The 113,774-nt window shown below is 74.0% G+C and carries 97 protein-coding genes, 1 tRNA gene and 4 pseudogenes (1 of these 102 running past the window's edge); 36 read left to right on the forward strand and 66 right to left on the reverse strand.

The window, feature by feature from the left end:
• Nucleotides 1-248, reverse strand: a pseudogene (locus tag AC5L34_RS00005) (hypothetical protein); the annotation flags it as partial.
• A 690-nt stretch (nucleotides 249-938) separates the two neighbouring features.
• On the opposite strand from AC5L34_RS00005, the gene AC5L34_RS00010 reads away from it, so the two are divergent.
• Together AC5L34_RS00010 and AC5L34_RS00015 are read left to right on the forward strand one after the other, a co-directional pair.
• Nucleotides 939-1,910 (forward strand): polysaccharide deacetylase family protein, encoded by a 972-nt coding sequence (locus AC5L34_RS00010; protein WP_441175773.1) that lies wholly within the window; start codon nucleotides 939-941, stop codon nucleotides 1,908-1,910.
• Nucleotides 1,911-1,970: 60 nt separating this feature from the next.
• On the forward strand, nucleotides 1,971-2,273 hold the full coding sequence (locus tag AC5L34_RS00015) for a DUF1540 domain-containing protein (protein WP_441175772.1): 303 nt from the start codon (nucleotides 1,971-1,973) through the stop codon (nucleotides 2,271-2,273).
• Nucleotides 2,274-2,411: 138 nt separating this feature from the next.
• Here the strand turns inward: AC5L34_RS00015 and AC5L34_RS00020 are convergent, their stop codons facing one another.
• Nucleotides 2,412-4,418, reverse strand: coding sequence for a protein meaA (locus AC5L34_RS00020; protein WP_441175771.1), 2,007 nt, complete (start codon nucleotides 4,416-4,418; stop codon nucleotides 2,412-2,414).
• Nucleotides 4,419-4,568: 150 nt separating this feature from the next.
• Here AC5L34_RS00020 and AC5L34_RS00025 point away from each other — a divergent pair, with 150 nt between their 5' ends.
• Together AC5L34_RS00025 and AC5L34_RS00030 are read left to right on the forward strand one after the other, a co-directional pair.
• The gene (locus tag AC5L34_RS00025; RefSeq protein ID WP_441175770.1) at nucleotides 4,569-5,417 is read left to right on the forward strand and encodes an ABC transporter ATP-binding protein; all 849 of its coding nucleotides are present in this window, start codon (nucleotides 4,569-4,571) and stop codon (nucleotides 5,415-5,417) included.
• Complete coding sequence (locus tag AC5L34_RS00030; protein WP_088998672.1) at nucleotides 5,414-6,259, forward strand: ABC transporter permease; 846 nt, start codon at nucleotides 5,414-5,416, stop codon at nucleotides 6,257-6,259. The genes AC5L34_RS00025 and AC5L34_RS00030 overlap by 4 nt, the downstream gene beginning before the upstream one ends.
• 42 nt (nucleotides 6,260-6,301) lie before the next feature.
• Here AC5L34_RS00030 and AC5L34_RS00035 read toward each other — a convergent pair whose 3' ends face one another.
• A complete protein-coding gene (locus AC5L34_RS00035; protein ID WP_101412542.1) occupies nucleotides 6,302-7,150 on the reverse strand; it encodes a 3-hydroxyacyl-CoA dehydrogenase family protein in 849 nt (282 codons plus the stop codon).
• 142 nt (nucleotides 7,151-7,292) lie between these two features.
• Nucleotides 7,293-8,735, reverse strand: coding sequence for a UDP-N-acetylglucosamine 1-carboxyvinyltransferase (gene murA / locus AC5L34_RS00040; protein WP_441175769.1), 1,443 nt, complete (start codon nucleotides 8,733-8,735; stop codon nucleotides 7,293-7,295).
• On the opposite strand from murA, the gene AC5L34_RS00045 reads away from it, so the two are divergent.
• A complete protein-coding gene (locus AC5L34_RS00045) occupies nucleotides 8,734-9,306 on the forward strand; it encodes a cob(I)yrinic acid a,c-diamide adenosyltransferase (RefSeq protein ID WP_101412544.1) in 573 nt (190 codons plus the stop codon). The genes murA and AC5L34_RS00045 overlap by 2 nt on opposite strands.
• Nucleotides 9,307-9,643: 337 nt before the next feature.
• Here AC5L34_RS00045 and AC5L34_RS00050 read toward each other — a convergent pair whose 3' ends face one another.
• From AC5L34_RS00050 to glyA, 13 genes are all read right to left on the reverse strand, one after another.
• Nucleotides 9,644-10,099 (reverse strand): DUF2550 domain-containing protein, encoded by a 456-nt coding sequence (locus AC5L34_RS00050; protein ID WP_357714665.1) that lies wholly within the window; start codon nucleotides 10,097-10,099, stop codon nucleotides 9,644-9,646.
• Between the two features lie 12 nt (nucleotides 10,100-10,111).
• Nucleotides 10,112-10,396 carry a F0F1 ATP synthase subunit epsilon gene (locus AC5L34_RS00055; RefSeq protein ID WP_088998667.1) on the reverse strand — a complete coding sequence of 95 codons (285 nt, stop codon included), beginning with the start codon at nucleotides 10,394-10,396 and terminating at the stop codon, nucleotides 10,112-10,114.
• An 89-nt stretch (nucleotides 10,397-10,485) separates the two neighbouring features.
• Entirely contained in the window at nucleotides 10,486-11,628 is a 1,143-nt protein-coding gene (locus AC5L34_RS00060; RefSeq protein ID WP_441175768.1) for an LCP family protein, read from the reverse strand.
• A gap of 211 nt (nucleotides 11,629-11,839) precedes the next feature.
• A complete protein-coding gene (gene atpD / locus AC5L34_RS00065; protein ID WP_088998665.1) occupies nucleotides 11,840-13,276 on the reverse strand; it encodes a F0F1 ATP synthase subunit beta in 1,437 nt (478 codons plus the stop codon).
• Nucleotides 13,276-14,205 carry a F0F1 ATP synthase subunit gamma gene (locus AC5L34_RS00070; protein ID WP_363899208.1) on the reverse strand — a complete coding sequence of 310 codons (930 nt, stop codon included), beginning with the start codon at nucleotides 14,203-14,205 and terminating at the stop codon, nucleotides 13,276-13,278. The genes atpD and AC5L34_RS00070 overlap by 1 nt, the downstream gene beginning before the upstream one ends.
• A 10-nt stretch (nucleotides 14,206-14,215) precedes the next feature.
• Nucleotides 14,216-15,871: a F0F1 ATP synthase subunit alpha gene (atpA, locus tag AC5L34_RS00075; protein WP_494823604.1), complete on the reverse strand. Its 1,656-nt coding sequence runs from the start codon at nucleotides 15,869-15,871 to the stop codon at nucleotides 14,216-14,218.
• A 93-nt stretch (nucleotides 15,872-15,964) separates the two neighbouring features.
• A complete protein-coding gene (locus AC5L34_RS00080; protein ID WP_494823605.1) occupies nucleotides 15,965-16,786 on the reverse strand; it encodes a F0F1 ATP synthase subunit delta in 822 nt (273 codons plus the stop codon).
• The gene (locus AC5L34_RS00085; protein ID WP_088998661.1) at nucleotides 16,786-17,316 is read right to left on the reverse strand and encodes a F0F1 ATP synthase subunit B; all 531 of its coding nucleotides are present in this window, start codon (nucleotides 17,314-17,316) and stop codon (nucleotides 16,786-16,788) included. Before AC5L34_RS00085 ends, AC5L34_RS00080 begins: the two co-directional genes overlap by 1 nt.
• A 31-nt stretch (nucleotides 17,317-17,347) precedes the next feature.
• Nucleotides 17,348-17,575 carry an ATP synthase F0 subunit C gene (gene atpE / locus AC5L34_RS00090; protein WP_088998660.1) on the reverse strand — a complete coding sequence of 76 codons (228 nt, stop codon included), beginning with the start codon at nucleotides 17,573-17,575 and terminating at the stop codon, nucleotides 17,348-17,350.
• Between the two features lie 93 nt (nucleotides 17,576-17,668).
• On the reverse strand, nucleotides 17,669-18,490 hold the full coding sequence (gene atpB, locus AC5L34_RS00095) for a F0F1 ATP synthase subunit A (RefSeq protein ID WP_101412550.1): 822 nt from the start codon (nucleotides 18,488-18,490) through the stop codon (nucleotides 17,669-17,671).
• Nucleotides 18,491-18,712, reverse strand: a complete 222-nt coding sequence (locus tag AC5L34_RS00100; RefSeq protein WP_088998658.1) for a hypothetical protein — start codon at nucleotides 18,710-18,712, stop codon at nucleotides 18,491-18,493.
• A gap of 164 nt (nucleotides 18,713-18,876) precedes the next feature.
• Nucleotides 18,877-19,308: a Cg1360 family ATP-synthase-associated protein gene (locus AC5L34_RS00105; RefSeq protein ID WP_441175766.1), complete on the reverse strand. Its 432-nt coding sequence runs from the start codon at nucleotides 19,306-19,308 to the stop codon at nucleotides 18,877-18,879.
• On the reverse strand, nucleotides 19,305-20,591 hold the full coding sequence (gene glyA / locus AC5L34_RS00110; RefSeq protein WP_441175765.1) for a serine hydroxymethyltransferase: 1,287 nt from the start codon (nucleotides 20,589-20,591) through the stop codon (nucleotides 19,305-19,307). Before glyA ends, AC5L34_RS00105 begins: the two co-directional genes overlap by 4 nt.
• Before the next feature lie 35 nt (nucleotides 20,592-20,626).
• Between glyA and AC5L34_RS00115 the strand changes: the two genes are divergently transcribed.
• Nucleotides 20,627-22,120, forward strand: coding sequence for an SDR family oxidoreductase (locus AC5L34_RS00115; RefSeq protein ID WP_494823606.1), 1,494 nt, complete (start codon nucleotides 20,627-20,629; stop codon nucleotides 22,118-22,120).
• Nucleotides 22,121-22,219: 99 nt separating this feature from the next.
• On the opposite strand, the gene AC5L34_RS00120 is transcribed toward AC5L34_RS00115, so the two are convergent.
• The 4 genes from AC5L34_RS00120 to prmC form a co-directional block, all read right to left on the reverse strand.
• Nucleotides 22,220-24,334 carry a transglycosylase domain-containing protein gene (locus AC5L34_RS00120; RefSeq protein WP_441175762.1) on the reverse strand — a complete coding sequence of 705 codons (2,115 nt, stop codon included), beginning with the start codon at nucleotides 24,332-24,334 and terminating at the stop codon, nucleotides 22,220-22,222.
• A gap of 116 nt (nucleotides 24,335-24,450) precedes the next feature.
• Nucleotides 24,451-25,062: an arsenate reductase/protein-tyrosine-phosphatase family protein gene (locus tag AC5L34_RS00125; RefSeq protein ID WP_441175761.1), complete on the reverse strand. Its 612-nt coding sequence runs from the start codon at nucleotides 25,060-25,062 to the stop codon at nucleotides 24,451-24,453.
• Nucleotides 25,063-25,707, reverse strand: a complete 645-nt coding sequence (locus AC5L34_RS00130) for an L-threonylcarbamoyladenylate synthase (RefSeq protein ID WP_441175795.1) — start codon at nucleotides 25,705-25,707, stop codon at nucleotides 25,063-25,065.
• Nucleotides 25,707-26,684 carry a peptide chain release factor N(5)-glutamine methyltransferase gene (gene prmC / locus AC5L34_RS00135; protein ID WP_441175760.1) on the reverse strand — a complete coding sequence of 326 codons (978 nt, stop codon included), beginning with the start codon at nucleotides 26,682-26,684 and terminating at the stop codon, nucleotides 25,707-25,709. The genes AC5L34_RS00130 and prmC overlap by 1 nt, the downstream gene beginning before the upstream one ends.
• A gap of 42 nt (nucleotides 26,685-26,726) precedes the next feature.
• Between prmC and AC5L34_RS00140 the strand changes: the two genes are divergently transcribed.
• Nucleotides 26,727-28,277, forward strand: a complete 1,551-nt coding sequence (locus AC5L34_RS00140; RefSeq protein ID WP_441175794.1) for a GGDEF domain-containing protein — start codon at nucleotides 26,727-26,729, stop codon at nucleotides 28,275-28,277.
• Nucleotides 28,278-28,296: 19 nt separating this feature from the next.
• Here AC5L34_RS00140 and prfA read toward each other — a convergent pair whose 3' ends face one another.
• Together prfA and rpmE are read right to left on the reverse strand one after the other, a co-directional pair.
• Nucleotides 28,297-29,385, reverse strand: coding sequence for a peptide chain release factor 1 (gene prfA / locus AC5L34_RS00145; RefSeq protein ID WP_441175759.1), 1,089 nt, complete (start codon nucleotides 29,383-29,385; stop codon nucleotides 28,297-28,299).
• A gap of 97 nt (nucleotides 29,386-29,482) precedes the next feature.
• Nucleotides 29,483-29,707, reverse strand: coding sequence for a 50S ribosomal protein L31 (gene rpmE, locus AC5L34_RS00150; RefSeq protein ID WP_088998650.1), 225 nt, complete (start codon nucleotides 29,705-29,707; stop codon nucleotides 29,483-29,485).
• Nucleotides 29,708-30,006: 299 nt separating this feature from the next.
• On the opposite strand from rpmE, the gene AC5L34_RS00155 reads away from it, so the two are divergent.
• A complete protein-coding gene (locus tag AC5L34_RS00155; RefSeq protein WP_441175758.1) occupies nucleotides 30,007-30,903 on the forward strand; it encodes a phosphatase domain-containing protein in 897 nt (298 codons plus the stop codon).
• Nucleotides 30,904-31,023: 120 nt separating this feature from the next.
• Here the strand turns inward: AC5L34_RS00155 and AC5L34_RS00160 are convergent, their stop codons facing one another.
• The 3 genes from AC5L34_RS00160 to thrB all read right to left on the reverse strand — a co-directional run bounded on the left by AC5L34_RS00160 (nucleotide 31,024) and on the right by thrB (nucleotide 38,733).
• Nucleotides 31,024-34,521, reverse strand: coding sequence for a phosphodiester glycosidase family protein (locus AC5L34_RS00160; protein WP_441175757.1), 3,498 nt, complete (start codon nucleotides 34,519-34,521; stop codon nucleotides 31,024-31,026).
• A gap of 765 nt (nucleotides 34,522-35,286) precedes the next feature.
• Nucleotides 35,287-37,491, reverse strand: coding sequence for a transcription termination factor Rho (gene rho, locus AC5L34_RS00165; RefSeq protein WP_494823607.1), 2,205 nt, complete (start codon nucleotides 37,489-37,491; stop codon nucleotides 35,287-35,289).
• A gap of 297 nt (nucleotides 37,492-37,788) precedes the next feature.
• Nucleotides 37,789-38,733 (reverse strand): homoserine kinase, encoded by a 945-nt coding sequence (gene thrB / locus AC5L34_RS00170; protein WP_441175755.1) that lies wholly within the window; start codon nucleotides 38,731-38,733, stop codon nucleotides 37,789-37,791.
• Nucleotides 38,734-38,882: 149 nt separating this feature from the next.
• Here thrB and AC5L34_RS00175 point away from each other — a divergent pair, with 149 nt between their 5' ends.
• On the forward strand, nucleotides 38,883-39,398 hold the full coding sequence (locus tag AC5L34_RS00175) for a hypothetical protein (RefSeq protein WP_441175754.1): 516 nt from the start codon (nucleotides 38,883-38,885) through the stop codon (nucleotides 39,396-39,398).
• A gap of 12 nt (nucleotides 39,399-39,410) precedes the next feature.
• Here the strand turns inward: AC5L34_RS00175 and AC5L34_RS00180 are convergent, their stop codons facing one another.
• From AC5L34_RS00180 to argS, 6 genes are all read right to left on the reverse strand, one after another.
• Nucleotides 39,411-40,655, reverse strand: a complete 1,245-nt coding sequence (locus AC5L34_RS00180) for an MFS transporter (RefSeq protein WP_441175753.1) — start codon at nucleotides 40,653-40,655, stop codon at nucleotides 39,411-39,413.
• Between the two features lie 111 nt (nucleotides 40,656-40,766).
• On the reverse strand, nucleotides 40,767-44,063 hold the full coding sequence (locus AC5L34_RS00185; protein ID WP_494823608.1) for an efflux RND transporter permease subunit: 3,297 nt from the start codon (nucleotides 44,061-44,063) through the stop codon (nucleotides 40,767-40,769).
• 161 nt (nucleotides 44,064-44,224) lie between these two features.
• Nucleotides 44,225-45,274, reverse strand: a complete 1,050-nt coding sequence (gene thrC / locus AC5L34_RS00190) for a threonine synthase (RefSeq protein WP_494823609.1) — start codon at nucleotides 45,272-45,274, stop codon at nucleotides 44,225-44,227.
• A gap of 250 nt (nucleotides 45,275-45,524) precedes the next feature.
• Nucleotides 45,525-46,838 (reverse strand): homoserine dehydrogenase, encoded by a 1,314-nt coding sequence (locus AC5L34_RS00195; protein ID WP_494823803.1) that lies wholly within the window; start codon nucleotides 46,836-46,838, stop codon nucleotides 45,525-45,527.
• An 8-nt stretch (nucleotides 46,839-46,846) separates the two neighbouring features.
• Nucleotides 46,847-48,232: a diaminopimelate decarboxylase gene (lysA, locus tag AC5L34_RS00200; RefSeq protein ID WP_494823610.1), complete on the reverse strand. Its 1,386-nt coding sequence runs from the start codon at nucleotides 48,230-48,232 to the stop codon at nucleotides 46,847-46,849.
• A gap of 7 nt (nucleotides 48,233-48,239) precedes the next feature.
• Nucleotides 48,240-49,904 carry an arginine--tRNA ligase gene (gene argS, locus AC5L34_RS00205; RefSeq protein ID WP_441175750.1) on the reverse strand — a complete coding sequence of 555 codons (1,665 nt, stop codon included), beginning with the start codon at nucleotides 49,902-49,904 and terminating at the stop codon, nucleotides 48,240-48,242.
• Between the two features lie 100 nt (nucleotides 49,905-50,004).
• On the opposite strand from argS, the gene AC5L34_RS00210 reads away from it, so the two are divergent.
• The 4 genes from AC5L34_RS00210 (at nucleotide 50,005) to AC5L34_RS00225 (ending at nucleotide 52,735) form a co-directional block, all read left to right on the forward strand.
• On the forward strand, nucleotides 50,005-50,850 hold the full coding sequence (locus AC5L34_RS00210; protein ID WP_441175749.1) for a thioredoxin-like domain-containing protein: 846 nt from the start codon (nucleotides 50,005-50,007) through the stop codon (nucleotides 50,848-50,850).
• Between the two features lie 8 nt (nucleotides 50,851-50,858).
• A complete protein-coding gene (locus tag AC5L34_RS00215) occupies nucleotides 50,859-51,521 on the forward strand; it encodes a DUF305 domain-containing protein (protein WP_494823611.1) in 663 nt (220 codons plus the stop codon).
• Nucleotides 51,522-51,745: 224 nt separating this feature from the next.
• A complete protein-coding gene (locus AC5L34_RS00220; protein WP_494823804.1) occupies nucleotides 51,746-52,438 on the forward strand; it encodes a winged helix-turn-helix domain-containing protein in 693 nt (230 codons plus the stop codon).
• A 222-nt stretch (nucleotides 52,439-52,660) separates the two neighbouring features.
• Nucleotides 52,661-52,735 (forward strand) — tRNA-Arg (locus AC5L34_RS00225).
• Between the two features lie 187 nt (nucleotides 52,736-52,922).
• Here the strand turns inward: AC5L34_RS00225 and AC5L34_RS00230 are convergent.
• Both AC5L34_RS00230 and ligD read right to left on the reverse strand, forming a co-directional pair.
• A complete protein-coding gene (locus AC5L34_RS00230) occupies nucleotides 52,923-53,459 on the reverse strand; it encodes a DUF1772 domain-containing protein (protein WP_441175747.1) in 537 nt (178 codons plus the stop codon).
• Between the two features lie 370 nt (nucleotides 53,460-53,829).
• A complete protein-coding gene (gene ligD, locus AC5L34_RS00235; protein WP_441175746.1) occupies nucleotides 53,830-54,789 on the reverse strand; it encodes a non-homologous end-joining DNA ligase in 960 nt (319 codons plus the stop codon).
• 193 nt (nucleotides 54,790-54,982) lie between these two features.
• On the opposite strand from ligD, the gene AC5L34_RS00240 reads away from it, so the two are divergent.
• The 3 genes from AC5L34_RS00240 (at nucleotide 54,983) to AC5L34_RS00250 (ending at nucleotide 58,380) form a co-directional block, all read left to right on the forward strand.
• Entirely contained in the window at nucleotides 54,983-55,438 is a 456-nt protein-coding gene (locus tag AC5L34_RS00240) for a winged helix-turn-helix transcriptional regulator (RefSeq protein ID WP_441175745.1), read from the forward strand.
• 137 nt (nucleotides 55,439-55,575) lie between these two features.
• Nucleotides 55,576-56,121, forward strand: coding sequence for a TetR/AcrR family transcriptional regulator (locus AC5L34_RS00245; RefSeq protein ID WP_494823612.1), 546 nt, complete (start codon nucleotides 55,576-55,578; stop codon nucleotides 56,119-56,121).
• A gap of 39 nt (nucleotides 56,122-56,160) precedes the next feature.
• Nucleotides 56,161-58,380 carry an MMPL family transporter gene (locus AC5L34_RS00250; protein WP_494823613.1) on the forward strand — a complete coding sequence of 740 codons (2,220 nt, stop codon included), beginning with the start codon at nucleotides 56,161-56,163 and terminating at the stop codon, nucleotides 58,378-58,380.
• Between the two features lie 112 nt (nucleotides 58,381-58,492).
• On the opposite strand, the gene AC5L34_RS00255 is transcribed toward AC5L34_RS00250, so the two are convergent.
• Entirely contained in the window at nucleotides 58,493-59,749 is a 1,257-nt protein-coding gene (locus AC5L34_RS00255) for an erythromycin esterase family protein (protein WP_494823614.1), read from the reverse strand.
• Between the two features lie 90 nt (nucleotides 59,750-59,839).
• Here AC5L34_RS00255 and AC5L34_RS00260 point away from each other — a divergent pair, with 90 nt between their 5' ends.
• Nucleotides 59,840-60,031, forward strand: coding sequence for a DUF2795 domain-containing protein (locus tag AC5L34_RS00260; RefSeq protein ID WP_441175741.1), 192 nt, complete (start codon nucleotides 59,840-59,842; stop codon nucleotides 60,029-60,031).
• Nucleotides 60,032-60,036: 5 nt separating this feature from the next.
• On the opposite strand, the gene erm is transcribed toward AC5L34_RS00260, so the two are convergent.
• The 4 genes from erm to AC5L34_RS00280 form a co-directional block, all read right to left on the reverse strand.
• Complete coding sequence (gene erm / locus AC5L34_RS00265; protein ID WP_441175740.1) at nucleotides 60,037-60,834, reverse strand: ErmE/ErmH/ErmO/ErmR family 23S rRNA (adenine(2058)-N(6))-methyltransferase; 798 nt, start codon at nucleotides 60,832-60,834, stop codon at nucleotides 60,037-60,039.
• Nucleotides 60,835-61,275: 441 nt separating this feature from the next.
• Nucleotides 61,276-62,178: a Gfo/Idh/MocA family protein gene (locus tag AC5L34_RS00270; protein ID WP_494823805.1), complete on the reverse strand. Its 903-nt coding sequence runs from the start codon at nucleotides 62,176-62,178 to the stop codon at nucleotides 61,276-61,278.
• Between the two features lie 167 nt (nucleotides 62,179-62,345).
• Nucleotides 62,346-63,569: a glycosyltransferase gene (locus tag AC5L34_RS00275; protein ID WP_494823615.1), complete on the reverse strand. Its 1,224-nt coding sequence runs from the start codon at nucleotides 63,567-63,569 to the stop codon at nucleotides 62,346-62,348.
• Nucleotides 63,570-63,658: 89 nt separating this feature from the next.
• Nucleotides 63,659-65,071 carry a glycosyltransferase family 2 protein gene (locus tag AC5L34_RS00280; protein ID WP_441175738.1) on the reverse strand — a complete coding sequence of 471 codons (1,413 nt, stop codon included), beginning with the start codon at nucleotides 65,069-65,071 and terminating at the stop codon, nucleotides 63,659-63,661.
• A 321-nt stretch (nucleotides 65,072-65,392) separates the two neighbouring features.
• Here AC5L34_RS00280 and AC5L34_RS00285 point away from each other — a divergent pair, with 321 nt between their 5' ends.
• Nucleotides 65,393-65,797 carry a hypothetical protein gene (locus AC5L34_RS00285; protein WP_494823616.1) on the forward strand — a complete coding sequence of 135 codons (405 nt, stop codon included), beginning with the start codon at nucleotides 65,393-65,395 and terminating at the stop codon, nucleotides 65,795-65,797.
• Nucleotides 65,790-66,279: pseudogene (locus AC5L34_RS00290) on the forward strand (hypothetical protein). The gene AC5L34_RS00285 and the pseudogene AC5L34_RS00290 overlap by 8 nt, the downstream one beginning before the upstream one ends.
• Here AC5L34_RS00290 and fabG read toward each other — a convergent pair.
• Nucleotides 66,252-67,010, reverse strand: coding sequence for a 3-oxoacyl-ACP reductase FabG (fabG, locus tag AC5L34_RS00295; RefSeq protein ID WP_494823617.1), 759 nt, complete (start codon nucleotides 67,008-67,010; stop codon nucleotides 66,252-66,254). The pseudogene AC5L34_RS00290 and the gene fabG sit on opposite strands and share 28 nt — an antisense overlap.
• A 139-nt stretch (nucleotides 67,011-67,149) precedes the next feature.
• On the opposite strand from fabG, the gene AC5L34_RS00300 reads away from it, so the two are divergent.
• The gene (locus AC5L34_RS00300) at nucleotides 67,150-68,736 is read left to right on the forward strand and encodes a DUF4139 domain-containing protein (protein ID WP_494823618.1); all 1,587 of its coding nucleotides are present in this window, start codon (nucleotides 67,150-67,152) and stop codon (nucleotides 68,734-68,736) included.
• A 4-nt stretch (nucleotides 68,737-68,740) separates the two neighbouring features.
• Here the strand turns inward: AC5L34_RS00300 and AC5L34_RS00305 are convergent, their stop codons facing one another.
• Complete coding sequence (locus tag AC5L34_RS00305) at nucleotides 68,741-70,393, reverse strand: alpha-amylase family protein (RefSeq protein ID WP_441175734.1); 1,653 nt, start codon at nucleotides 70,391-70,393, stop codon at nucleotides 68,741-68,743.
• Between the two features lie 152 nt (nucleotides 70,394-70,545).
• On the opposite strand from AC5L34_RS00305, the gene AC5L34_RS00310 reads away from it, so the two are divergent.
• Together AC5L34_RS00310 and AC5L34_RS00315 are read left to right on the forward strand one after the other, a co-directional pair.
• Entirely contained in the window at nucleotides 70,546-71,148 is a 603-nt protein-coding gene (locus AC5L34_RS00310; protein ID WP_441175733.1) for a DUF1349 domain-containing protein, read from the forward strand.
• Between the two features lie 85 nt (nucleotides 71,149-71,233).
• Nucleotides 71,234-71,902: a DedA family protein gene (locus tag AC5L34_RS00315; protein ID WP_441175732.1), complete on the forward strand. Its 669-nt coding sequence runs from the start codon at nucleotides 71,234-71,236 to the stop codon at nucleotides 71,900-71,902.
• 135 nt (nucleotides 71,903-72,037) lie between these two features.
• Here AC5L34_RS00315 and AC5L34_RS00320 read toward each other — a convergent pair whose 3' ends face one another.
• The 4 genes from AC5L34_RS00320 to AC5L34_RS00335 form a co-directional block, all read right to left on the reverse strand.
• A complete protein-coding gene (locus tag AC5L34_RS00320; RefSeq protein WP_441175731.1) occupies nucleotides 72,038-73,441 on the reverse strand; it encodes a chitinase in 1,404 nt (467 codons plus the stop codon).
• A gap of 141 nt (nucleotides 73,442-73,582) precedes the next feature.
• Nucleotides 73,583-75,004, reverse strand: a complete 1,422-nt coding sequence (locus AC5L34_RS00325; RefSeq protein ID WP_441175730.1) for a carbohydrate-binding protein — start codon at nucleotides 75,002-75,004, stop codon at nucleotides 73,583-73,585.
• A 71-nt stretch (nucleotides 75,005-75,075) separates the two neighbouring features.
• Nucleotides 75,076-75,837, reverse strand: coding sequence for a YidC/Oxa1 family membrane protein insertase (locus AC5L34_RS00330; protein ID WP_441175729.1), 762 nt, complete (start codon nucleotides 75,835-75,837; stop codon nucleotides 75,076-75,078).
• A gap of 93 nt (nucleotides 75,838-75,930) precedes the next feature.
• Nucleotides 75,931-76,224 (reverse strand): DUF6412 domain-containing protein, encoded by a 294-nt coding sequence (locus tag AC5L34_RS00335; RefSeq protein ID WP_494823619.1) that lies wholly within the window; start codon nucleotides 76,222-76,224, stop codon nucleotides 75,931-75,933.
• Between the two features lie 165 nt (nucleotides 76,225-76,389).
• On the opposite strand from AC5L34_RS00335, the gene AC5L34_RS00340 reads away from it, so the two are divergent.
• The 4 genes from AC5L34_RS00340 (at nucleotide 76,390) to AC5L34_RS00355 (ending at nucleotide 81,506) form a co-directional block, all read left to right on the forward strand.
• Nucleotides 76,390-77,538, forward strand: coding sequence for a carboxylate-amine ligase (locus tag AC5L34_RS00340; RefSeq protein ID WP_441175726.1), 1,149 nt, complete (start codon nucleotides 76,390-76,392; stop codon nucleotides 77,536-77,538).
• A 13-nt stretch (nucleotides 77,539-77,551) separates the two neighbouring features.
• The gene (locus AC5L34_RS00345) at nucleotides 77,552-78,931 is read left to right on the forward strand and encodes an FAD-dependent oxidoreductase (RefSeq protein ID WP_363893761.1); all 1,380 of its coding nucleotides are present in this window, start codon (nucleotides 77,552-77,554) and stop codon (nucleotides 78,929-78,931) included.
• Nucleotides 78,932-79,046: 115 nt separating this feature from the next.
• Nucleotides 79,047-80,465: a WGR domain-containing protein gene (locus tag AC5L34_RS00350; RefSeq protein WP_441175725.1), complete on the forward strand. Its 1,419-nt coding sequence runs from the start codon at nucleotides 79,047-79,049 to the stop codon at nucleotides 80,463-80,465.
• A gap of 162 nt (nucleotides 80,466-80,627) precedes the next feature.
• The gene (locus AC5L34_RS00355; RefSeq protein ID WP_441175724.1) at nucleotides 80,628-81,506 is read left to right on the forward strand and encodes an aminoglycoside phosphotransferase family protein; all 879 of its coding nucleotides are present in this window, start codon (nucleotides 80,628-80,630) and stop codon (nucleotides 81,504-81,506) included.
• Between the two features lie 69 nt (nucleotides 81,507-81,575).
• Here AC5L34_RS00355 and AC5L34_RS00360 read toward each other — a convergent pair whose 3' ends face one another.
• Nucleotides 81,576-82,385 carry an Fpg/Nei family DNA glycosylase gene (locus AC5L34_RS00360; RefSeq protein ID WP_357714529.1) on the reverse strand — a complete coding sequence of 270 codons (810 nt, stop codon included), beginning with the start codon at nucleotides 82,383-82,385 and terminating at the stop codon, nucleotides 81,576-81,578.
• A 107-nt stretch (nucleotides 82,386-82,492) separates the two neighbouring features.
• Here AC5L34_RS00360 and AC5L34_RS00365 point away from each other — a divergent pair, with 107 nt between their 5' ends.
• Nucleotides 82,493-83,539, forward strand: coding sequence for a glycosyltransferase family 2 protein (locus AC5L34_RS00365; protein ID WP_441175723.1), 1,047 nt, complete (start codon nucleotides 82,493-82,495; stop codon nucleotides 83,537-83,539).
• Entirely contained in the window at nucleotides 83,536-84,564 is a 1,029-nt protein-coding gene (gene galE, locus AC5L34_RS00370; protein WP_441175722.1) for a UDP-glucose 4-epimerase GalE, read from the forward strand. The genes AC5L34_RS00365 and galE overlap by 4 nt, the downstream gene beginning before the upstream one ends.
• A gap of 92 nt (nucleotides 84,565-84,656) precedes the next feature.
• Here galE and AC5L34_RS00375 read toward each other — a convergent pair whose 3' ends face one another.
• The gene (locus tag AC5L34_RS00375) at nucleotides 84,657-86,174 is read right to left on the reverse strand and encodes a glycosyltransferase family 2 protein (RefSeq protein ID WP_494823806.1); all 1,518 of its coding nucleotides are present in this window, start codon (nucleotides 86,172-86,174) and stop codon (nucleotides 84,657-84,659) included.
• A 79-nt stretch (nucleotides 86,175-86,253) separates the two neighbouring features.
• Entirely contained in the window at nucleotides 86,254-87,603 is a 1,350-nt protein-coding gene (locus AC5L34_RS00380) for a glycosyltransferase family 4 protein (protein WP_494823620.1), read from the reverse strand.
• Nucleotides 87,604-87,840: 237 nt separating this feature from the next.
• Here AC5L34_RS00380 and AC5L34_RS00385 point away from each other — a divergent pair, with 237 nt between their 5' ends.
• Nucleotides 87,841-88,707, forward strand: coding sequence for a thrombospondin (locus AC5L34_RS00385; RefSeq protein WP_494823621.1), 867 nt, complete (start codon nucleotides 87,841-87,843; stop codon nucleotides 88,705-88,707).
• Between the two features lie 184 nt (nucleotides 88,708-88,891).
• Here AC5L34_RS00385 and AC5L34_RS00390 read toward each other — a convergent pair whose 3' ends face one another.
• Nucleotides 88,892-89,269, reverse strand: a complete 378-nt coding sequence (locus tag AC5L34_RS00390; RefSeq protein WP_494823622.1) for a winged helix-turn-helix transcriptional regulator — start codon at nucleotides 89,267-89,269, stop codon at nucleotides 88,892-88,894.
• Between the two features lie 103 nt (nucleotides 89,270-89,372).
• On the opposite strand from AC5L34_RS00390, the gene AC5L34_RS00395 reads away from it, so the two are divergent.
• The 3 genes from AC5L34_RS00395 to rocD all read left to right on the forward strand — a co-directional run bounded on the left by AC5L34_RS00395 (nucleotide 89,373) and on the right by rocD (nucleotide 92,236).
• Nucleotides 89,373-90,011 carry an NAD(P)-dependent oxidoreductase gene (locus tag AC5L34_RS00395; RefSeq protein ID WP_494823623.1) on the forward strand — a complete coding sequence of 213 codons (639 nt, stop codon included), beginning with the start codon at nucleotides 89,373-89,375 and terminating at the stop codon, nucleotides 90,009-90,011.
• A gap of 198 nt (nucleotides 90,012-90,209) precedes the next feature.
• Nucleotides 90,210-91,025 (forward strand): dimethylargininase, encoded by an 816-nt coding sequence (gene ddaH, locus AC5L34_RS00400; RefSeq protein ID WP_172896637.1) that lies wholly within the window; start codon nucleotides 90,210-90,212, stop codon nucleotides 91,023-91,025.
• A complete protein-coding gene (rocD, locus tag AC5L34_RS00405) occupies nucleotides 91,022-92,236 on the forward strand; it encodes an ornithine--oxo-acid transaminase (RefSeq protein ID WP_441175717.1) in 1,215 nt (404 codons plus the stop codon). Before ddaH ends, rocD begins: the two co-directional genes overlap by 4 nt.
• A gap of 66 nt (nucleotides 92,237-92,302) precedes the next feature.
• Here the strand turns inward: rocD and AC5L34_RS00410 are convergent, their stop codons facing one another.
• Nucleotides 92,303-93,454 (reverse strand): FHA domain-containing protein, encoded by a 1,152-nt coding sequence (locus AC5L34_RS00410; protein ID WP_441175713.1) that lies wholly within the window; start codon nucleotides 93,452-93,454, stop codon nucleotides 92,303-92,305.
• Nucleotides 93,451-93,744, reverse strand: a complete 294-nt coding sequence (locus tag AC5L34_RS00415; RefSeq protein WP_441175712.1) for a 4a-hydroxytetrahydrobiopterin dehydratase — start codon at nucleotides 93,742-93,744, stop codon at nucleotides 93,451-93,453. Before AC5L34_RS00415 ends, AC5L34_RS00410 begins: the two co-directional genes overlap by 4 nt.
• Before the next feature lie 195 nt (nucleotides 93,745-93,939).
• Here AC5L34_RS00415 and AC5L34_RS00420 point away from each other — a divergent pair, with 195 nt between their 5' ends.
• Nucleotides 93,940-94,716 (forward strand): hypothetical protein, encoded by a 777-nt coding sequence (locus AC5L34_RS00420; RefSeq protein ID WP_441175711.1) that lies wholly within the window; start codon nucleotides 93,940-93,942, stop codon nucleotides 94,714-94,716.
• Nucleotides 94,717-94,801: 85 nt separating this feature from the next.
• Here AC5L34_RS00420 and AC5L34_RS00425 read toward each other — a convergent pair whose 3' ends face one another.
• From AC5L34_RS00425 to AC5L34_RS00445, 5 genes are all read right to left on the reverse strand, one after another.
• Nucleotides 94,802-95,851, reverse strand: a complete 1,050-nt coding sequence (locus tag AC5L34_RS00425; protein ID WP_441175710.1) for a fatty acid desaturase family protein — start codon at nucleotides 95,849-95,851, stop codon at nucleotides 94,802-94,804.
• A gap of 142 nt (nucleotides 95,852-95,993) precedes the next feature.
• The gene (locus tag AC5L34_RS00430; RefSeq protein ID WP_441175709.1) at nucleotides 95,994-99,683 is read right to left on the reverse strand and encodes an SCO7613 C-terminal domain-containing membrane protein; all 3,690 of its coding nucleotides are present in this window, start codon (nucleotides 99,681-99,683) and stop codon (nucleotides 95,994-95,996) included.
• A 47-nt stretch (nucleotides 99,684-99,730) separates the two neighbouring features.
• On the reverse strand, nucleotides 99,731-100,051 hold the full coding sequence (gene cutA / locus AC5L34_RS00435) for a divalent-cation tolerance protein CutA (RefSeq protein WP_088998604.1): 321 nt from the start codon (nucleotides 100,049-100,051) through the stop codon (nucleotides 99,731-99,733).
• A 9-nt stretch (nucleotides 100,052-100,060) separates the two neighbouring features.
• Nucleotides 100,061-101,077, reverse strand: coding sequence for a 1-acyl-sn-glycerol-3-phosphate acyltransferase (locus tag AC5L34_RS00440; protein WP_441175708.1), 1,017 nt, complete (start codon nucleotides 101,075-101,077; stop codon nucleotides 100,061-100,063).
• A complete protein-coding gene (locus AC5L34_RS00445; RefSeq protein WP_441175707.1) occupies nucleotides 101,077-101,910 on the reverse strand; it encodes a patatin-like phospholipase family protein in 834 nt (277 codons plus the stop codon). The genes AC5L34_RS00440 and AC5L34_RS00445 overlap by 1 nt, the downstream gene beginning before the upstream one ends.
• 187 nt (nucleotides 101,911-102,097) lie before the next feature.
• Between AC5L34_RS00445 and AC5L34_RS00450 the strand changes: the two genes are divergently transcribed.
• Complete coding sequence (locus tag AC5L34_RS00450) at nucleotides 102,098-103,618, forward strand: serine/threonine-protein kinase (protein WP_441175706.1); 1,521 nt, start codon at nucleotides 102,098-102,100, stop codon at nucleotides 103,616-103,618.
• A gap of 9 nt (nucleotides 103,619-103,627) precedes the next feature.
• On the opposite strand, the gene AC5L34_RS00455 is transcribed toward AC5L34_RS00450, so the two are convergent.
• From AC5L34_RS00455 to AC5L34_RS00500, 10 genes and pseudogenes are all read right to left on the reverse strand, one after another.
• Nucleotides 103,628-104,689 carry a glycosyltransferase family 4 protein gene (locus tag AC5L34_RS00455; RefSeq protein WP_441175789.1) on the reverse strand — a complete coding sequence of 354 codons (1,062 nt, stop codon included), beginning with the start codon at nucleotides 104,687-104,689 and terminating at the stop codon, nucleotides 103,628-103,630.
• Between the two features lie 208 nt (nucleotides 104,690-104,897).
• Nucleotides 104,898-105,569, reverse strand: a complete 672-nt coding sequence (locus AC5L34_RS00460; RefSeq protein ID WP_441175705.1) for a BON domain-containing protein — start codon at nucleotides 105,567-105,569, stop codon at nucleotides 104,898-104,900.
• Between the two features lie 178 nt (nucleotides 105,570-105,747).
• On the reverse strand, nucleotides 105,748-107,406 hold the full coding sequence (locus tag AC5L34_RS00465; RefSeq protein ID WP_494823624.1) for a S1C family serine protease: 1,659 nt from the start codon (nucleotides 107,404-107,406) through the stop codon (nucleotides 105,748-105,750).
• A gap of 62 nt (nucleotides 107,407-107,468) precedes the next feature.
• Nucleotides 107,469-108,689 (reverse strand): annotated as a pseudogene (locus AC5L34_RS00470) (sensor histidine kinase); the annotation flags it as partial.
• A gap of 173 nt (nucleotides 108,690-108,862) precedes the next feature.
• Nucleotides 108,863-109,025, reverse strand: a pseudogene (locus AC5L34_RS00475) (two-component sensor histidine kinase); the annotation flags it as partial.
• Nucleotides 109,022-109,723 (reverse strand): response regulator transcription factor, encoded by a 702-nt coding sequence (locus AC5L34_RS00480; protein WP_089003225.1) that lies wholly within the window; start codon nucleotides 109,721-109,723, stop codon nucleotides 109,022-109,024. The gene AC5L34_RS00480 and the pseudogene AC5L34_RS00475, both read right to left, overlap by 4 nt.
• Before the next feature lie 74 nt (nucleotides 109,724-109,797).
• Nucleotides 109,798-110,448 (reverse strand): PadR family transcriptional regulator, encoded by a 651-nt coding sequence (locus tag AC5L34_RS00485; RefSeq protein WP_441175703.1) that lies wholly within the window; start codon nucleotides 110,446-110,448, stop codon nucleotides 109,798-109,800.
• Between the two features lie 88 nt (nucleotides 110,449-110,536).
• Nucleotides 110,537-111,043, reverse strand: coding sequence for a hypothetical protein (locus AC5L34_RS00490; protein ID WP_441175702.1), 507 nt, complete (start codon nucleotides 111,041-111,043; stop codon nucleotides 110,537-110,539).
• Between the two features lie 92 nt (nucleotides 111,044-111,135).
• The gene (locus AC5L34_RS00495; protein WP_494823625.1) at nucleotides 111,136-112,011 is read right to left on the reverse strand and encodes a lysophospholipid acyltransferase family protein; all 876 of its coding nucleotides are present in this window, start codon (nucleotides 112,009-112,011) and stop codon (nucleotides 111,136-111,138) included.
• Nucleotides 112,008-112,784, reverse strand: a complete 777-nt coding sequence (locus AC5L34_RS00500) for a GNAT family N-acetyltransferase (RefSeq protein WP_494823626.1) — start codon at nucleotides 112,782-112,784, stop codon at nucleotides 112,008-112,010. Before AC5L34_RS00500 ends, AC5L34_RS00495 begins: the two co-directional genes overlap by 4 nt.
• A 149-nt stretch (nucleotides 112,785-112,933) precedes the next feature.
• Between AC5L34_RS00500 and AC5L34_RS00505 the strand changes: the two genes are divergently transcribed.
• Entirely contained in the window at nucleotides 112,934-113,593 is a 660-nt protein-coding gene (locus AC5L34_RS00505) for a hypothetical protein (protein ID WP_494823627.1), read from the forward strand.
• A gap of 131 nt (nucleotides 113,594-113,724) precedes the next feature.
• Nucleotides 113,725-113,774: the 5' portion of an ABC transporter ATP-binding protein gene (locus tag AC5L34_RS00510; RefSeq protein WP_088998593.1), read on the forward strand. It continues 886 nt past the right edge of the window; the window shows 50 of its 936 coding nt (coding positions 1-50); the start codon lies at nucleotides 113,725-113,727; its stop codon lies off the right edge, out of view.

Below are 113,774 nucleotides of genomic sequence, written 5' to 3' on the forward strand. Positions count from 1 at the left end.
GCGATGATCGCCTTCACGTTGGCGACCTGCTCGTCGGACAGGTCGATGCGCGACTGCGCGCCCTGCACACCGTGCGGCACCAGCCTGCCCATGTCCGGCTTGTCGGCCTGCACCGCGACGGCGGTGATCGGGGTCGCCGCCTGCACCGGCGCGCTCGACTCGGCGTGGTTCAGCGGACCGGCGGCCAGACCACCGGCAACAGCCAGACCAGCAATACCAAGAACGCTCTTACGCATGATCGTGTTCATCACAGATGCTCCATTCGGGGGTTGGCACCCACACACCGAAAAGGGGGATCGGCTTTCGCGCGGGTGCAAGCACCGTCCGGCGCCCAAGGAACTCGGGGGATCTCCACGGAACCGGAGGGATCTCCGGCGTCTCGCTGGAGGAAAGATCAGATCGGCCGTGTCGGCCGGATGCTCGAACCATGTGCGGGTCGGAAGAGGCCGGCTGTCTCGCGGGGCCGGGGGATGCCCTCACGTCGGCCGGACCATGTGTAACGACCGCCGGCCCGCCATCATTCCGGGACCCCGGCACGCCATCGCGTCGGGGCGACGTGGCCTTGCTCGGTCGTACGCAGGGTGTAACGACCCCCCCCGCCCACGATTCCGCCCCCACGATGCCCCCGATCACACGCCGAAACCGGACATCCGCGCCGTGATGCGACGCGAAGACGACCGGCCGGCGACACCGCACCGGACGCCCCGCCACGACATCCGACAGCCCACGCAGTCGGATGCGGCGACGACTCGCAGCAGATCTTGGTAGATACCGACCCCTGGAGGGGCACGTTCCTACCAAGATCTCCCGCGAACCGGAACCGGAGTCGGAGCCGCAGCGGAGCCGAGCCGCACCAGACGAACCGACAGCCGCGAACCGAACGCCACGCCACGGTGCCAGGGCACCCGGGAACCCCGACGCGCTGACATCATCTCCCGGTGCACGTGAATATCCCCCGCGTTCCGCTCGTCGCGACCCTGGTCGCCGTGGCCGCCGCCGCAGCCCTCCTCGCCGCCCCGGCGCCGGTGCGTGCGCCGGCCACCGCCGGCATCGTCCGGGCCACGGCGACGGGCCAGACGGAGACGGGCCAAGCCCCGCAGACCCCGACCGCCCCAGGACAGACCACGCCCCCGACCGGCCCACCGCCGACGCCCACGGCGTCGACCGGTCAGGAGCCGACGGCCGCAGCCCCGGCCGCGCCGAGCGGGACGGTCCCCGGCGCCACCCCGCCCGGGACCAGGCCGCCCGTCGTCGACCACGGGCCGCGTACGGGGAACAAGGTGGCGCTCACCTTCGACGCCGACATGACGGACGCGATGCGGTACCAGTTGCGCAGTGGCGCGGTGCGGTCGTACGCGAACCTGAAGATCATCGACCTGCTGGAGCGGGAGCGGGTGCCGGCGACGTTCTTCCTCACGGGCAAGTGGGTCGAGCAGTACCCGGACGTGACCCGCCGACTCGCCGGGAACCCGCGTTTCGAGCTGGCCAACCACACGTACGGCCATCTGGCCTTCACCCCGGACTGCTACGGCCTACCCCGCATCGCGGAGCGCGAGATGACCGCCGACGTGGCGCGGACGTTCGACGTAATGGCCGCGTACGGGGGGCGGCAGACCCGGTACTTCCGCTTCCCGGGGCTGTGCCACGACCGGAAGGCGCTGACCGCGCTGGCGCCGCTGGGGGTGACGGTGGTGGACGGCGACGTGGTCAGCGGTGACCCGTTCGCGAAGTCCTGGCGGCCGGTGGTGCGCGCGTCGCTGGAGGGGGTGCGACCCGGCTCGGTGATCGTGCTGCACGTGACGGAGGCGAACGCGCCGATGACGGACGAGGCGCTGCCGCACATCCTGGCCGGGCTGGCGGAGCGCGGCCTGGAGCCGGCCCCGCTGTCGGAGGTGCTCGGGGTGGGCTGAACCCGGCTCGGCAAAACCCGCAAAAGCCTAAAATCGGGGCAAGACACTAAGGAGGTCACCGTGACCGCAGCAGTGGAGATGCCCCGCGTCCAGGAGTGTGTCGTGGCGGCGTGCTCGTACAACCACACCAACGACTGCCACGCCTTCGCCATCACCATCGGCAGTCCGGACCACGCGCACTGCCACACCTTCGTCGAGATGCCGGCGGTCCGTGGCGGGGTGGACGGCGGCATGACCGCGCAGGTCGGTGCCTGCCAACGCGCGGACTGCCGACACAACGAGCAGTTGGAATGCCACGCGCCGTCGATCAAGGTCGGCCCCGACAACGACATGGCCGACTGCATGACGTACACCAGCCGCTGACCTCGCCCGGGGCGCGCCGGACCGGCGCGCCCCGTGGGCGGGACCGCACCACCCGGCGGAGAGGGCCCCTGGCGACGCGTGCCGCGCCGGCCTCGTGCACGCCCGGCACGTCGACCAGCGCCACCACGGGCTCTCCCGTCAGGGCAGGCCGTTGGCCTCCCGGACCACGGTGACCAGCTCGTCGATGATCCCGGTCAGGGCGAAGTCCTTGGGCGTGAAGACCCGGGCCACCCCGGCGGCCCGGAGCTGCTGCGCGTCGCCGGCGGGGATGATCCCGCCGACCACCACCGGCAGGTCCGGGCGGCCGGCGGCACGCAGACCGTCCAGCACCGCCGGCACCGCCGCCAGGTGCGAGCCGGAGAGCACCGAGAGGCCGACCAGGTCCACGTCCTCCTCCACGGCGGCGGCGACGATCTGCCCGGCGGTCAGCCGGATGCCCTGGTAGACCACCTCGAAGCCGGCGTCGCGGGCGCGTACCGCGATCTGCTCCGCGCCGTTGGAGTGCCCGTCGAGGCCGGGCTTGCCGACGAGCAGCCGCAGCCGGCCGCTGCCCAGCTCGCGGGCGGTGGCGGCAACCCGCGCGCGGACGGCGGCCAGGCCGGGGTCCCCGCCGGAGCCGGCGGCGCCGGTCAGGCCGGTGGGCGCCCGGTACTCGCCGAAGACCTGGCGCAGCGCGCCGGCCCACTCGCCGGTGGTCACCCCGGTCCGCACGCACTCCAACGTCGCCGGCATCAGGTTCGTCGTGGTCGCGGCGTCCGCGCGCAGCCGGGCCAGCGCCGCGTCGACGGCCGCGTCGTCCCGACCGGCCCGCCACCGGCGTACGGAGGCCGTGGCCGCCGCCTCGACGGCCGGGTCCACCTGCTCGACGGACTCGGCGCCGGCGGCGGTCAGCGGCGACGGCTCGGTCTCGGTGAACTTGTTGACGCCGACCACCACGTCGGCGCCGGACTCCATCCGGCGGCGCCGCTCGGCCAGCGAGGCGACCAGCGCGCTCTTGAGGTAGCCGGTCTCGACGGCGGCCACCACGCCGCCCATCTCCAGCACCTTCTCCAATTCGACCCGGGCGCCGGCGACGATCCCGTCGACCAACGCGGTCATCACGTGCGAGCCCTCGAACAGGTCCGGGTACTCCAGCAGGTCCGACTCGTACGCGAGCACCTGCTGCATCCGCAGCGACCACTGCTGGTCCCACGGCCGGGGCAGCCCGAGCGCCTCGTTCCAGGCGGGCAGCTGGACGGCGCGGGCCCGGGCGTCCCGGGAGAGGGTCACGCCGAGCATCTCCAGCACGATGCGCTGGATGTTGTTCTCCGGCTGCGCCTCGGTCAGGCCCAGCGAGTTGACCTGCACGCCGTAGCGGAACCGCCGCTGCTTCGGGTTCTGCACCCCGTAGCGCTCGCGGGTGATCTCGTCCCAGAGCACGCCGAAGGCGCGCATCTTGGCGATCTCCTCGACGAAGCGCACCCCGGCGTTGACGAAGAAGGAGATCCGCTGCACGACGTCGCCCATGCGCTCGGCGGGCACCTGCCCGGAGTCGCGGACCGCGTCGAGCACGGCGACGGCGGTGGAGAGCGCGAAGCCGACCTCCTGCACCGGCGTCGCGCCGGCCTCCTGGAGGTGGTACGAGCAGATGTTCACCGGGTTCCAGCGCGGCATCTCGCGCAGCGTGTACGCCACGACGTCGGCGGTCAGCCGCAGCGACGCGGCCGGCGGGAAGATGTGGGTGCCCCGGGAGAGGTACTCCTTGATGATGTCGTTCTGTGTGGTGCCGGCGCAGCGGGACAGCTCCGCGCCCTGCTCGGCGCCGACCGTGCCGTAGAGGGCGAGCAGCCACATCGCCGGCGCGTTGATGGTCATGGACGTGTTCATGTCGGCCAGCGGGATGCCGTCGAAGAGGGCCCGCATGTCGCCGAGGTGCGCCACCGGGACGCCCACCCGGCCCACCTCGCCGGCCGCGAGCTCGTGGTCGGGGTCGTAGCCGGTCTGCGTCGGCAGGTCGAAGGCGACCGACAGCCCGGTCTGCCCCTTCGCCAGGTTGCGGCGGAAGAGCGCGTTGGTCGCGGCGGCCGAGCTGTGCCCGGCGTAGGTGCGCATCACCCAGGGGCGGTCGCGCTCGGGCAGCCGGCCAGGGAGTGCCTTCTCGTCCATGGCGGGAGTCTAAGTTACCGTTCAGTCACCAGGGCTGTGGAAAACCACACAGCTCCATGGAGCGGAAACCCGGGTGCGAAGCGCCCGACATGGGCGCCACCACCACACCCCGGCCGGCCCGCCGCCGTGGCCAGGTCGCACACTTGAGGCATGCATGACGAGCTGGCGATCTCCGTGCGGGGGCTGCGCAAGGCGTACGGGGACAACGTCGCCGTCGCGGGCGTGGACCTCGACGTCCACCGCGGCGAGGTCTTCGCCCTCCTCGGCCCCAACGGCGCCGGCAAGACCACCACCGTCGAGATCCTGGAGGGCTACCGGCGGCGCGACGCCGGCGACGTCGACGTCCTCGGCAGCGACCCGGCCCGCCCGGCGCCGGACTGGCGCTCGCGGGTGGGCATCGTGCTCCAGGGCACCGGTGAGTTCGACGAGCTGACGGTCGCCGAGGTGGTGCGCCACTTCGCCGGCTTCTACGCCGACGGGGACGACCCCGACAAGGTCATCGAGCGGGTCGGGCTGGCCGGCAAGGCGAAGGCCCGTACGCACACCCTCTCGGGCGGGCAGAAGCGCCGGCTCGACGTGGCGCTCGGCATCGTCGGCCGCCCCGAGCTGCTCTTCCTCGACGAGCCGACCACCGGCTTCGACCCGGAGGCGCGCCGGGAGTTCTGGGAGCTGATCCGCGACCTGGCCGCCGCCGGCACCACCATCGTGCTCACCACCCACTACCTCGACGAGGCGGAGTCCCTCGCCGACCGGGTCGGCGTGATCGCGGGCGGTCGGGTGGTCGAGGTGGCCACGCCCGACCAACTGGGCAACCGGCGCGAGGCCCTGGCCACGGTCTCCTGGCGTACGCCGGAGGGGGCGCGGCAGACGGCGGAGAGCGCGACGCCGACGGCGCTCGTGGCGGAGCTGGCCGCGCGCTTCGGCGGCGAGGTCCCGGGCCTGACGGTGACCCGGCCGACCCTGGAGGACATCTACCTGCGCATGATCGGACACCGATGACCACCACGACGAAGCCGGCCGCGCCGGCCACCACGGCGCCGGCCCGGCGGCCCGGTCCGGTCGCCCTGAGCCTGCGGCAGAGCCGGCTGGAGATCACCCAGTTCCTGCGCAGTCGGGAGTCCGTCGTCTTCACGATGGGCTTCCCGGTCATCATGATCCTGATCTTCGCGGCGATCTTCGACGACGAGATCGCTCCCGGGGTCAGCTACACGCAGTACTTCATCACCGGCATGATCGCCACCGGCCTGATGACGGTGAGCTTCCAGAACCTGGGCATCTGGATCCCGATCGAGCGGGACCGGGGCGTGCTCAAGCGCTACCGGGGCACGCCGATGCCGAAGTGGGTCTGGTTCGCTGGCAAGGTGATCATGGTGGTGGCGATCGGCATCGCCGAGACGGTGCTGCTGCTCGCGGTCTCGGTGGCGCTGTTCGACCTGGAGCTGCCCGGCACCGCCGCGAAGTGGCTGACCTTCGGCTGGGTGTCGGTGCTCGGCGTCACCGCCTGCACCCTGTGCGGCATCGCCATCTCGTCGCTGGCCCGCACCGCCCGCAGCGGCTCGGCGGTCGTCACGCCGGTCGCGCTGGTGCTCCAGTTCATCTCCGGGGTGTTCTTCGTCTTCACCGAGCTGCCGACGTGGATGCAGCAGGTGGCGGCGCTCTTCCCGTTGAAGTGGATGTGCCAGGGTCTGCGCTCGGTCTTCCTGCCGGACGCGTTCGGCGCCCGCGAGCCGGGCGGCTCGTTCGAGCTGGACCGGGTCGCCCTGGTGCTCGTCGCCTGGTGCGTGATCGGCCTGGTGCTCTGCCTGACCACGTTCCGCTGGACGACCAAGCGCGACGGCTGAGCCGGACGGGGGCGGCTCACCGCCCCCGTCCGCCGCGCCGACTCAGTACGTGTAGAAGCCCTTGCCGCTCTTGCGGCCCAGGTCGCCGGCGGTGACCATGCGCTGGAGCAGCTCCGGCGGGAAGAACTTCTGGTCCGCGGTGTCGGTGTGGATGTTCTTCGTGGCGTGCATGAGCACGTCCACGCCGGTCAGGTCGGCGGTGGCCAGCGGGCCCATGGCGTGGCCGAAGCCGAGCCGGCAGGCGGTGTCCAGGTCCTCGGCCGAGACCACACCCGCCTCGACCAGCTTGACGGCCTCGACGAGCAGGGCCGAGATCAGCCGGGTGGTGACGAAGCCCGCGATGTCCCGGTTGACCACCACGACGGTCTTGCCGATCTCCTCGGCGAACGTCTTCGCCGTCGCCAGCGTCGCGTCGCTGGTCTTGTAGCCGCGCACCAGCTCGCAGAGCTTCATCATCGGCACCGGCGAGAAGAAGTGGGTGCCGACGACCGCCTCCGGACGACCGGTCACCGCGGCGATCTGCGTCACCGGGATGGCCGAGGTGTTGGTCGCGAGCACCGCGTCGGCCTTGCAGATCTTGTCCAGCGCGCGGAACACCTCGTGCTTGATCTCCAGCCGCTCGAAGACCGCCTCGACCACGATGTCCGCGTCGGCAGCCGCCTCCAGCTCGGTGGTCGGGGTGATCCGGGCCAGGGTCGCCTCGACGTCGGACGCCTCGATCTTCCCCTTCTCGGCGAACTTCTCCAGCGACTTCCGGATCCCGGCCATGCCGCGCCCGGTGGCCGCGTCGTCCAGGTCCCGCAGGGTCACCTGCCAGCCCGCCTGCGCCGCCACCTGGGCGATGCCCGAACCCATCAGCCCGGCACCGACGACCGCGAGTCGACCCGCCATCTCTATCTCCCTCGCCTGTTGGAGTGTCTGTCAGCACCCTAGTCGGCGAGCCTGAACGAGTGCTAAGGCGTGTGGCCGTGGCGACGGCCCGGGCGGGCTCCCCCGGCCCTCGCGGCCGGGGTGTCGGGCGGGGCGCGGCGGCTCAGATGGTCAGGTCCGGCTCCTCCGGGGCGGTGCCGCGCTCCACCTCGACGCCCAACGCGCGCAGGTCGGCGGCGAAGTCCGGATAGCCCCGGTCCACGTGGTGCACGTGGGAGACCTCGGTGACCCCCTCGGCGCAGAGCCCGGCGATGATCAGGCCGGCGCCGGCCCGGATGTCGGTGGCGCGGACGGGCGCGCCGGAGAGCACCTCCCGGCCCCGGACCACCGCGTGGTGACCGTCGGTCTTGATGTCCGCGCCCAGCCGCATCATCTCGTTGGCGAACATGAACCGCCCGTCGAAGATGTTCTCGGTGATCAGGGAGGCCCCGTCGCTGACCGCGGCCAACCCGATCGCCATCGGCAGCAGGTCGGTGGCGAAGCCCGGGTACGGCAGCGTGACGACGTCCACCGCCTTCGGGCGGTCGTCCATCCGGATCCGGAACGCGTCGCCCCGGGTCTCCACCAGGCCCCCGGCCGAGACCAGCTTGTCGAGCGCCACCTCCAGGAACGCCGGCTCCACCCCGGTGACGGTGACGTCCCCCCGGGTCATCGCCGCGCCGAACGCCCAGGTGCCCGCCACGATCCGGTCCCCCACCGTGGCGTGCCGCACCGGCCGCAGCCCCGGCACCCCCTCGATGTGCAGCGTGGAGGTGCCGGCGCCGGAGATCCGGGCGCCCATCTGGTTGAGCATGGTGCAGATGTCGACGATCTCCGGCTCCCGGGCCGCGTTCTCGATGAGGCTCGGCCCCCGGGCCAGCACCGCCGCCATGACCAGGTTCTCCGTCGCCCCCACGCTGGGGAAGTCGAGCACGACCTCCGCGCCGTGCAGCCCGTGCGGCGCCGACGCGATCACGAAGCCGTGCTCGCCGGAGATCTCGGCGCCCATCCGGGTCAGCCCGGAGACGTGCATGTCCAGGCCCCGCGAGCCGATGGCGTCCCCGCCCGGGTGGGCCACCCGCACGTACCCCCGGCGGGCCAGCAGGGGGCCCAGCACGCAGATCGAGGCGCGCAGCCGGCGTACGAGGTCGTAGTCCGCCTCGGCACCGGGCTGCTCCGGCACGTCGATGACGACCGACCGGGAGCGGGCCACCCCGTCGTACGCGACCATCGGGTCGACGGGGTCGTCGGCGTCGAAGTGCACGCCGCAGCCGAGCCGGCGGAGCACCTCGCCCATGATCGCGATGTCGGTGATCCGGGGCACGTTGGTGATCACGCTGCGGCCCGGGGCGAGCAGCGCGGCGGCCATCAGCTTCAGTGCCGAGTTCTTGGCGCCGACGACGTGCACCGTGCCGGCCAGGCGCGCGTCGCCGCGTACCCGGATGACGTCGAGATCGCTGACCGCCGGGTCACCGGCGTCGCCGGGCCCCACCCCGGCCGTCCGGACGGCGGTGCCGCCCGGGCGCTCCGGGATCGTCAGTTCCGGTATCCGTAGGCTGTGCGTCATGGCCGTCCACCTCACGCGCATCTACACCAAGGCCGGCGATGCCGGCATGACCAGGCTGAGCAACAACGAGCAGGTGCCGAAGACCGATCCGCGCATCTCCGCGTACGCGGACGTCGACGAGTGCAACGCCGCGATCGGCGTAGCGCTCGCCCTGGGGCAGCTCGACGACGAGCTGCGGGCCGTCCTGGCGTCGATCCAGAACGACATGTTCGACGTGGGCGCCGACCTGGCCACCCCGGTCGAACCCGACCCGAAGTACCCGCCGCTGCGGGTCACCGAGGCGTACGTCGAGCGTCTGGAGGGCTGGTGCGACGAGTACAACGCACGCCTGAGCAAGCTCGACTCCTTCATCCTCCCCGGCGGCACCGCAGGTGCGGCGCTGCTGCACGTGGCGCGGACGGTCGCCCGGCGCGCCGAGCGGGCGGCGTGGGCCCTGGTCGCGCACGACCCTGATCGGACCAGCTCGCTCCCGGCAAAGTATCTCAACCGGCTCTCCGACCTGCTCTTTATCCTGTCAAGAACGGCAAATCCGGACGGAGATGTGCTATGGGTGCCCGGCGGTAACCGCTGACCACCCGTCGCCCGTGCCCACCGGATGTCCCGGTGGGCACGCTGCACCACATCGAGGTCTGGGTACCCGATCCGGCCGTCACCGTGCGCGGCTGGGAATGGCTGCTCAGCGAGCTGGGCTGGGCGCCGTTCCAGGAGTGGCCGGCGGGCCGCTCCTGGCGGCTCGGCCCGACCTACCTGGTCGTGGAGGAGTCCCCCGCGCTCTCCGGGCGGCGGAACGACCGGCTCGCCCCGGGCCTCAACCACCTGGCCTTCCACGCTGGCCCGCCCGCGGAGGGATCAGGCCTGACCGCCCGGGGCGGGTGGGCTCCCCGGAACCCCCCAAGGACGAGGGGAAGTCAGGCCGCGGGCCAGTCCTGGGAGGCCAGACGCGGCGAGACCGCCCCCGGAGGGGCGGCCTCGAGCCAGGAGAGGAACCCGGTGACGGTGGACCGGGCCATCGCGATCTCCACCGGAGCGTGGTTGCTCGTACAGCGGAGGATGACCCAGTCGGCGGGCATCGAGAGGCGCTCCTGCCCCTCGGGGAGCCGCCGCCGCTCGACGGCCAGCTCCTTGCGGGAGAGCACCCGGGTGGGGCGGATGGCGAAGCTGAACAGCCGGTACCAGCGGAGTTCGTCGCCGACGAAGCGGCCGAAGCCGGGAGACCAGCCTCGGCCGTCGAGCATCGTGGAGGTCCGGACGCCGAGCCGGATGATGCCCCCGCTACGGGTGACGACGGCCCGCCGGGCGAAGAGGATCAGAAGTGCGCCGAGGATGACGGCGACGCCGATTCCGATCCCTTCGACGATCTCCATCGGCGTTTCGGCTCAGTGGCTCTGCGCGGCGGAGACCGGGGTGGCGCTCTCGGCCAGGACGGTGACGCCCTCACCGGTCACCGACAGGAAGCCGCCGGCCACCTCGTAGGAGACCTGCTCACCGCCGGGGAGCTTGATGCGCACCTGGCCGGGCTCGGCAAGCTGGCCGAGCAGGGGCGCGTGCCCCGCCAGCACACCCAGCTCGCCCTCGGTCGTGCGGGCGACGACCATCTCGGCCTCGCCGGACCAGACCTTCTCCTCGACGGCTACGAGCTCGACGTGAAGCTGCTTTGCCACGCTGTCTCCTTGCTGCGGCGGCGGATTGTCAAAAGTCTAGTCGTGCCGCCGACCCGCCCCCAACGCGGGTGGCGAGACCTGCGCCACGCCTACTTGGCCTTGTTCTGGAAGTCGGGGTGCTCGAGCAGGAACGCATCCAGCTGCCCCTTCTGGAGGGCGGCGAAGAAGTCGTCCACGGCGGGCTGGAACTTCTCGCCCTGGTACTTGCCGTTCTCGACGACCGAGCCGCCCGGCAGCTTGATCATCTGGATGGTCTCCGGGCGGATGTCCTTGAGCGCCAGGCCGAAGTCGACCACGCTGTTGCCCCGGCCGCTGAAGATCAGCGACTGCCCGGCCGCCCGTAGCACCCGGTCCAGCTTGACCGGGTTGGTCACCACGTCGGCACTGAGCGCCTGACCGGCCATGGCCTTGACGAACTGCTGCTGGTGGCGCTGCCGGCCGTAGTCGCCGTCGGGGACACCGTTCTTCGGGTAGCGCTGGCGGACGTAGTCGAGCGCCTGCCAGCCGTTGAGGTGCTGGTTGCCCTTCTTGTAGACCGCCTGCGGGCCGACGTAGCCCTCGCCGTTGGGGTTGCCCTTGCGGTGCTTGCCGTCCGGCTCGCGGTGCTCGGAGCGCACCTCGCGCTCGATGTACATGTCGACGCCGCCCATCGCGTCGACGATCTTCTTGAAGCCGTTGAAGTTGATGATCGCGCCAGCGTCGAAACGCTGGATGCCGGTGACGTTCTGGACGGTGGTGGCCAGCAGCTCGAAGCCGCGCGCGGCGTCCGGGTTGCCGCCGGGCACCCGGCTGCCGTACGACATCGCCGCGTTGAGCTTGTCGGTGCCGCCCCTGAACTCCGCCCGGCTGAACTCGGGGATCTCGACGAGGAGGTCGCGCGGCATCGAGAAGAGGTACGCGCGGTCCATCTCGGCCGGCACGTGCAGCACCATCACCGAGTCGGCCAGCGGCGGCATCTCGGGGTTGCGCGGGTCGATGCCCACCAGCAGGATGTTGAGCGGGCCCTTGATGTCGCTCTTGCGCTCCTTCGCCCCGGCCGCCTGGTCGCCGAAGAGGTCGGCCTTGCCCACGGCCCCCTCGTAGCGGGCCATCAACGCCTCGGCGCCGACCAGCACCGCGCCGCTGAGCAGCATCAGGACGGCACCGAAGACGGTGCACACCCGGGCCCAGCGCGGCACCCCCGACCATCTGGACGGTTTACCGCCGGCCTTGTCGGCCTTACCCACGATCATCTCCGTTCGTCACGCCCACGATCAGGAGACGGGCGCATGCAGCCGATTCGTTGCGATCGACGCCCACGCGGTGAGTGGGCGGATCGACGGTACCTCGCGTGCGACATGATCGCCGAGCACGCGGAACCGGGCAACGGTGATGATAGGGCCCGAAGATGAACGAAAGGCCACCCCGGCGTTGCCGGGGTGGCCTTTCTTCAGGACCGACAGGTCAGCCCTTCATCAGCTCCGCAGCCTTGCGCTCCAGGTCCTCCAGGCCACCGCACATGAAGAAGGCCTGCTCGGGGAAGTGGTCGTACTCGCCCTCGCTGATCTTCTTGAAGGCCTCGATGGTCTCCTGGATCGGGACCGTCGAGCCCGGCACGCCGGTGAACTGCTCCGCCGCGTAGGTGTTCTGCGACAGGAAGCGCTCGATGCGCCGCGCGCGCTGCACGGTGATCTTGTCTTCCTCGGAGAGCTCCTCGATACCGAGGATGGCGATGATGTCCTGCAGGTCCTTGTACTTCTGCAGGATCCGCTTCACCTCGGTCGCCACCGCGAAGTGCTCGGCGCCGACGAACTCCGGGGCGAGGATCCGGGACGAGGACGCCAGCGGGTCCACGGCCGGGTAGATGCCCTTGTCGGAGATCGACCGCTCCAGGTTGGTGGTCGCGTCGAGGTGGGCGAACGTGGTGGCCGGGGCGGGGTCGGTGTAGTCGTCCGCCGGCACGTAGATCGCCTGCATCGAGGTGATGGCCTGGCCCCGGACGGAGGTGATCCGCTCCTGGAGCTCGCCCATCTCGTCGGCCAGGGTCGGCTGGTAACCCACCGCGCTCGGCATGCGGCCGAGCAGGGTGGAGACCTCCGAACCGGCCTGGGTGAAGCGGAAGATGTTGTCGATGAAGAGCAGCACCTCCTGCTTCTTGACGTCGCGGAAGTACTCCGCCATGGTCAGCGCGGAGAGGGCGACCCGCAGCCGGGTGCCCGGCGGCTCGTCCATCTGGCCGTAGACCAGCGCGGTCTTGTCGATGACGCCGGACTCGGTCATCTCGGCGATGAGGTCGTTGCCCTCGCGGGTGCGCTCACCCACGCCGGCGAAGACCGAGGTACCACCGAAGTTCCGGGCGACACGGGTGATCATCTCCTGGATGAGCACCGTCTTGCCGACGCCGGCACCGCCGAACAGGCCGATCTTGCCACCCTTGACGTACGGGGCGAGCAGGTCGATGACCTTGATGCCGGTCTCCAGCATCTCGGTCTTCGGCTCCAGGTCCGCGAAGGCCGGGGCCTTGCGGTGGATGCCCCAGTGGTCGTCGGGCTGGAGCGTCTCGCCCTCGGTCAGGTTGAGGCACTCGCCGATCGCGTTGAACACGTGGCCCTTGACCGTGTCGCCCACCGGAACGGTGATCGGCGAACCGGTGTCGCGCACCTCGGTGCCGCGGACCAGGCCGTCGGTCGGCTGCATCGAGATGGCACGGACCATGTTGTCACCCAGGTGCTGGGCGACCTCCAGGGTCAGCGTCTTCTCGCCGCCCGAGAGCGTCACGTCCACGTGCAGGGCGTTGAACAGGGCCGGCATGGCGTCGCGCGGGAACTCGGCGTCGACGACCGGGCCGATGACCCGGACCACGCGACCCGTGGCCGTCTTGGTCTCTACTGGGGCAGTCATCACACTTCACTTCCCGACGCGGCCAGCGCGTTCGCGCCGCCGACGATCTCGCTGATCTCCTGGGTGATCCCGGCCTGGCGGGCCGAGTTCATCTCACGCGTGTACTTCTCGATCATCTCTTCGGCGTTGTCGGTGGCGCTCTTCATCGCCCGCCGACGGGCCGCCGACTCGCTGGCCGCCGACTCCAGCAACGCCGCGTAGATCCGCGTGTTGATGTACTTCGGCAGCAGCGCGTCGAGCAGCGCCTCCGCGTCCGGCTCGAACTCGTAGGCCGGCAGCGCACCCTCGGCGCGCGGCCGGTCCTCCACCTGCATGGGGCCGATGACCTTGGCGACCGGGGTCTGGGTCATCAGGGAGTGGAACTCGGTGTAGACGATGTGCAGTTCGTCGATGCCGAGCACCCCGTCCGCCCCGGCGCCGCCGTCGACGTCGTCCGCACCGGCGGTGAACGCCTTGATCAGCGTCTCGCCCACCGTGCGGGCGTCGGCGAAGGTCGGCTGCTCCGAGAACCCGGTCCAGTTCGCCTCGATCGGCCGGTCGCGGAACCGGAAGAACCCGACGCCCTTGCGCCCGATGACGTAGAGCACCGGCTCCTTGCCGTCGGCCCGCAGCCGGGCGATCAGCGACTCGGCCATCTTGATGGCGTTGGAGCTGTAACCACCGGCGAGGCCACGGTCGGAGGTGACCAACAGGACGCCCGCCCGCCGCACCTTCGGACGCGGGGTGAGCAGCGGGTGGTCGATCTGCGCGTTGGACGCCAGCGCCGTGAGCACACCGGTGACGGCCTGGGCGTACGGCAGGGACGCCTCCACCCGGGCCTGGGCCTTGGCGATCCGGCTCGTCGCCACGAGCTCCATCGCCTTGGTGATCTTCTTCATCCCCTTCGCCGAGCGGATCCGTTGACGAAGAACGCGTACCTGGGCCGCCATGGATCAGCCCTTACTGGTTCTCGGCCGGGCGGTCGCCCGCGCCGTCCCGGTAGCGGGTCACCGTCTCGCGGTTCTCGTCGCCCTCCAGCGGCGAGGCCGGGGCCTCGTTGATCCGCCGCTCGTCCTCCTTGCCGAGGAAGACCTGCTTGAAGTCGGCGATGGCGGCGTCGAGCGAGCCGATGATGTCGTCGTTCCACTGGTGGTCGGCGATGGCGGCCAGCACGCCCTCGTGCTTGTGGCGCAGGTACTGGAGGAACTCCGACTCGAAGCGGCGGATCTCCCCGACCGGGATGTCGTCGAGCTTGCCCTCGGTGCCGGCCCAGACCGAGACGACCTGCTCCTGCACCGGGAACGGCGAGTAGTTCGCCTGCTTGAGCAGCTCGACCAGGCGGGCGCCGCGGTCCAGCTGGGCGCGGGAGGTCTTGTCCAGGTCGGAGGCGAAGGCGGCGAACGCCTCCAGCTCGCGGAACTGGGCCAGGTTGAGCCGCAGCGAACCGGCGACCTTCTTCATCGGCTTCACCTGCGCGGCCCCACCGACCCGGGAGACCGAGGTGCCGACGTTGATGGCCGGCCGGACGCCCTGGTTGAACAGGTCGGTCTCCAGGAAGATCTGGCCGTCGGTGATCGAGATGACGTTGGTCGGGATGAAGGCCGAGATGTCGTTGGCCTTCGTCTCGATGATCGGCAGGCCGGTCATCGAGCCGCCGCCCAGCTCGTCGGAGAGCTTCGCGCAGCGCTCCAGCAGGCGGGAGTGCAGGTAGAAGACGTCACCCGGGTACGCCTCGCGGCCCGGCGGGCGACGCAGCAGCAGGGACACGGCGCGGTACGCCTCGGCCTGCTTGCTCAGGTCGTCGAAGACGATGAGGACGTGCTTGCCGCCGTACATCCAGTGCTGTCCGATGGACGAGCCGGTGTAGGGGGCGAGGTACTTGAAGCCGGCCGGGTCGGAGGCCGGGGAGGCGACGATGGTGGTGTACTCCATCGCGCCCGCCTCCTCCAGGACGCCCTTGATCGAGGCGATCGTGGAGGCCTTCTGGCCGATGGCGACGTAGATGCAGCGGACCTGCTTCTTCGGGTCGCCGGAGCGCCAGTTGTCCCGCTGGTTGAGGATGGTGTCCAGCGCGACCGTGGTCTTGCCGGTCTTCCGGTCGCCGATGATCAGCTGACGCTGACCGCGGCCGATCGGGGTCATGGCGTCGACGGCCTTGAGACCGGTCTGCAGCGGCTCGTCGACGGACTGCCGGGACATCACGTTCGGGGCCTGGAGCTCCAGCTCGCGGAAGCCCTCGTTGGCGATGTCGCCGAGCCCGTCGATCGGCTGGCCGAGCGCGTTGACCACGCGGCCGAGGAAGGCGTCGCCGACCGGCACGGAGAGCACCCGGCCGGTGCGCTTGACGCGCTGGCCCTCTTCGAGCTTGGCGGAGTCACCGAGAACGACGACACCGATCTCCCGGACGTCGAGGTTCAGCGCCACACCCAGGGTGCCGTCCTCGAACTCCAGGAGCTCGTTGGTCATGGTCGAGGGAAGACCCTCGACGTGGGCGATGCCGTCGCCGGTGTCGGCGACGGTGCCGACCTCCTCGCGGGAGAGTTCGGACGAGTAGGAGGAGACGTAGCGCTCCAGGGCGCCGCGGATCTCCTCCGTCGAGATGGTCAGCTCGGCCATCCTCTGCTTCCTTAAGTATCAGGGGCCCGGGATACCTAGTACCGACCGGTCCGAATGGCGTCTATGTCACAGGCACTGGGCGGCGCTGCCGCCTCAGCGCTTCGCGAGCGCGTTGCGGCTCTCGTTGAGGCGGCGCAGGACGGTGCCGTCGTACAGGTCGGAGCCGACCCGCACACTGACGCCACCGAGAACCGAGGGGTCCACCGTCTGCTTGACGGAAACCTCTCGACCGTATATCGCGGAGAGGCTGGCACCCAACCGGCGCTCCTCCTCCTCACTCAACGGGGCCGCGGCGGTCACGTACGCCACCTGCCGGTCCCGCCGCTCGGCGGCCAGCTCGACCAGCCGGCTGAGCGCACCGGAGAGGTTGCGTCCGCCGAACCCGGCGAGCGCGACCCCGACGAGGTAGCCGGTGATCGGCCGCGCCTTGCCGGCGAGCAGCTGGTCGACCAGCGTGGCCCGCCGGACGGCCGGGACGGTCGAGTCGGAGAGCGTGCTGGACAGCTCCGGCGAACCGGCGACGACCTGCCCGAAGCGGAACAGCTCGTCCTCGACCTCGCCCAGTTCGCCCGCGGAGTCGGCGCCGGCCAGGAGAGCGTCGACGCCCAGCCGCTCGGCGGCGTCGAGCAGCTCCGAGGGCGCCGACCAACGGCCGGCGACCAGCGAGGCGATCAGGTCCAGCGCCTCGGCGTCGACCTTGCCGCGCAGCAGCTCGCCGAGCAACCCGGCACGGTCGGCACCGCTGCGGGCCGGGTCGGAGAGCGCCCGGCGCAGCCGCGGCTCGCGCCGCAGCAGGTCGGCGACGGAGAGGATGGCGTCGGCGGTGGTGACCACCGCCGACGGCTCCGCACCGCGGACGTACGCGTCGAGGCGCTCGGCCGCGACCTTGTACGACTCCCGGCTGGCGGCCTGCATCAGCGGGCCCCCGCGCTCTCGAGGTTGCTCAGGAACCGGTCGACGGTGCCCTTGCGACGCGCCTCGTCGGCGAGGGACTCCCCGACGATCTTGCTGGCCAGGTCGACCGCGATCGTGCCGACCTCCGTGCGCAGCTCGCGCACGATGGTGGCGCGCTCGGCGGCGAGCTGCTCCTTGCCGGCGGCGATGATCCGGTCGGACTCCTCCCGCGCCTTGGCGAGGATGTCCTGGCGGATGCCCTCGGCGTCGGCCCGGGCGTCGTCCCGGATCCGGGCTGCCTCGGTGCGCACCTCGGCGAGCTGGGCCCGGTACTGCTCGAGCACCTGGTTGGCCTCGGCCTGAGCGGCCTCGGCCCGCTTGAGCCCGCCCTCGATGGCGTCGACCCGCGCCTGGTACATCGCCTCCATGCGGGGCATGACGAACTTCAGCAGGACGAAGCAGAGCAGGGCGAAGGCGATGGTCCCGACGACCATCTCCTGCCAGATGGGCAGGATCGGGTTGTGCTCCACACCTTCTGCGGCGATGAACATGTCAGACCTCCGGGTCGGGAGAAAGCTCTCGTCAGCCGCCGACGGCGAAGGCGAGCACCAGGCCGAAGAGCGCGAGCGCCTCGACCAGGGCGAAGCCCAGGATCAGCCAGGTGCGGTTGTAGCCGGCGGACTCCGGCTGGCGCGCGCTCGACTGGATGTAGGCCGCGAAGACCAGGGCGACACCGATACCGGGGCCGATGGCGGCGAGGCCGTAGCCGATGGTGTTGACGCTACCGCCGATCTCGGCAAGAACAGTCATTGCGGGTATTCCTCCTGTTCGACGCGTGAGGTCTCACGCGTACGCGGGTCGGTACCAGAAGCTTGGTCGGGCCGGGTGGCCCGCCGAGCCCGATCAGTGCTCGTCGGCGAGCGAACTTCCGATGTAGTTCGCGCTCAGCGTGACGAAGACGTAGGCCTGCAGCACGGCGACCAGCACCTCGAAGAAGGCCATCACGATCGCCATCAGGAAGGAGAAGATCGAGGTCACCTGGATGAACAGGCTGCTCGAGTTGAGCATCACGAAGCCGCCGATGGTGAAGACCAGCAGCAGCAGGTGGCCGGCGAACAGGTTGGCGAAGAGCCGCAGCGCCAGCGTGACGGGCCGGACGATGAACGTCTGCATGAACTCGATCGGGATCAGCAGGATGTGCATGGGCCACGGCACGTTCGGGATGATCAGGCTCATCTTGAGGTACTTGCCGAGGCCGTGCTTGCGGGCGCCGATGTAGAGGTACATCACGTAGGAGATCGCCGCGAGCACGATGGGGAACGCGATGTGCGAGTTCGGCGAGATCTGCAGACCGGGCACGATGGCGAAGAGGTTGGTCAGCACGATGAAGCTGAACAGCACCGTGAAGTAGGGCGCGAAGCGGATGCCCGCGTTGCCCATCTGCTCACGGGCGATGTTGTCCCGGACCAGGCCGTAGACCGACTCCGCGTACCACTGGGCCTTGCCGGGGACCAGCTTGGGCTTCCGGTAGGCGAGCATGAAGAAGACGATCAGCAGCGCGACCGCGAGCCAGACCATGATCCCGAACTTGGTGACCCAGGGGCCAGCCACGTCCGGCGGGTAGAAATCTCCGACGCTGGGGGGCCAGGGAAGCCCCTCGGCGGCGACGAGCTGTCCACTCACCGTGTCATCCTCCGCACTCGACAGACCCGGGCGTGCTGGCACTCAAGCACTGAGCCTCTTCATGATCAGGTAAATCGCTCCGGCCGCGCCGAAGATCATGCCGAGGGCGACCCCGACGCCGGTTCGCAGATCGAGAAGTCGCTCCGCCAACCACCCGAGGAAGCCCCACACCACGATGCCGGCGAGTAGGTAGCCCAGAACGGCCCCTGCCGCGCCTTCCGACGAAGGGTCGTCGGACCTGCGGGGGTGTGGGTCTTCGGCCATGACGTGGCGAACAATATCAGCAGGCACGCGCGGGAGTGTGCGGCACCCCCCACACTGCGGACAGCGTGCGGGCCGTGGTGCGGGCGCGAAAGTCGTTGGTCAGGTTACTCCCGTGCGGCCCGCCGTGGCAGCCCGAAATGCCGGACACAGATCCGACAGAACGCTCACTCACCGCTTCGCTCGAATGTGGGCAGCGGCGAGCGCAGGGCCCAGGTCAGGTGGGCGCCCGTCCAGACCACCACGGCCGCGATGATCGCCACCCCCATGTCCGGCAGGCCGGGCCAGCCGGTGGCCGCCACGGCGGCCATCGCCACCCCGAGCACCACGATCTTCGTGGCGTAGGTGACCAGCCCCACCGACATGATCATCCGCGGATTGACGGCGTCGGCCCAGGCCACCGAGACGCCGGAGACCAGGTAGCTGACGACGACCAGCGCGATCCCGGCGGCCACGCCGGCCGCGCCGGTGCCGCCGCGCAGCACCGCCGCGGTCGGCACCGCGACCAGCGCGAGCACCGCGCAGGCCAGCAGCGGCAGGCGAAGGTGCGGCAGCCGGGCCCGGATGGCGCCGGGCTCGCCCGCGCGCGGCTCGCTCATCGGGGGTACGCCGGGAAGGCGGCGACCAGCCCGGCGACCTCGCCGGCGATCCCGGCGAGGGTGTCGATCCCGCCCGGGGCGGCGGGATCGGTGCGTACGGCGCGGGCGATCAGCGAGGCGACCTGGCGCATCTCCGGCTCGCGCATGCCCTGGGTGGTGACGCTCGGGGTGCCCACGCGGATGCCCGAGGCGACCATCGGCTTCTGCGGGTCGTACGGGATCGCGTTCTTGTTGAGGGTGATGGTGGCGGCGTCGCAGCGCGCCTCGGCGTCGGCGCCGGTGACCCCGACCTCGCGCAGGTCCACCAGGGTGAGGTGGGTGTCGGTGCCCCCGGAGACCGGACGCATCCCCTCGTCGGCCAGCCCGGCGGCCAGCGCCCGGGCGTTGGCCACCACCCGCTCGGCGTAGGCCCGGAACTCGGGCTGGGCGGCCTCGCGCAGCGCGACCGCCTTCGCGGCCACCGCGTGCATCAGCGGGCCGCCCTGGGTGAACGGGAAGACCGCCTTGTCGATGCGCTGGGCCAGCGACTCCCGGCAGAGGATCATGCCGCCGCGCGGCCCGCGCAGCACCTTGTGCGTGGTGGCGCAGACGACGTCGGCGTGCGGCACCGGCGACGGTACGGCCTGCCCGGCGACCAGCCCGATGAAGTGCGCGGCGTCGACCATCAGGTACGCCCCGACCTCGTCGGCGATCTCGCGGAACCGCGCGAAGTCGATCAGGCGCGGGTACGCCGTCGCGCCACAAATGATCATTTTGGGACGGTGGGCCCGGGCGAGGTCCCGCACCTCGTCGTAGTCGATCAGCTCGGTGTCCGGCCGGACGGTGTAGCCGACGGTGTGGAACCACTTGCCGGAGAAGTTCACCCGGCTGCCGTGGGTCAGGTGGCCGCCGTGCGGCAGGTCCATGGCGAGCACCGTGTCCCCCGGCTGGACCAGCGCCGCGTACGCGGCCAGGTTGGCGCTCGCCCCGGAGTGCGGCTGGAGGTTGGCGTGCTCGGCGCCGAAGAGCTCCTTCGCCCGCGCGATCCCGATCTCCTCGGCCCGGTCGACCTCGGCGCAGCCGCCGTAGTAGCGCCGGCCCGGGTAGCCCTCGGCGTACTTGTTGGTCAGGGTGGAGCCGAGCGCGGCCAGCACGGCCGGCGAGGTGAGGTTCTCGCTGGCGATCAGTTGCAGGCCGCCCCGGAGCCGGTCCAGCTCGCCGAGCACCACCCCGGCGATCTCCGGGTCGGTCGTGCGGAGCTGGTCGAAGTCCGGCCCCCAGAAGGTGCTCGTCTCAGTAGCCACAGCGCCAGAGTCTATTGGGCCGCACACTGGAGACCGTGAGATGCCTGGTCACGGGAGCGACGGGTTACATCGGCGGGCGGCTGGCGCCCCGGCTGCTGGCCGAGGGGCACGCGGTGCGTTGCCTGGCCCGCAAGGCGGGACGGCTGCGGGACGTGCCGTGGGCGGCGCAGACGGAGATCGCCGAGGGCGACCTGCGCAGGCCGGAGACGCTGCCCGCCGCGTTCGCGGGCGTGGACGTCGCGTACTACCTGGTGCACTCGCTCGGCCAGGCCGGCTTCGAGGCCGCCGACCGCGAGGCCGCCACCGGGTTCGCCGAGGCAGCGCGCGCCGCGGGCGTACGCCGGATCGTCTACCTGGGCGGGCCGGAGCCGGCGGCGGCCCGGGAGGTCCCGTCGGCGCACCTGCGCTCGCGGGCCGAGGTGGGGCGGATCCTGCTCGACAGCGGGGTGCCGACGGCGGTGCTGCGGGCCGCGGTGATCATCGGCTCGGGGTCGGCCTCGTTCGAGATGCTGCGCTACCTGACCGAACGGCTGCCGGCCATGGTCACCCCGCGCTGGGTCCGCAACCGGATCCAGCCGATCGCCGTCCGCGACGTGCTGCGCTACCTGGCCGGCTGCACCGACCTGCCGCCGGAGGTCAACCGCGCCTTCGACATCGGCGGACCGGACATCCTCACCTTCCAGGACATGATGCAGCGGTACGCGCGGGTGGCCGGGCTGCGCCGGCGCGTCATCGTGCCGGTGCGACCGCTGACGCCGTCGCTCTCCTCGCACTGGGTCGGGCTCATCACCCCGGTGCCGAACGCCATCGCCCGGCCGTTGGTGGAGAGCCTGGTCCACGAGGCCGTCGCCCACGAGCACGACATCGCGCGGTACGTGCCGGACCCGCCCGAGGGGCTGACCAGCTTCGACCAGGCGGTCGCGCTGGCCCTGTCGAAGGTGCGCGACGGCGAGGTGGAGACCCGGTGGTCGACAGCGAGCGGGCCCGACGCGCCGGCCGAGCCGCTGCCCAGCGACCCGGAGTGGTCCGGCGGCACCGCCTACACCGACGTCCGCGAACGGGCGGTACACGCCCCGCCGGAGGACCTGTGGCGGGTCATCGAGGGCGTCGGCGGCGAGCACGGCTGGTACTCGTTCCCGCTGGCCTGGACGGTCCGGGGCTGGCTGGACCGGCTGATCGGCGGCGTGGGGCTGCGCCGTGGCCGGCGCGACCCGCACCGCCTCCAGGTCGGCGAGGCGCTGGACTTCTGGCGGGTGGAGGAGATCGTTCCCGGCGAGCTGCTGCGGCTGCGCGCCGAGATGCGGCTGCCGGGCCGGGCCTGGCTGGAGATGCGCGTGCTCCCCGGCGACGACGGCGGCAGCAGCCGCTACCAGCAGCGGGCCGTGTTCCTGCCGCGCGGGCTGCCCGGGCACGCCTACTGGGGATCCGTCGCGCCCTTCCACGCGGTGGTCTTCGGCGGGATGGCCCGCAACATCGCGCGCCAGGCGGAGCAGGAGGCCCACCCGCCCGCCGCCTTCCTGCGCCGCTGAGGCGGCCCCGCGCCGGATCTGTGGGCCGCCCGCCGGGGCGCCCGCCCGCGCAGCCGCACCCGCCGGGGCGGGCACGGCTGCGCGGGCGGGCGGGCGGGCTCAGTTGCCGGCGCGGGCGCCGGTGAGCTGGAAGGCGGTCGCCTCACTGGGCGGCACGAAGTCGCGCACCGGCTCGTCGCGCAGCGCGAAGGAGAGCACCTCCCCCACCGCCTCGACCAGCTGCCTCTGCACCCGCTGGCCGACCGCGTCGCCCGGGTCGTCGGGGTTGGCGGCGATCGAGGCGACCGCGAGCTGCGGGGTGAAGGCGACCACGGTCTCCGTCGCGTACCCGTCCGAGCTGCCCGTCTTGCCCGCCACCGGCCGGCCGAGCTGCCGGTGCAGCCCCTCGGCGGTGCCGCGGTCGCACTCCCGGTACATCGACTGGTCGCCGACCGGGCAGCGGGCCGCGTCGGCCGCCGCCCGGGCCACGTCCACGTCGACCGCCCGGCGGCAGTCCGGCTGCGCGGCGGCCACCGGCCGGCCGGCGGCGTCGGCGATCGAGACGACCGGCAGCGGCGCGCACCACGAGCCCTCGGCCGCCACCGCCGCGTACGCGCCGGCTAGGTCGAGCGGGGTGGTGGCGGAGACGCCGAGGGTGAACGGTCCCCACTCGCGCGCCCCGTGGCGGGCCAGCCGCGCGTCGTCCTCGGAGCGGAAGACGATGCCGAGCCGCTCGGCCATCTCCACCACCCGGTCCGCGCCGACCCGCTCGGTCAGCCAGGCGAAGTAGGTGTTGACCGACTCGCCGAAGGCGGTCCACATGGTGTGTCGGCCGTCCATCGAGGCGCTGGCGTTGCGCGGGCACCAGTACCCGTCGCAGCTCGCCGTCGCCTCGGTCACCGAGTAGTCCGTCACGATCCGCGCCGGCGCGTCGAACTCCGTGCTCAGCGGCAGCCCGGCCTCCAGCGCGGCCAGCATCGTGAAGAGCTTGAACGTGGACCCGGCCTGGTAGCCCTCGATCGCCCCGCCCCCGGCGACCAGCTGGTTGACCGTGTTCGGGTGGTTCTTCTGCCCGGCCGGGTTGGCGGCCACGCCGTAGTTCCGGTTCACCGCCATCGCGAGCACCCGGCCCGTGCCGGGCTGGACCACCGCCGTCGGCGCCGCCCGGCGGTCGTCCACCGGATAGACCCGGCGGACCTGCTCGGTGGTGGCCCGCTGCACCGCCGGGTCGAGCGAGGAGACGATGGAGAAGCCGCCCCGGCGCAGCGTGAGCTGCCGCTCGTCGACCGTCGCGCCGAACGCCGGCTGCGCGTTCCACCAGCGGGTGAACCAGTCGCAGAAGAAGCCCCAGTCGTTGTGCTCGGCCGGCACCGCCGTGCAGTCGTTCGGCGTCTGGCTGGGCCGCAGCTTCAACTGCTCGGCCTCGGCCAGGGCCGCCGCCTCGGCCGGCACCTGCCCGGACTCCACCAGCCGGTCGAGCACGTACGCCCGGCGGGCGAGTGCCGCGTCCGCGTCGCCGTTGATCGGGTCGTCGGTGTGCGGGGAGCGGACCAGGCCCGCCAGCAGCGCCGCCTCGGCCAGGGTCAGCTCCGCCGGCGGCTTGGAGAAGTAGCGCCGGCTCGCGGCGGCCACCCCGTACGCGCCCGCGCCGAAGTAGGCGATGTTGAGGTAGCGGGTGAGGATCTCGTCCTTGGACAGCTCCCGTTCCAGGGCCAACGCGTACCGCATCTCCTGGATCTTGCGGGCGGTGGTCAGCTCGCTGGCGGCGGCGCGCTGCCGCTCGCTGAGCCGGGGGTCGTTGCTGAGCACGTTGCGGACGTACTGCATGGTCAGCGTGGACGCACCCTGCCTCGTCGTGCCGTCGCGCTGGTTGACCGCGAAGGCCCGCACCACGCCGCGCAGGTCGACGCCGCGGTGCTCGTGGAACCGGGTGTCCTCGGCGGCGATGATCGCCTGCCGCATCACCGGCGCCACCTCGGCCAGCGGCACGTCCACCCGGTCCTCCTGGTAGAAGGAGGTGATCAGGGTGGTGCCGTCGTTGGCGTAGAGGTTGGAGCGCTGGGGCGTGGGCGGCGTGCGCAGCGTGTTCGGTAGCTCCGAGTACGGCGCGGCGAGCGCCGAGAACCCGATCCCGAAGACCAGCGCGGCCGGGAGGGCCGCCACCGCGAGCGCCAGCCCGGCCAGCACGCCGGCGATCAGCACGGTGAACAGTTTGTCGAGGCGTGCCCGGGTCATCAGCTCTCCCCGCAGGAGCCGGTCAGGACCCACCCAGAATGACCCGAATGACCCTCTTGACCGCGCCTTTCCCCCAAACCCGCAGGAAACTCACGCGCGGGGGTACCTCGGGCGGGTTACGGCAGGAGCGCGGCCGCGAGGGGGTGGACGGTCTCCTCGATCTCGTCGGCGACCCGGCTGAAGCACTGGTCGCCGCGACCCCACGGATCGTCGAGATCGTCGGTGGGCAGCGCCGTGGCGCCCAGGCGGGCGGCGTGCGCGGCCGCCACCAGGGCCACGCCCCGCGCGTACACCCCGTCGGGGGTCGCCTCGGCCGCCGGCAGCCCGGCGGCGTCCACCCCCGCGAGCAGCCGGCCGAACTCGCCCAGCACGAACGTGCGGGACGCGGCGTCGGGACGCAACGCCACCACGTAGTCCTGCTGGTCGGCGGTGGCCGTGAGGACGAGGTCGGCGGCGTCGATGTGGTCCGACCGCAGCTTGCGCGCGGCGAAGCCGGCGACGCTGCCGCCCCGGGCGGTCACCTGGCGCGACGCCGGCGGGTTCATCTCCTCGCCGGCGTGCCAGCCGCCGGTGCCGGCGCTGTGGCTGTGCAGCAGCTCGTCGGCGCGCTCCGGATCGACCTCGCGGCGGGCCAGCCGTTCCCGCACGGCGAGGGCCAGCAGGCGCTCGGCCATCGGCGACCGGCAGATGTTGCCCATGCACACGTGCAGCACGGTGAACGGAGGCACTCAGACCCCCTGGCCGGCGAGGATGTCGGGCACCACGTCGCGGAGCTTCTCGATCGGGACGGCGCCCTGCCGCAGCACCTGCGGCACCTCGCCGGTGAGGTCGACGATCGTGCTCGGCACCGGGTCCGGACAGGGCCCGGCCTCCAGGTAGGCCCGCACCGAGTAGGCGAGCTGGTCACGGGCCTCCTCGGCGGTGAGGGCCGCCGGCTGGCCGGTCTTGTTGGCCGAGGCGACCGCCATCGGGCCGGTCTCGCGCAGCACCTCCAGCGCCACCGGGTGCAGCGGCATCCGCACCGCCACCGTCCCCGAGGAGTCGCCGAGATCCCAGCGCAGGCTGGGCGAGTGCGTCACGATGATGGTCAACGCCCCCGGCCAGAACGCCTCGACGAGATCCCGGGCCGCCTGGGGCAGCGAATAGACCAGGCCGTCGAGGGTGTGCCGGGAGCCGATCAGCACGGGCGGCGGCACCTGACGGCCGCCCTTGGCGTCCAGCAGGGCCTTGACCGCGTACGGGGTGAACGCGTCCGCGCCGATCCCGTAGACCGTGTCGGTCGGCAGGACGACCAGCTCGCCGTTCTTGACCGCCTCGATGGCAGCGGCGATGCCGCGGTCCCGGTCGGCGGGCGACCGGCAGTCGTAGAGCATCACGAGGAGTCAGTCTGCCACGTCGCCCCGGCGGCGGCGTGCTGGCCGTCCGCCCGGCGGGACGCGGTCGCGAAGCGGGGCCGCCCGGTCAGGTCCGGGTGGCCGGCGACCGCCTCGAACCGGCCGTCCGCCGCGAGCAGGTCGGGCACCGCCGTGCCGTGCGTGTCGTCGTGCTCCACGCCGAGCACCCCGCCCGGGCGCAGCAGCGCCGCCGCCCGGGCGATCACCGGACGGATCACCGCGAGGCCGTCCGCGCCGCCGAAGACCGCGCTCGCCGGGTCGTGCCGGCCCACCTCCGGGGGTACGGCGACGTCCGACGGCACGTACGGCGGGTTGCACAGCAGCACGTCGACCCGGCCCACCAGGTCGGCGAGCAGGTCGGCGGCGGTGACGTCCGCCGCCACCACCTCGATCGGCCGGTCCCCGGCGGCCGCCCGGGCCGCCGCGTTGCGCCGCAGCCAGGGCAGCGCCGCCGTCGACCGTTCCACCGCCACCACCCGGGCCGCCGGCAGCTCCTGGGCGACCGAGAGGGCGATCGCCCCCGAGCCGCTGCACAGGTCCACCACCAGCCCGGCGCCGAGGCGTCGGCCCTGCGCGATCCCCCAGCCGGCGAGCAGCTCGGTCTCCGGCCGGGGCACGAAGACGCCCGGCCCGACGGCCAGCTCCAGGTGCCGGAAGCCGGCGCTGCCCGTGAGGTGCTGCAACGGCTCCCGCCCGGCCCGCCGCGCGACCAGCTCGTCGAACCGGTCGAGCTGGTCGGCGGTGAGGTCGTCGGCCAGCGCCAGGCGCCCCCGGGGCACCCCGAGCACGTACGCCGCCAACTGCTCCGCCTCGGCCCTCGCCGAGGCGATCCCGGCGTCGGCGAGGGCGCGGCACGCCCGGGCCAACGCCACGGAAGGGCGCTGCCGTCTCGTCCCTTCGGACGGGTGTTGCGGCACGGTGGTCACGAGATAATCATGGGGCGTCGCGCTGGACATCACGAGCGGATGCGTCCGGACGCACACCGACAGGAGGTCGCGGTGGGTTGGCTCGACCGGGTCACCGACCAGGTTGACGCCCTGACGCGGGCGCGGACCCTCCAGGAGTCCAGCCGCTCCGCCGAGGCGTACGCGATCCTCGACCGGGTCATCACCACCACCACCGACCCGTACGCGCGGGCCGACGCCCTGGTGCAGCGCCTCTCCGCGGTGATCAACCTGGGGCGCACGGCGGAGTACACCCGGGCCGTCGAGGAGGCCTCCACCGCCGTCCGCGACCTCGCCGAGCCCTACCTGCTCGGGCACCTCAACGCGCTGGCCGCCCTCGCCGCGCACCACCAGGGCGCGCCGGACCGCTGCGTCACCCACCTCGTGAAGGCGGCGCGGGCGCTGGGCGCCGTGGCGGACCCCGACCGGGACACCGCGTGGGGCTGGCACGACCTGGCGATGGCCTACTCGTACCTCAGCTTCCACGGCTACGCCCTCGGCGCCATCGAACGGGCCCGGCAGCTCGGCGGCGCCGCCGAGATCCCCGAGGAGACCTTCGCCGCCCCCGGCATCCGGCTGCGCAACGCCGTGGCGCTGGACCACAACGGCGACAGCGACGGCTGCCTGCGGGTGCTGCGCGACGTCGCGGCCGACCTCGACCGGTTCCTGCGCAGCGGTCGGGCCGGGAAGCTGCGCCCGAGCAGCCTGGCCGCGTACGGCTACGCCGCCGCCCGGCGGGCGGCCCTCGGCGACCGGTTGGACGCCGACACGGACGCCGCCCCGTCCCGGCTGCTCGGCCACGGCGGCGACAGCGCCCGCGCCCGTGACATGCGCCAGCTCGGCCAGGTCTGCCTGGCCGTCGCCGAGGGGCGGCCGATCGAGGCCGTCACCCGGCTGGACACCGTCCAGGTCTCCATCGAGACGCTGGGCGCGGCCGAGCCGGCCCGCCTGCGCAGCATCGCCCTCGCCCGCGCCGGCGACCACGCCGGGGCGCACCGGGCCGACCGGCTGGCGTTCCGGCTGGCCGCCCAGCGCAACGACCGGCTCCGGGACGTCTACATCGACGGCATCGCCGCCCGCATCGACCACGAGGAGATGCGCCGCGAGGCGGCCCGCTTCGAGGGCGAGGCGTTGACCGACCCGCTGACCGGGCTGCCCAACCGGCGGCGGCTGGAGCGCTACATCGCCACCGTGGTCTCCCACGGCGACCGGGTGGTGATCGGCGTCTGCGACCTGGACGGCTTCAAGGCCGTCAACACCCGGCACGGGCACCACTCGGGCGACCTGGTGCTCCAGCGCATCGCCGGGGTGATCAACCGGGTGATGCGCCGGGGCGACTTCGTGGCCCGCTACGGCGGGGACGAGTTCGTGGTGGTGCTGCCCGGCGCCGGGATGGCCGAGGCGGCCGAGGTGGGCCGCCGCATCGACGCCGCGGTACGCACGGAGGACTGGGAGTCGCTGGTGCCCGGCACCCCGGTCGGCGTCAGCGTCGGCTTCGCCGAGGTGGGCGCCACCGGCCCGGGCCTGCGCGACGCCCTCGGCACCGCGTTCGAGGCCGCCGACCGCGCGATGCTGGCGGCGAAGACCCGCCCCCGCGCCTCCTGACCGCGAGCCGGCGGCGGGGTCAGCGGCGGGTCAGCTCGGTGTCGCCGGCCAGGCGGGCGGCGCGGTCGGCCTCGGCGAGGGCGTCGAGCACCCCGTCCAGGTCGCCCGCGAGCGCCAGGTCCAGGTTGTACGCGGTGTAGCCGATCCGGTGGTCGGTGATCCGGTTCTGCGGGAAGTTGTAGGTGCGGATGCGCTCGGAGCGGTCCACGGTGCGCACCTGCGCCTTGCGGGCGTCCGAGGCGGCCGCGTCGGCCTGCTCCTGGGCCGCCGCCAGCAGCCGGGCGCGCAGGATCCGCATCGCCTGCTCCCGGTTCTGCAACTGGGACTTCTCGTTCTGGCAGGAGACCACGATGCCGGTCGGGACGTGCGTGATCCGCACCGCCGAGTCGGTCGTGTTCACCGACTGCCCGCCCGGGCCGGACGAGCGAAACACGTCGATACGCAGGTCGTTCGGGTCGATGGTGACGTCGACGTCCTCGGCCTCCGGCAGCACCAGCACGCCGGCGGCGCTCGTGTGGATGCGGCCCTGCGACTCGGTGACGGGTACGCGCTGCACCCGGTGCACGCCGCCCTCCCACTTGAGCCGGGACCAGACGCCGTGGCCGCCCTCGGGCACGCCCTTGGTCTTGATCGCCAGCGAGACGTCCTTCACCCCGCCCAGGTCCGAGTCCTGGGCGTCGATCACCTCGGTGAGCCAGCCGCGCCGCTCGGCGTAGCGGGTGTACATCCGCAGCAGGTCGCCGGCGAACAGGGCGGACTCCTCGCCACCCTCGCCCGCCTTGATCTCGACGATCACGTCCTTGGCGTCGTGCGGGTCGCGTGGGATCAGCAGCTCCGCCAGCCGCTCCTCCAGCCCCGGCAGGCTCGCCGCGATCGACTCCGCCTCGGCGGCGAAGGACGCGTCCTCGGCGACCAGCTCGCGGGCGGCGGCGAGGTCGGCGCGGGCCTGCTCCAGCTCACCGGCCGCCTTGTGCAGCGGCACCAGCTCGGCGTACCGGCGGCCGACCCGGCGGGCGGTGCCCTGGTCGGCGTGGATGGCCGGGTCCGCCAGCCGCTTCTCCAGCTCGGCGTACTCGTCGAGGAGGGCGGCCAGACGCTCGCTGCTCATGCGGGGGAGGCTCCTTCGACGACGAGGGCGGGACCAGGGGGAATACGGACGACGCCCGCGTCCGGCACGAGACCGGACGCGGGCGCCGAACGAGGAGCTACTTGGCCTTCTTGGCCTGAACCTTGGCGTACTTCTGCTGGAACTTCGCCACCCGGCCCGCGGTGTCCAGGACGCGCTGCTTGCCGGTGTAGAACGGGTGGCAGGCGCTGCAGGTCTCGACGTGGATCGAGCCGCCCTTGGCGGTGCTGCGGGTGGTGAACGTGTTGCCGCAGGAGCAGCTGACCTCGGTGGTCACGTACTCCGGGTGGATGTTGGACTTCATCTCGCCTCGGTCCTCTCGTGGGTGGTCGCCGGGTCGCCGTCGGTGTCCGTCGCGGCGTGCGACGGGCTCGGGCGTGAACCGGAACCGGTGGCCGATTGACCAGTGTGCCATGGGCGGACGCCGGCCCGGCAATCGGGCCGCACGGCTGGTCCGGCATCGACAACGCACGCCGCACCTCCCGCATTCCCGCAGCGTGGCCGGGCATTCACCCCGGCACGGCCGCCGTCCGGGCGTGCCCCGCCCGGGGCACGGCGCGGGAGGCGACGGGACCACCGACGACGTACGACACGGAGGAGCCGATGGCCCGCCTGATCGCCACCCGGGGACTGCCCGCCTCCGGCAAGACCACGTTCGCCCGGACGCTCCAGCCGTCCGTGGTCCGCGTCAACCGGGACGACCTGCGCCGGATGCTGCACGGCGAGCGGCTGTTCACCCAGCGGGCGGAGTGGCAGGTCACCGTCGTGCAGCGGGCGCAGGTGGAGGCGCTGCTGCGGATGCGCGCCGACGTCTGCGTCGACGACACCAACCTGCGCTCGCGGACCCTGCGCGACTGGGCCGACCTGGCCGCCCGGCACGGCGCCGAGTTCGAGGTGCACGACTTCACCGACGTGCCGCTGGCGGAGTGCCTGCGCCGCGACGCGGCCCGCCCCGAGGCCGACCGGGTCGGCGAGGCGTGGATCCGCCGGCTGCACGAGCGCTACCTGGAGGGTCGTACGCTGCCGCTGCCCGTGCCGCAGGCCCGGACGGGACGGCCCGCCACGGTGCACGCCCCGTCGACCGAGCCGCCGGAGATCGTGCTGGTCGACATCGACGGCACGGTCGCGCTGAACGTCTCGCGCAGCCCGTACGACATGACCCGGGTCGGCGAGGACGAGCCGAACGCGGCGGTGATCGCGGCGGTGCGGGCGATGCACGCCGCCGGGTACGCGGTGGTGTTCTGCTCGGGCCGGGACGCCACCGCCCGCGCCGCCACCGAGGAGTGGCTGGCCCGGCACGTCCGCGTCCCCTATCTCGGGCTGCACCTGCGCGCCGTCGGCGACCGCCGGAAGGACTCCGTGGTCAAGCGGGAGATCTACGAGCGCGAGATCGCCGGCCGCTACCGGGTGGTCGGCGTCTTCGACGACCGCCAGCAGGTGGTGCGGATGTGGCGCGCCCTCGGCCTCACCGTCTTCCAGGTGGCCGAGGGCGACTTCTGAGCCCTCTCGCGGCCCGGCTCACACGCGGTCCCGGCCGTCGCCCGACCGGCCGGCCCGCGCACTCCGGGAGTGCGGAGGGCCCCTCCGGACGGCAGCCGCCGGAAGGGCCCTCCACACCTGTCAGGCGGCCGGGGCCTGGGCGGCGGCCGTCAGGGTGATCGTGGCCTCGGCGTGCGCGCCGTTGACCGCGACGGCCAGCTTGACCTGGGCGCCGGGGCGCAGGGCCGTGAGCTTGCCGGTGGCCGGGTCGAAGCGGGCCACGTGCCAGGGCCGCAGCCCGAGGATCGAGCCGACGTGCACGTTCGGCGAGGCGGACCAGTCCGCGCTCACCGGCGCCGCCACCGGCACCGTACGCCCGCCGGGCTGGGTCACCGTGGCGGTGACCGTCGCCGGTGCGCCGACCGCGACGCCGGCCGGGGCGGTCAGCGCGAGCGCGTCGACGTGCGCGTGGGTCTCGGCGGCGACCCAGCGCGGGCCCTCGACGAGCGGGTTGCGCCGCGCCCGGTCGGCCTCGGCCGGGCTCACCGGGTCCACCCCGAACTCGGTCCACCCGGTGAAGCCGCCCTGGTCGGCCGGGGTGGAGGGGTTCTTGCCCGCGTTGCCGTTGATCAGGTACGGCACCCCGTCGACCCGGTCGGCGTGGAAGGTGCCGACGTGCCCGCCGACGAACGCGGTCCCCTTGCCGGTGCGGTGCTGGAAGTCGGCCAGCCACTGCTCCAGCAGCGCCGCCTCCTTCCGGTCGCCGAGCTGGCTGGCCTTGGCCGGGCTCGGGTCGCGCGGCGGGTGGTGGTGCAGCACGACCACCGAACCGACGGCCGGGTCGCCGGCCGCCGAGTCGAGCGCCTCGCGCAGCATCCGCACCTGGTCGAAACCGCCGCCGCGCAGCGAGCCGGTCGACGAGTTCAGCGTGACGAACCGGGTGCCCTTGTGGTCGAAGGTGCGCTCGGTGTCGCCGAAGGCGGCCCGGAAGTTGGCGATCGGAGCGCCCATGATCTCGTGGTTGCCGGGCACGTAGTAGTACGGCACCTCGCCGCCGAGCTCCTCGTCCAGCAGCCGCTTGGCCAGCGCGAAGTCCGCCGGGTAGGCGGTGTCCACGAAGTCGCCGTTGATGACCAGGAAGTCCGGCTTCGCGGCCTTGACCTCGCGCAGCGTACGGCGGGCCTGGGCGACCAGGTCGCTGTCCGGGTTCGCCGCGACGAACTGCGCGTCGGACAGGACGGCGAAGCGCCAGGGCGCACCGTCCACAGTGCCGTCACGCAGCACCACCCGGTCGGTACGCGGCTTCTCGGCCGGCACGTCGACCGTCGGCGGCACCTTCGCCACCAGGTCGTCGATGATGACCTCGCTGCGGTACTGCGCGGCGGCGTTGGTCTCCGCCACGTAGAACCGGCGGACCCGCACCGGGTACTGCACCCCGGCGGGGACGGCGAACTCGACGTACTTCCAGCCCGTCCAGGTGATCAGCGGGCCGCGCAGCACGTGCTGGGTGTCCTGCGCGTCGTGCAGGTGCAGGCTGGGCCACTCCCCCGTGCCGTTGCCGTGGATCCACATGCCGAACGCCTGCGGCTGGCCCGGCACCGTGATCCAGGCCGGCGGGTCCGCGTACGCGGCCCGGGTGCCGGTGGACTGGCTGAAGTCGTACGTCATCTTCAGGCCCGTGCCGGTGCGGCCCGGCGCGGGCGCGACGGCGCCGCTGGCCCGGGCCTGGCTGAACTTCCAGGCCGCCGCGTCGTCGAAGCCGGCCACCGGCACGTCGGCGAGCCCGACGGTGACCGGCAGGACGGTGCTGCTGCGGCCGACGTGGACGGTGACCAGCGCCGAGCCGGTGTCCCGCAGAGCGGTGACGGCGAGGTTGCCGTCGGCGGTCGGGGCGATCCTCAGCAGGTCCTTGTCGTAGTCGAGCTTCAGGTCGGCCGGCTCGATCGGGGCGGTGTTGCCCTCGGCGTCGTAGCCGACGACGCCGAACAGCGCGCTGCCCTCGGCACCGGTCAGGCCGACCCGCTCCACGGTGGAGTCGATGCGGGCCAGCGGCCCGAGCACGGTCAGGTCGAGGGCGCCACGGGCCGCGCCCCGCGAGGCGGTGACCGTGGTCTTCCCGGGCAACCCGGCCCGGAACCGGCCCTTGCTGTCGACGATGCCGTGCACCGCCGGGTTGGCCCGCCACATCGGCGCGCCGGCCGCCGGGCCGTACGTCTCGTCGTGCCCGGCGGCGGTGAGCCGCCGGGTCAGGCCGGGGAAGACGCGGTCGGGTCGGCCGCCGCGCACCGGCGCGACGCCCGGGGCGGTCGTCGGGTCGCTGGCGGTCTCCAGCCAGTACCCGGTGAGCCGGCCGCTGCCCTTGGGCGCGTAGATGGCCAGGCCGTTGGGCACGGCACGCTCGCTGCCGTCGGACGGGCTGTTCTCCACCTGCACGGCCGCCGCGCCCGGCTCCCGGGCGAGCAGCGTGGACGAGCCGCCGCCGTCGAGGTTGAGCGCGTGGTGCGCGCCGAGTTCGGCCATCATGCGGCCCATCTCGGTCTGGGTGACGCCGCGGCTGTCGACCTGCCGGCCGTCCACGGTCAACATGATCATGCGTCGGCCGTCGGCGGAGAAGCCGACGGAGGTACGCGGGGCCAGCGACGTGTCGGCGATGCTCTGCACCACCCCGTCGCGGACCAGCACGTTGCCGCCCCCGACCGCCGCGCGCAGGTTGCTGCCGTCGGCCGGCTTGGGCCGGTAGGCGACCGTGACCGCGTCGCCGGGGCGCAGCCCCGCGAGGGCGTCCGCACCCGCGTCGCGGCCGAGCAGCACGGTGGTGCCCGCCGGGATCGCCCCGCTGCCGGCCGTGCCGGCCACGGTGACGACGCGGCCGTCGACCACGGTGACCTCCGTCACGCGGGCGGCGCCGGAAACGGCACGTTCCCGGGTGTACGACCCCCAGAGCGCCGTGAACACACCGATGCCGTTCGCCTGGATCATGTTGTTGAACTGGGTCAACGTCACCGGACCGGTGGGCAGCGTCGCGGTGCCGTCGAAGTTCACCTCGATGACCCGGCCGAGCCCCTCGGTCGTGATCGCGACGGCGTTGCGGTGCCCGCTGACCGCCGACTGGACGAGTTGCCCGTTCCGGATCCCGACGCCCTGGGCGGCGCCGGAGTTGTTGATGTCGAAGAAGTCGCCGTTGACCGCGGCGACCGCCCGGGCCGCGTCGACGGCGCCCCTCAGCGGCTCGGCCCGGCTGACCGCGCCGGAGTTGACGTAGTCCACGGTGAGGCCGCCGGTCAGGTCGGCCGTCAGCGCGTCCGCGCGCAGCCAGCCGTCGGCGTCGTACCGGTCGAAGGAGGTCAGGGCGAGGCCCGGGGCGACCGGGCGGGTGGTCTTCGCGGTCTCCAGCCCGCCGGCCGGCTCCACACCGGTCGGTGCGGCGGCGGCCGACGTGCTCGCGGCGGGATCGCCCGCGAGCGTCACGGAGTCCGCGGAGTACGAGGAGGCACGCGGTGCGTCCTCGGCCGCGGTGACGGAGGGATCGGTGGCCGGAGCGGGCGCACCGGCGTTCGCCGGCACGGTGCCGGCCAGGGTGAGCAGCGGCGTCAGCAGCAGGACGCCTGCGAGCCGGGCGGATCGTCTGCGGGTACGCATGGGCGACAGTCAACCGGACGGTGAATAGAAGTTTCAATACCTGCCAGCCAAAGCGAAGGAAAACTCCGCCCGTCGGGTTGCCACCGCCCCGACGCCCGCCCGCGCCTCGGCTGAGTTGCGGCGCCCCGACCGGCGCGGGCCCCCTCGGCCCCGGCGCGGCCCCCGACTCGGCGCGGCACCCCGACTGGGCGCGAGCCCCAGCGCGCCCGCGGCCGCACCGTGGCACGGCGGAGGCTGCGCCCCGCGCCACGGCACCGCACTGCGGCGCCGGGGGGGGCCGCAGGAGGGGGCGCGCGGCCTGCACCGTGTCGCACAGCGGCGCCCGCCCTCTCCACCTCCGGTCACGGAGCGTAAGTCCTCCATGCCCTCTCCCACCTCCAACTCCGTCCCCTTTGCTCTGCATCCACATAGGCACCGGGCACGCACGGTAGGCGGTGCGCATATGGATGCAGAGCAAAGGGAGTAGGGAGAGCAGGGCGGCAGCTTCGGCCCTTTCGGCGAATCGCCTGGTCAGCAGGCGTCAGCAGCGACAGCCCAATCATCGGGACTCGCCACGCGACCACAAGCGATCACGCAGAGTAATGCCAGCTCCGTCGCAGGCATTGGTTACCGACAGCAACTCGGGCGGTCGGCATGTCGATGACCCGTGGCGGGCTCTCTCGGCGGCTCCGCCGCCCGAGGTGAGGAGGCCAGGCTTGGGCTTGGAACGCGAGAAGGGCACGGCCAGATGGCCGTGCCCTTCTCGCTCGTCTCACCCGGGCAGGGTCACTCCCCCGGCGTCGACTTCGCGATCTGCATCAGGAACTCGATGTTGGTGCGGGTCTGCTTGAGCTTGTCGAGCAGCAGGTCCAGCGCCGCCTGCGAGTCCAGCGAGTGCAGGACCTTCCGGAGCTTGTGGATGATGGCCAGTTCCTCCGGCGCGAGCAGGATCTCCTCCTTACGCGTGCCGGACGGGTGGATGTCGATGGCCGGGAAGATGCGCTTGTCGGCGATCTTCCGGTCCAGCTTCAGCTCCGCGTTGCCGGTGCCCTTGAACTCCTCGAAGATGACCGTGTCCGCCATGGAACCGGTCTCCACCAGCGCGGTGGCGAGGATGGTCAGCGAGCCGCCGTTCTCGATGTTGCGGGCCGCACCGAGGAAGCGCTTCGGCGGGTAGAGCGCCGTGGAGTCGATACCACCCGACATGATCCGGCCGCTGGCCGGTGCCGCCAGATTGTACGACCGACCGAGGCGGGTCACCGAGTCGAGCAGCACGACCACGTCGTGGCCCAGCTCGACCAGGCGCTTCGCCCGCTCGATCGCCAACTCGGCCACCGTGGTGTGGTCCTGCGGCGGACGGTCGAACGTCGCCGCGATGACCTCACCCTTCACCGAACGCTGCATGTCGGTGACCTCTTCGGGCCGCTCGTCCACCAGCACCACCATCAGGTGGCACTCCGGGTTGTTGTGCGTGATCGCGTTCGCGATGGCCTGGAGCACCATCGTCTTACCCGCCTTCGGCGGCGACACGATCAGCGCACGCTGGCCCTTGCCGAGCGGCATGACCAGGTCGATGACCCGGGTGGTGAGGATGTGCGGCTCGGTCTCCAACCGCAGTCGCTCCTGCGGGTAGAGCGGGGTGAGCTTGTAGAACTCCGGCCGGCGCTTGGCCTCGTCGGGCTCCATCCCGTTGATGGTGTCCAGCCGCACCAGCGGGTTGTACTTGTCCCGCCGCTGCTCGCCGTCGCGCGAGGCGCGCACCGCACCGGTGATGGCGTCACCGCGCCGCAGGCCGTACTTCTTGATCTGCGACATGGAGACGTAGACGTCGTTCGGGCCCGCCAGGTAGCCGGTGGTCCGCACGAAGGCGTAGTTGTCGAGCACGTCGATGATGCCGGCCACCGGGACGAGCACGTCGTCCTCGCCGACCTGCGGCTCGCGCCCGCCGTCACGCCCGCCGTCGCCGCCCTCGGCACGCTCGCCGCGGCCACGGCGACGGTCCCGGAACCGGCTGCGCCGGCCACGCCGGCCGCCGCCCTCGTCGTCGTCGCCGTCGTTGTCGCGCTCGACCCGCTGGCCCCGGTCGCCGCGCTCGTTACGGTCGCGGTCGCCCCGCTCGGCACGCTCGCCACGGTCGTTGCGGTCCCCGCGCTCGCCACGGTCGCTCCGCTCGTTGCGGTCCCCGCGCTCGGCACGGTCACCGCGCTCGGCACGGTCACCGCGCTCGGCACGCTCAGCGCCCCGCTCGGCACGGTCGCCGCGCTCGTTGCGGTCACCGCGCTCGGCACGGTCACCGCGCTCAGCACGGTCGCCCCGCTCGGCACCGCGCTCGGCACCGCGCTCGGCACGGTCACCGCGCTCGGCACGGTCACCGCGCTCGGCACGCTCGGCGCCCCGCTCGCTGCGGTCGCCACGCTCGGCACGGTCGCCACGCTCAGCACGGTCACGGCCACGGCCCTCGGCACGCTCGCCGACCTCGGCCTCGTCCGTACGCGTCTCGGCCGGACGGGCCTCCGCGGGCCGCTCCGTCGTGGGACGCGTCTCCGTCGGACGGGCCTCCGCGGCCCGCGCCTCGGAGGTGGCGGCCCGGCTGCGCCGGGTCCGGCCACGCGGCTCGGCCTCGACCGCCGCCGGCTCGGCCGGAGCCTGCTCCGCGGCGCGCCGCTCGGCCGCCGGCCGCTCGGTGCTCTCGCGGACCTCGGCGGGGGCCTCTTCCCGGGTGGGAGCGGCAGCGGCCGCGACCTCGGCCCGCGGTCGAGGGGTCCCGGCGGCGCCGCCGCCCTGCCGCTCGGAGATCGCGCTGATCAGCTCGCCCTTGCGCATACGGGCCGTGCCCGAGATGCCGAGCGACGCGGCCAGGCTCTGCAGCTCCGGCAGCAGCATCGCCGACAGGCCGGTGCCGCTACGCCGACGACGGGCGGGGGCGGCGGCGGTGGTGGCATCGCCAGCGACGTTGGAAACATCCGACGTCACGTCGGTGGTGTCGCTCAATGGATTCCTTCCCTCGATAGGCCGGGACTGCCCGGAGTCGAAAAGCAAGGTGGCCGGGCGGCCTCGGTGCACCCGCCTCGCAAGGACGCGTCGCGGGAGTCTGTAACACAGCAGCCGGTCGGTTTCCCGACTCACCAAACGTCGGTGAGCAGGTCTCGCCGTCTGCGGCGACCTGTGAAGACTGCGGTGCGGCGTGGGCCTAGGCAGGGGTGACGGGCTGACCGCCGAAAGCTTCGGGGGTGCGCCGACCCGCAGGGAGATCGCATGCTTCGCGGCTGTGCTAAGTCTAGAGCGTAATCAACTCTTCCGACCTGCGGCAACAGGGTCCCGCTCTGCGTGTCCCAGTCTACCCCGGGCAACCTGTGCTCCGCGCCCGTCTGGATCCAACCGCCAGACCTGCCAACCTGTTCCCGCCTCGAAGCCCTCGGGCGGGTCGCTCAGGGCCAGCACGGTCGGGCCCGCACCGCTGACCACAGCGGCCACACCGGCCTCACGCAGCGCTTTCACCAGGGCGGCGGTGCCCGGCATGCCCGGCGCGCGGTAGTCCTGGTGCAGCCGGTCGACCGTGGCCGGCAGCAGCAGAGCGGGGTCGGCGGTCAGCGCGTGCACCAGCAGCGCGGCCCGGCCGGCGTTGAGCGCCGCGTCGACGTGGGGCACGGTGGCCGGCAGCGCGGCCCGCGCTGCCGCCGTCAGGCCGCGCTCCGCCGGCACGAAGACCATCGGTCGTACGCCGTCGGCGACCGGCAGCGACACCGCGCGGGCGCCGGACGGCTCCGTCCAGGCCAGGGTGAAGCCGCCGAGCAGACACGGCGCCACGTTGTCCGGATGGCCCTCGATCTCCGCGGCAAGGCGCAGGGCGGCGGCGTCGTCGAGGCGTGCCTCCCCGTCGTGGACCAGCGCACGGGCCAGCAGTACGCCGGCGACGATCGCCGCGGACGAGGAGCCCAGCCCGCGGGCCTGCGGGATGCGGTTGACGCACTCCACCGCCAGCCCGGACGGCTGCCCGCCGAGCACGTCGAAGGCCGTACGCATGGCGCGGACGACCAGGTGCCGGTCGTCGGTCGGCAGCTCCCCGGCGCCCTGCCCGGCCACCGCCACCGTGACGCCCTGCGCCGTCACCTCGGCGGCCACGTCGTCGTGCAGCGCCAGGGCGAGCCCCAACGCGTCGAACCCCGGCCCCAGGTTGGCGCTGGTGGCGGGGACCCGGACCCGGACCGGGCCGGAGGTGAAGTTCGTCGGCACGGGCTCATGGTAGGGCTGCGCACCGACGACGCGAATCTCCGCCCGCCGGCTGGGACGGGCCGGACGGCCGACTGCTCCGGTGGCCGGTGGCCGGTGGCGGCACTGTGGTTCCGTTAGCCTGGCCCGACCGACGGCGGCTGGAGGCAGGGATGCGCGAATTCGGGTACCTGGCGACGATGGCCGCCTTCGAGACGCCCACGGTGCTGGTGTTGCTGGTGGGCCTCGTACTGGCCGCGACCGCCGGGCAGCGGTTGCCCCGCAAACCCCGGATGCTGGCGCTGTCCGGGCTCACCGTGCTGCTGGTCAGTGCGCTGCTCGGCGCGGCCTGGACGCTGTTGCTGCCCCGGGTGTTCGGCTCCGACTGGGGGCGCTCGAACTTCCAGCTGCTGAACCTGGCCCACGGCGGGGTGCAGGCTCTGGCGTACCCCCTCGGGACGGGTCTGCTGGTCGCGGCGGTGCTGGCCGGGCGGCGGGCGCGCGGCGCGGAGGCCGGTCCGTTCGGCGACGGTCAGCGGACGCCGGCCGGCCAGCCGGTGCCGGCCGCTCAGCCGGTGCCGCAGGCGGGCGCGGGGTGGGACGCGGCGGGCGGCGCCGACGTGCCGGCGCAGTGGGACGGCCGGTCCCGGCCCGACGCGCCGACGGACACCGCGCCGGACCGACCCTGACCGGCGGGCCGGTCAGCGGGCGGGGGTCGGGGCCGGCTGCCCGGCCGGGTCCGTGAGCGAGAGCCGGCGGGTGGCGATCCGCCAGCCGATCGCGTAGACCACCGTGACCAGACCGCAGGTGGCCAGCACCGCCCGCTCGTCCACGGTGTCCACCACGGCGGCGACCGCGAGCTGGCTGACCGAGACGGCGAGGGTCGCGAGCATCATGTCGGTGGCGAAGACGCGGCCCCGCAGCCGGTCCGGCACCTCGCCCTGGAGGGCGAAGTTCGACATCACCCAGTTGCTGCCGCCCGCGAAGTGGGCGACGAAGACCAGGGCCAGCACCAGCGGGAACCAGCGGGCGACCGAGGTGCCGAGGTAGGCCAGGCCGTAGAGGGACATGGACAACGCGAGCCCGGGCAGCAGCCAGGCCCGGTTGGTCAGCACCCGGCGCATCAGGATCGGCCCGACGAGCGCGCCCGCCCCGCGGACCGCGAAGAGCAGCCCGGTGCCGACAGGGCCTACGCCGTACACCGCCGCGAGCAGCGGAAACACCGTCAGCACGCCGTTGCCGAGGCCGACCGCCGACTTCACGGTGACCAGCGCCAGGACCCTCGGCCGGTGCCCGATGTAGCCCAGCGCCTCCCGGATCGCGGGCCAGGTCCGCTGCACCGGCAGCGCCGCGTCGCGGGGCGCCTGCAACGGCCGGCGGATCAGCGTGGCCAGGCCCGCGGCGACCACCAGGCCCACGGCCGCCACCCAGAAGCAGGCGTACGGGCCGACGGCGGCGCTGAGCACGCCACCGAGGGACGCGCCGACGACGGTCATCGTGCCCCAGGCCGACCCCGCGACGGCGTTGCCGGCGGCCAGCTCGTCGGGGTCGAGCACGTTGGGCAGGGCCGCCTGGGCCGCCGGCGAGTAGAAGGCCTTGGCGACCGCCACCACCCCGATCCCGGCCATCGCCAGCCAGGCCGTTCCGGCGCTGCGTACCCCGAGCAGCAGCAGCACGCCGAGCAGTGCCGCGACGTTCGAAATGATCATGATCTTGCGTCGGTCGAAGCGGTCCGCGATCGTGCCCGTGTACGGCAGCAGCAGCGCCACGATCCCGGTGTCGACGGCGAGCACCAGCGCGCCCCACACGCCGCTGCCCGTCAGGTCCGGCAGCAGCACCAGCAGCGGCACCATGACGAACCAGTCGGCGCCGAAGACCACCAGCTCGGCGAGGAACAGATTGCGGAAGTTGCGGTTGTGGGTGAGGACCGAGACGGTGGACGGCACGTCCGGGACCCTACCCGGCGGCGACCGGCGGGCCGGGCGTACGGCGGGTACCTGACCGAACGCGAACACCCCCGGCGGGTGGGACCCGCCGGGGGTGTTCGCGGACCGCCGTTACTCGGCCGGCGGCAGCGGGGACTTGCGGCTCTTCGGCAGCCGCAGCACCTCGAACTGGTCGGTGCCGTCCACCAGCGCGCCCGACGGCGTCGGCCGGGGCGCCGGGGCGTCTGCGGCCTCGGCGTCGGCGGTGGACGCCGGGCCCGCGGCGGGCACCGGGACCGGCTCGGCGGCGGGCGCCCCGCCGTCGTCGCCGGCCGGGTCCGCCGGGGTGGCCGGCGCCGCACCAACGGAGCGGCGGGCCCGCCGGGACCGGAACGACTCCTTGGTGTTCTCCGCCATCGCGTAGAGCGTCGGCACCAGGATCAGGGTGAGCAGCGTCGAGCTGAGCAGACCACCGATCACCACGATGGCCAGCGGCTTGGAGATGAAGCCGCCCTCCCCGGTGAGGCCGAACGCCATCGGCAGCAGCGCGAAGATGGTGGCGACGGCGGTCATCAGGATCGGCCGCAGCCGGCGCCGGCCGCCCTCGACCACCGCCTCCTGGACGCCCATGCCCTGGGCCCGGTACTGGTTGACCAGGTCCAGCAGCACGATCGCGTTCGTCACCACGATGCCGACCAGCATGAGCACGCCGATCAGCGCCGGCACGCCCAGCGGGGTGCCGGTGGCGAGCAGCAGGCCGATCGCACCGGTCGCCGCGAACGGGATGGAGATCAGCAGGATCAGCGCCTGGACCAGGCTGCGGAACGTCGCCACCATGATCAGGAAGACGATCGCGATGGCCGCGAGCACCGCCAGGCCCAGGTCCGCGAAAGCTTCCTCCTGGTCGGCGCTGACTCCGCCGATCTCGAAGCTCGCCCCCGGCACCTTGATGCCGTCCAGCTTCTTCTGCAACTCCTGCGTGATGGCCCCGAGGTTCGAGCCGGTGGCCGTACCGGTGACGGAGACGCTGCGCTCGCCGTCGATCCGGCTCACCTGCTGCGGGCCCTCGGTCTGGGTGACCTCGGCGATGTCGTCGAGCTTCACCGGCCCGACCGGCATCGCGCGCAGCTCCGCCACCGTGGTCGGCGGCTTGCCCGCGAACCGCAGCACCACGTCCCGCTGCCCCTCGTCGAGCGTGACCTGCCCCAGGGGCGAGCCCCGGAACGCCTGCGCCACCACCTGGCCGACGGCGGCCTCGGTGAGCCCGACCCGGCCGGCGGCGACCCGGTCGACGGTGACGTCGACGCGCGGCACCCGCGTGGCGAGGCTCGTGGAGACGTCCTCGACGCCCGCCAGCCCGGCCATCGCCGTACGGACCTCCTCGGCGGCCCGGGCCAGCGCCTCCTGGTCGGCGCCCTGCACGACCACCTCGATCTGGTTGGCCGCCGCCCCGCCCTGACCGGCGCCGAAGCTGACCTCACCGATGCCCGGGCCCAGCGCGTCGAACTCCCGGCGCAGCTTCTCCCGCATCTGCTGGGCGTCGGTGCCGTCGCCGAGAGCCAGCGACCAGTTGGCGACGTTGTTGCCGCCGCCGCCGAACGGGTTGTCCCCGCCGCCCGCCGTGACCTGGTACGTCTCGACGTCCTCGGTACGCTCCAGCACCGCCTCGATCTGGCGGGCCGCCGCGTCGGTGCCGGCCAGCCCGGTGCCCGCCGGCAGCTCCTGGGTGATGCTCAGCGTGTCCTGGCCGGAGTCGTCGATGAAGTTGGTCTCCAGCTGCCGGGACAGGCCGAAGGTGCCGAAGAGCACGAGCATGCCGAGCCCGAGCGTGATCCACCGGGTGGCCCGCTTGCGGGTGGCGAACCCGATCACCGGCAGGTACGCCCGCTGCAACGGGCTGCGCAGCTCCTTCTCCTCCGCCGCCCGGCGCAGCGCGGCGTCGTCCGCCGTGCCGGCCGGCGGCTTCAGGAACCAGTACGCGAGCACCGGGATGACGGTCAGCGAGACCAGCAGCGAGGCGAGCAGAGCCACCGTGACGGTGATCGCGAACGGCGCGAAGAGCTGCCCGACGAAGCCGCCCACCAGCGCGATCGGCGCGAAGACGGCCACCGTGGTGAGGGTGGACGCGGTCACCGCCCCGGCCACCTCGCGGACGGCGGCGAGGATCGCCTCCCGCTTCGGCTCGCCGTACTCCAGGTGTCTCTTGATGTTCTCCAGCACGACGATCGAGTCGTCGACCACCCGGCCGACCGCGATGGTGAGCGCGCCGAGGGTGAGCAGGTTGAGCGAGTAGTCGCCGATCCAGAGGGCGATCAGCGCGACCACCACCGAGAGCGGGATGGAGACCGCGGTGACCACCGTGGAGCGGACCGACAGCAGGAAGACCAGGATGACCACGACGGCCATGACCAGGCCCAGCAGGCCCTCGGTGGTCAGGGTCTCGATCGACTTCTCGACGAACGGCGCCTGGTCGAAGACGACGGTCAGTTCGGCGCCGGAGGCACCCCGCAGGTCGGCGAGGCGGTCACGGATCTCGTGGGAGATCTCCACCGCGTTGCCGTCCGGCGCCGCGGTGATCGCGATGCCCAGGCTGTCCTTGCCGTTCGTGCGGGTGATCGCGGTGGCCGGGGCGAGCTGCTGCTCGACGGTGGCCACGTCGCCGAGGCGGACCGGGGCCGTCCGGCCCGTCGCCGGCGCGACGACGACGCCACGCAGGTCGTCCAGCGTCGCCAGCCGGGTGCCGACCTGCACGGGGAGGGCGCGGGTGCCGTCGGTCACCGCGCCGGCCGGCACCGTCACGCCGTTGGTCTTCAGCGCCGCGCCGAGGGCGGTCGGCTGGAGCTTCGCGGCCGCCATCTTGGCCGGGTCCGGGGTGACCACCACGACGTCGTCGCGGGCACCGGTCAGCTCGACCGTCCGTACCCCCTCGATCGCCTCCAGCTCCGGCACGACCGTGCCCCGCAGCTTCTCCGCCAGGACGCGCTGGTCGTCACCGCCGGAGGCGGCGAGCACCACCGCGGGCAGGTCGTCGGTGCTGCCGGCGATGACCTGCGGGTCGACCCCCTCCGGCAGCTGCGCGTCGATCCGGTTGAGCGCGGTCTGCATCTTGTTGACGACGTCGTCCAGGTCGGTGCCGAACTCGTACTGGACCTGGACGGTCGCCGATCCCTCGCGGGAGGTCGAGGTGACCTGGTCCAGCCCGGGGATGCCCTGGAGGCTGTTCTCGATCGGCTCGGTGACCTGCGACTCGACCACCTCGGGCCCGGCGCCGGGATAGACCGCGACGATGAACGCGGCCGGGAACTCCAGCGACGGCAGGAGCTGCTGCTTCAGTGACGGTACGGCGAACGCCCCGAACAGCGTGGTCACCACCGCGATGAGGGCGATCAGCCCCCGGTTGGCGAGGCTGAATCTGGCGAGCAGCGACATCGGCGTGACTCACTCCTGGAAAAGGCGATTGGCGGGGGTACGGATTCTCCCCCACCCCGCGCGGGCGGCCCCGCTCGCCCCTGCCTCCGTCCGATGCACAGGACTCGCTTCCGCCGCGCGGCGTCCCTCCCCGGCACCGTCGGCCCGGCCGACCTCGGGGCTCAGGCCAGGTCGAGACAGCGGGCGGCGGCCAGGGGGTCGTTGGCGATGGTGGTCGGCACCGGAGCGGTGGAGATGGCCCACTCCGGGTCCTTCAGGCCGTGGCCGGTGACCGTGCAGACCACCGTCGAGCCGGCCGGGACCCGACCGGCGGCGGCCTGCTGGAGCAGGCCGGCCACGCTGGCCGCGCTGCCCAGCTCGACGAAGACCCCGACCTCGCGGGCCAGCAGCCGGTACGCGGCCAGGATCTCCCGGTCGGTGACGGCGGCGATCACGCCCCCCGAGGCGTCGCGGGCGTCGACCGCCCTGGTCCAGCTCGCCGGGTTGCCGATCCGGATGGCGGTGGCGATCGTGGACGGCTCGCGGACCACCTGCCCGCTGACGATCGGGGCGGCGCCGGCCGCCTGGAAGCCGTACATCTTCGGGGTGCGGGTGGCGTTGCCGTCCCGCAGCTCCTCGCAGTAGCCCATCCAGTAGGCGGAGACGTTGCCCGCGTTGCCGACCGGCAGGCAGTGGATGTCGGGCGCCTCGCCCAGCGCGTCGACGATCTCGAACGCGGCCGTCTTCTGGCCGTGCAGCCGGTCGATGTTGACCGAGTTGACCAGGGCCACCGGGTAGTCTTGGGCGAGCTTGGCGGCCAGCGACAGGCAGTCGTCGAAGTTGCCAGTGACCTGGAGCAGCTTCGCCCCGTGCACGAGCGCCTGGGCCAGCTTGCCCAGCGCGATCTTGCCCTGCGGCACGAGCACCGCGCAGGTCAGCCCGGCGCGGGCCGCGTACGCTGCGGCGGAGGCGCTGGTGTTGCCGGTGGAGGCGCAGATGATCGCCTTGTTGCCGGCCTCCACGGCCTTCGAGACCGCGAGCGTCATGCCCCGGTCCTTGAACGAGCCGGTCGGGTTGGCGCCCTCCACCTTCAGGTGCACGTCGCAACCGAGCCGGGCGGAGAGCACCGGCGCGGGCAGCAGCGGGGTGTTCCCCTCGTGCAGGGTCACGACCGGGGTGGCGTCGGAGACCGGCAGCCGGTCCCGGTACGCGTCGATCAGACCCCGCCACATGTCGTTCTCCCTCGCCTCGTACCGCCCCGCCGCGCGGGGTGCCCCTTGAGCCTGGACCAGCATCGCCCGGTCGCCGCCGCCGCACCCGCAGTTAACCACCAGGCGAGACGCGTGGGCGCCCGCCCCGCCGCGGCGCCGGGCGGCACCGTCACCGGCCGCCCCGGCCGTGACCCGGAGCCATCGGACGGGTCAGCCCGCGAGCCGGAGGCACCGGCCGGTCAGCCCGCGAGCCCGCCCACCGGCCGGTCGGTCAGAGCCCGCCCTCGACCCGCAGCACGCTCGCCACCGACCGGACGATGTCCAGCCCGCGCAGCTCCCCCACGGTGGCGGCGAGCGCCGCGTCCGGGGCCACGTGGGTGACGATGACCAGGTCGGCGTCCTCGCCCCGGCCGGCCGCGCCGCCGCCCGCCGGGCCCTGCCGCACGGTGGCGATCGAGACGTCGTGCCGGGCGAACACCCCGGCCACCGCCGCCAGCACACCCGGCCGGTCGGCCACGTCGAGGCTGATGTGGTAGCGGGTCAGCGCCTCCCCCATCGGCCGTACGGGCAGGTCGGCGTACGCGCTCTCGCTGGGCGAGCGCACCCCGGCGAGCCGGTTGCGGGAGACCGCCACCACGTCGCCCAGCACCGCGCTGGCCGTCGGCGCGCCGCCCGCGCCCCGGCCGTAGAACATCAGCGGCCCGGCCGCCTCGGCCTCCACGAAGACGGCGTTGAACGCGTCGCCGACGCTGGCCAGCGGGTGGCCCAGCGGGATCATCGCCGGGTGCACCCGCACGCTGACCGTCTCCCGGCCGGCGGCGTCGGCGCCCCGGGCGGCGATGCAGAGCAGCTTGATCGTGCACCCCATCGCCTTGGCGCTGGCCACGTCGGCCGCCGTGACCTCGGTGATGCCCTCCCGGTGCACGTCGGCCGCGCCGACCCGGGTGTGGAACGCCAGCGAGGCGAGGATGGCCGCCTTCGCCGCCGCGTCGAATCCCTCCACGTCGGCGGTCGGGTCGGCCTCGGCGTAGCCCAGCTCGGTGGCCTCCTCCAGCGCCTCCGCGAAGCCGGCGCCGGTGGCGTCCATGGCGGAGAGGATGAAGTTGGTGGTGCCGTTGACGATGCCGGTGACCCGGTTGATCCGGTCGCCGTGCAGCGACTCGCGTAGCGGACGCAGCAGCGGGATCGCCCCCGCCACGGACGCCTCGTAGTAGAGGTCGCCGCCGCCCTCGGCCGCCGCGTCGTGCAGGGCGGCGCCGTCCTCGGCGAGCAGCGCCTTGTTGGCCGTGACCACGCTCTTGCCGGCCCGCAGCGCCTCGACCAGCCAGCCCCGCGCCGGCTCGATGCCGCCGACCACCTCGACGACCACGTCCACGTCGTCGCGCTTGATCAGGCCGAGCGCGTCGGTGGTGAACAGGGTCGGATCGACCGGCAGATCGCCCCGGTCGCGGCCGAGACGGCGTACGGCGATGCCGGCGATCTCCAGCGGGGCGCCGATCCGGGCGGCGAGGTCGGCCGCCTGCTCGTGCAGCAGCCGGACCACCTCGCTACCGACCGTGCCGCAGCCGAGCAGTGCCAGGCGCACAGGTGACGTCATCCCACATCCAATGCCAGCAGGTCCTCTTCGGTCTCCCGCCGGACGATCAGGCGCGCCTGGCCGTCCCGCACCGCGACCACCGGCGGGCGGGGCACGTGGTTGTAGTTGCTGGCCATGCTCCGGCAGTAGGCGCCGGTGCCCGGCACCGCGACAAGATCTCCGGGCTGCACGTCGGCGGGCAGGAATTCATCCTTCACCACGATGTCCCCGGACTCACAGTGCTTTCCCACCACGCGGGCGAGCAGCGGCTCGGCGGCCGACGCCCGGGACGCCAGCGTCGCGGAGTAGGACGCGTCGTAGAGCGCGGTACGGATGTTGTCGCTCATCCCGCCGTCGACGCTCACGTACGTCCGGATCCCGTCCACGTCCTTGACCGTGCCGACCTCGTAGAGGGTGAACACGGCGGGCCCCACGATCGCCCGGCCCGGCTCGATCGACAGGTGCGGTACCGCCAGCCGCTCCGCGGCGCACTCCGACTCGACGATGCGACGCAGCCGCTTCGCCAGGTCCTGCGGGGCGGCCGGGTCGTCCTGGGTCGTGTACGCGATGCCGAAGCCACCGCCGAGGTCCAGCTCGGGCAGCTCCACCCCGCGTGCGTCGCGGATCTGCGCCTGGAGGCCCAGCACCCGGCGGGCGGAGACCTCGAAGCCGCTGGCGTCGAAGATCTGCGAGCCGATGTGCGAGTGCAGGCCGCGCAGCTCCAGCACGCCGTCGTCGAGCACCCGGAAGGCCGCCTCGGCCGCCGCCCCGCCCGCGAGGGAGAAGCCGAACTTCTGGTCCTCGTGGGCGGTGGCGATGAACTCGTGGGTGTGCGCCTCGACACCGACCGTGACCCGGATCATCACCCGGGGGCGGGCGCCCCGCTCCCGGGCCAGCGCGGTGAGCCGGTCGATCTCGTCGAACGAGTCGAGGATGATGCGGCCCACCCCGGCGTCGAGCGCCCGGGTCAGCTCGCGTACCGACTTGTTGTTGCCGTGGAAGCCGATCCGCTCGGGCGGCATCCCGGCCGACAGCGCGGTGGCCAGCTCGCCCCCCGTGCAGACGTCGAGGTGCAGGCCCTCCTCGGCGATCATCCGGACCACCGCGCGGCAGAGGAAGGCCTTGCCTGCGTAGTAGACGTCGACGCCGTCGAAGCCGGTGCGGAAGTCGCGGCAGCGCGAGCGCAGGTCGTCCTCGTCGAGGACGTACACCGGGGTGCCGAACTCGGCCGCGATGTCGCGCACGCCGAGCCCGGCCACCGCGAGCACGCCGTCGCCGCCGCGCGCGACGTTGCGCGGCCACAGCTGCGGCACGAGGGCGTTGACGTCGACCGGGGCACGCAGCCACGCCGGCCCCCGGCTGCCGATGTCACCGTGCAGCGCACCGGCCTCGTGAGCACGCATCAGTGATCTACATCCTCTCCGGGGCCGAGACGCCCAGCAGGCGCAGGCCGTTGGCGATGACGGTGCGGGTGGCGTCGTTCAGCCAGAGCCGGGCCCGGTGCAGGTCGGTGGTCTCCTCGTCGCCGCGCGGCAGGATCCGGCAGTCGTCGTAGAACCGGTGGTAGGCACCGGCCAGCTCCTCCAGGTAGCGGGCGACCCGGTGCGGGCCCCGCAGCTCGGCCGCCGCCGCCACCACGGCGGGGAACTCGGCGAGCGCCTTGAGCAGCTCGTTCTCCTTCTCGTGGCCGAGCAGCTCGGGGCGGAACGCCTCGGCGTCACCCCGGGTCAGGCCCACCTCGGCGGCGTTGCGGCCCACGCTGGCCGTGCGGGCGGCCACGTACTGCACGTAGTAGACCGGGTTGTCGCGGGTGGCCCTGGTCCACAGCTCCACGTCGATGTCGATCGGGGAGTCGCTGGAGTAGCGGGCCAGCGCGTAGCGGGCGGCGTCCACGCCGATGGCGTCGACCAGGTCCTCCAGGGTCACGACCGTGCCGGCCCGCTTGCTCATCCGGACCGGCGCGCCGTCGCGGACGAGGTTGACCATCTGGCCGATCAGGATCTCCAGGTTGCGCTCCGGGTCGTCGCCGAAGCACGCCGACATCGCCTTCATCCGGCCGATGTAGCCGTGGTGGTCGGCGCCCAGCATGATCACGACCCGCTCGAAGCCGCGCTCCCGCTTGTCGAGGTAGTAGGCGCAGTCCGCGGCGAAGTAGGTCCACTCGCCGTTGGACTTGCGCAGCACCCGGTCCTTGTCGTCGCCGAAGTCGGTGGTGCGCAGCCAGGTCGCGCCGTCGGACTCGAACACCCGGCCCTGCTCGCGCAGCCGCTGGAGGGCCAGGTCCAGCTCGCCCCGGTCGTGCAGGTCCTTCTCGTTGAAGTAGGTGTCGAACTCGACGCCGAAGCCGCGCAGCGAGGACTTGATCTCGGCGAACATGAGCTGCACGCCCTCGACCCGGAAGACCTCCTGGGCGGCGGCGTCGTCCAGCTCCAGCACGTCGGGCCGGATGCCGCGCACGGCGTCGGCGATCTCGTTGATGTACGCCCCCGCGTAGCCGTCCTCCGGGGCCGGCTCACCCTTGGCGGCGGCGAGCAGGGAACGGGCGAACCGGTCGATCTGGGAGCCCGCGTCGTTGAAGTAGTATTCCGTGCCCACCTCGGCGCCGGTGGCGCGCAGGAGCCGGCTCAGCGCGTCGCCGACCGCCGCCCAGCGGACGCCGCCGATGTGCACCGGGCCGGTCGGGTTCGCCGAGACGAACTCCAGGTTCATCCGCTGGCCGGCGAGCCGGTCGCTGCGGCCGTACGCCTCGCCCGCCTCGACGATCGCGCGGGCCAGCTGGCCGGCGGCGGCCGCGTCGAGCCGGATGTTGAGGAAGCCCGGGCCGGCGATCTCCACCGACTTGACCCCCGGGGCGCGGCCCAGCTGGCCGGCCAGGGCCGTCGCCAGCTCGCGCGGCGGGACGCCCACCTTCTTGCTGAGCTGGAGAGCCAGCGTGGAGGCGTAGTCGCCGTGCTCGGGGTTGCGGGGTCGCTCGACCACCGTCCGCTCCGGCAGGGCGGAGCGGTCGAGGCCACGCTCGGTGAAGACGGCGTGGGCTGCGGAGAGGACGACCTCGGCGAGTTCTGCGGGAGTCACCGATCCATGTTATCGGGGGTAGACTCGGCACCCGCGGCGGCGACCCAGTGTGTGAGACCGGCCCGCCGGATCCCCTGACCGACCGACCTGACGAGGCACGATGAGCATCAGCACACCGGGTGGCGGCCCCGAGCGGCGCCCGAACGTGGTCAGCACCGGCAAGAAGCCGGCGGCGGGCCGGCCGGCAGCAGGCGCCAAGGCCGGGTCCGGCGCCGCCAAGACCGGGTCCACCGGCGCGAAGACCGGGTCCGGCAAGCCGACGGGCACCCGCCCCGGCGCCGGGGGCAAGGGCCGCAAGCCCATCGCCCCGGTGAAGGTGAGCCAGGGCCGCTCGTGGGGGCCGATCGCGCTCTTCGTCGCCGTGGGTGTGTTGGCCGTGGCGATCATCGGCTACGGCGCCTGGGCGACGTTCCAGGGCGCCAAGCCCTGGGAGGACCGGGCGGACGCGATCGACGGCATCGTCAACTACCGCGAGAAGGACAAGGACCTCGTGGCGGGCGGCAACCACAAGACGGGCCCCATCACCTACACGGTGCTGCCGCCGGTGGCCGGCCCGCACAACGCGGCCTGGCAGAACTGCATGGGTGACGTCTACCCGGCCCAGATCGCCAACGAGCACGCGGTGCACAGCCTGGAGCACGGCACGGTCTGGATCACCTACCGCCCCGACCTGCCCGCCGACCAGGTGACGAAGCTCGCCGACAAGGTGCGGGGCAAGGAGAAGCTGATGCTCAGCCCGTTCGAGGGGCTGGACAAGCCGATCTCGCTCCAGGCGTGGGGCTACCAGCTCAAGGTCGACAACGCCGACGACGGCCGGATCGACGAGTTCATCAAGACGCTGAAGGTCAACGCCTCGGTGGAGGGCCCGACCGCGCTGTGCAGCCAGGGCATCACCGCCACCGGCACCACCCCGCGTGACGACGCCCAGCAGATGCCGCAGGGCTGAGGAGAGCGATGAGCATCCCGACCATGACCGAGACCAGTGAGCCGGCCAGCCCGGCTCCGGAGCAGCGGCGCCCACCGGCCCGCTGGGGCACGGCCGCGCTGGCCCTGGCCGTCGTGGTCGGGCTGCTCCTCGGGTACGCCGGCGGCCTGCTGACGCCCCGGCTGACCCGGCCGGGCGACGCCTCGGCGGAGGCGGGCTTCGCGCGGGACATGATGACCCACCACGCGCAGGCGGTGGAGATGGGTCTGGTCGCCTTCGACAAGGGCAGCGACCCGGAGGTCCGCAGCATCGGTGGCGACATCGCCACCGCCCAGCAGGGCGAGATCGGCACCATGCACACCTGGCTGCGCTCGTGGGGGCTCGACCCGGCGGGCAGCGAGCCGTCGATGTCCTGGATGTCCGACGGCGCCGGCCTGGTCAAGAACGGTCTGATGCCGGGCATGGCGACCCCCGAGGAGATGGCGAAGCTGCACGCGGCGCAGGGCCGGGAGCTGGACGTCCTCTTCCTGCAACTGATGATCAAGCATCACCTGGGTGGCATCCACATGATCGACGGCATCCTCGAGGTCAGCGACGAGCCCGACGTCGTCAAAACGGCGCAGACCATGAAGAACACCCAGCGCAACGACCTCACCAATCTCCAGAACGCGCTCCAGCGGCTGGGCGGCTGACCCGCCCGCGCCGTACCGCCCTTCGTCGAGAGGTCCGTGGCGCCGCCGGTTCACCCGGCGGCCACGGACCTCTCGCCGTCTCGCCGCCGGTCGGCTCGGTGCGCACCCGGTGTCCGGTTTATTAGGCTTAGCGACCGGACGAGCGGTCCGACCGATTGCGACACTAAGAGAGTTTTCTCCACACATATCGTGACCAGTTGCGATTCGGGCTCGTTGCGCAGGACGTGGGGGTTGCACTGAGAGACGCACGGCGTTCGGTCACCAGCTGGTGCCGGCGCCACACCATCGGCGGTGACGGGGCGGTGGCAGCCGTCCGTCGCGGACAGCGGCAGGGCGAGCCGGGAACGCTCAGTCGCGAACAGGAGCTCGAACTCATCGACGTCCTGCGGGGCGTCTACCCCGACGAGCTGGGCCTGGACGAGGAGCTGTGGACGCGGCAGAGCCTGCACGCCCTCATCCAGCGCCGCTTCGAGGCTCCCATGGACGCCGGGGCGGTCGGGGCGTACCTGCGGGCCTGGGGGTTGGGCCCGCGCGAACCCCGCGAGCGCGCCTGCGGCCTCTGCGTCGGCGCGGTCGAGCGCTGGGTACGCAGCGAGTACCCGGCCATCACCCGGGCGGCCCAGGAGCACCTCGCCGAGGTCTACTGGATCGGCCGCGTACGCCTGCGCGGGACGATGCCGGCGGCGGACGTCATCTCCGCCGTCTCGTCCCGGGGCCGCGTACGCTTCATGATCACCACACCGTCGGTCGACCCGCCGCTCCCCCGCGACTTCGTGCTGCGGCTCAGCGGCGAGGAGCAGCGGACGGTGCACCTCATCGTCGACGGCTCCTGGCCCCGCAACGAGTGGCCCCGCCGCCTGCCCCGCCGCATCGCGCTGCACCCGCTGCCGAGCTGCGGCCGCGCCGTCGCCGCCTGAAACCGGCGTGACCGGCCGGCGGCGTCGGCGGGTGGAACGTCAGGGGTGTATCCGGCGCCGGGAGACAACCGTCAGGTTCCACTCGCGCCGGCCGAGGGCTTCCGTCGGGCGCGTCCGGCGGCCTTCGGCGCAGGCGCAACGGGCATGGGCGACACGAGGGCGGGCAACGGATACCGATTCGGCGTTCCGGGGAGACGTTTGCTAGTCTTCTCCAGTCGCTGAGCCCCCGTAGCTCAGGGGATAGAGCACCGCCCTCCGGAGGCGGGGGCGCAGGTTCGAATCCTGCCGGGGGCACCACACCATCGATCGACACTCCGCTCACAGCCTTCTGCCGAGCTGCGAACGACATGGCCACACAGAACGCCCGACGACCTCGGTCGCCGGGCGTTCTGCTTTCGAGGGGCTCACCGGTGGCCGGGGTCCACGCGACGCCGTCGTGGCTCGCCGCGCCGGTGCTGATCGGGCGGACGCCCAGGCCGGTGGTCTAGCGAGCCTGGCCGGTGGTCGGGTCCGCCCGGGAGGCCGTACGGCCGCTGTCGCGCGCCCAGCGCAGCAGCGCGGTGAACGCCAGCACCGCCGTCACCGCCCCGCCCACCAGCCGCACCCGGTGCCCGGCGACGAACTCGGCCGCGACCTGACGCAGGTACTCCGGGGAGTGCGTGCCGACCGGGTCCACGAACATGATCTCGTTGCGCGGCCAGAAGAAGAACACGGAGAACAGGAACTCGCAGGCCACGAAGACCACCGCCGCGCCGGCCACCCACCAGCGCAGCCGGCGGTCGCGCCAGGTGAGCACCGCCGCCGCGAGGCAGGTGAGCACGACGGACGCGCCGAGCGGTGGGAAGTAGTCGCTCGGGCCGCCCGCCACCAGGAACTCGCGGGCCCGGTCCAGAGACGCCGGCGCGTCGCCGAAGATGTTCGGGTAGAGCATCACGGTCTCGGCGGCCACGCCGCCGAACGACATCATCGCCGTCCACACCAGAGCGACGAGCACCGCCCAGGTCAGCCTGTCGCGGGTCATGGGTCCTCCTGCCGGTCCGTCGACGCCGGTCCCGACGCCGTCCGCTGGGTCGTCGTCGACGCTAGGTCGGCCGCCGCCGCCCGTCTGCCGCCCGCAGGCGCGAACGCGGGGTCGCCTCAGGACGTACGGGAACCCGGCTCGGTCGCCCGTCCACGCAGTCGGGGGCCGCCTCCCGACGTAGCCAGGCCGGCACACCGACGCGGCGGACAGACCGACGCGGCCGGCAGCGAACGACAGGCCGGCACGACCAGCGGCGGGCGGGCACGACAGGCGTCAGCCGGCAGCCGACAGGCGGGCACGACGGGCGCGAACCGACGGGCGGGCACGGCGGGCAGCGGGCGACGGCCCCGGGGAGGACGGTGCGCGTACGTCAGTCGGCGGCGCGACGGGCGCGGGCCCGGCGCTTGCCCTCGTGCATGGCCTGCACGCGGGCGACCGGGATGGTGTGCCCCTCCGCGACCAGGTCCGCCGGGAGTCGCTGCGGCGCGGGCAGCCGCTCGGCCCAGGGATCGCGCTCGGCGACGAGCGCCGGGGCGGTACGGATCGTGAAGTCCGCCGGGACCACGTCGCCCAGGTCGGCCCAGTCGACGGGGAAGGAGACCGGCACGCCCGGCCGCAGCCGGGGACTGTAGGCGGCCACCACCGTCGCGCCGCCGGCCCGGGTCGAGTCGACGAACACCCTGCCGCCCCGGTCCTCGCGGATGAAGGCGGTGGTGGCCAGCGCGGGGTCCAGCCGTTCGGCGCGGGCCGCCACCGCCCGGGTGGCGGCGGCCATGTCCTCCACCGTGGCGCCCCGCGCCACCGGCACGAAGACGTGTACGCCCTTGGCGCCGCTGGTCTTGACCGCTCCGGCGAGCCCCGCGTCGGCGAGCGCCTGCCGGACCAGCCGTGCGGCGGCGACCGCCAGCGCGAAGGAGTCCCCCTCCGGCGGGTCGAGGTCCAGCACCAGGTGGGTGGGGCGGTGCAGGTCGTCGACCGTGGCGAGGGTGGGGTGGTACTCCACCGCACGCTGGTTGGCGAACCAGAGCAGGGTGCGCCGGTCGTCGCAGAGCGCGTACGAGATCTCGCGGTGCGACGCCTCCGCCCAGACCGGCGTGCGGGCCACCCAGTCCGGCGTGTACTTCGGCAGGTTCTTCTGCATGAACGGCGGCTGCCCCGGCCGGACCCGGATCACCGACAGCGGTCGGCCCCGCAACCGGGGCAGGATCCGCTCACGCACCGCGTCGAGGTAGTCGACCAGGTCCCGCTTGGTCGCGTCGGCGCCGTCGAACAGCGGCTGGTCGAGGTTGGTCAGCGACACCCCGTCGCGGGTCGCGTCAGCGCCACTCATCCGACCACCTTCGCGGCCCGTGGGCCGGCGGTCAACCGGACGCGGCGGTGCGAACCACGACGAACGGATCGTCACCCGCCCGGCCGGCGTCGAGCACCGTGGGCCCGCCCGCGGGGTGGGGCCTCCTTGGTGCACGGTTTGTTACCGGGGCAATCCTCTGTGACCATGAGGCGGAGCGTAAGGAGGCACCTCCATGTCCCAGGGGAACAGCGACGCGACCGTCGGCCGGGCGGCGCAGGCGTGCGGGGCGGCCGGCGAGCCCGTCACGCCCGGTCAGGCCAAGGCGTGCACCGTCCGCGAGGTGCTGGACCGGGTGGGCGGCAAGTGGAGCATCGGCATCCTGGTCGCCGCCTCCCCGGGCCCGGTGCGCTTCACCGAGCTGGAGCGCTGCGTGGAGGGCATCAGCCGACGGATGCTCACGCTGACCCTGCGCAACCTGGAACGCGACGGACTGCTGCACCGTAGGGTCTACCCGACGGTCCCACCGAAGGTGGAGTACACGGCCACGCCGATCGCGCTGGAGCTCTACGAGTCGCTGGTCGCGCTGACCAGGTGGGCGGAGCGGCACCGGAGCGCGGTCGCCGACGCCCGGGCCGCGTACGACCGGGCGCACGGCGCGGCCGACCAGGGCGACGGAACCCCCGCCTGAGGCGGCCACGGACCGGCCGAGCCACCCGTGGACCGGTAAACCCCGGCCGCCTGTGGGGAACACCACGCCCCCGATCTGACCGATCGGTCAGGGTCTGACCGATCGGTCAGGCATGCTGGTCAGGGAGGTGGGCCGGCATGGCGCGGATGGTTCCGGAGACGCACGACGAGATCCTCGTGGCGGCGGCCCGACGCTTCGCCGCGACCGGCTACCGGGGCACCTCGTTGCAGGACATCGCCCGCGAGGTGGGCTGCTCCAAGGCGGCGGTGCTCTACCACTTCGCCAACAAGGAGGCCATCCTCACCGAGCTGATGGCCCCGGCGATCGGCGTCCTCCAGGCGCTCGACGAGCGGATCCGCGCCCAACGCGGCGCGGCCGCCCAGCGGGTCGCCGCCGAGGGCTTCGTCGACCTCGCGGTCCGCTTCCGGCGCGAGATCGCCCTGCTCCGGGGCGAGTTCCCGGAGCTGCTCCAGCAACCCGCCTTCGCGCACATCCAGCGGATCTCCGAGCGGCTGGTCGACGCGCTCGCCGGGCACCCGCAACGCCCGTCCGCCCGGATCACGGCGCTGGTGCTGCTCGCCGGCATCTCCGAGACCTGCGGGGAGTTCGCCGACGTCGGCGACGAGGAGTTGCGCGACGCCCTGCTGGCACTCGCCCGACGGGCCCTGGAGCCCGTCGACTGATCCCGTTTCCCACCATCCACGACCGAGGACAAGGAACTCATGGCCACCCTGCTCTACCGGCTCGGCCGGGGCTCGATGCGCCGGCGGCGACTCGTCGCGGCGATCTGGCTCGTCGTACTCGTCGGTCTCGGCCTCGCCGCCGCGACCCTGCGCGGCCCGATAGCCGACAACTTCACCATGCCCGGCACGGAGTCGCAGCGCGCCCTCGACCTGCTCGCCGAGCAGTTCCCGGCGGCCAGCGGCGCGACCGGCACGATCGCGGTCAAGGCGCCGGCCGACGGCGCGCTCGCCAGCCCGCAGGGGCAGGCCGTGGTGAAGGAACTCACCCAGGAGGCCGCGACGCTGCCCGGCGTCGTCGGCGCCGTCGACCCGTTCCAGGTGGGGGCGGTCTCCCCCGACGGCCGGTACGCGCTGGTCCAGGTCCAGTTCGCCACCGGCGCCGACGAGGTGACCGACGCCCAGCGCGACGCGTACGAGAAGGTCGGCGAGCGGGTCGAGGCCCAGGGCTGGGAGGTCGCGCCCGGCGGCGAGGTGCTCAGCAGCGTGCCGGAGGTCGGCTCGACCGAGGCGATCGGTGTGGCGGTCGCCGCGATCGTCCTGGTGGTCACGTTCGGTTCGCTGGTGGCGGCCGGGATGACGATGCTCAACGCGCTGATCGGCGTGGGCGTCGGCATGGCGGGCCTCTTCGCGATCAGCAGCGTGGTCGACCTGAGCAGCACCGCCCCGATCCTCGCCCTGATGCTCGGCCTCGCGGTCGGCATCGACTACTCGCTCTTCATCACCTCCCGTTACCGGCAGAACCTGATGGAGGGGCTGCCGCCGGACGAGGCGGTGGGCCGTGCCGTGGGCACCGCCGGCTCGGCCGTGGTCTTCGCGGGCGCCACCGTGGTCATCGCGCTGGCCGGGCTGGCCGTGGTGAACATCCCGTTCCTGACGGTGATGGGTCTGGCAGCCGCCGGTACGGTCACCGTCGCGGTGCTGGTCGCGATCACCCTCCAGCCGGCCCTGCTCGGCTTCGCCGGGCGCCGGGTGCTGCCCCGCAAGCTGCGCACCACCGTGCCGGCCGGGGACGCGGCGTCCGGGGAGCGGGCGGCCGACGCCGCCGAGGCGGGCACCACGCCGGCCGAGGACCGGTCGGGCTTCGGGTTCCGCTGGGCGCGTCTCGTCACCCGGTTCCGGGTGCCGGTCATCCTGGTCGGGCTGATCGGGCTGGGGCTGCTCGCGCTGCCCGCGCCCGACATGCGCCTGGCGCTGCCCGACGCGGGCACCGCGCCGGTCGGCTCGCCGGCGCGGGCGTCGAACGACCTGATCACCGAGGGCTTCGGGCCGGGCTTCACCGGCCGGCTCGCGGTGGTGGTCGCCGGGGACACCCCGCAGGCGACCTCGGCCGCCATCCCGCAGGTCACCGCGCTCGTCCAGGGCACCGAGAACGTCCTCGCGGTGGCCCCGCCGCAGCTCAGCCCGGACGGCCGCACCGCGCTGCTCGGGGTGGTGCCGAAGACCGGCCCGACCGACGAGGCCACCGAGACCCTGGTCAACGACGTACGCGCGAAGGTGGGCGAGGTCCGCGACGTCGAGGTGCTGCTCACCGGCGCGACCGCGATCGGCATCGACGTCTCCGAGAAGCTCTCCGACGCCCTGCCGGTGTACCTGCTGCTGGTGGTGGGGCTCTCGGTGCTGCTGCTGATGCTGGTCTTCCGTTCGCTGCTGGTGCCGGTCAAGGCGGCGCTGGGCTTCCTGCTGACCGTCGCCGCCACCTTCGGCATCACCGTGGCGGTGTTCCAGCAGGGCCACCTCGCCGACCTGGTCGGCCTGGACACGCCGGGCCCGCTGGTCAGCTTCCTGCCGATCCTGCTCATCGGCATCCTGTTCGGCCTGGCGATGGACTACGAGGTCTTCCTGGTCTCCCGGATGCGGGAGGACTTCGTGCACGGCGACACCGCGCAGCAGGCGACCATCAACGGGATGGGGCACGGTGCCCGGGTGGTGACGGCCGCCGCGCTGATCATGATCTCGGTCTTCGGTGGCTTCGTCTTCCTCGACGACCCGGTCATCAAGTCGATGGGCTTCGCGCTCGCGATCGGCGTCGCCATCGACGCGTTCGTGGTCCGGATGACCATCGTGCCGGCCGTGATGTCGCTGCTCGGCAAGCGGGCCTGGTGGCTCCCCCGCTGGCTGGACAGGATCCTGCCCAACGTCGACATCGAGGGCGAGGGCCTGCGCGCCCACCTGGACGACAGGTCCCCGGCCCGCGCCTGACCCCGCCCGCCCGGGTCGATCATGCAGTTGTGGTGCCCCGCACAACCGGCGAAGCCGGCTGGAACGGGCACCACAACCGCATGACCACCGGCGGTGAGCCGGGGCGGGCGGGTCAGACGCCCGCCGGGTAGGTCTCCATCTCGCCCGGGGTCGTCAGGGCCGGGAGGGGGTGCAGGGTGGTCGTCTCGTCGCACCAGATGAAGGCGTCGTAGCGCTCCCCCAGGCGGGTCGGCACGTAGTTGCCCCACGACTCGAAGGACGGGTCGTAGACCACCCCGATCGCCCGGTGGTCGGCGGTCCCGGTGACCCAGCCGGGCTGGTCGTCGCCGCCGAAGACCAGCACGGCCCGCTCGGGCATCAGCTCGTGCAGCCGGTGCTCGACCGAGCCGGGGCGGGCCGGCGGCACCACCATCGTCTCGGCCGGCGACCCCCAGCGGGGTGCGGCGAGCACCGTGCCCCGGTAGCCGCCGAAGCCGACCAGGACCACCTCGTCCGCGCCGTGCCGCTCGCGGGCCAGCTGGCCGACGTTGACCATCCCGTCGCCGGCCATGTCGGTGGCCCGGGCGTCGCCCACGTGCGTGTTGTGCGCCCAGACGACGCCCCGCGCGCCCGGTCCGTAGCGCTCCAGCAGCCGGTCCAGGGTGTCCGCCATGTGCGTGTCCCGGATGTTCCACGACTCCGGCCCGCCGCGCACCATCGCCCGGTAGTAGCGCTCCGCCCCCGCCACCACCTCCGCGTTCTGCCAGGCCGAGAAGCTGTCCGGGCCGTCCCCGGCGGCCTGTGCGCGGGTACGCGCCAGCAGCCGTACGACCTCCTCCTCGCAGCGGGCCGAGACGAACCGGCTCGCCATGCCGTACTCCTCGACCCGCTTGCCGTACGGCTCGAAGCAGCGGTACGCGTCCTGGGCCGCCTCCAGCGAACCCGGGTCCTCCTCGCCGAGATAGTCGAAGATCGCCTGCATGGACTCCCAGAGGCTGTAGACGTCCAGGCCGTGGAAGCCGGCCCGGGCGTCCTCGGGCCGCTCCACGTTCCACGCCCGCAGCCAGGAGCAGAAGCGCGACACCTCGGCGTTCGCCCACATCCAGGTCGGCCAGCGCTCGAAGCGCTCCAGCGCGACGCGCGGGTCGGCTGCCCCGCCCGGGGCGGCGGTCACCGAGCGGTGCACCCGGTCGCAGTCGGGCCAGTCCCCCTCCACCGCCACGAAGGAGAACCCGCACTCGGCGATCAGCCGGCGGGTGAGCTGTTCGCGCAGCCGGTAGTAGTCGTAGTTGCCGTGCGTCGCCTCGCCGATCATCACGATCCGGGCGTCCCGGACGCGCTCCAGCAACGGGTCGAAGTCGCTCGGCGCGCCGAGCCGCTGAACCAGCATGCGGGCGGCTACCCGGCGCGCCGCCCGGGCAAACCGCCGATCGTCGATCGGCGGGCGTGTGCCGGCGGGCTGAGCGGGTAGCCCGCCGGCATGACCGTCACCGGCGTGCAGTTGCAGGAGTACCTGGCCGGGCTCGACTACCCGGTCTCCCGGGAGGACCTCATCCGCTGGGGCCAGGAGAACGGGGTCAGCACGGAGATGCTCCAGACGCTGCGGGCCCTGCCGGCGGAGGAGTTCGGCTCCCCCGCCGAGCTGAGCGAGGCCCTGAACACCCTGGCCTGATCCCCTCAGCGGGCGTGCAGCAGGCGGAACAGCACCAGCCACTGCTCGGGCCAGACGTGCCCGACCGGCGTGGCCGGGTCGAGCCGGGTCGCCCGCAGCGCCGCCGCCAGCCGCGCCCGCGGGTGGTGCCGGGCGAGCGAGGCCGCGAGTGAGCCGCCGACCCCGTCGAAGCCGATCTCCACCATCCGGCGGTACGCGGGCAGCGCCGACGCGGCCAGCAGCGGCTCCGGCCGCCGCTCGACGCGCAGGATGCCGGCGTCCACCCTCGGCACCGGGCGGAACGCGGTGCGGGGCACCCGCCCGGCGAGCCGCCAGCCGAACTCCGGCCAGGTCAGCACGGTCAGCCTGGTCCACCGGCCGTAGTCGCCGCTGCGCCGGCGGGCGTACTCCAACTGGGTGAGCAGGGTGGCCGCGCGCAGGCCGGGCGCGGCCAGGCACCAGCGCACCACGGCCGAGGTCAGCGACCAGGGGATGTTGCCGACCACGTCGAACTCCTCCGGCGGGGGCGCTGCGGTGAGGAAGTCGGCCTGCCGGTGCGTCACGTTCGGCAGGGCGGCGCAGACCCGGGCCAGCTCGGCGCCGGCGGCCGGGTCCACCTCGTACGCCGTCAGGTGCCGGCAGCGGGCGGCGAGCGGCCGGGTGAGCTGGCCCCGGCCGGCGCCCACCTCCAGCAGGAGCCGGTCGGGCCCGGGCCGGGCGGCGTGCACCACGCGGGCGATCGCGGCCGGGTCGGCGAGGAAGTTCTGGGACAGTACGCGACGGGACCGGTCGCGTTCGGTTGCTCGGGTACGGCGGGGCGCCACGGGTCGTCGTCCTGTCTGTCGCCGTGCGGCGACGGAGCGGACAGGCAGCCGCGAGCGCGGGCCTGTCCGAGGATTCGGGGACTCGGACGGCCCTGGGCGGGACGCGGAACGCGGAATCGGCGGCGCACCACAGGCGCCACGCCGGCGTGCACGACCGGGGCGGCATCAGCCCCGGGTCGGCACCTGGACGAGTGGCGGGGGCGGCGTCGCGCCCGGGGTCACCCGGGCGGTGGCGCCGCGCGTGCGGTGCGAGGTCAGCCGCGGGTCGCGCCGGCCAGGGCCGGACGCCGGACGCGCGGGCGGGCCACCAGCAGGGGCCCGAATGCGGCCGGCGTACCGACCGCCTCGATCAGAGCGTGCGCGGACATGCGGCGACCCTAACCGCGCCCGTCCACAGGAGGCGACCGCTTTTCCGCCTCGGCGGACCCTGGCGCCTCCGACTCAGGCCGGCAGGTCGACGGTGCGGCCCTCGGCGCGGGCGGTCTCGGCGGCGGCCAGCACGGCGACGACCTCGCGACCGAAGCGCACGTCGCAGCGGTGGTCCCGGGTGCCCGACCCGATCTCCTCCAGCAGTTGGTCGATCGCCACCCCGAGGGCGGTCGCCGGACTGCCGTCGCCGGCCGGAACGGTCTCGACGCCGTTCTCGCCATAGAAGACGTACTCCCTGCTCACCGCCTCCTGCGGGGCGTCCAGGGTCAGCGACACCGTGCTGGTCGCGCCCCCGTCGTGGGTGAGGAGCAGGTGGACGAGCCCGCGCGGCCCGTCCATCGCGGCGACGCGGGTGACCCGCCCGAGCACCGGCAGGATGAGCGACAGCGCGTGCGGGCCGATGTCCCACAGCGCGCCGTGCTCCCGACGCCAGGACGAGGCAGCGTACGGGCTGTCGGGGCGGAAGATGGATCCGAACCGGACCGCCCTGGCGGTGTGCCACCCGCCGACGGCGGCCGTCGAGGCGAGGAAGGCGGCGACGTCGGGCTGGTAGCGGCCCGTGAAGAAGACCACCGAGGCGACGCCCGCCGACTGCGCGGCGTCCACCACCCGGTCGGCGTCGGTCACGCTCAACGCGAGCGGCTTGTCCAGCAGCAGGTGCCGGCCGGCGGTGGCCGCGCGGACCGCGATGTCGGCCTGGACGTCCGGCGGGAGGGCGACGGCGACCGCGTCGCAGGCGTCGACGAGCGCGTCGACGTCGTCGAACGCCGGCACCCCGTAGCGCTCGGCCAGGGCGGCGGCCTTGCCCGGGTCGCGGCCCCACACGCCGGCGAACGTGACCCCCGGGTGCGCGTCCAGCGCCGCGCCGTGCGTCTCGGCCGCCCAGTGACCGGTGCCGAACAACCCGAACCGCACCACGAGAACCTCCACGTCGTCGTCACACCACGGTACCCGCGGCCGAGAGTCGCGCCGGGCCTGTGCCGGAAGTCGGGGGCGTGCCCGGCCGCCGCGTCCGGGACCGGTGCCAGGGTCGTGGCGGCTGAGTCCCGCCGGTCGTGGACCGACGGGGCTCAGCCGCCCGCTCAGGCCCCCAGGGCGGCGGTCAACCGCTTCGCGGCGACCTGCGCCGCGTCGGTGCGTACGACGCCGGCGAACTCGCGGGCCCGGGCGGCCACCTCCGGCCGCAGCGCGGCGCCGAGAGCCTCGGTCAGCGACTCGACGGTCGGCACCGAGCCGGGGTGTGCGGTGCCGATGCCGAGCGCGGACACCCGGTGCGCGAAGTAGTGCTGGTCGTACACCTGCGGGATGACGACCTGCGGCGTCCCGGCCCGCGCGGCCGTGGTCGTGGTGCCCGCGCCGCCATGATGGACCACCACGGCCACCTCCCTGAACAGCGCCTGCTGGTTCACCTCACCGACCACCAGGCAGTCGGGTGCCCGGTCGCTCAGCGAGAGCGGTGCCCAGCCCCGGGAGACGACCAGCCGGCAGCCGACCGCGCGCACGGCCTGCACGGCCGTCTCCAGCAGGCCCGGGGGTGCGGCGACGCTGCCGAATCCGACGTAGACGCACGGCCCACCGGCGTCCAGGAAGGTCGTCAACTCGGCGGGCAGGGCCCGCTCGTCCGGCAGGAGCCAGGCGCCCGGCTGGTAGACGGCCGGATCGGCGGCGTCCGGCCAGGGTGCCAGGGTCGGGTCGGTGGCCAGCCACGGCTGATCGGTGTGGATGTGGTCGCTCACGTCGTCGACCGTGCCCAGCCCCACCGCCGACCGCAGCGCGTTGAGAGGCGCGGCGAAGGTGTCGTTGACGTGCCGCAGGTTGGCCGCCCACAGGTCGCGGTTGTCGGCCGACGCGGGCGCCGGCGCCTCCCCGAGCACCGGCAGCGGTAGCGGAGGGTGGTGCGGTGAGGGAAGGGCCGCCGGGCAGAGCGCCGCGAAGACGTACGGGATGCCGCGCTTCTCCGCCACGGTGCGGGCGGCGATCTGGAGGCCGGTCGACGCGACGAGGACGTCACAGTCCCGGGCGGCGGCCGACAGCACCTCGTACTGGATGCCGATGGAGGATTCGGCCAGCTTGCGTACCTGTGCGGGCGAGGGTTTGGGCACGGCGGCCCGCGACCTGGGCGCCGCCGACCTGCGCCAGGGCGGGCCGACGGGTACGAAGGGAATCCTGAAGGTCGCCACCCAGCGGGCGAAGTCCGGCGGGGCGCAGAGGCGGACCTGAACGCCGAGGGCCTTCAACCGCGATGCGAGCGCCACCAGTGGTTGGACGTCGCCACGCGACCCGAGAGTCGACAGCAGTACGCGCATGATACTCGCCTTTCCGTCTCTTACGGCGGCTCCGGGCGCGGTGGGACAGGCCTGACGGCTTTGTCGGGCCTGTCCGCACCGTCGATCTGCTATCCCCGCGTCGTGGAGCGCCCCGGCGCCAGTGCCGGGGGTCGCGCCTTGGCGGCGGTCTGAGCGGGTACCCGGCGCGTGGCGCCGGCCGCGGGCTGGAGGGCCCGCAGGGTCAGTACGTGGCCGAGCCCCTCGACCGCGCGCAGTTCGGCCGTGCACGCCGCGGCCTGTGCCTGGCGCAGGTAGTCGAGCGTCTGCGGGTCGGCGGCGCACATCCCCGGCGTCGAGTCGGCGGTGGCGACCAGGTGGACCTCGCCGGCCAGCGCCAGCGAGGCGGAGATGAACTGGCAGAGTTCCGGCCACAGCAGGTACCGCCAGAAGTCCACGCTGATCACCGCGTCCAGGCTGCCCGGCGGCATGGGCGGGGCGACGCCGAGCAGGTGGAAGTTCGTCCGCCCGATGGGCGCGGCGTAGTCGAAGGTCAGCGCCGAGGCGGGCAACCCCGACTCGGCGCGGCCGGTGCCGATCCAGAGCGTGCGGTGCCCCCGCAGCTGGCCGGCGAGGCGCGCGGCGGCGGGCCCGATGGCGCAGGCCGACCGCTCGACGCACTCGTCGATGAGCGCCCGGTAGTGCAGGATCCGCCGGATCGCCTCGTACCCCATGACGGCGGTGAGGAACTCCCACTCGAGGCAGGGATAGAGCCGGGCGGCCTGCTGGAAGTTGGCCTTCATCTCCATCCAGTTGCGGGTGATGTTCTTGTGGTGCGGCAGGTGGACGACCCGGGCATCGTCGTCGTAGCCGAAGTTGACGCCGTCGGGCAGGCTGCGGTCGACGCGGTAGAACAGCTCGACGTCCTCCACGCCGTAGCTCAGGCCGAACGCCTCCCGGTAGCCACCGACCTGCGCGAAGTGCGCGCTGGACAGCGAGATGTTGTGCGTGTAGGCGATGACCCAGCCGGCCCGGAGCCACTCGCCGCCGTCGTCCGGGAGCCCCGTCCCGAACCGCAGGTCGCCGCCGTGCGGGAAGGCGCGCGCGATCGCGTGCGACTCCCCGGCCAGCACGGCGGGCAGGTCCGCGAGGCCGATCTCGTCCCGCCGGCCGATCAGCACCGCCGCGTTGCCGGGCGTGCTGTGCCAGGCCAGGTGCCGCTCCAGCAGGTCGGGCACCGCCCACGAGTCGGCGTCGAGGAAGACCAGCAGGGGCGCGGAGGCACGGCGCGCCCCCTCGTTGCGGGCGACGGAGCGGCCCTTGCGCTGGGCGAGTTCCAGCACGCGCAGGCGGAGACCGGCACCCTCGGCGAGAGCCTCGGCGTACCCGTCGGACGAGCCGCCGTCCCGGACCACGATCACCTCGAAGCGTTCCGGCGGCAACGTCTGGCGGGTCAGCGCCCTGAGGGTCAGCGCGAGGCACTGCGGGTCCTGGTACGTCGGCATCACCACGCTCAGCGCCGGGGGGATGGTGGGCAACGACATGGCGATCCTCTCCGTCAGACGAACTTGCCGTCGGAGGTCGGCGACGTCGTCAGAGGATAACGCTCCGCAACGGTGCCCTCACGCATAAATAGGGGTCGATAGGGGGTGCACTGTCCCTTCACGACAGTCGTCGCCTCGGCCGGACCCATACCCACGCCCACTCGAGCCCACACCGGGCGGATGCCGGACATCCGGGGACCGGATCCGTCGGCCCCGGGTCGCCCCGGCATCGACGACGCGGGGTCGCCGAGGCGGGGCGGCGGGTGACGGGGTGTACTACGCGGGTTAGTAGGCTGTGCCGGTGACCGAACCGCACTCCGGATGGCCCCGGTGACCAGCGCAGCGACGGCGGGTTCGCCGGTGGACGGGCTCCTCGCGACAGCCTCGATCGTGTTGTCGCTCCTCGTCGCCGCCTGGGCGCTGGTCGCCACGCTGCGGCACCGCGCGCCGGACCGGATGCAGCTCGCCGGCCTGGCCGCGCTGGAGGTGGCGCTGCTCGCGCTGGCGGTGGTGGCGCTGGTCGCCCTCGGCGGCGGCGAACGGCCGGACGAGCCGGGGGCCTTCTTCGGGTACCTGGCGACGCTGGTGTGCCTGCCGCCGCTGGCCTGGGTGCTGGCCCGGATGGAGCCGACGCGCTGGGGCTCGGCGATCGTCTGCGCGGTCTGCCTCGTCACGCCGGTGGTCGTCGTACGACTCCAGCAGACGTGGGAGGTGCTCGGTGGCTGACGTACGCGCCCCGGAACGGAAGCGGACCAACGCCGGCCCCGGACGGCTGCTGATCGCGGTCTACCTGCTCTTCGCGATCGCCGCGACGAGCCGCGCCGGCCTCCAGATCGCCACGAAGTTCGACGAGGCGCCCGTGGCGTACCTGCTCTCGGCCCTCGCCGCGGCCATCTACATCGTCGCGGCCGTGGGGCTGGCCCGCGCCGGCGCCGCCGGCCGGCGCGTCGCCCTGGCGTGCTGCGCCGTGGAGCTGGCCGGGGTGCTCGGCGTCGGTACCCTCAGCCTCGTCGACCCGGAACTCTTCCCCGACGAGACGGTCTGGTCGCAGTTCGGCAGCGGGTACGGCTACATCCCGCTGGTCCTGCCGGTGCTCGGCCTGCTCTGGCTCTGGCGCACCCGCCCCGCCGCGGCCTGATCCCCGGCGGGCGGGCGCCCGCCCGCCGGGGCGTACGCGGGGTCAGTCCTTGGGGCCGCCGGCCACGTAGACGACCTGGCCGGAGACGAAGGAGGCGCCCTCGCTGGCGAGGAACGAGATGGTGTGCGCGATGTCCTCGGGGCGGCCGACCCGGCGTACCGCGATCTCCGACTCGGCGTGCTTCTGGAGCGCCTCGAAGTCGACCTTCATCCGGGCGGCGGTGGCGGCGGTCATGTCGGTGACGATGAAGCCGGGCGCGACCGCGTTGACGGTCACCCCGAACGGGCCCAGCTCGATGGCGAGGGTCTTGGTGAAGCCCTGGAGGCCGGCCTTCGCCGCCGAGTAGTTCGCCTGCCCCCGGTTGCCGAGCGCCGAGGTGCTGGAGAGGTTGACGATCCGGCCCCACTTCGCCTCGACCATGTGCTTCTGGGCGGCCTGGCTGAACAGGAACGCGCCGCGCAGGTGCACGCCCATGACCGTGTCCCAGTCGGCGTCGGTCATCTTGAACAGCAGGTTGTCGCGGAGCACGCCGGCGTTGTTGACCAGCACCGTCGGGGCGCCCAGTTCGGCGGCGACCCGCTGCACGGCCGCCTCCACCTGGGCCCGGTCGGACACGTCCGCGCCGACGCCGAGCGCCCGGCCGCCGGCGGCGACGATGGCGTCCACGGTCTCCTTGGTCGCGGACTCCTCGATGTCGACCACGGCGACCGCGAGGCCGTCGGCCGCCAGCCGCCGGGCGGTGGCCGCCCCGATCCCCCGCGCCGCCCCCGTGACGATGGCGACCCGCTGCTCCTCCGACATGCCTACCTCCCGGTAACTTGCGTTCGATCGAAGGAGCTTAACCCAGGCGTACGCGGTGCCGGCCCGACGCGGGACGCCGGCTCCCGCGACCCGTCGCGCCCGACGAGGTCACGAGCATCGTCCGGCTACGCTCGCCGCCGTGGAGGCAGTGGAGATCGAAGCACCCGTCGTCGGCGTCACCGTCTATCCGGACCGGGCCCGGGTCACCCGCCGGGGCAGCACCAGGTTGGGTGCCGGCGAGCACCGGGTACGCGTCGCGCCGCTGCCGCTGGGCGTACGGCGGGACTCGCTGCGCGTCGGCGGCCGGGGCGCGGCCACCGTACTCGGCGTGGACGTCACGACCTGGCGGCAGGCACGCAGCGTCGACGGGCAGGTCCGCGCGCTGGAGCAGCGCAGCCGGGAGCTGGCCGACGAGCTGGCCGAGGTCGACGACGCGTACGAGATCGAGACGCAGCGGGGGCAGTTCCTCAGCCGGCTGGCCGACCGGGCCGGCGCCACGTACGCCCGCGCGCTGGCCGCCGGCGACGCCGCCCCGACCGACGTGGCCGCCTTCGCCGACTCGGTGGCGGGCCAGCTCGCCGACTCCCAGCGCCGCCGGCGCGGGCTGGACCGGCGGCGTACCGACCTGACCGAGGAGCGGGCCGTCGTCGAGCGGGAACTGGAGGCCGCGAGCGGCAAGCGGGCACCGGACCGGCTGGCCGCCGAGGTGACGGTGTCGGTGGACGCCGACGACGCCGAGCTGGACCTGGAACTGACCTACCTGGTCGACGGGGCCCGCTGGCAGCCCTCCTACGACGTGCGGCTCGTCGACGACACCGTGACCGTCACCTGGTTCGGCCTGGTCAGCCAGGACACCGGCGAGGACTGGCCGGAGTGCGCACTCGAACTCTCGACGGCCCGCCCGGCGACGGCGACCCGCGTACCCGAGCTGACGCCCTGGTACCTCGAACGGGTCCGGCCGGTACCGCCGCCGATGCCGATGACGGCGGCGGGCTTCGGCGCGATGCCGGCGCCCGCGGCCCCCGGCGCGGCACCCGCCGGCGCGGTGGCCCGGTCCGGCCCGCCGCGCCCCAAGGTGCGCGAGAGCGCGGCCACGGTCGAGCAGGGCGTCACCGCGGCCACCTACCGGCCGGCCCGCCCCGTCGCGGTGCCGGCGGACGGCAGCGCCCACCGGGCCACCATCGCCGTGCTGGAGCTGCCGGCCCGGTTGGACCACGTGACCGCGCCGGTCCGCGCGACCGAGGCGCACCTGCGGGCGACCGTACGCAACACCTCGCCGCACACGCTGCTCCCCGGCCCGGCGGCGGTCTTCCACGGTGCCGACTTCGTCGCGGCCACCCGACTGCCGACGTGGGCGCCCGGCGAGGAGACCGAACTGGCCCTCGGGGTGGACGACCGGGTCCGCGTGGAGCGCAAGCTCAGCCGACGCTCCGACACCCGCGCCACCCTCGGCTCGACCCGGCGGCGGGACGTGGAGTACCGGATCTGCGTCGCCAACCACACGCCCCGTCCGGCGACCGTGGAGGTGCGCGACCAGCTTCCGGTGTCGCGCGACGAGGCGGTGGTCGTGCGGGAGGCCACCCTCGTCCCGCCCCCGGCCGAGCGCACGGAGCTGGGCGAGCTGACCTGGCGGCTGCGGCTCGGGCCGGGAGAGAGCGGCGAGATCACCCTGGGCTTCCGGGTCGAGCTCGCCAAGGGGGTGGAACTCGCCGGCTGGCGGGAGTGACCGGTCAGAGGCCGCGGCCCCGGCAGAGGCGGATCCACCGGTAGCCGTGGCCGGCCACCTTGAGCCGGTCCAGCTTGCCGACGTCGCCGTAGTTGCGGTCGGCGAGGACGTCGATGGGCAGGTCCGCCTCCGGCTCCAGCGTGCTGAGGTCCACCTCGGCGTCGTCGGTGCCGAGGTTGTGCACGAAGACCATCGTGCCGGTGCGCCCGTCGGCGCGGTGCGCCAGCACTCCCGGGGGCACCGCCACGTCGATGTGGGTGGTCGAGCCCGAGCCCACCTCGGGGGCCTCGCGGAGCGTACGGATCATCCGCTCGAACCAGGCGAGCAACGACTTCGGGTCGCTGCGCTGGGCGGTCACGTTCACCTTCTCGTACGAGAACTCGCCCTTGTCGATGACCGGGCGGACCAGCTTCTCCGGGTCGGCGGTGGAGAAGCCGGCGTTCGGCTGGTACGACCACTGCATCGGGGTGCGGATCGCCTCCCGACCGGGCAGCGACAGGTCCTCCCCCATGCCGATCTCCTCGCCGTAGCGCAGCACCGGCGTGCCGCGCAGCGAGAACTGCAACGAGTACGCCAGCTCGATGTGACGACGGTCGTTGCCGAGCATCGGGGCGAGCCGGCGGCGGATGCCCCGGTCGTAGATGCGCATGTCCTCGTCGGGGCCGAACTCCGCGTACACCTGGTTGCGCTGCTCGGCGGTGAGCCGGGAAAGGTCGATCTCGTCGTGGTTGCGCAGGAAGGTCGCCCACTGGCCGCCCTCGGGCAGCTTCGGGGTGTCCCGCAGCGCCTCAATGATCGGTTCCGGGTCCTGCCGGGCCAGGGCCAGCATCAGCCGCCCGTTGAGCATGAAGTCGAAGAGCATGTGCAGCCGGTTGCCCGAGCCGCCGCTGTCGGCGAAGAAGGTCGGCAACTGGTCGGGCTCGACGTTGGCCTCGGCGAGCAGGACGGCGTCGCCCCGGCGCCACTGCACGTGCTGGCGCAGCTCGGTGAGGAACTCGTAGTCCTTCGGCGAGTCCGGGTTGCCCGCCTCGGTCAGCTCGATGATGAACGGCACGGCGTCCATCCGGAAGCCGGAGACGCCGAGCTGGAGCCAGAACGACATGATCTTCTTGACCTCGGCACGGACCGCCGGGTTGGTCATGTTCAGGTCCGGCTGGAACTTGTAGAACCGGTGGTAGTACCAGGCCTTGGCCGTGCGGTCGTAGGTCCAGGTCTCGTGCTGCTCGCCGGGGAAGACCATGCCCTGGTGCCGGTCGGCCGGCTCGTGGTCGGCCCAGACGTACCAGTCCCGGTACGGCGAGTCGGGCGACGAGCGGGCGGACTGGAACCACGGGTGCTCGTTCGAGGTGTGGTTCACGACCAGGTCGATGATCACCCGGATGCCGCGGTTCTGCGCCTGGTGCAGCAGCTCCGCGAAGTCGCCGAGGGTGCCGAAGCGCGGGTCGACGTTGTAGAAGTCGGTCGCGTCGTAGCCGTCGTCGCGGTTGGGTGACGGGTGGATGGGGTGCAGCCAGAGGCAGGTCACGCCCAGCCGGGCGAGATAGTCCAGCCGGCCGATGAGCCCCCGGATGTCGCCGACCCCGTCGCCGTCCGAGTCCGCGTACGTGTCGATGTCGAGGCAGTAGACGACCGCCTCCGAGTACCACCTGTCAGCCATGCCGAGGTTATGTCTCCGATCCCGCGTGCCGCCAAACACCGGCTTCCCGGGTGTCCGGACGACGCCGTGAACATGGACGAGCCTGTCTGTCGTCCCGGCCGTCGCGCCCGAGGGGCGGCGCCCGGGCGAGCACCGGCGGTACGGTCACCGGCATGGGAGACGGGCAGCGGCCGATCGACTGGGCCGAGGGTGAGTGGTGGAACGAGCCGGTGCTGGTCGAGGGCGGGCCGGCGGGCGACCTGCTGGTGCAGCCGGCCGGGGGCAGCGACCTGTGGCGGCACACCTCGTACGGCTTCGTCCACGACGACGCCCCGGCGCTGCTCGCGCCGCTGCCCACGGGCGAGGCCGTGGAGGTGAGCTTCGTCCTCGACTACGGCGAGCAGTTCGACCAGGCCGGCGTGCTGGTCCGGGTCGACGAACGGAACTGGGTCAAGGCCGGGGTGGAGGTCAGCGACGGCCAGCCGCAGGTCGGTGCCGTGGTGACCCGCGAGGTCTCCGACTGGTCGGTCGCCCCGGTGCCGATCTGGGCCGGGCGGGAGGTGACCGTACGGGTCAGCCGCGACCGGGACGCGCTGACCGTACGGGCCCGGGCCGACGACGAGCGGTGGCGGCTGGTGCGGCTCGCCCCGCTGGCGCCGCAGGCCGTGGCGGTGGCAGGGCCGTACTGCTGCTCCCCCACCCGGGCCGGCCTGCGGGTCCGGTTCACCGGATGGCGGCGGGGGCCGGCCGACGCGGAACTGCACCCGCAGGGGTGACCGGTGGTGGCCCGACTCACGGGCAGGTGTGACGGCCGGGCCGCAGGGTAGATGACTCCGATCGGACCCAGCCGAGAGGATCGCGATGGCACTCGCCGAGAACGTCGACCCGACCGAACTCGGCGGCCTGACCGGTTGGGTGGCGGGGGTCATCGACGCCGCCGGTGCCATCGGGGTGGCCCTGCTGGTCGCCCTGGAAAGCATCATCCCGCCGATTCCGAGCGAGATCGTCCTGGCGATGGCCGGCTACCTGGCCAGCGAGGGACGCTTCAACGTCGTGCTGGTGGGGCTCGCCGCCACCGCCGGCTCCCTGGGCGGGGCGCTCGTCCTCTACTGGCTGGGCGCGGCGGCCGGCGAGGACCGGCTCAAGCGCTGGCTCGACCGGCTGCCCCTGGTCGACCTCGACGACCTGGAGAAGGCCGACCGCTGGTTCGAGCGGCACGGCCGGTGGGCGGTGCTCTTCGGCCGGATGATGCCGGTGGTACGCAGCCTGATCTCCATCCCCGCCGGGGCCAACCGGATGCCGCTGCCGGAGTTCATCGCGTTCACCACGCTGGGCAGCGGCATCTGGAACGCGCTCTTCGTCGGCCTGGGCTACGCGCTCGGCTCGCGCTGGCAGCAGATCGAGCAGTACAGCAAGTGGTTCGACTACGGCATCATCGCCGTCTTCGTCGTGATGATCGCCTGGTGGGCGATCAAGAAGACCCGTCGTCGCCGTGACCGCCAGCACGACCACGCCGACGCCGCCCGCTGATCCACCCCCGCCCTCCCGCCCCCACCGGCGTCGATCACGCATTTGCGGCGCCCGATGTGACCGCTTGCGCGGCTTCCACGACTGCGAGATCGACGCTCGGGTGGGGGTGGGAGGGAGGGCGGGAGAGGGGTCAGGTCACGGGAGGGTCTTCAGGTGGGGGGCCACCGTGCGGGCGAAGGTGTTGCCGTTGGTCACGTCCCAGTTGACCGACCAGGTCATCGCGCCGCGGATACCCGGGTAGGTGCGCGGCGGGCGGAAGCTACCGCAGTTGGTGCCCCGGGCCAGGCAGTCCAGCGCGGCGTTCACCACGGAAGGCGCGACGATGCCGCCGCCGGCTGCGCCGGGGCCGGCCGGCAGGCCGAGGCCGACCTGGTCCGGGCGGAGCCCGGCCTCCAACTGGATGCAGGCCAGCGCCACGATGAAGTTCACCGTCCCCTGGGCGTACGCGGCGTTGCGGTCGCAGCCGAGCATCGCTCCCGAGTTGTAGAACTGGGTGTTCACGACGGTGAGGATGTCCTTGATGTCGAGCGCCAGCTTGAAGTAGCTGCTGTCCGGGGACTGCATGTCGATGGTCTGCGGGGCCATCGCGATGATCAGTCCCGCGCCCACCTTGGCACGCAGCGAGCGCAGCGCCTGGGCCATGTAGGTCGGGTTCAGCCCGTTCTCCAGGTCGATGTCGACGCCGTCGAAGCCGTACCGCTGGATCAGCGCGTGGACGCTGTTGCTGAACGCGACCGCGGAGGCGGCGTCGTTGACCGCCACCCGGCCCGTCTCGCCGCCGACCGAGATGATCACCTTCTTGCCCCGGGCCTGGAGGGCGCGTACGTCGGCGGAGAAGTCGGCGTCGGTGTAGCCGCCGAGGGCGGCGGACAGGCCGGGGTCGACGGCGAAGGCGACCGCGCCAGGGGTGGCGGTGGCGTCGGCGAAGGCGACCGCGACGACGTCGTACTCGGCGGGCACGTCACGCAGACGCAGCTCGACGGCCGGGTTGTCGAAGTTGTGCCAGTACCCGGTGAGGATGTGCTTCGGCAGGCCGGTGTTCGGCGGCGGGCTCGTCGGGGGCGGGGTGGTCGGGGGCGGCGTGGTCGGGGGCGGGGTCGTCGGCGGTGCGGTGGTCGGGGGCGCGGTGGTGGGGCTGGTGCCGCCGCCGCACGCCGTGCCGTTGAGCTGGCAGTTGGTGGGCGCGCCCGGCCCGGAGCCGAGGAAGCCGAACGAGACCGAGGCCCCCGGGGCGATGCGGCCGTTCCAGGACCGGTTGGTGAAGGTGTGCCGCTGGCCCGACGAGGTCAGCAGCGCGTCCCAGTAGCTGCCGACGGTGGTCCCGGCCGGCAGGTCGAAGGCGACGGTCCAGCCGTCGACCGTGGCCCCGCCCCCGTTCGTGATCGTGTACTTCCCTTCCCAGCCCGAGCCCCAGTCGGACGTCTTGACGAAGCTGGCGGTCACTCCGGCGGCGAAGGCGGGCATCGCCACCCACACCGCACCCAGCGCCGCCACCACCGCTGTGACCAGCGAGAACACCAGAGATCTGGATCGTTTCACGACACCCTCCACGCCCGGACGCCATCCATCGGCATCGACATTGACGCTCATTATTAGGAGTGTTAACTGTTTCTGTCCAGAGCTGGTGCGGGCCCGGCGCAACGGAGCCCCCGGCGACCGCCGGGGGCTCCGCGGGAGGGATCAGCGGCGGAAGGTGAACCAGTTGACGTTGACGAAGTCGGCGGGCTGTCCACTGGTGAAGGTCAGGTAGACGGTCCGCCGGCCGGTCGGGCCGGCGACGTTACCGGGAACCGAGCGCCAACTCTGCCAGCCACCCGTGTTCCCGATCGCGAAGCTGCCGATCGGCGGGCTGGTCGGGCTGTCCAGCCGTACCTCCACCAGCCCGCTGACCCCGCTCGCCGCGCCGGAGGCGACGCGGGCGACGAAGTCGCGTGGCGGGGTGGCGCCGAACTCGACGTTGTCGAACCGCACCCAGTCGCCGCTGCGCAGCGCGCCGATGTTCTGCCCGCCCTCGGCGCACGCCTCGACGAGCGCGCCGTTCTGCGCGTTGAACGACTCCGCCTGGATCGTCGCGTACGCGTCCCGCGTCCCGCCGGGCGGCGGGGTCGTCGGCGGCGGGGTGGTGGGCGGGGCGGTGCCGCCGCCCCGGCTGTAGACGGCCACGTAGTCGACCAGCATCGGCCGGCCGGGGACGGTGGCGGCGGTCGGCGTCGCGCCACCGGCCACCCCGTTCGGGAAGGCTCCGCCCATCGCCACGTTGAGCAGCAGGAAGTAGCCGGCATGGTTGGTCATCTGCGACCAGTACGGCTCGCCGACCCGGGACTGGCTCACGCTGTGGTAGAGCTGCCCGTCGACGTACCAGCGCAACTGCTGCGGGCTGGCCGAGGCGTCCCACTCGAAGCGGTAGGTGTGGAACGCCGACTGGCAGGTGCTGCCGGGGCAGGCCCGGGACGCCCCGATGCCGTTGAACTCGTCGCACGGCCCGCCCGGGGCCACCCCGCAGTGCAGCACGCCCCAGACCGAGTTGAGGCCGTTGACGTTCTCCATCACGTCGAACTCGCCGATGCCGGGCCAGTTCTGGTAGTTGCCCCGGTACGGCGAGCCGAGCGCCCAGAACGCCGGCCAGTAGCCCGACGCCTGCGCCCCGGTGACGTTGGGCATCTGGATGCGGCCCTCGATGGCCAGGACTCCGCCGGACGGGGGCTTGAAGTTGCTGCGTACGGTCTCGATCCGGGCCGAGGTCCAGCGGCCCGAGGCGTCGCGCAGCGGGGTGATCCGCAGGTTGCCGCCGCCGTCGTGGCTGACGTTGGCCGTGCTGTTGGTGTAGGTCTGGATCTCCCCGGTACCCCAGTTCGGCGGTCCGCCGGGATAGCTGGTGCCGGTGTCGATGATCCAGTTGGCGGCGGACGGCAGCGTGCCGGCCGCACCGGTGAAGTCGTCGCTCCACACCACGCTCCAGCCGGGTGCGGGCGCCGGCACCGCCGCGTTGGCGGTCACGGTCACGCCCGTCAGGGCGGTCGTGGCGGCGGCGAACAGGGCGAGCGCCAGGGTCAGCCGGCGTCGCGGGAGCAGGGCGGCGGGCGCCGCCGGGGCAGGGGTCATGGACGTGCCTCTCTGCGGGGACGGTCGAGAGAGCGCTCTCTCCCGAGTTGTACGTGCCGACGCCCCGGATGTCAACGCCCATCGATGCAATGGCGTCGAGGGGCCGGCGCCGGACGCGGGCGGCGCAGCACCGCCTGCTCCGCCGCCGACCAGGCGGTGGTGGTCACCAGATAGATCACCGCGGCGAGCGGCAGCACCAGCGCCACCAGCACGGTCGTGTACGGCAGCAGCGGCAGCACCCGGCCGAGCACGGCCGCGCCGGGCCCCTCGGTCGGCGTACCGGCCACCGTTCCCGTCGCCGCCGCCGCACGCCGCATCCGCCGCGACGTCCACCAGGCGAGCGCGAGCAGGGCCGCCAGCAGGGCGCCGAACAGCGGCAGCGTGCCCCCGCCCAGCCCGTCGCCCAGGTGGTGGCCCAGCGGCACGCCGGCCAGCCGCTCCTCCAGCAGCCCCGTGCCGCCGTCGGCGGTGGTGAAGAGCCGGTACATCACCAGCAGGACCGGGGCCTGGAGCAGCAGCGGCAGGCAGCCGGAGACCGGGCTGGCGCCGTTGGCCCGGTAGAGCGCGAACAACTCGCCCTGCAACCGGGCGGGGTCGTCCGCGTACCGCCGCTGAAGCGCGTGGACCTCGGGGGCGAGCGCCGCGCGGCGCCGCTCCCCGCGCACCTGCGCGAGGGTGAGCGGCGAGATCAGCAACCGGACGACGACGGTGAGGACGACGATGGCGGCGGCCGTGGCCGCGTCGCCGGCCAGCGGTTCGAGCAGGGTGGTGAACCAGGTGAGCGCGCGGCCGGCGGCGCCGACGGCGTCGTGCAGAGGTGCGAAGGCGAGCATGGGTGACCCCTCGGTCCGATTCCGGAGTGCCGGCCCGGCGGTGGGAGTCGCCGGGACGGGCGGGTGAACGGCGGAATCGGCCGCGCGGCGGTGCTACGCGGCCGAGGGGTGCGGCCCGGGCGCGCGGGGCCGGGGACGCCCGGCGGCGTCCGGGTCGACCTGTCGGGGCACCCGGCGACGACGGGCCCGGGCGCGCAGGGCGGCGGCCCGGCCGGCCCGGGGCGCGTCGGCGACGCCGGCCGCGTGCGCCGCGAACGCGACGGCGAGCAGCGCCACCGCGACGAACGCGGCCCCCGCGAGCAGCCCGGCCGGGCGGTCGGCGAGCAGCGTCAGATGGACGAGGACGTACGCCCACATCCCCAACGCGATCCCCAGCGGCCCCGGCACGACGATCAGCCTAGGACCCGTTGTCACGCCGCCCGGCCGGTTCGGCTGGTGCCGGCGATCGGCGGGCGACACGCCGGGCCGCGTTTCCCCGCCTCCACACGGTGGGTAACCACTGACCGACCGGCGCGGACGGGCCGCTACCGGGGTGAACGGACGGTGGTGACGATGACCGGCCAGGTGGCGGAGGCTCCGAGCGGTACGGCCGAGGGGACCGACCTGCTCACGGTGGGTGTCGAGGAGGAGTTCCTGCTCGTCGACCCGCACACCGGGGCGGCGGTGCCCGCCGTCGACCTCGTCATGGAGCAGGTGCCGCCCGAGCTGCGCGGCCAGGTGGAGCGGGAGTTCCAGACCAGCCAGATCGAGATCGGCAGCCCGCCCGGCCTGGAACTCTCGTCGATCCGGCACTCCCTCGGCGTGCTGCGGGCCGCGCTCGCCGAGGCGGCCGAGCGGGCCGGCGTACGGCTGCTCGCCATCGGCACCGGGCCCGTCGACGGTCCCGTGCCGCCGGTGGTCGACAAGCCCCGCTTCGACCGGATGATCGAGCGGTTCCGCCTGCTGGTCCCCGGCCCCGGCAACAACGGCATGCACGTGCACGTCGGGGTGCCCGACCCGGACACCGGGGTACAGGTGCTCAACCACGTCCGGCCCTGGCTGCCCGTGCTGCACGCGGTGACCACCAACTCCCCCTTCGCCCGGGGCGAGGACACCGGGTACGCGAGCTGGCGGTCGGTGGAGTGGGAACACTGGCCGTCGGTGGCGCCCACCCCGTTCCTGGAGTCGCACGAGCACTACGAGCGGCTGATCGGGCAGCTCATCGCCAGCGGGATGATGCTCGACGAGGGGATGCTCTACTGGTACGCCCGCCTGTCGGCCAAGTACCCGACGGTGGAGATCCGGATCGGCGACGTCTGCCCGTCCGTGGACGACGCGGTGCTCGTCGCCGCCCTGGTCCGGGCCATGGTGGCGACCGCACTGGACGACATGGCCGCCGGGCGGCCCGCCCTGCGGACCGACCACCACCTGCTGGTCGCCGCGCACTGGCGGGCGGCGCACGACGGGCTGGAGGGTGACGGCGTCGACCTGACCGACGGCGAGCTGCGGCCGGCCTGGGAGCTGTTCGACCAGTTCGTCGAGCGGCTGCGCCCGGCGCTGGAGCGCCACGGCGACCTCGACGAGGTGACCGACCTCGTCGCGGGGCTGCGCCGGCACGGCACCGGGGCGGCCCGGCAGCGGGCGGTCTTCGCGCGTACGGGCAAGCTCGTGGACGTGGTCTCCGACGTCGCGCGGCAGACCCGCGGCGCGGACCGCTCGTGACAGGATGGTGCCCGTGGCGCAACGGCTGATCGTCATCGGTGGGGACGCCGCGGGAATGGCGGCGGCGTCCCAGGCGCGGCGCCGCCGCGACCGCGGCGACCTGGAGATCGTCGCCTTCGAGCGGGGGCACTTCACGTCGTACTCGGCGTGCGGCATCCCGTACTGGATCAGCGGGCTGGTGCCCGAGCGGGACCAGTTGATCGCCCGCGATCCGGAGACGTTCCGGGAGAAGTTCGACATCGACGTCCGGCTCCGGCACGAGGTGACCGCCATCGACCTCGACCGACGCGAGGTCGTCGCGCGGGACCTCGAAGGCGGCGGCGAGGTCCGGGAGCGCTTCGACACCCTGATGTACGCCACCGGGGCGCTGCCGAAGAAGCCCGGCTGGGCGGACACCGACGCCGGCGGGGTCTTCGGGATGCAGACCCTCGACGACGGCGCCGCGCTGCGCGCCTGGCTGGACGCCGAGCCCCGGCCGCGCCGGGCGGTGGTGATCGGCGGGGGCTACATCGGCGTGGAGATGGCCGAGGCGCTGATCCAGCGCGGGCTGGCCGTCACCCTGGTCGAGCAGGCCGAGCAGCCGATGGCCACCGTGGACCCGGACATGGCCGAACTGGTCACCGACGCGATGCGGGGCATCGGCGTCACCATCCGTACCGGCCTCGGGGTGACCGGCCTGGAGGAGACCGGGGGCCGGGTGTCCGCGGTGGTCACCGCCGAGGGGCCCATCCCCGCCGACGTGGTCGTCCTGGGTCTGGGCGTACGCCCCAACACCGCGCTCGCGGAGGCCGCCGGCCTGCCGTTGGGCGACACCGGTGGGATCCGGGTGGACCGCCGCATGCGGGTGCAGGGGGTGCCCGACGTCTGGGCCGCCGGCGACTGCGTGGAGACCGTGCACCGGGTCACCGGGCTGCCGGTGCACGTGCCGCTGGGCACCCACGCCAACAAGCAGGGCCGGGTCGCCGGCATCAACATCGGCGGCGGGTACGCCACCTTCGCGGGGGTGATCGGCACGGCCGTCACCAAGGTCTGCGAGCTGGAGGTCGGGCGCACCGGGCTGCGCGAGAAGGACGCCGCGGCGGCGGGGTTCGAGTTCGTCTCGGTGATCGCCGAGTCGACCAACCGCGCCGGCTACTACCCGGGCGCCCGGTCCATGACGGTGAAGCTGATCGCGGAGAAGCCCAGCGGGCGGCTGCTCGGGGCGCAGATCGTCGGCTGGTCCGAGGCGGCCAAGCGGATCGACACCCTCGCGGTGGCGCTGTGGAACGGCATGACGGTGGACGACATGACGGCGCTCGACCTCGGCTACGCACCACCGTACGCCCCGGTCTGGGATCCGGTGCTGATCGCCGCCCGCAAGGCCGTCGACGCCCTGGCCGCCGTCGGCCGCTGAGGCGGGAGCGCCCCCGAAACCCGCGCAGGGCTTTGTCGGGGGTGGCGGTTAGCGTGTGCCCGCGCTCGCCGCGCCGGCCACGTCGGGCCGGTCGCTGACCCCTCGGAGGCACCCCATGTCGCAGGAGACGACCTACCTCGAACTGTCCGAAGTGGACGGTGCGCACAAGTTCTACGAGGTCGTCGTCGACGACGCCGCGCTGACCGTCCGCTACGGCCGGATCGGCGACCAGGGCCAGGTCAAGACCACCGCCTACGCCGACAACGCCAAGGCCCGCGCGGCGGCTGCGAAGAAGATCGGCGAGAAGGTCCGCAAGGGCTACGCCCCGGCCGTGCCGGGGGTACGGCAGAAGCGCGCCGTCTCGCGGCGGCAGATCGTCAGCACCCGCTCCACTGCCCGCACCGCCCCGGTGCTGTGGCGCTACGACTCCGGCGCCCCCGCCTTCGGCATCTTCGTCGACGGGCAGAGCTGCATGGTCGGCAACGAGCGGGGCGTCATCACCACGCTCGGCCACGACGCCCGGGTGCTGAACCAGGTCCGCCTCCCCGAGGGGGTGAAGTGCATCGTCGCCGACGACGCCTGGATCTACGCGGGCTGCGACGACGGCAACGTCTACGACCTGTCCGGCAAGGTGCCCCGGGTGGCCTACGAGATCGCGCCGGAGATCGACATCTACTGGCTGGACATCCACGACGGGGTGCTGGGCGTCTCCGACGCGGGCGGCGGCGTCGTGGCCGTCGACCACGAGGACGAGTTCCTCTGGCGCCGGCAGGGCCGTGGCCGGTCGGCGTGGATGGTGCGCTGCGACGCCGACGCGCTCTACCACGGCCACTCGCAGGGCGTGACCGGCTACGACTGGCGTACGGGCCGGGAGTTGTGGCACACCCCGACCGGCTCGGTGCTCTTCGGCTGGCAGGAGCCCGGCGCGGTGTTCGCGGGCACCGGCACCCGGGAGGTGGTGCGCCTGGCGAAGGACGGTCGTGCCGAGCGCAGCTACCGCTGCGACGCCCCGGTCTTCTCCTGCGCCACGGCCGAGGGCGGCCGGTACGTCTTCGCCGGCGACAGCCAGTCCTCGATCTACTGCTTCGACGCGGCGGGCAACCGGCTGTGGAAGCTCGGCACCGGCTGCGGCTCGGCCTACTCGATGCAGTACCACGAGGATCGGCTCTACGTGGTCACCACCGGCGGCTACCTGGCCTGCATCGACGCCAGCGAGCCGGCCATCCGGGCGGCGGAGGCCGGCAGCGTGCCGGAGGTGGTCGACGTCAAGGCCCCGCCCCGGATGCCCGAGCCGGCGGCCTGGACGACGGTCGAGGTGACCAGCGACGTCGACGGCGGCGTCATCGTGCAGTGCGTCGAGGACCGGGGCCGGCTGCGGGTGCACGTCGTCTCCCCCGGCTACCACCGGGACTGGTCCGTGCAGTTCCCCAAGGGCATCCGCGAGCCCGGCGCGCGCTACCTGGTCACCCAGGTCCGCGAGTCCGGCCGGGGCGGCTTCTACCGCGCCCACGGCGACATCCGCCGCCTCCGCTGATTCCCACCCTCCCCCTCGGTCCAGCCCGATGATCAGAGGTTCACGCCCGGTTCGATCTGCCTGGCGGGTCAGAACCTCTTGATCACCGGACGGTGGGCCAGCGGGTGGGCGGGGCCGGGATTGGTGATGCGGGGTGGGCGGCTCGGGGTTCAGGATGGGCGGGTGGAATCGGAACTCCTGATCCCGGACGGGCTGGGCTGGGTGCGGAACGTGCCGGCCGGGCGGGAGTGGCTGGCGGCGCTGCCGGAGCGGGTGGCCGCCTGCGCCGAGCGCTGGTCGCTGCGGCTCGGGCCCCCCTTCCCGTACGCCTTCGCGTCGCTGGCCCTGCCGGCGGAACTGCCCGACGGGACGCCGGCGGTGCTGAAGCTCCAGTACCCGGACCCCGACAGCGTCCACGAGGCGACGGCACTGGAGTGCTGGGCCGGGGCGGGGGCGGCCCGGCTGCTCGGGCACGACCCGCGGCGGCGGGCGCTGCTGGTCGAGCGGTGCGTGCCCGGCACGCCGCTGCACGCCCTGCCCGCCGACGCGGCGCTGGACGTGGCGGTCGGGCTGCTGCCCCGGCTGTGGCGACCGGCCGGCCCGCCGTTCACCCCCCTCGCCGAGGAGGCCGCCGGCTGGCTGGAACGGCTGCCGGCGAAGTGGGAGCGGGCGGGCCGGCCGTACGAGCGGCGGCTGGTCGACGCGGCGCTGGGGCTGCTGACGGACCTGGTCGGCAGCCAGGGCACGCAGGTGCTGGTCAACCAGGACCTGCACGCCGGCAACGTGCTGCGGGCGACCCGGGAGCCGTGGCTGCTCATCGACCCGAAGCCGCTGACCGGCGAGCGGGAGTTCGGCGTGGTGCCGCTGGTGCGCGGCGGGGAGCTGGGGCACTCGCCGGACGCCGTACGGCACCGGCTGGACCGGCTCAGCGCGGAGCTGGGGCTCGACCGGGAGCGGGTACGCGGCTGGACGATCGGGCAGACGCTGGCCTGGAGCATCGGCGAGGGACAGGTGTTCCCCCGCCAGGTGGAGGTGGTCCGCTGGCTGCTCGGCGCGGGCTGAGAGCCGCCCGCCCGCACGGATGGGGCAGCTCGACAGCAGCGCGGTGGTCACGGCCCGGCGGGCCACCGGTCATCCGGGCTGGCAGGTGGGGCACCAGTAGAGGTTGCGGCCGGCCAACCCGCCCCGGCTCACCGGCGTGCCGCAGACGTGGCAGGGCTCGCCGGGGCGGCGGTAGACGTACACCTCGCCGCCGTGCCGGTCGACCCGGGCGGGGCGGCCCATCGCCTCGGGCAGGTGCGCGTCGCGGACCGTGTCGATCCGGCCCCGACCGACGGCGAGCCGCATCAGCGCCACCAGGTCGGCCCAGAGCGCGTCCCAGCCGGCGCGGGTCAGCCGCCGGCCGGGCAGCGTCGGCGGCAGACCGGCCCGGAACAGCGCCTCGGTGACGAAGATCAGCCCGGTGCCGGCCACCACCGACTGGTCCAGCAGCAGCGCCGCGAGCGGCGTCGGGCTGCGGGAGATCCGGGCGTACGCCCGGTCGGGGTCGGCGTCGGCGCGCAGCGGGTCGGGGCCGAGCCGGCCGCGCAGCGCCGCCACCTCGGGCGGGGTGAGCAGCTCGCAGGCGGTGGGGCCGCGCAGGTCCAGCCAGTGCCGGTCGCTGGTCAGTCGCAGCCGCACCTGACCGACCGGCTCCGGCGGCTCCCCGGCGCCGTCGGCGAACCTGCCGTAGAGCCCGAGGTGCACGTGCAGGGTCAGCTCGCCCGCGTGGTGGTGCAGCAGGTGCTTGCCGTACGCCTCGGTGGTCTCCAGGACGGTGCCGGAGAGGCGGGCCGCGCCCTCGGCGAAGCGGCCCTGCGGGCTGGCGGCGTGCAGCTTGTCCCCGCCGAACAGCTCGGCGTGCCGCGCCGCCAGGCGGTGGATGGTGTGTCCCTCTGGCACGGGTGCCAAGGATAGCCAGCGCGGGGACCGGGCCGGCTCGCAGAATGTCAGCCCCAGTTCACCTGCGCGTGGCGGGACGGTCGGGCCGCCTCGGCATAGTCCCAGCCGTGGACGGTGTCGAGATCCCAGCCGACCGCCCGACGTTGTCCGTCGTCGTTCCGGTGCACGGCGTCGAGGCGTACCTCGCGACCTGTCTCGACTCGATCCTCACCCAGCCGGGCGCCGAGGACGTGGAGGTCGTCGCGGTCGACGACGCGTCGCCGGACGGCAGCGGGCGGCTGCTCGACCGGTACGCCGCGCGCGACCCCCGGGTGCGGGTGGTCCGCCTGGCCGAGAACGCCGGCCTGGGCGGCGCCCGCAACGCCGGCGCGGCCCACGCCACCGGCGACTACCTCTGGTTCGTCGACGGCGACGACTGGCTGCCGCCCGGCGCGGTCGCGGCGGTGCGGGAGCGGCTCGCGGACACCCGCCCGGACGTGCTGATCGTCGACCACGCCGAGGTGTTCCCGGACGGCCGGGTGGTGGCCCGGCCCTCCGGGGCGGCCCTCGGGGGGCGGTACCTGCCGCTGCGGCTCGCCGACCGGCCCGAGCTGCTCATGCTCGCCCAGTCCGCGTGCACCAAGCTCGTCCGCCGCGCGTTCCTGGCCGAGTCGGGGCTCTCCTTCCGGCCCGGCTGGTACGAGGACTGCGCCTACAGCCATCCCCTGCTGATCGCCGCCGGCAGCATCGACGTGCTGGAGCGGGACTGCTACCACTACCGGCAGCGCCCCCGGGACCGGATCACCGCCACCCTGAGCACACGGCACTTCGAGGTCTTCGACCAGTACGCCTCCGTGTTCGGCTGGCTGGCGACCGCCGGCGGCGACGCCCCGGACCGGTTCGGGCCCGACCTGTTCCGCGTCATGCTCGACCACTACCTGGTCATCGTCGGCAACGACTTCCGGCTGCCGCCGGAGACCCGCCGCGCGTTCTTCCGCCGGATGGCGGCGGACTACCGGCGGTGGCTGCCTCCCGCCGGCTACCCCCGGCCGGGCGGGATCGCCGGGCTCAAGCACCGGATGGTGCGCCACGACGCGTATCTCGTCTGGGCGGTCCTGCGGGCCGCGCACCGGGCGGCGGGCCGGCTGCGGACGCGTGCCGGGACGCAACGGTGACGAACGTGAAGTACCTGATCACCGGCGGCGCCGGCTTCATCGGCAGCACCGTCGGTTCCGCGCTGCTGGACCGGGGCATCACGCCGGTGATCCTCGACGACCTGTCGACCGGCCGGGCCTCCTTCGCGGCCGGCCGCCCCTTCTACCGGGGGGACGTCGCCGACGGGGACCTGGTCGACCGGATCTTCGCCGAGCACCCCGAGATCCGGGCCACCGTGCACTGCGCCGGGGTGATCGTGGTGCCCGAGTCGACCCGCGATCCGCTGCGCTACTACCGGGAGAACCTCGCGAAATCCGTCGAGCTGGTCCGCCACCTGGTCCGCAACGGGTGCCGTCGGGTGCTGTTCAGCTCCACCGCCGCCGTCTACCGGCCGGGTGCGGACTTCGCGGTCGACGAATCCTCCCCCGTCGACCCGATCAGCCCGTACGCCCGCACGAAGGCGATGGTCGAGGCGGTGCTCGCCGACTGCGCGCGGGCCGGTGAGCTGCGGGCGGTGGCGCTGCGCTACTTCAACCCGATCGGCGCCGATCCCCTGCTGCGCACCGGGCTGCAACTGCGCCACCCGACGCACGCCCTGGGTCGCATGATCGAGGCGGCCAGCACCGGCACGGAGTTCCGCGTCACCGGCACGGACTGGCCGACCCGCGACGGCAGCGCCGTCCGGGACTACGTCCACGTGTGGGATCTCGCCCAGGCCCACGTGGCGGCGCTGGCCCGCTTCGACGAGGTGGCGGCCGCCGGCCCGCACGGGTACACCGCGCTCAACATCGGCACCGGGGTCGGCACCACGGTGCGGGAACTGCTGGCCGCGTTCGCCGCGGTGACCGGGCGGCCCCTGCCGTACCGGGAGGCTCCCCGCCGGCCCGGCGACGTGCCGGGGGTCTACAACCGCAGCCGCCGCTACCAGGACCTGCTGGGTTGGTCGCCGCGCTTCGGCGTCGAGGACGGCATCCGGCACGCCCTGGAGTGGCGGGCGCTCGACGACCGCCGGCACCTGGCCGTGGCCCCACTCGCCCTGCGGTAGCCCCGGCCGACCCCGGAGCCGGCACATCGGAGGCCGGATCCGGGCCGCTGGGAGGGACCGGGGCCGCCGCCACCCGACCGGCGCGCGGGGCGTCAGGCGGGGCGGCGGGCGGTCAGCCGGGCGAGCACCCGCCGGGGGGTCAGTGGCACCACGGAGATCATCAACCGGCCGCTGCCGTCGGTCACCGGCGACACCGCGTACCAGCGTCGTCCCCGCCGCCGGACCACCGGTCGGGGGAACCGGACCCGGCGGGGCGCGCGCAGCGGCGCGCTCCCGGGCCGGCCGTCGGGCGCGGGCAGCGTCAGGTGTACGGCACGGCGCTGCCCGGTCACCGCGCTGGCGCGCAGCACCTCGGTCACACTGAGCCGGGCCCGCAGCGTGGTGCCGCTGGCGGCCGTGGCGGGACGTACGTCGCCGACCAGCTCGCCGGCGGTGAGTCGCGGCGGCCCCGGGCAGAGCCGGCCCAGGTCGGGCAGGGGCGTACGCAGGTCCAGGACGAGAGCCGGTCCGGCGTCGGCGTCGTGGTCCCAGCCGATGCCGGTGACCTCGAAGCGGGCCAGCCAGTCCACGGCGTCGGTGACGTCGAAGACGTCGTCGGGCAGCCGGCCGTGCGACGCCCGGAAGCCCGGGTACGCCGCGTACCGCCGGGCGCCCTCGACGACCGTCGGCGGCACGCCGCGCTCCGCGTCCTGCCGGATCACGTCGACCAGGTCGTCGGGCGTGCCGTGCTCGGCGACCCCGATCCGCAGCCGGGTCTCCACCGGCAGCCGGTCCCGTACGGCGGCGGTGAGGTGCCGCCCGGCCAGTTCCCGTACGCCGGCGTGCAGCAGCCGTCGGGTCGGCGCGTCCAGCCGCAGGAAGTCGTCGTCGAGCAGGGCCGCCACCTCGAAGCGGAAGTAGCGCCGCAACACCGCGTCCCGCTCGTCGCCCGGCGGGATCAGGCCGACGGCGAACTCCACGAGCCGCCGCGCGCAGTCGAGCCGCTCCTCCGCCCGGCTCAGGTAGGTGATGTTGCGGGCGTTCAGCCGCCGCACCGCGTAGTAGTAGTCGTAGTCGGCGAGGACCGTGACCCGGGCCGCCCGGTGGCACGCCTCCAGGGTGAACGGCTGGTCGCTGCCGATCGGCATGTCCTCCGGGTAACGCAGCCGGTGCCGCTCGACGAGTTCCCGCCGGAACAGCTTGGTGTTGGCCAGCGACAGCGGCAGGGCCGAGTCGGCCAGCCCGACGTCCACCGCCGTGCGGGCGAAGACCTCCTGGTGGACGTGGCGGCTGTTCACCCCCACCACCCGGCCGAGGACGACGTCGGAGCCGTACCGGTCGGCGGCGGCCACCAGCCGCTCCAGCGCCTCGGGGCCGAGGCGGTCGTCCGCGCCGACGAAGAAGACGTACCGGCCGGTGGCCAGGTCGAGGGCCCGGTTGCAGGGCGCCGCCGGGCCGCCGGAGTTGGGCTGGTGCACGACGGTCACGGTGCCCGGATACCGGCGGGCGTAGCGGTCGAGCTGCCGGCCGCTGCCGTCGGTCGAGCCGTCGTCCACCGCCACGATCCGCATCCGGTCCGGACCGATGCTCTGCCCGAGCAGCGAATCCAGGCACCCGGTGAGGTACGGCATCGTGTCGTACACGGGCAGGATCACCGTCACGTCGGGCGGCGGGGAGCCGTCCCGGTGCCCCGGGTCGACGGCCACCGGGTCAGCCGACACGGCCGTACGCGTCCGCCCCGCCGGCGACGGCCGCCGGCACCAGCCGGGCGTAGACCCGGTCGAGTTCCACGGCCTGCCGCTCCCACGTCCACCCGGCCAGCAGGGCCGGGTCGTCGTACGCCGACCGGTACCGGTCGGGGTCGGCGAGGACGGCACGGACGGCGCGGGCGAGGTCCCCGGCGTCCTCGGCCCGGAACACCTCGCCCTGCCCGGTCGCCCGGACGGTGCCCGCCATGGTGCGCACGTCGCTGACCACGATGGGCAGCCGGGCGTGCGAGTACTCGAAGAACTTGGTGATCAGCGCGATCTCGTGGTTGGGCCAGTGCTGGATCGGGATCACCCCGAGGTCGGCCCCGGCGAGCAGCGGCACCACCTCGTCGTGCGGCACGTACCCCCGCACGTGCAGGCGCCCACCGGCGCCGAGGTCGGCCGCCCGTGCCGTCAGCGACCGGACGTACTCGCCGTCGGGATGGTTGACCACCAGCGCGACGTGCACGCCGGGCAGCAGCGGCAGCGCCTCGACCAGGACGTCCAGGCCGCGTTGCGGCGCCGCGGCGCCGCTGTAGACCAGCAGCGGGTCGCCCGGCCCGAGGCCGAACCCCGCGCGGAGGGTCTGCGTGGCCCGTACCGGCTGGTCGGTCTCGCGGCGGTCGGGCGCGTTCAGCACCACGGTGGGCAGTTCGGGCAGGTCGTGCTCGCGTTGCAGCAGGCGGGCCAGCTCCGGCGAGACGGTCACCACCGCGTCGGCGTGACGGGCGTACTCCCGTTCGTGCGCCAACTGGGCGGGCAGCCACCGCACGTTGTCGCTCCAGGGCTTGATGCCGGGCAGGAACTCGTGGGCGTCCCACACCAGGACGGCCCGGCGGCCGGCGGCCCGGGCCCGCAGCAGCCCCCGCGCCCCCACGCCGAGCATCCGGAAGTCGTTGGCGTGGATCAGGTCGGGTGCCAGCTCGTCGAGCACCGGGCCGTAGGCGTGCTCGTAGCTCCACAGTGCCGGCTGCAACCGGCGCCAGGCGCGGTCGCCGTACATCCGCAGGCACAGCCGGGTGTACGCCCGCTCGACGGGCGTCCGCAGGCCGAGGCGCCCGAGCAGCGCCGCCGCGTTCCGGCGCGGTGTGCGGGGCACCGGCGCGCCGGGACGGCCCATCGGCAGCAGCCGCACCAGGGCGTCGCCGATGTGCCACCGGTGCGGCTCGCCGTCGGGCGAGCGGCCCAGCAGGGTCACGTCCCAGCCGGCTTCGGCGGCCGACCGGGCCGACTTCTGCACCCGGGAGTCGCCCTGGATCGCGTTGTCGACCAGCATGACCACCCGGCCCCTGGCTCCGGCTCGAATCTCCATCGTCACCCTTCCGCGGCCGACGTGGCCGGCCGGCCGCGGAGATCCTATGGCCGGTCGAACGCCTTCCCCGGGCCGAACGGCAAGTCGACGACCGATGTTCACCCGGCGGCAAACAAGCCCCGGCCAGGCCGTCGACGGGTGTACCGATCAGAGCGGGCGGGTACCGCTGAGCGTGTTACCACGCGGCGGACCGCACCACTTCCGTCCGGCCGCGCTTGCCTCAGGAGGTGTGTTGCGGTGAAGATTCCTTCCCTGTCGCGTCGGACCGAGCCGACGCCGACGGACGACGACATCGGCGGCCGGGACCGGAGCGAGGAGGGCCCGCGGGTCGACGGGAGCGCGCGGGACCGGACGGAGGCCACCGGCCGGGACCGGACCGACGACCCCGGCCGGGTCGCCGACCCGGTGGTGGCGGAGCGGAACAGCGAGCAGACGACCTACCGCAGCGGCACGGCGCCGGGCGCCCACGGGCGCGACGGTGACGCCGAGCGGCGGGCGGCCGAGCGGGCGGCGGTCGCCCGGGCCGCCACGGCCCGACCCGCCGACGACGGTCCCCGGCACGCCCCCCGGACCACCGACCCCGACCCGACCCTCGAACGGACCCTCGACGGCCGGACGACCGACCTGGACCGCAGCGCGACGGCGCTGGCCGCCCGGACGGACCGGGACCGCACCGGGGAGCGCCCGCTCGACGCGGACCGCACCGGGGAGCGGCCCGTCGACCGCGACGGTGACGGCGTCGCCGACCGCGAGCCGGAGCGACCGGTGGTCGCCGGTCCGAAGCCCCGGGCCAGCCTGCTCGCCACGCTGGGGTTGATCGTCGGCGTGGCGGGGGCGCTCTTCGTGCTCACCGGCGCCCTCGCCGGATACGGCATCGCGCTCGGCGCCGTCGGCGCGGTCCTCGCGGTGTTCGGCCTGATGGCCACCCGCCGCCGGCACATCGCCGGCAAGACCGACGCGCTGCTCGGCATCGGGCTGGGCCTCGGCGCGGTGGTGCTCGGCATTGTGGCGATGACCGGCCAGTTCGACTGGCCGACCGCCGACGGCGACTGGGTGCAGCGGTTCCGCGAGTGGCTCGACTCACAGTTTGTGGATCGCTTCTAGCGGGCACTGTCCGGCTCGCCGGCGATGCGCCGGCGACGCCCGACCAGCCTGGTGGTTCACCAGCCGGGCAACCCTTTTCGGGGGCGGCGGTTCGCCGCCCCCGAAGTGTTTTCCCCCGCTCGGGGCGACGGCGGCCGTCGGTCAGACGACGGTGGCCGGTCGTCGCCTCGGCGGCCGGGGACGGTCAGCGTTCCGAGGTGCCGGAGGCAACGCCCTCCCGCGCGTCGAGCAGGTCGTCCCAGTGGTGGCGGGTCCACTCGCAGGCCACGTCCATAGGTCCGAGCAGACTGCGCCCGAGCGGGGTCAGCCCGTACTCGACCCGCCGCACCGGACCGGCGTGGACGGTCCGGCCGACCAGGCCGTCCTCCTCCAAGGTCCGCAGCGACCGGGTGAGCACTTTCGCGGTGACGCCGCGCAGCGGGACACGGAGCTCCGAGAAGCGGCGGGGCCCGGCCTCCAGGCAACGAATGATCATGCCCGCCCACTTGTCGCGGAACCGGATCGGGGACAGGTCCGACGGGCAGACCGGGTCGAACATCTCCGGATCGAGCGGCGTGACCATGCCCGCCACAGTAGTTGGTATCCGATTGGTAACCACCGTGCCGACTAGCGTCCCGACGTGGTTCCGGCGACCGGCCGCAGCCACGAGCGTGAGGGGTACGACGATGGGCAGGATCATTGTCTTCGGAGCCGGTGGGCGAGCCGGTCGGGCAGCGGTGCGGGAGGCGCAGGCCCGGGGTCACCAGGTCACCGCGGTCGTACGGGACCCGGACCGGCACCGCGATCTGGCCGCGACCGAAACCGTGCGGGTCGCGGCCGGCGACGTCACCGACGCCGGCCGCGTCGGGGCACTGGCCGTCGGGCACGACGCCGCCATCCATGCCGCCGCCGACCTGACCGCGCCGCCGGACGTCTTCTTCCCCACCGCCGCCCGGGCGCTGACCGCCGGGATGGCGGCGAGCGGGACCCGCCGGCTGCTGGTCGTCGGGCTGGCCTCGGTGCTGCCGACGGCGGGTGGCGAACTGCTCATGGACACGGCGGGTTACCCCCAGGAGTACCGCTCCTTCTACCGGGGGCACGCGGCCGGGGTGGAGACGCTGCGCCACGCCGGGCCGGCACTCGACTGGCTGGTGCTCAGCCCGGCCGGTGACTTCGACCACGGCGGCACCGGCATCGGCCGCTACCGGCGGGCGACGGCCGACGCGGCGAGCCGCATCACGTACGCCGACTTCGCCATCGCGCTGCTGGACGAGACCGAGACGCCCCGGCACCGGCAGGTCCACCTCGGGGTGGAGCAGGGTTGATGCAGCGCATCGCCGCCGTACGGGCGTCGATACGCAACGGATCGCCCGTAACCGGCTCCAATACGCAACGATCAACCGTTCGACGCAAGTATCTCCGGTGGATTCCGCCACCCCCGGCCGCATAGCGTTGAGCAACGGCGCCAGCCCGTGGGCCGAAGGTGGCCGGGCGCGCCCGACACTGGGAGCAGGACAATGACGATGGACGCCACCAGCCAGCGCTTCCTGATGTGCCGGCCGACGTACTTCGCCGTCGACTACGCCATCAACCCGTGGATGGACCCGACCGCGCCGGTCGACGCCGACCTCGCCGTGCGGCAGTGGGAGCAGCTGCGGCAGACGTACCGGGACCTGGGCCACACCGTCGAGGAGATCGCTCCGGTGCCCGGCCTGCCCGACATGGTCTTCGCCGCCAACGGCGGCACCGTGATCGACGGCAAGGCGATGGCCGTGCAGTTCCGCGACCCGCAGCGCGCCGACGAAGCCCCCGCCTACCGCGCCTGGTTCGAGGCCGCCGGCTTCGAGATGTACGACCCGAAGCACGTCAACGAGGGCGAGGGCGACATCCTGCTGGCCGGCGACGTCCTGCTGGCCGGCACCGGCTTCCGCACCGCGCACGCCTCGCACGCGCAGCTCCAGGAGGTCTTCGGCTACCCGGTGGTGACCATGCAGCTGGTCGACCCCCGCTTCTACCACCTGGACACCGCGCTCACCGTGCTCGACGAGCGGACGGTGGCGTACCTGCCGGAGGCGTTCTCGCCCGGCAGCCAGGCGGTGCTGCGCCGGCTCTTCCCCGACGCGGTGCACGCCACCCTGGCCGACGCCGAGGTCTTCGGGTTGAACGCGGTCAGCGACGGTCGGCACGTGGTGCTGCCGGCGCAGGCCACCGGCCTGGCCGCGAAGCTGCGCGACCGGGGCTACGAGACGATCGGTGTCGACCTCTCCGAGCTGCGCAAGGCCGGCGGCGGACCGAAGTGCTGCACGTTGCGACTCCGTCAGGGAAAGGCGAGCCAGTGATCGACGACATGCTGCGGACGCCGGAGGCGATCCGCGACGCGGAGCGGTGGACCGCGCACAACTACCACCCGCTGCCGGTGGTCATCTCCTCCGCCGAGGGCTCCTGGCTGACCGACGTGGACGGCCGCCGCTACCTCGACTGCCTGGCCGGCTACTCGGCGCTGAACTTCGGTCACCGGCACCCGACGCTGATCGCCGCCGCGCACGCCCAGCTCGACCGGCTGACCCTCACCAGCCGGGCGTTCGTCCACGACCAGTTCGCCGACTTCTGTCGGGAGCTGGCCGAGCTGTGCGGCAAGGACCTGGTGCTGCCGATGAACACCGGCGCCGAGGCCGTGGAGACCGGCATCAAGGTCGCCCGCAAGTGGGGCTACCAGGTCAAGGGCGTCGCCCCGGGAATGGCCAACATCGTGGTGGCCGAGGGGAACTTCCACGGCCGGACGACCACCATCGTCAGCTTCTCCACGGACGAGGACGCCCGGGCCGACTTCGGGCCGTACACCCCGGGCTTCACGGTCGTCCCCTACGGCGACCTGGCCGCGCTGAGCGCCGCCATCGACGAGAACACCGTCGCCGTGCTGCTCGAGCCCATCCAGGGCGAGCAGGGCGTCGTGGTGCCGCCGGAGGGCTACCTGCCGGGCGTACGCCGGGTCTGCACCGAGCGGAACGTGCTCTTCATCGCCGACGAGATCCAGTCCGGCCTCGGCCGGACCGGGGACACCTTCGCCTGCGACCACGAGGGCGTCACGCCCGACATGTACCTGCTGGGCAAGGCGCTCGGCGGCGGCATCGTGCCGGTCTCCGCGGTGGCCGCGAACACCGACGTGCTCGGCGTACTCCGGCCGGGCCAGCACGGCTCCACGTTCGGCGGCAACCCGCTGGCCTGCGCCGTCGCGACCGAGGTCGTCCGGCTGCTGGCGACCGGCGAGTTCCAGCGCCGCTCGACCGAGCTGGGCGCCCGGCTGCACGCCGGTCTGCGGTCGCTGGTCGGCCGGGGCCTGCTCGCGGTGCGGGGCCGGGGCCTGTGGGCCGGCCTCGACATCGACCCGGCGCTGATGAGCGGCCGGGAGGCGTGCGAGCGGCTCGCCGAGCGCGGGGTGCTCGCCAAGGACACCCACGGCTCCACCATCCGGCTCGCCCCGCCGCTGGTGATCACCGAGGAGGAGATCGACCACGCGGTCGCCCAGCTCGCCGCCGTGCTGGCCGGCTGAGCCCCGTACGACAAGGGCGGGCGTCGGGACCACGGTCCCGGCGCCCGCCGTCGTCTCCCCCGCGGATCAGCGGGGCAGGCGCATCGCCATCGTGGGTGCCTCGGCCATGACCGACGTCGGCGTGTAGGGGGCGCCGGTGGGAAGCTCGTCGGGCCGGCCGATCTGCACCCCGGGGTAGAGCTCCACCATGTCGCCCTCGGCCAGCACCCGGGACTGCTGCGGCGCCAACGGGACGCGGTCGGCCTCCGCCATCGACCCGCCCGGACGGATGCCCGAACCGTTTGTGCTGACGTCGGTCACGATCACCTCGCCGACCCGCAGTTCGAACCGGACGTGGCTGCGGCTGATCCAGCGCCGCGCCTCGTCGTTGAGCCACTGCCCGAGAACGATCCCGCCGGCCTGGTCGGGCGCCCGGCCCACGACGGCCGGCTGGTCCTCGGTGAGCACGAAGCGGCGGCGGATCAGCCCACCCACCCGCACGGCGAGTACGGCGCTGCGCGGTCGCGGACCGGCGTCGCCGAGCCGGGTGCCGTGCCGGGGGCAGGTGGGCACGCCACCGCGCAGCGTGGGCGGCGGCTGCCCGGCGGGGCTGCGCTCCACCACCCGCGCCAGGTCGGCGAAGGCCCCGCCGCCCCCGCCACCGCCGAAGAGCGCGCAGCCGGGCTCGGCGCAGCGCCACTGCCGGGAGAGCAGCTTCGCGCCGGCCGGCGACCGGTCACCGGCGACCGGCGTGTGCCCGCCGCCGACGTGGGCGACGAAGGCCGGCCCGCCGGCGCCGGGCACCGGGGCGAGCACCCGGCCGGCCTGCTCGACGAGCCACGGGTAGCGCCCGCGCAGGCCGTCGGCCCGTGCCCGGGTCAGCACCGGCAGCCCGAGCAGGTCCGCCACCTCCAGCATCCGGTCGCCCGGGTTGTCGAGCACCTCGACCAGCCCGTCGTCGGCCCACCGGCGGACCACCATGCGCTCGTTGGAGGTGAGGTCGGCGTCCGAGAGCAGGGCCCGGTGGACCACCGCGTAGACCGGGACGTTGTCCTCCTCCATCTCACGGGCGAGGGCGTCGATCACCATGCCGAGGCGGAGCAGGCTGGCCGGCCGGCCGCCGTCGAGGTCCTGGTAGCGGATCACCTCCGCCAGGTCGACGACCGCCCGCGCCAGCGACGGGTCGGTGCTGACCCGGCCCTCGATGGCGTCCAGCACCTTGCTGATCTCGAATCTCATCCGGCGCTCCCCACGATGTCGTCGATCCGCCGAGCCAGTTCCAGGTCACGCCGGGTGACCCCGCCCACCGAGTGCGTGACGCAGCGGAAGGTCAGGGTGCGCCAGCGGATGTCGATGTCGGGGTGGTGGTCCATCTCCTCCGCCGCCACGGCGACCCGGTCGACCACCGCGATGGCCTCCGGGAAGTCGGCCAGCTCCACGGTGCGGGTGATCCCCCCGGGGTCTCCCGACCAGCCCGCCAGGCCACCCAGCTCGTCTCGCACCGCCTCGGCGGTGAGCACGTCTGCCATGGGGAGACCCTACCGGGGCCGGCCGCGACGACGCCGACCAGCGGCGCGAGGTGTGGCCGACCCGGCAGCGCGGCGCTCCGGTGGCCGCCGTGGCATAGATGGGCGGCTGTGCGACCGCGGGGTTAGGCTGACCGGCGGCCCGGTCGGGGTCGCGACGGCGTGGCCCCGGCCCACCCTGCGTGAGGAGATTCCACGATGAACACTCGACGGCTGGCGACCACGGGGGTCGCGCTCGTCGCCGCGCTCGCCCTCGGTCTGACCGGGTGCGGCACGGGGACGGACGCGGACGCTCCGGCCGGCGACGGCGGCGCCACCACCGGCGCGGCGCCGGCCAGCAGCGCCCCCGCCGACGCCCGCGCCGAACTGGGCGCCGCCGCGCAGAAGCTCAACCAGCAGAGCGTCAAGATGAAGCTCACCTCGCCGGTCATCAACGGCAGCGGCGTGATGGACCCGGCCACCAAGACCGGCGACATGACGCTGAAGATGGGCGCGGAGGGCACCTTCCGGATCCTGATGCTCGGCAACGACGTCTACCTGAAGGTCACCGGCATGCAGGGGATGCCGAAGAAGTGGATGCACATGGACGCCACCAAACTCGGCAAGAGCGGCCAGCTCAACCTGATGCCCGACGGCGACCCGGGCGGCGCGAAGCAGATGGTCCAGAGCGTGGTGGACGTCGAGAAGACCGCCCCGGGCAGCTACTCCGGCATCCTCGACTACACCCGCACCAAGCCCGACGACAAGGCCATCCAGGCCCTCGGTGACAAGGCCAAGGCCGTACCGTTCACCGCCAGGGTCGACGACCAGGGCCGGCTCGTCGAGTTCGCCATCGACACCCAGGTGCTGCACGAGTCGCTGGGCACCATGATCACCACGTACTCGGACTTCGGCGCCCCGGTCTCGGTGAAGAAGCCCGCCGCGAGCGACACGCAGGAGGCGCCGCAGGAGCTGATCGAGTCCATGGGCTCCTGAGCCGACCGCAACCGAACGGGGGCGGCGCCGGTCGGCGCCGCCCCCGTTCGCGCGTCGTCAACCGCGCGTCGTCAACCGCACCTCGTCAGCCGCGCAGCGGCCGGCCCACCTCGTTCAGGTGCGCGAGCGCCTGACGGTACGACTCGACGAGCCCCGTCTCGGCGTACGGGATGCCCCGCTCGGCGCAGTAGGCGCGGACGATCGGCCGGGCCCGGCGCAGGTTGGCCCGGGGCATGTTGGGGAACAGGTGGTGCTCGATCTGGTAGTTGAGCCCGCCCAGTGCGACGTCCACGAGCCGGCCGCCCCGCACGTTGCGGGCGGTGAGCACCTGCTTGCGCAGGAAGTCGAGGTCGTCGTCGGCGGTGGGCATCGGCATGCCCTTGTGGTTCGGGGCGAACGAGCAGCCCATGTAGAGCCCCCACAGCCCCTGGTGGACGGCGACGAAGAGCAGCGCCTTCAGCGGCGACATCACCAGCAGCAGCGCACCGAGGTAGCCCACGGCGTGCAGGACCAGCAGCAGCGCCTCCACCCGGCGGTGCCGCATCGGGGTGCGGAACCGGCCGTCGGAGTCGCGCCCCACGATCGCCTGCACGCTCGCCACGTGCAGGGCGAGCCCCTCCAGCAGCAGCAACGGGAAGAACAGCCACGCCTGCCGGCGGGCCAGCCGGCGGCCGAAGCCGCGGGTCGCGGCGGCCTGCTCGTACGTCCAGACCAGCGCGCCGGCCCCGACGTCGGGATCCTCGTCCTCGTGGTTGGGGTTGGCGTGGTGCCGATTGTGCTTGTCGACCCACCAGCCGTAGCTGAGCCCGACCGCCAGGTTGCCGGTGAGCAGGCCGATGGCCTCGCTCGGCCCCCGCCGCCGGAACATCTGCCGGTGGCCGGCGTCGTGGCCGAGGAACGCGACCTGGGTGGTGGCGACGGCCAGGAAGACGGCCACCAGCAGCTGCGCCCACGAGTCGCCGACCAGACCGACCGCCGCCCAGCCCGCCGCGAAGACGCCCAGCGTGAGGGCGATGCGGGTCACGTACCGCCCCGGACGCCGCTCCAGCAGCCCTGCCCCGCTGATCCGCCGGGACAACTGCGCGTAGTCACTGCCCCGCCGTACCGGCGGTTCCGCCACCGCTCCGAGCACCATCGCGGCTCCCGTCCTCGATCCCGGCTCGCGCCGGTCGGCGCGCCCTACCCCCAGTCTCCGGCGAACGGTTGCGCTGAGTAACCCTGCCCACCCCCGGGTTGGAGGTAGGGCTCGCCCTACCCCCGACCCCTGAGCGTGCCGGTCAGCCCATCCGGCCGAGGGCGGCCCGGAGCCGGGCCAGGTCGCGGCGGCGCCGCTCGTAGGTGGTGGCGAGCCCGATCAGCGTGAGCCCGCCGACGGCCAGGAAGATCCACCGGGGCAGCAGGTCCCAGCCACGGACCAGCTCGTGCAGCGCGAGCAGCGCCAGGGTCACGCCGCCCAGCAGCACCGGCGCCTGCCAGCGGCGGGTCGCCCCGGCCAGCACCGCGCCGAGCGCGGCGACGCCCAGCAGCAGCCGCCGCCACGGCTGGGGGTCCGGGGCCACCAGCACCGACACCAGGCTCGGCAGCAGCGCGGCCGCCAGCCCCGGGCCCAGCGCCAGCCAACTCGTCAGCCCGGGCCGGGTACGCAGCGCCACCACGCCCGCCGCGAGGGCCAGCGCCGCCGCCGGCACCGTGTAGGCCTCCAGCAGCGCCACGTCCCCGGCGGCCAGCAGCAGCCAGCCGCCGAGCAGCTCGCTGCCGCCGGCGATGCCCGCGAAGACCCACCGTCGGCCCGACGACTCGCCCCGGCGCAGCACCCGCAGCGCGACGGCGGCGCCCCACAGCACGCACACCGCCGCGGCGTGGCGCAGCGAGCCCACCGCGAGCAGCAGCGCGACCAGCGCCACCGCCTGGGCCGCCGCGTCCAGCGCCACCGCCTGGGCCGCCGCGTCCAGCGCCACCGCCACGGAACGCCCCCGGTGGGCCGGTACGGCAGCTGCGGCGGCCAGCGTGAGCACCGCGACGGCGAGCACGCTGAAGGCGGCCGTCCGTACGGGCAGCCCGCCGGCCAGCGGCGCGACGACCGCCAGGCCCGTCGCGGCGGCCACCGCGACCAGGGCCCCGGACAGCCGGGCGTCGTCGCGGCGGGCGGCGACGCCGACCACCGTCGCCGCGACCACGAGCACGCCGAGGCCGGCGATCGTGCCCGCCCGGGTGGCCAGCAGCCCGAGCAGCCCGGACGCCGCCAGCACCAGCCCCACCGGCACCCCGACCGGGGCGAGCAGCGGGCGCGGCGCGGCCAGCGCGGCGGCCAGGACCAGGGCTACCCCGCCGAGCAGCGTGACGACCGGCAGCACCGGCCAGGGCACGCCGGCGGCCATCTGCAGCACGGGCAGCGCCGCCGCGGCGAACGGCACCGCGACCAGCCCGGCCCGCCACCAGGCGGCGCCCGCCGACGGGACCGCCTCCTGGGCGGCACCGGGCCGGACGAGCGGGGCGGCGGCACCGGGTCGGACGAACCGGCCGGCGAGCACCCCGGCCACCGCCAGGGCGGTCAGCGCCAGACCCACCGGGAGCGCGTCCGTATCGGCCCGGACCGTGGGCGCACCGGACCAGGGCGGCACGTCGCCGTACGGGGCGACGAGCGCCGTCAACGTCACGGGGACCGCGGTGACGACCGAGACCACGAGCAGCCCGACGCCGGCCACCCGCAGGGCGACGTCGGCGCGCGCCGCACCGCCCAGCGTCGCCAGCAGCACCGCCACGGCGGCGTAGAGCGTCACCGGTTCGTCGGCCGGTACGACCACCGCCGCCAACCCGACCGCCGGGAGGGCCACGGCGACCCCGACGCAGGCGTACGCCCCCAGGTCGGGCCAGTGCCGGCGGACCGCGAACAGCCCGGCGGGCAGCAGCGCGACGGCGGCCAGCGCCGCCCGCGCCTGCCACCAGGCCGGCGCACCGGCGGCGAGCAGGGCGACGACCGCGCCGGCCGGCACCGCGAGCGGCACGACGGCCAGCGCCGTGCCGGCCATCCGGCGCTGCGCGGGCGTGCCGCGCCGGCCGGCCGCCGCCACGGCTGTCCCCGCGACCAGCACCACCGCGAGCGCCGCCCCCGCCCCCACGGGCGCGGCGAACCCCACGACCAGTGCGTGCCCGAGCAGGACGGTCCCGGCGCCCCCCGCCGCCAGGACCGTCCAGGACCGGACGCCCGGACGGCCCACCGCGACGGCGAGCAGGCCCACCGCCGCCACCAGGTCCAGGGCCACCACGGCGGGCCAGGGCGACGGCCAGCCGGCGGGCACCGCCAGCACGACGGCCGCCCCGCCGATCGCGGCCAGCGCCGGCCGGGCGGGCCTCGGCAGCAGCAGCGCCAGGGCGGCCACGGCCAGCGCGATCACCACCGGAAGCTGCCATCCCCGGCCGAGGTCGGGCCCGGCGTCGGCCCCCTGCCACGGCGGCAGCGACCGGCCCGCGGTGGCGCTGGCGAGCGCGACGGCCAGCAGCACGGCGAGCTGGGCCGTCACGCCGGCCACCAGCAGCGCGCCGGCGCGGGGGCCGGTCCGCCACCCGGCGGGCAGCAGCCGCACCGCGCCGGCCAGGGCCACCACGACCAGCGCCGTGAGCAGCGGCGACAGGCCAAGCTCCGCGAGCGGGCGGACCACCGCGCCGGCCAGCACCGGCACCAGCAGCGCGGCGGCCACGGAGCGGAACACCGCCCCGCCGGTGAGTAGCGCGGTGCCGAGCAGCGTCAGCGCCACCAGCAGCAGGGGCGCCCCGGCCAGCAGCGGGACGCCGGCGGCCCTGCCGACGGTCAACGGCACGAGCGCGCAGCAGGCGGCCACGAGCAGCGCGCCGGCGTGCCCCACCCAGGCGAGGACGCGCCCGGCGAGGACCGCCGGCCGCTCGCCCGCCGGACGGGCCGGCACGCCGGCGGCAGCCGGAGTGCCGCCCACCGCACCGGCCGCCGTCGCGGCGCCGGTCGCCGGGCCACCCGCGCTCGTGGCACCGCCCGCCGGGCCGATCGGCACGGCGGCGGTCGCCGGGCCGCCCCGGCGGCGCAGCGCAACCAGCACCGCCAGGTCGAGCAGCGCCACCCCCAGGAAGACCATCGACCAGCCGGCGGCGTCCGGCCGGGCGTCGGCGGCGAGCAGGGGCAGCACCGGCTGCGCGGTCAGCAGGGCCGCGAACCACGGCACGGTCAGCCCGCTCAGCCGGGCGTACCCGGCCGCGACCGCCGCGCTGGCCCCCCCGACCAGCGCGGCGTACCGGGTGCCGGGCCAGTCCGCCACGCCGACCAGGTCCACCGACCAGGCGGCGTACCCGTCGAGGAGCACCAGCAGCAGGCCGACGGCCGCGAAGGTCTCCGCGGTGCCGCGCAGCCCGCGCCGTACCGCCACCAGGGGCACGGCCAGGGCGAGCGCGGTGAACGCGAACAGGATCAGGGCCCGGCCGGCGACCCCGACCGCCGCCCAGGCGACCGCCGTGAAGACCACCGCGGCGGTGCCCAGCAGCAGCCCACCGAGGACGAAGAGCAGGCTCTGCACCGTACGGGTGGAGGTCTCCGCCCCGCCGACGCCGACGGGCACCGGGGCGACCGGCCCCCGGCCGGGCCAGGCCGGCACCGGGGTGGTGCCCGGCGGGGTCACCCCCGGCGCGGGGCGTACCGGCGCGGGAGCTGCGGCGGGCGCGGGGCGTACCGGCGCGGGAGCCGCCGGGCGCGGCACGGGGAACTCCGCGCGGATCGCGGCGGCCAGTGCCGCCCGGCGCTGCCGGGTCGCGCCCAGCCGGTCGACGAGCCCCTGGTACGCCGCGCGGGCCCGCTCGACCTCGCCGCCGAGCGCGACGATCTCCCGGTCGAGCCGGACCACCTCGGCGGCGGCCGGGTACGGCGGCCGGCCGCAACCGGAGCAGCCCGAGCCGAGATCGGCCGACGCGCCGCAGGCGGGGCAGGGATAGCCGGTGTTCTGCACCCGGTCATCATGGTGGCCGGGAGATCACCTGAGAAGAGTGCGGATACTCAGGGCCGGGTGTGCTCGTGCACCCAGGTGGCGTAGCCGGGGTCGCCGCTGTCCACCCGGGTGACCAGGATCTCCGGCACCTCGTACGGGTGGCTGGCCCGGATCTGCTCCACCAACGCGGCGGCCCGGTCGGGCGCGGTCTTGAACTGCACCGACCACTCGGTGCTGGTCTCCACCCCCTCACGCCACCAGTAGGTGCTGTCCACCTGGCCGCCCACCTGTGCGCAGGCCGCCAGCCGACCCGCGACCGCCGCCGCCGCCATCACGTCGGCGACCGAGCGGGCGTCCACCACCGTCGTCACCACGCAGATCTGGTCCACCAGCGCACCCTACGCGGCACCGTCCCGATTGGCCGCGATCCACTCGTCGATCCGGGCCCACCAGTCGAAGAGCCAGTCGATCCGCTCCTGCCGACCGACCGGCACCTCCTCCGGCGGCACCGACCAGAAGCGCATGGTGATCCGCTTGTCCATGGGCAGTTCACGCCACACGTCGCCGACGGTGAGCATCCGGTCCAGGCCGGTGTGCGCCACGAAGATCACCCCGGCGTCGGGGGCCGCCTCCAGGGCCGCGAGCAGCCCGCCCGGCTGTGGGGCGAGCACGTGGCGCAGCCGTTCCGCGCGCCGCGCCATCCGCTCCAGGCCGAGGCCGCGCAGGCGGTCGATGGCCCGCAGCCGGCGGCCGGGGGTGAAGTTGCCGCCCTCCGGGAAGATCACGAAGGCGTCGTCGTCGTCCAGGCCCTGCGCCAGGTGCCCGATCTGCTCGGTCACCGATCCCCGGCCCTCCGGACCCGGCGCGAGGAAGCGGTTGGGCAGCCGGTTGAGCAGCACGTCGACCGCCGGATCCCACTGGAGGCTGTCCTTCAGCACGATCCGCGGCTCGCGGTTGAACCAGTTGACCAGGGCGTGGATCAGGATGAACGAGTCGCCGGGGCCGGCGTGCCGGCAGAGCACCAGCTCGGGCCGGCCGGGCAGCGCCGTGTCGGGGTCGGTGCCCACCACGTCGATGTTCAGGTGCAGTGCCCAGCGGGCCTGCCAGAAGAGCACCCGCAGGAACCAGCCGGCGAGCACGTAGTGGGCCCGCTGGAAGCCCGGCGACCGGACCTGCCAGCCGAAGCCGGAGGCCACCCAGAGCAGGAAGAGCGCGAGCAGCGCCGCCGCGTCCCAGACCAGGTAGACGCAGCCGAGCCAGAGCAGGCGCAGCGGGCGGAGCCGGCCCGGGACCAGCGGCGAGACGGCCGCCGCGAGCAGCGCCCAGACCGGCAGGGTCGTCACCACCAGGAAGGCGAGCAGCACCACGCCGGGGGCCAGGAACAGTCGGCGTGCCCACCGCGGCGGCAGGGGCATCAGTGCTCCAACTGCGTCGCCAGGTAGCGCCGGGAGGCCGTGTAGGCGCGGCTGATCCGCCGCCCCACGGCCGCCATGTCCCGGTAGGCCCACGGCGTGTCGTCGCGCGGCTCCAACCCCCCGGTGGGCAGCACGTGCACCTCCACCCCGTCGGGCAGGGCCGCCATCTCCCGGGCGAACCGGTGCCGCCGGGCGATCTCGAACGCGACCTGGGCGATCTCCCAGGGCCGCCGGGGCGGGCTCAGCTCCCGTTCGATCCGGCCCACCTGGAGTACGAAGATCCGCGTGGCGCCCACCGCGACCGCCTCGCCGATCGGGATGGAGTTCACGATGCCGCCGTCGATGTAGTGCTGGTCGTCGATGCGGGCGGGCGGCAGCAGCCCCGGCACCGAGGCGGAGGCGAGCACGGCCGGCACCAGCGGCCCGCTGTCGAACCAGTGCTCGGCGGCCCGCTCGATGTTGGCCGCGCAGCAGCGGAAGGGCACCTGGAGGTCGGCGAAGGTGGTCTCCGCGCCCAGCTCGGCCTCCAGCAGCTTGCGCAGCGGGCGGGGCGAGTGCAGGTGGGTACGGGCGGCGAACCGGCGCAGTTGGCGGGCCACCGAGTCGCCGTACACCTCGCTCGCCTCCGGCGAGGCCCAGAGCCGGACCAGCCGGTCGGTGACCACCTCGGACGGTTCGGCGGCGACCAGCGCGCCGTTGACCGCCCCGATCGAGGTGCCGAGCACCACGTCGGGTCGGATGCCGGCCCGGAACAGCGCCCGCAGCATGCCCACCTCGACCGCGCCGAGGACTCCCCCGCCCCCGAGCACGAACGCCACCGGTCCCCGCGACATGGCTTCATCCTGGCACGGGCGGAAAAGGGGCTGTCCGGTGCCGCCCGGCGGGATGGCCCGGGCGGCGCCGGCGGTCGGGTCCGGGGGGCCGCCCGGGAAGGGCCGCCCCCACGAGTAGCCGACCGTTGACAGGCCCGACACATTCGCGCAACCTGATAGCGCTCCCACAGCGAGGCAGGTGCTATCCGTGAAGCCAGCACTGCACCCCGGCCGGTTGCTGGCCCGCCGGTACCGGCTCCTCGACCAGATCGGTGCCGGCGGCATGTCGGTGATCTGGCGGGCGCACGACGAGGTGCTCGACCGGGTCGTGGCGCTGAAGGTGCTCGCCCCGTCGCTCGCCGCCGACGCCCGCTTCCGCGACATGGTGCGCGAGGAGGCCCGCGCCGCCGCCCAGCTCGTCCACCCGCACGTCACCTCGGTGCACGACTACGGCGAGACGGTCGCGCCCGACGGGTCGATCACCTCGTTCGTGGTGATGGAGCTGCTCGCCGGCGAGGAGCTGGAGGTCCGGCTCACCGAGGGGCCGCTGCCGTGGGCCGAGGCGGTAGAGGTCGGCGCCCAGGTGGCGGACGCCCTCGCCGCCGCCCACCGGCTCGGCATCGTGCACCGGGACATCACCCCGGCCAACGTGATGATGACCCGGGCGGGGGTCAAGGTGCTCGACTTCGGCATCGCCACCCGCATCGGCGCGCCGGACGACGACGAGGACGGGGGCACCTTCGGCACGCCCGCGTACGTGGCGCCGGAACGACTCGACGGGGCACCCGCGCAGCCGGCCACCGACGTGTACTCCCTCGGCGTGCTGCTCTACGAGGCGCTGACGGGTCGGGTGCCGTACCCGGCGGACACCTGGGAGCAGCTCAGCGAGGCGCTCGCCGGTGACGGCCCGCCCCCGCTCGCGGACATGCCGGGCCTGCCGCCGGAGGTGGCCCGTACCTGCCTGCGCTGCCTGGAGCGCGACCCGCTGGATCGCCCCACCGCCCGCCAGGTCGCCACCGTCCTGCGCGACCAGCTGCTCCCCGCCGACCCGCAGGCCGCCACGATGCTCGCGCCGACGGTCACCCTCCCGACGCTGCCGCCACCGGCGGGACCGGCCGGGACGGCGGAAGAGCGCGGGGCGGCGGATCCGGGCGGGACGGAGCCGGACGGCGGGGCCGAGTCGCGCAGCGCCCGCCTCGCCCGGGAGCGCCGGCGACGCCGCCTGCCGCGGCCGGTGCTGATCGTGCCGGTCGTACTGCTCGTGGGGGTGGCCCTGGCCGTGCCCGCGATCCGCCAGGAGGAGACGACCCCGCCCCGGTCGCTGCCCACCACGGGCCCGTCCGATCCGCCGGCCTCCCCCACGCCGACGGCCGACGCCGCACCGCCCCCGGCGGCCTCCCCGCAGCCGACGTCCGCCGCGCCGGTCGCACCCCGGCCGACCCCGACGCCCCCCGGGCGCGACGACCTCATCGAGGCGGCCAACCGGGTCGACGGGCTGATCGGCGCGGGGCTCGACGACGGCGGGATCCGGCCCGACGTCGGCCTCGACTTCCGCAACGAGCTGCGCAACCTGACCGACGCGGTCCGCGCCCGCTCGGGCGACCTCGGCGAGCGGATCGCCCGGCTGCGCGAGAAGGTCGCGGTCCGCCACGGCGAGGGTGCCGTCACCGACGCGTACGCCCGACGCCTCGACAGCGCCATCACCGCGCTCGGGGCCGCCCGCGTCTGACGGCGGCCGTCAGCGGGCCGGGGCCCGGACCGGCTCCCGGGCCGCCCGGTCGGGGGCCGTACGCGCGATGAAGCGGTGGTACACCTCCTCGTAGCCGGTGGCCATCCGCTCCGTGGAGAAGCTCTCTGCCACGTGCGCGACGCAGGCCGCCGGGTCGAGCTCCGTCGCCGCGCGCAACGCGCCGGGCAGCTCGTCCACGCGCTCGCAGATCAGGCCCGTCCGGCCGGGCCGGACGAGTTCCGGCACCGCCCCCCGGTCCAGCGCCACCACCGGCGTGCCGGTCGCCATCGCCTCCACCATCACCATGCCGAACGGTTCGTCCCACTGGATCGGCATGATCAGGCAGCGGGCCTCGACCAGCAGGCGTAGGGCCTCGGCCCGGTCGGCGTCGAGCACCACCCGGACGTCCTCGCCGAGCAGGGGCCGGACCACCTGGTCGTAGTAGCGACGCTCGGCCGGCTCGTTGCACTTGCCCGCCAGCACCAGCGGCAGGCCGGCCTCCCGGCACGCCCGGATGGCGAGGTCCGGGCCCTTGTCGGGGCTGAACCGGGCCAGCCAGAGCACCGGCCCCCGCCCGGGGGCGCTCTTGTGCGGCACGCCCCGGACGTCCATCGCGTTGTGCACCGTACCGACCCAGCCCAGCGCCGGGTTCAGGCGGCGCTGGGCGTGCGAGATGGCCACCAGCCCGACCCCCCGGTCGGTCTCGCTGAGCACGTCGCCGTACTCGCCCACCGGGTTGCCGTGCACCGTGGCCACCGTCGGCACGGCCCGGTGGCCGGCGATCAGCGGGCCGATCGTCGTGTGGTCGTGTACGACGTCGAAGTCCCCCGCGTGCACGCGGTGGTTGACCCGGGCCAGGTGGGCCAGCTCGGGCAGCGCCTCGCCGAGCCGGTCGAACTGGAGTTCGGGCACCGTGGAGACGAACGCGGCCGCCGTCCCGTGTTCCTGGCCGGCCCCGAAGACGGTGACGGCGTGACCCCGGCCGACCAGCGTCTCCACCAGGCCGGTCACCACCTGTTCCAGGCCGCCGTAGCCGGGCGGCGGCACCGACAGCCACGGCGGCACCACCATCGCGATCCGCAACGGCCGCGCTGCCGATCGGTCGGGCGACGGACGGTCGACGGCCACGGACACCTCCCAGTCGGTCACTGCTGTGGAGCACCGGCCGCCCCACCGCGACCGTCTCCCGGCTGCGCGGGCGGAATCGGCGACGCTGCGCGGACGGAATCGGCGACGGTTTCCCGAGGGCGGCACCACTAAACGGGACGCCGTGGGCGGGTCACCCGCCCACGAGAAGACGGTCCCGCACCGCCCGCACCCCCTCGGCCGACCACGCCACCCGCTCCGCCTCGTCCCGCTCCCACCAGGAGCGGACGACCCCGGTGAGCACGACCGTGTCCCCGTCCAGTTCGACGGTCACCCGCTCCGTGCCGATGCCCCGCCCCAGCGCCCGCTGGAGGTCGCGCCGGGTCCGACCGGTGTCGGGACGGGTGACGGGCCGCACCTCGACCAGGTTGGTCACCCCGCGTACGCCCCGCAGCCGGCGCAGCTCCCGCTCGGCGGTACGCCGCTGCCAGCCGAACTCGACCTCGCCGCGGAGCATCACCCAGCCGTTGGCGACGGTGACGTCCAGCCGCTCCGCCGGGACGAAGCTGTCCCACTCCAGCGCCCGGCCCGCCGCGATCGCGATCTCGGCGTCCGTACGCCCCGGCTCGCCGGGCAGGCGCACCTCGACGTCGTCGGCGACCGCCCGCACCCCCCGTACGCGCTGCGCGCAGCGTTGCGCCGCCCACTTGCGCGCGTACGCGTCGACCTGCCCGGTCAGGGTGACCACGCCGTCGTCGACGCTCACCCCGATCTCGTTGGGCTGCACCTGGGCGTCCCAGGCCAGCTCGTCGAGCACGTCCCGCTGGATCCGCTCGTCCGTCCGGTCGGCCGCTGCCGTGGTCATCGCACCCCTCCGTACGCCTCGCCGGGTCCTGCCTCTGCGACGGTGCCGGCGCGACGGGTGACGGCGGTTCACCCGCACCGGGTGAACCGCCGTCGAGAGTGAGCGGCGGGTGACGGAGCCAACCCCCTTGGCCCCGCCACCCGCCGCCGGAGGGAGGAGGAATGTCTTCGGTTACCGGTTACGACGTCTCGGCGAGCGTCACGGTTGCCCTGGCCTCGGTGCCGTTGCGCTTGTAGGTCACCTCGACCCGGTCACCGACCTTGCCGGCCTGCACGGCGCCGACCAGGTCGTCCGAGTCGTTGACCGCCTTGTCGCCGAACCGGGTGATCACGTCGCCGCGCTGCAACCCGGCCTTCTCGGCGGCGCTGCCCGGGGTGACCGCCGCGACCAGGGCGCCCCCGCCCTCGGCGGCGGTCACGCTGACCCCGAGCGACGGGTGGCTGACCTTCTCGCCGCGCTGGAGCTTGCCGGCCACGTCCTTGGCCTTGTTGCTGGGGATCGCGAAGCCGACGCCGATGTTGCCGCTGCTGCCCTGCCCGGCGGTGGCGATCGCGGTGTTGATGCCGATCACCTCGCCCCGCGTGTTGACCAGGGCGCCACCGGAGTTGCCCGGGTTGATCGGCGCGTCGGTCTGGAGCAGGCCGGCGATCGAGGAGGCGCCCTGGTTGGGCTCCTGCCGCTGCTCGCCGCTGCCCGCCTGGATGGTGCGGTCCCGGGCGCTGAGGATGCCGGCGGTGACCGAGCCCTGCAGGCCCAGCGGGCTGCCGAGGGCGAGCACCTGGTCGCCGACCTGCATCGCGTCGCTGTCGCCGAACGTGGCGGCCTTCAGGCCGCTGACGCCGTCGGCCTTCACCACCGCCAGGTCGGTCTTCGGGTCGGTGCCCCGGATCTGGGCCTGGGCGGTCTTGCCGTCGGCGAAGGTCACCACGACCTTGCCGTCCGTGGCGGAGGCGATCACGTGGTTGTTGGTGAGCACGAAGCCGTCGGCGGTGAGGATCACGCCGGAGCCCTCGCCGTTGCCGGTCGCGATCGACACGACGCTGGGCTGCACGGCGGCGGCGATGCGGGGCAGGTCGGCGCTGTTGATGACCGGCGCGGCGGAGTACGTGCGGGTGATGCCCGAGTCGCCGTCGACGGCCAGCGCGAGCGCCCCACCGGCGACGCCCGAGCCGAGCATCAGCGCGAAGACCGCCACCCCGGCGCCAGCGAACTTGGCGATCCGGCCGGGCCGGGGGCCCGCCGTCTGCGGGGCCGCCCAGGGCGGCACCGGCTGGCCGGAGGGGTGCGGCTGGTGGCCGTACGGCTGTCCCGGCTGGCCCCCGCCGCTCCAGCCGGACTGCTGGCCGTACCAGGGCGCGCCGGGCTGGCCGGCGGCCTGCGGATGGCCGGGCTGACCCGCGAGGTGCGGGTGACCGGGCTGGCCGGCGGCGTACGGGTGGGCGGACTGACCCGGCTGGTGCTGGCCGGGCAGCGGGTACTGCGGGGCCGGCGCGTAGGGGCCCGGCGGGGCGGGCCGGACGGGCGGGCCGGCGGCGTCGGGGGCACGGGCCGGCTCGGCGGCGGGCGGGGCGCCGTCGCCGGCGGTCGCGCCCGGCTCCGCGGTACGCGGTGCGTCGGCACCGGCCGGGACGGATCCACCGGCGGCAGGGGCGGTCGGGCCGGCGGGATGCGTGGTGAGGCCGACTGTGGGGGCGTCACCGGACGTGGTGGCGAAGCCGACGGTCGGGGCGGAGTCGGACTGCGCGCGCTCGGCGCGCGGCAGCTCGGCGGTGGGGTGCGACGGCTCGGCGTCGGGGTGGGCCGGCCGGCGCTGCGGGTCGGACTCGTGCTCGGTCATGCGTCCACCTTGACGCGCACCACTGCGATCCGCCTGGAACCGACCTGAATGTTGGCTGAAAGTCACTCGCCATCGCCCTCGGCGTCCGGCACCAGCGGGAGTCGGACCCGGAAGGTCGATCCCCCACCGGGGGTCTCGGCCACCTCGACCGTGCCGTGGTGGGCGCGCACCAGCGCTGCGACGATGGCCAGGCCCAGCCCGGTGCCGGTGTTGCCGCCGGCCCGCCGGGTACGCGCCGCGTCCACCCGGTAGAAACGCTCGAAGACCCGCTCCGCCTGCTCAGGGGTGAGCCCGGGACCGGTGTCGACCACCTCCACCACGGCCAGGTTGCCCGGCTCGGCCCGCAGCCGCAGGGTCACCGCGGCCTCCGGCGGGGTGTGCGTCAGGGCGTTGGTCATCAGGTTGCCGATGACCTGGCGCAGCCTGGCGTCGTCGCCGTAGACCACCAGCGGGCCCGAGCCCGGCGCGACCTTCAGTTCGATCCGGCGCTCCGGCGCCATCACCCGGGCGGCCTCGACCGCCTCGCTGGCCAGCACCGGCAGCTCCACCGGGGCGAGGGCGAGCGGTCGCTCCCGGTCCAGCCGGGCCAACAGCAGCAGGTCCTCCACCAGCAGCCCCATCCGGGCCGCCTCCTGCTCGATGCGCCGCAACAGGTCGGCGGTCTGCTCCGGCGCGCTGGCCGCGCCCTGGCGGTAGAGCTCGGCGAAGCCCCGGATGGTGGTCAGCGGGGTCCGCAGCTCGTGCGAGGCGTCCGCCACGAACTGCCGCATCCGTTCCTCGGAGCGCCGGGCCCGCGCCTCGGAGGCCAGCGCCGCGCCGGCCGCGTCCCGGGCCACCGCCTCGGCGGACCGGGCGGCGGTCTCCGAGGCGGCCCGCGCGGTGAAGGCGACCTCGATCTGCGTGAGCATCGCGTTGAGGGCCCGCGACAGCCGGCCCAGCTCGGAGGTGGGGAAGGGTTGCCCCTCCTCGGGGTCGGGCACCCGCCGGGTGAGATCGCCGCCGGCGATGGCGGCGGCCGTACGCTCTATCTCCACCAGCGGCTTCAGACTGGTCCGGACGATCGCCGCGCCGATGGAGGCGAGCAGGATCAGCACCGCCCCGCCGACCAGCAGGTCTATCCAGACCAGCTGCTTCACGGCGCGATCCACCTGGGTGAGTGGCTGACCCACGGCCAGCACCGAGCCGTCCTGCTGTCCCGTGTAGACCACCCGCCAGCGGGTGCGGCCGTCGTGGGACATGACGGTGCGGGGTTCGCCCTCCAGCGCGGCGAATCCGCTCCGGTCGCTGGGGAAGTCGGGCAGTTGCTCGGGGTCGAGGCTGATGTCGTCGTAGGCCGTCCGGTACACCCGGTTCTCGTCGGCGAGCGACACGACGTAGCTGCTGGGCAGCATCGCCTCGAGCCGACCGCTGCGCAGCCCGGGGAGCAACTGCCCGAGCCCCTGGCTGGCCGACTTGATCTGGCCGTCCACCTGGCCGACGAGGTAGTCGCGGAGGAAGAAGGCGGTCAGCGAGCTGATCACCAGCAACGCGGCGGCGACCAGGGCCAGCACCGCGGCGACCAGCTTGACCCGCAGGGGGACGCTGCGCAGCCGCGCCTTGCCCTGGTCGAGCGGTTTCACGCCGCCGGCTTGCGCAGGACGTAGCCGACGCCCCGCAGGGTGTGGATCAGCCGGGGCTGGGTGTTGTCCACCTTGCGGCGCAGGTACGAGATGTAGGACTCGACGATGTTGTCGTCGCCCCGGAAGTCGTAGTTCCACACGTGGTCGAGGATCTGCGCCTTCGACAGCACCCGGTTGGCGTTCAGCATCAGGTAGCGCAGCAGCTTGAACTCGGTCGGCGAGAGCTGCACCCGCTGCCCGGCCCGGTGCACCTCGTGGGTCTCCTCGTCCAACTCCAGGTCGGCGAAGGTGAGCCGGGAGGGTGCCTGCTCCCCGCTGCTGGTGCGCCGCAGCACCGCCCGGATCCGGGCGGTCAGCTCCTCCAGGCTGAACGGCTTGGTCACGTAGTCGTCGCCGCCCAGGGTGAGGCCGCGGATCTTGTCGTCGGTGGCGTCGCGGGCGGTGAGGAAGACCACCGGCGTACGGGTGCCGCCCTCGCGCAGCATGCGGATGACCTCGAAGCCGTCCAGGTCGGGCAGCATCACGTCGAGCACCACCAGGTCGGGCCGGTGGTCCTTGGCGGCGTTGAGCGCGGCGCTGCCGCTCGTCGCGGTGGCCACGTCGAAGCCCGCGAAGCGCAGGCTCGCGGAGAGCAGTTCGAGGATGTTGGGGTCGTCCTCGACGACGAGCAGTCGCGCCTCGGTCTGGGTAGCGGCCATGCCGCCCATCATCCGCGCTCTCGCTGCGTCCGCGCTGGGCACTCGCTGGAAAGAACCTGTGAGGCGGTAGTCGCTCAGCGCAGCAGCCGGCGCAGCCCGTCCAGCGCGCCGTCGAGCAACCGGACGGCCGTACGCAGCTGCACGTCGCTCGGCCGGCGGGCCCGCACCAGGGCGGCCGCCTCGGCGGCGAAGGCGGCCAGCCGCTGGTCGAACTCGTCCAGCGGCGTCGGGGCGGGCTCGGACGCCGAGGACGGGCCGGCGGGGGGCACCGGTGCGGGGCCGGGCGAGGGGGCGGGCGTCGGTCCCGGGCCGGGGGACCCCCAGCGCGTACGGCCGGGCCGCCGGGCCTCACGCAGCTCCCGCTTCAGGTCGCGCACGGAGCCGCGTACCTCGCCGCGGAGCTCCCCGGCCAGCGCGGACAGCTCCTCCACCGAGGCGGCGATGTCCGACTCCAGGGCGGTCAGCTCGCCGGCCCGCTGCCGCAGCTCGGCCCGGCCCGCCTCGGTGATCTCGTAGACCTTGCGGCCTCCGACGGCGGTGTGGGTGACCAGCCCGCCGGACTCCAGCCGCTGCAACCGGGGGTAGATCGTGCCGGCGCTGGGCGCGTAGAGGCCGAGGAAGCGGTCCTCCAGCAGGCGGATCAGCTCGTAGCCGTGCCTGGGGCCGTCGTCGAGGAGCTTGAGCAGGTAGAGCCGGAGCCGCCCGTGACCGAACACGGTGGTCACGGCAGCTCCTCCTCGTCCATGGCAGGACATTAACGCGATACATCGCGACACCACAACCGGCGCTCCGGTCGGGACGCGGCGCCCCGGCTCAGCGGGCGGCGCGCAGGTCCCGGGCGAGATGCGCACGCCGGAATCCCACCGTGGCCAGACGCCGCAGGTCGGCGCGGTTGTCGTGCATGAGCTGGACGTGGAAGTAGTTGACGTACTCGAGGGCCGCGAAGATGCCGAAGGCCAGCCCCGGGTACGACTGCGCGCCGGGCGTCCGCACGGCGGCCACGGCGCAGGCGGCGAGCACGGCCGCCAGGAGGACCGGTAGGGCGGCCCGCGCGGTGGCGAAGTGGCGCAGGCCGGGCAGGCGCGACCGCCCGAGGCGCAGTTGCCGGAGCTTGAGTGCCCAGTACGCCGCGCCCACCACGAGCAGGGCCGCGACGGACCCGAAGCCGGCGAGGTTCGCCGCCGTCAGCGGCACGTCCACCACCCGGAACCACAGCCACGCCTGAAGGGGGACGTTCAGCAGTTCCCATCCGGCCAGTGAGCGGAGCCGACGCCGGGCCGCCTCGCGCGTCGGGCCGGCCGACGGATGGGTCCTGGGCACGTCCCTCACGATGACACAGCGCCGGCCGCACACCCGACGGGCACCGCCGCCGGGGAGGACGTACCCGACGGGCACCGGCACCCGGGCGCAGGTCAGGCGGCCAGGCCGAGCCCCCGCCTGCGGGTGGCGGGCGGGGTGACCGCCGCGAGGTGCACGACCGACTCGGCCGCCCGGGCGAGCAGCCGCCGGTCCGCGCCCGGGTCGGGGTGCAGGGCGGCGGAGACCGTCACCCGCACCTCCAGGTCCCGGGCGGCGAGCACCCGGCGTACCGAGCGGAGCAGGTCGTCGTCGCCGACGAAGGCGGCGGCCGTGGTCGGCGCGCCGGTCGCGGCGCACTGGTAGCCGATCCGCAGCGGCACCACCGGCGCCCCGGCGTCGATGGCCGCCTGGAACAGCGCCGGACGGAACCCCCGCCCGGGCCGGCAGCCGGCCGCGTCGGCGGTGCCGCACCACGTCGTACCCTCCGGGAAGACCGCGACCGCGCGACCGGCGCGCAGGTCGGCGGTGACCCGGGCCACCGTCGCGGGCAGGTCGCGAGGGCGGGAACGGTCCACCAGGACGGTGCCGGCCGCCGCTGCGAGCAACCCCACCAGCGGCCAGGACCGGACCTCCCGCTTGGCCACCATCCGGGCCGGCGCGACGGCCAGCAACGCCAGCACGTCCAGCCAGGAGGCGTGGTTGGCGACCAGCAGCGCCCGCCGCCGGGGCGGCCGGCCGCGCGCCACCAGGCGTACGCCGAACGCCCGCAGCGTCCACCGGGCCCAGCCGCGCACGCCCGCCGCCCGGGCGGCGGCCGGCAGCACCGGCAGCAGCACCGCCAGGCCCGTTCCCGCCGCCAGCATGCCGAGCACCGCGAGCAGTCTGGCGAGCCGTCGGGCCGGCGACACGGCCGGCACCTCGCCGGCGGCCGGCAGGCACGCCGGCCCGCAACCCGACACGGGCAGCCAGAGGCGTCCGATCGCGCTCACCGCTCCGCCCCGCCGAGGAAGTGCCGCAGGTAGCGGGGGTTCATCCGGTCCAGGGAGAACAGCACGTAGAAGTCGGCCACCCCGAAGTCCGGGTCGTACGCCGGCTCGCCGCCGACCCAGGCACCGAGGCGCAGGTAGCCGCGCAGCAGTGGCGGCACGGCCCGCGCCGCCGGGCCGCCGTCCGCCGCCGGGCCGCTCGCCGCGCCCGGCTCGGCGAACCAGGGGCGCCTCGGGCGTACGCGCAGTCGCGGCGGGGCCAGGTGCCGCGCGGAGACCTCGTCCCACACCCGCGCGACGGTCCCTCCCCCGTCGGCCACCGGCACCGACGCGCAGCCGCCGAGCCAGCGGGACCCGCGCAGGTGCAGGTAGCGGACGATGCCGGCCCACATCAGGTTGATCACCGCGCCGGAGCGGTGGTCGGGGTGCACGCAGGAGCGGCCCGCCTCGACCAAGTCGTCGCGGAGCGGGTCGAGCGCCCTCAGGTCGAACTCGGTCTCCGCGTACCGCCGATCGGTGCGCCCCGGCGGGAGTAGCCGGTACGTGCCGACCACCTCGCCGGTGCTCTCCCGCCGGACGATCAGGTGGTCGCAGTACGCGTCGAAGTCGTCGACGTCGAGCCCGGCGGCGCCCGGGCGCAGGATCGCGCCGAGTTCGGTGGCGAACACCTCGTGACGCAGGCGTTGCGCGGCCGCGACCTCGCTCGGGTCGTCGGCGATCAGCAGGGTGTATCCGCTGGTCGTCAGGGGTGCGCCAGCGGCGTGCAGAACGGCCATGGGACCTGTGTAGGCGGCCCGGGTTGCCGGCCGGCGGGGTGAGCGGTGTCGATGAGGTGAACGGCCCGTGCCGGAGTCGGACGGACGGCGTGCGAGGCTGCCGGGGGCGTACCGGCGACGGGGCCGGGCGTCGCCGCCGGAGGTGTCTGATGATCATCGAGTCGCGTTTCAACGGGCCGCCCGGCTCGGGCAACGGCGGCTGGAGCGCCGGGGTCTTCGCCGGGGCCGCCGGCCAGGGGCCGGTCGAGGTCACGCTGCGTCGCCCGCCCCCGCTGGAGATCCCGCTCACTCTCGCCGACGGCGAGGTCCGCGACCCGCAGGGCCTCCTCGTCGCCCAGGTCCGCCCCACGGAGGACCCCCGGGCGGTGGTGCCGCCGGTGGAGCTGGCGGCCGCGCGGGCCGCCTCGGCGGCGTACCCCGGGCTGGTGGACCACCCCTTCCCGGGCTGCTACGTCTGCGGCCCGGACCGCCCCGACGGGCTGCGGATCTTTCCGGGGCGGCTGCCGGACGGCCGCACCGCCGCGCCGTTCCGGGTGCCCGCCGCGGTCACCACGCCCACCGTCTGGGCCGCGCTGGACTGCCCCGGCGGCTGGGCGGTGATCGCCCCCGGCCGGCCGTACGTCCTCGGCCGGATCGCGGCGGTGGTCGCGGCGCTGCCGGAGCCGGGCGACGAGTGCGTGGTGACCGGCGTCATGGTGGGCGGGGAGGGCCGCAAGGCGCTCGTGCACACCAGCCTGTACGCCCCCGACGGCACCCTCCTGGCCTGGGCCCGGGCAACCTGGATCGCCGTGGCGGACGACGCCGGATAATCGTCCCTGGGGATGAGGGCCTCCTGCCTGAGGCGGAGGTCGATCTAGGAAGCACGCCTGATTGACCTGGTTGCGCCCGCCCGCCACGCTGTGTCACGGCGTACCCCGACGCCACCGCACGAAGGAGAGCAATGACTGACGGGCAGAGAAGCCCCACCGGTGACGGTCAGATCGTGGTGTC

The sequence above is a fragment of the Micromonospora sp. ZG13 genome (genome assembly GCF_059359355.1).

Bases quoted from the DNA above. Each gene is read 5' to 3' on its own strand.
- AC5L34_RS00020 (WP_441175771.1), bottom strand. From the start codon at position 4,418: ATGGACGAGAAGGCACTCCCTGGCCGGCTGCCCGAGCGCGACCGCCCC.
- AC5L34_RS00025 (WP_441175770.1), top strand. From the start codon at position 4,569: ATGCATGACGAGCTGGCGATCTCCGTGCGGGGGCTGCGCAAGGCGTAC.
- AC5L34_RS00030 (WP_088998672.1), top strand. From the start codon at position 5,414: ATGACCACCACGACGAAGCCGGCCGCGCCGGCCACCACGGCGCCGGCC.
- AC5L34_RS00035 (WP_101412542.1), bottom strand. From the start codon at position 7,150: ATGGCGGGTCGACTCGCGGTCGTCGGTGCCGGGCTGATGGGTTCGGGC.
- AC5L34_RS00045 (WP_101412544.1), top strand. From the start codon at position 8,734: ATGGCCGTCCACCTCACGCGCATCTACACCAAGGCCGGCGATGCCGGC.
- murA (WP_441175769.1), bottom strand. From the start codon at position 8,735: ATGACGCACAGCCTACGGATACCGGAACTGACGATCCCGGAGCGCCCG.
- AC5L34_RS00050 (WP_357714665.1), bottom strand. From the start codon at position 10,099: ATGGAGATCGTCGAAGGGATCGGAATCGGCGTCGCCGTCATCCTCGGC.
- AC5L34_RS00060 (WP_441175768.1), bottom strand. From the start codon at position 11,628: ATGATCGTGGGTAAGGCCGACAAGGCCGGCGGTAAACCGTCCAGATGG.
- atpD (WP_088998665.1), bottom strand. From the start codon at position 13,276: ATGACTGCCCCAGTAGAGACCAAGACGGCCACGGGTCGCGTGGTCCGG.
- AC5L34_RS00070 (WP_363899208.1), bottom strand. From the start codon at position 14,205: ATGGCGGCCCAGGTACGCGTTCTTCGTCAACGGATCCGCTCGGCGAAG.
- atpA (WP_494823604.1), bottom strand. From the start codon at position 15,871: ATGGCCGAGCTGACCATCTCGACGGAGGAGATCCGCGGCGCCCTGGAG.
- AC5L34_RS00080 (WP_494823605.1), bottom strand. From the start codon at position 16,786: ATGCAGGCCGCCAGCCGGGAGTCGTACAAGGTCGCGGCCGAGCGCCTC.
- AC5L34_RS00085 (WP_088998661.1), bottom strand. From the start codon at position 17,316: ATGTTCATCGCCGCAGAAGGTGTGGAGCACAACCCGATCCTGCCCATC.
- atpE (WP_088998660.1), bottom strand. From the start codon at position 17,575: ATGACTGTTCTTGCCGAGATCGGCGGTAGCGTCAACACCATCGGCTAC.
- AC5L34_RS00100 (WP_088998658.1), bottom strand. From the start codon at position 18,712: ATGGCCGAAGACCCACACCCCCGCAGGTCCGACGACCCTTCGTCGGAA.
- AC5L34_RS00105 (WP_441175766.1), bottom strand. From the start codon at position 19,308: ATGAGCGAGCCGCGCGCGGGCGAGCCCGGCGCCATCCGGGCCCGGCTG.
- AC5L34_RS00120 (WP_441175762.1), bottom strand. From the start codon at position 24,334: ATGACCCGGGCACGCCTCGACAAACTGTTCACCGTGCTGATCGCCGGC.
- AC5L34_RS00130 (WP_441175795.1), bottom strand. From the start codon at position 25,707: ATGCTCTACGACTGCCGGTCGCCCGCCGACCGGGACCGCGGCATCGCC.
- prmC (WP_441175760.1), bottom strand. From the start codon at position 26,684: ATGTCCAGCGCGACGCCCCATGATTATCTCGTGACCACCGTGCCGCAA.
- prfA (WP_441175759.1), bottom strand. From the start codon at position 29,385: ATGAGCAGCGAGCGTCTGGCCGCCCTCCTCGACGAGTACGCCGAGCTG.
- rpmE (WP_088998650.1), bottom strand. From the start codon at position 29,707: ATGAAGTCCAACATCCACCCGGAGTACGTGACCACCGAGGTCAGCTGC.
- AC5L34_RS00155 (WP_441175758.1), top strand. From the start codon at position 30,007: ATGGCCCGCCTGATCGCCACCCGGGGACTGCCCGCCTCCGGCAAGACC.
- AC5L34_RS00160 (WP_441175757.1), bottom strand. From the start codon at position 34,521: ATGCGTACCCGCAGACGATCCGCCCGGCTCGCAGGCGTCCTGCTGCTG.
- AC5L34_RS00175 (WP_441175754.1), top strand. From the start codon at position 38,883: ATGCGCGAATTCGGGTACCTGGCGACGATGGCCGCCTTCGAGACGCCC.
- AC5L34_RS00185 (WP_494823608.1), bottom strand. From the start codon at position 44,063: ATGTCGCTGCTCGCCAGATTCAGCCTCGCCAACCGGGGGCTGATCGCC.
- thrC (WP_494823609.1), bottom strand. From the start codon at position 45,274: ATGTGGCGGGGTCTGATCGACGCGTACCGGGACCGGCTGCCGGTCTCC.
- lysA (WP_494823610.1), bottom strand. From the start codon at position 48,232: ATGCGTGCTCACGAGGCCGGTGCGCTGCACGGTGACATCGGCAGCCGG.
- AC5L34_RS00210 (WP_441175749.1), top strand. From the start codon at position 50,005: ATGAGCATCAGCACACCGGGTGGCGGCCCCGAGCGGCGCCCGAACGTG.
- AC5L34_RS00215 (WP_494823611.1), top strand. From the start codon at position 50,859: ATGAGCATCCCGACCATGACCGAGACCAGTGAGCCGGCCAGCCCGGCT.
- AC5L34_RS00230 (WP_441175747.1), bottom strand. From the start codon at position 53,459: ATGACCCGCGACAGGCTGACCTGGGCGGTGCTCGTCGCTCTGGTGTGG.
- ligD (WP_441175746.1), bottom strand. From the start codon at position 54,789: ATGAGTGGCGCTGACGCGACCCGCGACGGGGTGTCGCTGACCAACCTC.
- AC5L34_RS00240 (WP_441175745.1), top strand. From the start codon at position 54,983: ATGTCCCAGGGGAACAGCGACGCGACCGTCGGCCGGGCGGCGCAGGCG.
- AC5L34_RS00245 (WP_494823612.1), top strand. From the start codon at position 55,576: ATGGCGCGGATGGTTCCGGAGACGCACGACGAGATCCTCGTGGCGGCG.
- AC5L34_RS00250 (WP_494823613.1), top strand. From the start codon at position 56,161: ATGGCCACCCTGCTCTACCGGCTCGGCCGGGGCTCGATGCGCCGGCGG.
- AC5L34_RS00255 (WP_494823614.1), bottom strand. From the start codon at position 59,749: ATGCTGGTTCAGCGGCTCGGCGCGCCGAGCGACTTCGACCCGTTGCTG.
- AC5L34_RS00260 (WP_441175741.1), top strand. From the start codon at position 59,840: ATGACCGTCACCGGCGTGCAGTTGCAGGAGTACCTGGCCGGGCTCGAC.
- AC5L34_RS00275 (WP_494823615.1), bottom strand. From the start codon at position 63,569: ATGCGCGTACTGCTGTCGACTCTCGGGTCGCGTGGCGACGTCCAACCA.
- AC5L34_RS00280 (WP_441175738.1), bottom strand. From the start codon at position 65,071: ATGTCGTTGCCCACCATCCCCCCGGCGCTGAGCGTGGTGATGCCGACG.
- AC5L34_RS00285 (WP_494823616.1), top strand. From the start codon at position 65,393: ATGGCCCCGGTGACCAGCGCAGCGACGGCGGGTTCGCCGGTGGACGGG.
- fabG (WP_494823617.1), bottom strand. From the start codon at position 67,010: ATGTCGGAGGAGCAGCGGGTCGCCATCGTCACGGGGGCGGCGCGGGGG.
- AC5L34_RS00305 (WP_441175734.1), bottom strand. From the start codon at position 70,393: ATGGCTGACAGGTGGTACTCGGAGGCGGTCGTCTACTGCCTCGACATC.
- AC5L34_RS00310 (WP_441175733.1), top strand. From the start codon at position 70,546: ATGGGAGACGGGCAGCGGCCGATCGACTGGGCCGAGGGTGAGTGGTGG.
- AC5L34_RS00315 (WP_441175732.1), top strand. From the start codon at position 71,234: ATGGCACTCGCCGAGAACGTCGACCCGACCGAACTCGGCGGCCTGACC.
- AC5L34_RS00325 (WP_441175730.1), bottom strand. From the start codon at position 75,004: ATGACCCCTGCCCCGGCGGCGCCCGCCGCCCTGCTCCCGCGACGCCGG.
- AC5L34_RS00330 (WP_441175729.1), bottom strand. From the start codon at position 75,837: ATGCTCGCCTTCGCACCTCTGCACGACGCCGTCGGCGCCGCCGGCCGC.
- AC5L34_RS00340 (WP_441175726.1), top strand. From the start codon at position 76,390: ATGACCGGCCAGGTGGCGGAGGCTCCGAGCGGTACGGCCGAGGGGACC.
- AC5L34_RS00350 (WP_441175725.1), top strand. From the start codon at position 79,047: ATGTCGCAGGAGACGACCTACCTCGAACTGTCCGAAGTGGACGGTGCG.
- AC5L34_RS00375 (WP_494823806.1), bottom strand. From the start codon at position 86,174: ATGCCGTACCTCACCGGGTGCCTGGATTCGCTGCTCGGGCAGAGCATC.
- AC5L34_RS00380 (WP_494823620.1), bottom strand. From the start codon at position 87,603: ATGGAGATTCGAGCCGGAGCCAGGGGCCGGGTGGTCATGCTGGTCGAC.
- AC5L34_RS00390 (WP_494823622.1), bottom strand. From the start codon at position 89,269: ATGGTCACGCCGCTCGATCCGGAGATGTTCGACCCGGTCTGCCCGTCG.
- AC5L34_RS00395 (WP_494823623.1), top strand. From the start codon at position 89,373: ATGGGCAGGATCATTGTCTTCGGAGCCGGTGGGCGAGCCGGTCGGGCA.
- ddaH (WP_172896637.1), top strand. From the start codon at position 90,210: ATGGACGCCACCAGCCAGCGCTTCCTGATGTGCCGGCCGACGTACTTC.
- AC5L34_RS00410 (WP_441175713.1), bottom strand. From the start codon at position 93,454: ATGAGATTCGAGATCAGCAAGGTGCTGGACGCCATCGAGGGCCGGGTC.
- AC5L34_RS00415 (WP_441175712.1), bottom strand. From the start codon at position 93,744: ATGGCAGACGTGCTCACCGCCGAGGCGGTGCGAGACGAGCTGGGTGGC.
- AC5L34_RS00420 (WP_441175711.1), top strand. From the start codon at position 93,940: ATGAACACTCGACGGCTGGCGACCACGGGGGTCGCGCTCGTCGCCGCG.
- AC5L34_RS00425 (WP_441175710.1), bottom strand. From the start codon at position 95,851: ATGGTGCTCGGAGCGGTGGCGGAACCGCCGGTACGGCGGGGCAGTGAC.
- AC5L34_RS00440 (WP_441175708.1), bottom strand. From the start codon at position 101,077: ATGCCCCTGCCGCCGCGGTGGGCACGCCGACTGTTCCTGGCCCCCGGC.
- AC5L34_RS00445 (WP_441175707.1), bottom strand. From the start codon at position 101,910: ATGTCGCGGGGACCGGTGGCGTTCGTGCTCGGGGGCGGGGGAGTCCTC.
- AC5L34_RS00455 (WP_441175789.1), bottom strand. From the start codon at position 104,689: ATGGTGGTGCCGCCGTGGCTGTCGGTGCCGCCGCCCGGCTACGGCGGC.
- AC5L34_RS00460 (WP_441175705.1), bottom strand. From the start codon at position 105,569: ATGACCACGGCAGCGGCCGACCGGACGGACGAGCGGATCCAGCGGGAC.
- AC5L34_RS00465 (WP_494823624.1), bottom strand. From the start codon at position 107,406: ATGACCGAGCACGAGTCCGACCCGCAGCGCCGGCCGGCCCACCCCGAC.
- AC5L34_RS00480 (WP_089003225.1), bottom strand. From the start codon at position 109,723: ATGGCCGCTACCCAGACCGAGGCGCGACTGCTCGTCGTCGAGGACGAC.
- AC5L34_RS00500 (WP_494823626.1), bottom strand. From the start codon at position 112,784: ATGGCCGTTCTGCACGCCGCTGGCGCACCCCTGACGACCAGCGGATAC.
- AC5L34_RS00505 (WP_494823627.1), top strand. From the start codon at position 112,934: ATGATCATCGAGTCGCGTTTCAACGGGCCGCCCGGCTCGGGCAACGGC.